The sequence below is a fragment of the Mycobacterium sp. pV006 genome (genome assembly GCF_041287115.1).
Taxonomy (GTDB): domain Bacteria; phylum Actinomycetota; class Actinomycetes; order Mycobacteriales; family Mycobacteriaceae; genus Mycobacterium.
The window spans coordinates 113,209-223,580 of sequence record NZ_JBGGKT010000009.1; the positions used below are offsets into that span (position 1 = coordinate 113,209).

Consider the following 110,372-nt stretch of genomic DNA (forward strand, 5'->3'; position numbering starts at 1 on the left):
CGGGCCGGTCGTGCTGATCGATGGTGGCGTACAGGATGCGGTAGGCCGCGGCCGCACCGGCCACCGACAGTTCGGGATCCAGCGGCACCGTCTCGATCAGTGCGCCGGGCTCGGAGATCGGCCCGGTGTAGGTGCGCGCGTCCATACCCGACCAGCGCGGCGCCGCGGACGCCGTCCCCGGAACCGCGACCAGAGCAGCTGCGATCAGGGCGACGACGACGACAATCCGTACGGCGACAAGCGGTCTCATGACCACCACCCTATCGGGCGGTCGTACCCGTCCGGTCAGTCGATGTGTTCGCTGATCGCCCGGTCGCCGGCGGCGTTACCGAGCGCGGACACCCAGCCGGTGATCTGGCGGGCGATGTTGCGCTCGGTCAGCCCCACCTCGCTGAGCACCTCGCCGCGCGACGCGTGGTCGAAGAACCGCTGCGGCAGCGCGGCGTCCCGGCACGGCACGTCGACCTCGGCGCGGCGCAACGCACCCGAGACCGCCGAGCCCACGCCGCCCTGCACCCCGTTGTCCTCGAGGGTGACGACCAGCTTGTGGCGCTTGGCCAGCGAGACCACGACATCGGAGATCGGCAGCACCCAGCGCGGGTCGACCACCGTGACGCCGATGCCGTGCGTGCGCAACCGTTCGGCGACGGCCAGCGCCATGGCGGCGAACGGACCGACCGCCACGATCAGCACGTCCTCGGCGGAGTCGCGGTCCGGGACCGCGAGCACGTCGACTCCGTCGCGCCGTTCGAGCGCAGGAATGTCCTCGCCGATGTCGCCTTTCGGGAATCGCAGCGCGGTGGGCCCGTCGTTGACGTCGAGCGCCTCGGCGAGTTCCTCGCGCAGCCGGGCACCGTCGCGCGGCGCGGCCACCCGCATCCCCGGGACCACGTTGAGGATCGACAGGTCCCACATGCCGTTGTGGCTTGCGCCGTCCGGACCGGTCACACCGGACCGGTCGAGCACCAGCGTCACCGGTAGGCGGTGCAGCGCGACATCCATCATGAGCTGGTCGAACGCGCGGTTCAGGAACGTCGAGTAGACCGCGACGACCGGATGCATGCCGCCCATCGCCAGACCCGCCGCGGAGGTCACGGCGTGCTGTTCGGCGATGCCGACGTCGAAGAACCGGTCCGGGAAGCGGTCGCGGAATGCGGACAGTCCGGTCGGGCCCGGCATCGCAGCGGTGATCGCGACGACGTCCCGGCGTTTCGCCGCCAACCGGAGCAGCGTCTCGGAGAACGTCGACGTCCACCCCGGGCCGGACACCGACGTGGCCAGACCCGTCTGCGGGTCGATGACGCCGCACGCGTGCATCTGCTCGTCGACGTCGTTCTCCGCCGGCGCGTAGCCCATGCCCTTGCGGGTCACCACGTGGACCACGACGGGAGCCTTGAAGGCCCGGGCATGGCGCAGCGCGCTCTCCACCGCGTGCTCGTCGTGGCCGTCGATCGGTCCGACGTACTTCAACCCCAGGTCGGTGAACATCACCTGCGGGGACAACGCGTCCTTGATGCCGGCCTTGATGCTGTGCATGCACTGGTAGCAGAACTCGCCGATGATCGGCACCCCGCGCACGGCCTTGCGGCCCTCCTCGAGCACCCGCTCGTAGCCGGGCTGCAGCCGCAGCGCGGCGAGGTGCTCGGCGAAGCCACCGATGGTCGGTGCGTAGCTGCGGCCGTTGTCGTTGACGACGATGACCACCGGACGCTGGGACGCCGCGATGTTGTTCATCGCCTCCCAGCACATGCCGCCGGTCAGCGCGCCGTCACCGACGACAGCAACGACGTGGCGGTTGCGGTGTCCGCTCAGCTCGAAGGCCTTGGCCAGTCCGTCGGCATACGACAGCGCCGAACTGGCGTGGCTGGACTCCACCCAGTCGTGCTCGCTCTCCGACCGCGACGGATAGCCCGACAGGCCGTCCTTCTTGCGCAGCGTCTCGAAGTCCGGGCACCGGCCCGTGAGCATCTTGTGGACGTATGCCTGATGTCCCGTGTCGAACAGGATCGGGTCATACGGCGAGTCGAAGACACGGTGCAGCGCAAGCGTCAGCTCCACAACGCCCAGGTTGGGTCCCAGATGTCCACCGGTGGCCGCGACCTTGTGGATCAAGAAGTCGCGGATCTCGCGGGCCAACTCCTCCAGTTGAGCCTGCGAGAGGTGCTGCAGATCAGCGGGACCGCGGATCTGTTCAAGCATCCCGTCAGTCTACGCACGGCCGAGGAGGTCGGTCCTGTCGAGCCTGGTACACGTCGGGTACGCCGTCGTCGTCGGCGTCGGTGGTCTCCAACTGGTGAATGCGCCGGTAAGCGGCGTTTCTGGCCAGCAGGACCACCGATGCGGCGGCCGCTGCGATCAGAGATCCGGCCAACACGCCGACCTTCACCAATTCGTCACGTTCGGAGCCCAGGCCGTAGGCCAGATCCCCGATGAGCAGCGACACCGTGAACCCGATGCCCGCCAGCATCGACATGCCCAGCACATCGATCCATCGCAACGAGGAGTCCAGTTCGGCGCGGGTCACCGACGCCAGCAGCCGGGTGGTACCGAAGATGCCCAGAGGTTTCCCGACCACCAGACCGGCGATGATGCCGAGCGCCACCGGCTCTGTCAGCGCATGCGTCAGGCCGCTGATCCCGCCGAAGCTCACGCCCGCGGCGAAGAACGCGAACGCCGGGATCGCCACCCCGGCCGACACGGGTCGCAGCCGGTGCTCGAAGTGCTCGGCCAGCCCCGGTCCGGCGTCCGGCCCGCCCGCGGCCGCACTGCGCCACACGGGCACCGCCAGCCCCAGCAGCACGCCCGCCACGGTGGCGTGGACACCCGATTCGTGCACCAGCACCCAGGTCGCCAACGCCAGCGGGATCAGCAGCCACCAGGAACGGATGCGCCGCTGCACGCAGACGGTGAACACCAGCAGCGGCACCAGCGCCGCGGCCAGCGCCCACACCTCAATGTCCTCGGTGTAGAAGATCGCGATGACGAGGATGGCCAACAGGTCGTCGACCACCGCCAGCGTCAACAGGAAGATCCGCAGCGCCGACGGCAGATGGGTGGAGATCACGGCCAGGACCGCCACGGCGAAGGCGATGTCGGTCGCGGTCGGGATCGCCCATCCGCGCAACGCGTCGGGTTCGGTCTGCGACACCACCGCCACGAAGATCAACGCCGGGACCACCATGCCCCCGACGGCGGCGGCGATCGGCAGCACCGCGCGCGCCGGGTCGCGCAGGTCACCGGCGACGAACTCGCGCTTGAGCTCCAGTCCGACGATGAAGAAGAAGATCGCCAGCAGACCGTCGGCCGCCCATGTGCCCAACGTGAGGTCGAGGTGCAGCCCGAACGGTTGCCCGCCGACCCGGGTGTCGCGCAGCGCGAAGTAGGCGTCGGCCCACGGTGAGTTCGCCCAGACCAGTGCGGCCCCGGCGGCCACCAGCAGGACGATGCCCCCGACGGTCTCCTTGCGCAGGATGTCGGTGATGCGGCTGGTCTCGGCCCACGATCCCCGGCCGAGGATCGCACGGGTGGGCTTGTCGGTCACAGGTGCCTTCGAGACGAGGGTGGGCAGGGTCAGGTAATCGCCGACCAGACTTCCCGGCACACCGGGTTTCAAGCGTAAGCGATCGTCGACCGCCCCGACACTCAACGCCCGTCGCCGAAGCTGTGGGCTATGGTCCGGGCGTGCCGGGAAGTTTGGGCGGCAGACGAGCCGCCGATCGCGACACGATCTACCTCGTCGCTCCCAGCGGGCACCCCAATTACGGGGACGAGTTCATCGTGCGGGCCTGGCTGCGACACCTGGCGCGGGTCCGGCCCGACGCCGAGGTGATCGTCGACTGTCACACACCGGGGCAGGCCGCGGTCCTCATGGCCGGCGCGCACCCGTCGGTCACGTTCGTCGACACGTTGTGGCGGATCTGCTTCGAGACCGCAGAGCTCCCACCGGTGGATGCGGTGGCGGCGGCTGCCGCGGTGATCGGCGAACCCGGCCGGATGCCCAAGTTGGTGTGCGGTGTCGAACTGCTCGCGCGCGCCGACGTCGTGCACGTGGTCGGCGGTGGCTACATCAACGCGGTGTGGCCGCACCATCTGGCGCTGCTTGCCGCCGCGGCGGCAGGTGCCGACCGGGCCGGCGCGCGGCTGGTGGCGACCGGGCAGGGACTGCTGCCGGTGGGTGACGAACAACGCCGCGCGCTGCTGATCGCGTATGCGCAGCGGTTCGCCACTTTCGACGTCCGTGACCAGGCGTCCTACGACGTGCTCGCCGGTATCGGTGACCGGCTCACCCAGACCGGCGACGACGCCTGGCTGGGTCTGGGCCACAGCGACGTGTACGACGACGAGTGCGAGGCGGCCCGCCGTCGGGTGGTCTTCTGTCTGCAGAGCGACCTGATGGACGACTTCGCCGGTGGGCGCGGCGTGGACGGATTGGCCGACGCGGCATCGCGGCTCGTCGAGTCGTGGGGTCTGGACGGGGCCGACGTGGCGTTCGTCGAGAGCATCCCCGGCGCCGACCGCGTGGTGTTCGACCGGATCTCGCATCTGGTGCCGGGTGCGGAATTCATGCCGTTCAGCCACCTGTGGAGGACAGGTCTGCCGGCGGTGCCCGGCCAGATCTGGGTCACGACCCGTTTCCACCACCACCTGCTCGCGGCCGCACGCGGTGTGTCCGGCATCGCGCTCACCGGTCGCGCAGACTATTACCCGGTCAAGCACCAGACCCTGGCCGAGCATGGATCCGGTTGGCTCCTCAGTGATTCCGACGATCTGCCGAACGCACCGGTGACCGGTGGCGGTTTCCGCCCCGAGAAGGTGGCGGCGATGACGCGGGAGAAGACGAGCTTGGCGGCGCGGATCTACCCACCGCCAACGTCACGACGCCGGGTCCCGGAACTGCTGCGCCGCCGGACCGGTGCGACACGCTCGGCTACCCGTGGGTTTTGACTTCCCGCAGCTCCCGGCCCTAACGTCGGTGTACCGGTAAGGATTACGGTTTGGTGCCGACGCGCGTGCGTGTGACCAGACGCAGCACCGCACCGTGATCCTCGACGTGACGATGCGACGAGAGGTTCGAGATGAAGATGCCCGCCGTCCGACTCCCCGCCCTGTTGCGCGCGTTGACCGCCGGTGGCCTGGCCGCGGCGCTGGTCGCCACGGGCGCCTGTTCGACCACGGAGCCGGGCACCGGCAACCCGACCGGCGAGGGCTCCACGCTCGAGCGGATCAAGGCGGACAAGTCGATCAACGTCGGCTTCGCCAACGAGCGCCCGTACGCCTACCGCGAGAACGGGCAACTGGTGGGCCAGGACCCGGCCGTCCACGGCTACATCTTCGACCAGATCGGCGGCATCACCTTGGAACCGCACCTGTTCGAGTTCGGTTCCCTGATCCAGGCGCTGAACTCCGAACGCGTCGACGTGGTGACCGCGGGCATGTTCATCACCCCGCAGCGCTGCACCCAGGCAGCGTTCAGCAACCCGGTGTACGTCGCGACGACGTCGCTGCTGGTGCCGAGCGGCAACCCGAAGAACCTCACCGACTACGCGTCGATCGCCGACGGTGACGCGCGGCTGGCCGTGATGAACGGCGCCGTGGAGGTCGACCAGGCGAAGGGCTCCGGCGTTCCCGACGACCGGCTGCAGATCGTCGCCGATCAACAGGCCGGCCTCGACGCGGTCAAGTCCGGCCGCGCCGATGCGTTCGCTCTGACCAGTATCTCGTTGCGCGCCTTGGCCTCCGGGGACAACACCGTCGAAGTCGCCGAGGCGTTTGTGCCCGTCATCGACGGCGAGGAGCAGATCGGGGCCGGCGCGGCGGTCTTCCGGCAGAACGACACCGCGCTGCGCGAGGCATTCAACGAGAAGCTGGCCGAACTGATCCGCAGCCCGAAGTGGCTGGAACTCGTCGAACCCTTCGGTTTCACCGAGGCCGAACGTCCCGATCCGGACCTGACCGCCGAGCAGCTCTGCCAGGGCTGAGCCCCGGTGCTCGCCGAACTCGCCGACGCCGCACCCCTCTTCCTGTACGGCGCCGGCGTGACGGTGCTGTACACCGTCCTGGCCGCCGTTGCCGCGCTGGTGGTCTCGTTCGTGTTCGGGCTGATGTCGCTGTCGGGTTCGGTCGTCGTTCGCGGCCTGTCCCGCACGGTCGTGGAGTTCTTCCGCGGCACCTCCCTGGTGATCCAGTTGCTGTGGATCTTCTTCGTGCTGCCCCAGCTCGGGCTGCGGTTCGAACCGATGGCCGCGGCGACGCTCGCGTTCGGCCTGAACTTCGGGGCCTACGGCGCTGAGATCGTGCGCGGCGCCATCGCGTCGGTGCCCAGACCGCAATGGGAGGCCACGATCGCGTTGGGGCTGGGCCGGTTTCGACGGATGCGGCGGGTGATCCTGCCGCAGGCACTGCCGGAGATGGTGCCGCCGTTCGGCAACCTGTGGATCCAGATCCTCAAGAGTTCGTCGCTGCTGTACCTGATCGGTATCACGGAGTTGACCTTCGAGGTCAAGCAGCTGCAATTCCAGGTGGGCAGTATGGCGGCCTTCAGCATCGCGCTGGTGGTGTATTTCGTGCTGGCGCAGGCGCTGGTCGCGGTCACGCGGTGGGTGGAGACCCGCACCGCCGCGCGCCTGGGCCGGGGACCCCGAGCCGTCGTCATCACCCAGCCCGGGACGGTGGGCACACCGTGACCACCGAACGCAGCCTCTGGGACTGGGACTACGCCGGCGACGTGCTGCCCGGTCTGATCGAGGCATTCCTGAAGTACACGCTCGGGATCACCGCAGCGGCCTCGCTGGTCGCGATCATCGGCGGCTTGGTGCTGGTGCTGCTGCGCCGCGCCGAGAGCCGGTGGATCTCCTGGCCCACCTATGCGGTCGTGGAATTCGTTCGTAGCACCCCGATCCCGATCCAGCTGTTCTTCGTCTACTTCGGCCTGCCGGTCATCGGCGTACGGCCCAGTGCGCTGGCCACCGGCATCGCCGTGCTCGGCGTGCACTACGCCTGCTACATGTCGGAGGTCTACCGCGCCGGCATCGACGCGATCCCGCCGGGGCAGTGGGAGGCCGCCACCGCGTTGTCGCTGCCGCCGTACCGCACCTGGCGCGCGGTGATCCTGCCCCAGGTGGTGCGCCGTGTCCTGCCGTCGACGGGCAACCAGATCATCGCGCTGTTCAAGGAGACCCCGTTCCTGATCGTGATCGGGGTGGCCGAGATGGTCACGGTGGCCAACCAGTTCGGCGGACAGAACTACCGCTACATCGAACCCATCACCATCGCCGGGCTGATCTTCCTGGCCGCGAGCTACCCGACCTCGGTCCTGATGAGGAAGCTGGAGATCCGCCTTGCCCAGTGACAATTCGCCCACCCCGATGGTCCGGTTCGAGAACGTGGTCAAGAAGTTCGGCGACAAGACCGTGCTCGACGGCATGAACTTCTCCGTCGCGCCCGGTGAGCGGGTGACGCTCATCGGGCCGTCCGGATCCGGCAAGACGACGATCCTGCGGCTGCTGATGACGCTGGAGCGGGTCACCGACGGGGTGATCTGGGTAGGCGGTGAGCCGCTGACCCACGAGCGTCGCGGCGACCGGTTGGTGCCCGCCTCGGAGAAGTATCTGCGGCGGGTCCGACGTCGAATCGGCATGGTGTTCCAGCAGTTCAACCTGTTTCCGAACATGACGGTCATCGAGAACGTGATCGAGGCACCGATGTCGGTGCTCGGCCTCGGCAAGGACGACGCCCGGGCCCGCGGCACCCAACTGCTCGAACGGGTCGGCATGGCCGACTTCGTCGACGCCCACCCGACCCGTCTGTCGGGTGGGCAGCAGCAGCGGGTGGCGATCGCCCGGGCGCTGGCGATGGAGCCCGACGTGCTGCTGCTCGACGAGGTGACCTCGGCGCTGGACCCCGAACTGGTGGTCGACGTACTCGACGTGCTGCGCGAGATCGCCGAGACCACCGACATCACCATGCTCATCGTCACCCACGAGATGCGTTTTGCGCGCGACGTTTCCGATCGGGTGCTGATGTTCGACAACGGTGTGATCATCGAGGACGGACCGCCGTCGAAGATCTTCAACGAACCCGAGCAGGAACGCACCCGCACGTTCCTGCGCGCCGTGCTCGAGGAGCGTTAACTTTCCGCCGGCTCTCCGGTGGACAACGTTTCGTCGGGCCAGCGGGCCGCGGCGGCGTGGCCGGCGAGCAGCTTGAGATAGAACACCGGGCCGAACCAGCGTGCCGACGGGTAGGGCTGCAGGGCGGCGTCCAGCGCGACCCCGCCCGCCGTCAGCACCCATCCCAGCGGCCGGCGGTGGGCGCGGAACCGGCGGATCAGCACCGTGGCCGCCACCAGATACGCGTAACGCGCGCCGGCATGCCACCAGCCGCGGCGGTCGGCCCCGTCGACCCAGGCCAGCACCAGCGGGTGCAGATGGACCAGCGCGAACCGCAGGTGATCGGCGTCGGTCTGTCCGGGCCGTTCGTACCAGCGGGCGCAGGCCGCGGTGTTGTTCGCCCACGCACCGCCCCACAGGTCCACCGCGCAGACGGCCAGCAGCGTCGTCCTGGCCGCACCCAGTCGGCGGGTGTGGCGCAGCGCGTCGAGACCTCCCAGACCCGCCAGCCCGAGAATCGTCGCGGTGCCCGCCGGGCCGGTCTCCGGGCCGACGAACTCGAACCACGCGCGTCGAAGCGGACCGATCTGCTCGCTCATTCCCGGCCCGCCCGGGTCAGCACGGCGACGCACTCCACGTGGTGGGTGAGCGGGAACGAATCGAAGACCCGCAGGTTCTCGACCGCGTATCCGCGGGCACGGTACAGACCGATGTCACGCGCGAACGATGCTGCCTCACAACCGATGTGCACGATGCGCGGCACCGCGGCCGCCGACAGGGCGTCGATCACCTCGCGCCCCGCACCGGTGCGGGGCGGATCGAGCACCGCGACGTCTGCCGGACGGTCCTGCGCCTTCAGCGCGCGGCGGACCGAATCGTTGACCACGTTCACCCAACCCAGATCGGCCAGCGAGGCGCGTGCGGACCGGGACGCGCCGCGGGAGGTGTCGACGGTGACGACGCGGCCCGTCTCCCCCACCGCCTGCGCCAGTGCGGCAGCGAAAACACCTGCGCCCCCGTACAAGTCCCAGGCGGTCATCCCTGGACCGAGCTGCGCCCACTCCGTGACCAGCCTGCTGTAGACCTCCGGCGCATCGCGGTGGGCCTGCCAGAACGCGGTCACCGGGATCCGCCAGGTCCGCCCGCCCACCCGTTGCACAGCTTCGTAGGCGCCCTCGACCACCGCGGTCTTGTGGCCGCCGCCGCTGCCGGAGGTCACGATGTGGCGGGTCCCGTCCGCGTCGAGGACGACGTGCACGTCCGCGCCGGCCGGCCAAGTGGTCTCGGCGACGGCGGTGAGCATGTCGGTGGGCAGCTGGGCACAGTCGAGGCGGTGGACCAGCTCGGCGCTGTGGTAGCGGTGGAACCCGGCCCGGCCGTCGTCGGAGGTGGCCAGCCGCACCCGGGTGCGCCAGCCGGTGGCCGCACCGTCGCCGACGGGCTCGGCGGCGGCCGAGTCCTCGTCACACCAGTGGTGATCACCCAGGCGGGCAAGCTGATTGGCCACGACCGCGCCCTTGATTCGGCGCGCGTGCGACGGTTCGGCGAACGCCAGGTCGCAGCATCCGGACTGCTCGGGCCCCGCGATCGGACACAGCGACGCGATGCGCCCCGACGCCGGGTCGAGCACCTCGGTCACCTCCGCGTTCCAGTACGAGGCGCGTCGGTCGAGCACCCGGACCCGCACCGTCTCCCCGGGCAGGGCGTAGCGCACGAACACCACGCGCCCGTCCAGGCGTGCCACGCACTTCCCTCCGTTGGCGGCGGCCTCGGTGCGCAGCACCAACTCGTCGGCGTCGGTCATTCCAGGAACCCTTTCCGCGCGTCGCCCGGCGCGGACTGCGGCGCCAACTTCTTGAGCCGTTCCGACGAGGACAGCTGCCAGGGCACCGAGGTCACCATCACGTTGGGCATGAACAGCAGTCTGCCCTTGAGCCGCAACGCGCTCTGGTTGTGCAGCACCTGCTCCCACCAGTGGCCGACGACGTACTCGGGGATGAACACGGTGACCACGGTGCGCGGCGACTCCTTGCTGATCCGTTTGACGTAATCCAGGACAGGGCGGGTGATCTCGCGGTACGGCGAGGCGATGACCTTCAGCGGCACGCTGATGTCGCTGTTCTCCCACTTCGACACCAGCTCGCGGGTCTCGGCGTCGTCGACGCTGACCGTGACGGCCTCGAGGGTGTCGGGACGGGTCGCGCGGGCGTAGGCCAGCGCCCGCAGCGTCGGCAGATGCACGTTCGACACCAGCACGATGGCGTGGTTGCGGCTGGGCAGCACGATGTCGGCGGCCTCCTCGGACTGGGTCTCGAGTTCGCGCCGGACCGAGGTGTAGTGGCGGTGGATCAACCGCATCAGACCGAACAGCGCCCCCATCGCCAGGATCGCGATCCAGGCGCCCGCCACGAACTTGGTGACCACCACGATCACCAGCACGGTCCCCGTGCAGACACATCCCACGGTGCTGACCACCCGGGCCCGGTGCATCCGGGTGCGTGCGGCGGCGTCGGTTTCGGTGCGCAGCAACCGGGTCCAGTGCCGCATCATGCCGAACTGGCTCATGGTGAAGGCCACGAACACACCCACGATGTAGAGCTGGATCAGCGCCGTGACCTCGGCCCCGAACGCGACGACGAACCCGACGGCGCCGAACGCCAGGAACAGGATGCCGTTGGAGAACGCCAGCCGGTCGCCGCGGGTGTGCAGCTGGCGCGGCAGGTACCGGTCCTGCGCCAGGATGGAGCCCAGCACCGGGAATCCGTTGAAGGCCGTGTTCGCCGCGAGCACCAGGATCAGCGCGGTGACACCGGCGATCAGGTAGAGCCCGGGCGCGAAGTCGTGGAACACCGTGTCGGCCAGCTGGGCGATCAGGGTCTTCTGGTGGTAGTCCGCCGGCGCGCCGACGAGCTGTTCGTGCGGGCGTTCGGCGATCTGCACACCGGTGGCCTGGGCCAGCAGGATGATGCCCATGAAGAACGTCACCGCGATGCCGCCGAGCATCAGCAGAGTGGTTGCAGCGTTGCGGGACTTGGGTTTCCGGAATGCGGGGACACCGTTGCTGATGGCCTCCACCCCGGTCAGCGCCGCGCTGCCCGACGAGAACGCCCGCGCCACCAGGAAGACCAGCGCGAAGCCCAGGACGTTGCCGTGCTCGGCGTGCATCTCGAAGTCCGCGGACTCGGCGCGCAGCGGGGTGTCGAGCACGTAGATCTGAAAGAAGCCCCAGCCCAACATGATCACCATGCCGGCCATGAACGCGTAGGTGGGAATCGCGAAGGCGGTGCCGGACTCCCGGATGCCGCGCATGTTCAGCGCGGCCAGCAGCAGGATTGCGACGACGGCGAACAACACCTTGTGCTGGTTGACGAACGGGATCGCCGAGCCGATGTTCGACATCGCCGAGGACATCGACACCGCGACGGTGAGCACATAGTCGACCAGCAGCGCGCTGGCTACCGTCAGTCCCGCGGTCGGACCCAGGTTGGTGGTCACCACCTCGTAGTCCCCGCCACCGGACGGATAGGCGTGCACGTTCTGCCGGTAACTCGCGATCACCACGAGCATCACCGCCGCGACGGCCAGCCCGATCCAGGGGGCCATCGAATAGGCCGCCAAGCCCGCCACCGACAGCACCAGGAAGATCTCCTCGGGCGCGTATGCCGTGGAGGACAGCGCGTCCGACGCGAAGACCGGAAGAGCGATGCGCTTGGGCAGCAGTGTGTGCGACAGCCGGTCGCTGCGGAACGGCCTGCCGAGGACGAGCCGACGCGCGACGGTCGAAAGCTTGGACACGACAGCCAAGCGTATGCCTGCCCACCCGGAACCGCCGCGAAGCTGTAGCGTTGCGCCGAGCACGGGTATCCAGCAACTCGCCGGCGCAGGACCGGCGCAGGTGGAAGGACGCGGCAGGTGCGGGTAGTGGTGATGGGTTGCGGTCGCGTCGGCGCGTCCCTGTCCGACAGCCTGGCCAGGATCGGGCACGAAGTCGCCGTCATCGACCGCGACAGCAGCGCGTTCCACCGGCTCTCCCCCGACTTCCCGGGTGAGCGGGTGCTCGGGATGGGCTTCGACCGCGATGTGCTGGTGCGCGCCGGCATCGAAGGGGCCGGGGCGTTCGCGGCGGTGTCCTCGGGCGACAACTCCAACATCATCTCGGCGCGCGTGGCGCGCGAGACGTTCGGTGTGCAGCGCGTCGTGGCGCGCATCTACGACGCCAAGCGCGCCGCGGTCTACGAGCGCCTCGGCATTCCGACGGTCGCGACCGTGCCGTGGACCACCGACCGCCTGCTCAACGTGTTGACCCGGGAGACCGAGACCACCAAGTGGCGCGACCCCAGCGGCAACGTCGGCGTGACGGAGCTCGCGCTGCACGAGGACTGGGTGGGACGGCGCATCACCGAACTCGAGGCGGCGACCGCGGGACGGGTCGCGTTTCTGATCCGGTTCGGCGCCGGTCTGCTACCGGAGGCCAAGACGGTGCTGCAGGCGGGCGACCAGGTGTATCTCGCGGCGGTCTCCGGGCACATCGCCGAGGCCCTGGCCATCGCGGCGCTCCCCCCGAACGACGACGAGGAGGCACGGTGACGCGCACCCGAGGAGGCGACCGATGAAAGTCGCCATCGCCGGAGCCGGCGCGGTCGGTCGCTCGATCGCCCGTGAGCTCGTCGCCTCGCACGAGGTCACGCTGCTGGAACGCAACCCCGAGCACATCGACGTCACCGCCGTGCCCGCCGCGCACTGGCGGGTGGGCGACGCCTGCGAGCTGAGCCTGCTGGAGTCGGTGAAACTCGAGGAGTTCGACGTCGTGATCGCCGCCACCGGCGACGACAAGGCCAACGTGGTGCTCAGCCTGCTGTCCAAGACGGAGTTCGCGGTGCCGCGGGTGGTGGCCCGCGTCAACGATCCCCGCAACGAATGGCTCTTCGACGAGTCCTGGGGTGTCGACGTCGCGGTGTCCACGCCGCGCATGCTGGCCTCGCTGGTCGAGGAGGCGGTGGCCGTCGGTGACCTCGTACGGCTCATGGAGTTCCGTAAAGGTCAGGCCAACCTGCTCGAGATCACCCTGCCCGACGACACCCCGTGGGGCGGTAAGCCCGTCAAACGCCTGGAGTTACCCCGCGACGCCGCGCTGGTGACGATCCTGCGCGGCGCACGCGTCATCGTGCCCGAGTCCGACGAACCCCTCGAGGGCGGTGACGAATTGCTGTTCGTGGCCGTGACCGAGGTCGAAGAGGAGCTGCGCGCGCTCCTGCTGCGGCCCCCGCCCCGCTGAGGCTCACTCGGGGGTGGCGGCCGGATTGCCGACTTCGCTCCGCGCGCGCACGGCCCGCTGGGCGGCGCGAATGGCCAGGTAGGTCACCAGCGCGGCCACCGCCGTCAGCGGCCACCCCATCGCGATGCGGGCCACCCCCAGCCACCCGGTCTGATCGGCGTCGTACAGGTGCCGCTGGACCACGAAGCGCGACGCGAACACCACCACCCACACCAGGGTGGCCAGATCGAACGCGCGGACCGCGGCGGGGACGTCGCGCCAGTCGCGGTCGGAGGCGTGGACCCAGCCCCAGATGTAGCCGACGACGGGCCGGCGCACCACCACCGAGACGGCGAAGACCACCGCCCAGAACAGCGACGTCCAGATCCCGAGCAGGAAGTAACCCTTCGACGCGCCGACCAGATAGGCGATCAGCGCGCTGATTCCGACGGCGAAGAACCCGGAGATGGCCGGTTGCACCGAATCCCGGCGCACCAGCCGCCAGATCAGGATCAGCGTGGCCACGCCCAGGGCGGCGAAGATGGCCGGCATGAGTCCGAAGGCCGAGGACACCGGCACGAACACCACCACCGGCAGCGACGAGTAGATCAGGCCGCTGACGCCGCCCATCTGCTCGAGAACCGCTGCACCTCGCGGTTGAGAGTCTTGCGCCTCCGGTTCGGTGTCCGGGCCGCTCACTTCTGAATCTCGTAGTGCGGGTTGTAAATTGCCTTCGCTCCGTTGTCGAGTTTGCCCACGCGACCGCGCACCTTGAGCGTGCGACCGGTTTCGATGCCGGGGATGCGCCGTTGGCCCAACCACACCAGGATGACCGAGTCGGTTCCGTCGAACAACTCGGCCTTCACCCCACCGGAGCAGCTCTTGCCGCTGCATTCGACGCTGCGCAGGGTGCCGATCATCGTCACCTCCTGGCCGCGCTGACAGTCGATCGCTCGCTGCGCACCGGTGTGGGCGACGTCCTCGGAAAGCTCCTCGACGTCCAGCTGCTCCGGGTCCTCGGTCAACCGACGGGTGAGCCGCCGCAGATAACCCTCGGCCGTGGCCATGGCTTTCTCCTGACCTTCTGTGGATCCGTGCGGAGGGATTACCCCACCGGACGCCACCGTAGACCTCCTGGTGCGCAGATGCTAACGCCGACGGACCCGTTGCCACGCCACATCGGGTCGGCGGGCACGATCGAGGCCATGACGGTCGAAATGCGCGGTGTCACGGCGGTCCTGCTGCCCGGCACCGGCTCCGACGACGAATTCGTGCGCCGCGCCTTCGCGGCCCCGCTGCACGCGGCCGGTGCGCGGGTCGTGACGCCACGACCGCAGCCGCGACGGCTGATCGCGGGCTACCGGGAAGCCCTGACCGACGCGGCAGCTGCCGGCCCGATCCTCGTGGGTGGGGTGTCGATCGGCGCCGCGGTGGCCGTGGAGTGGGCACTGCAGCATCCCGCGCGCGCCGTCGCCGTGCTCGCCGCGCTGCCCGCATGGAGCGGGTCACCGGCGACCGCCCCGGCCGCGCACGCCGCCCGCTATTCCGCGGCGGCCCTGCGGCGCGACGGTCTGGCGGCGACCACCGCGCAGATGCAGGTCTCGAGTCCGCGATGGTTGGCCGATGAACTGACGCGATCGTGGGCGGGTCAGTGGCCTGCGCTGCCCGATGCGATGGAGGAGGCGGCCGCCTTCGATGCGCCGACCGCCGACGCACTGGCCCGACTGACCGTGCCGTTGGCGGTGGTGTCGGCCGTCGACGACGCGGTCCACCCGCTGCAGGTCGGCCGGGAGTGGGCGTCGGCCGCGCCGCGAGCGGTCCTGCGCACCGTCACGCTCGACGCGATCGGGGCCGACCCTTCGGTGCTCGGCGCTCAGTGCCTGGCCGGTCTGGCCGGCCTGGACGGGTCGGGCTGAACTCAGCCGCCCATGCTGGTGCGCAGCTGCTGCATCGCCGAGCCCTGGGTGCCCTGACGGGCAGCGGGGTTGGGCTGCTGCTGCTGCGGTGGTGCCGGCTGACCCGCGGCCTGAGCCTGGGCCATCGCCTGCTCCTGAGCGGCCCGCAGCTGGGCGGCCATCGGCTCGGGCAGCTGCACCGCCAGCGGCGTGCGGACCGGCAACGGCGTGTCCCCCCGCCGGACCACGGTGTCGGCCAGAGCGTTTCGGGCCTGTTCGGCCAGCAGCGCGATGTGTTCGGCAGGACCGTTGACCACGCAGCGCACCATCCACCGGTAGCCGTCGACCCCGATGAACCGCACAACCGTGGCTCCGTCTGCGGCGGTGCCGACCACTTCGCGACCCCACGGGCCGTCTTCGATGCTGACCTTCGGCACGTCGCGGCGCAGCGACTCGGCGAGCTCCGCGGCCACCTCCCGCCAGAGTCCGGCCGACTTCGGCGCGGCGTAGGCCGCAATGGTGAAGCGTCCGTGCGGCGTCACGACCCAGATGGCGCTCGGCACGCCCGTCTCGCCGAGCTCGACCTGGACCTGACCGCCGTCGGGCATCGGGATCAGCACCGACCCCAGATCCAGGCGGGCCACCGTGGCGACCTCGGGATCGTCGAAGTCCTCGATGTCGAAGGGACCTTCGAGCTCGTCCGCCGGTTCGTCGGCCTGGTCCTCGACCCGGTCGTCGTCGTTACGTCCTCGCCTCAGCGCCATGTCGCGCCCTCCTCAGTTCTCACAGGCTCGCATGCCCCCCTGATGACCCGTGTCCTCCGTCGCCGCGGGTGGTGCCGGACACCCCGGCCTCGTCGAACGACGTCACCTCGATTAGTTCCGGCAGCTCCACGCGTTGGACCACCAGCTGGGCGATGCGATCGCCGCGCCGGATCTCGATGGGCGTGGCGGGATCGAGGTTGATCAACGACACCTTGATCTCGCCACGATAGCCCGCGTCTATGGTCCCGGGGCTGTTGACGATCGAAAGTCCCACGCGCGCAGCCAGTCCGGAGCGCGGATGCACCAGCCCGACCATGCCGTGCGGGATCGCCACCGCGACTCCCGTGGGCACCAGGGCGCGAGCGCCGGGCGCGAGCTCGAGGTCCTCGGCGCTGTACAGATCGACGCCGGCGTCGCCCTCATGGGCGCGGCTGGGCAGCGGCAACCCGGGATCGAGCCGCACTACCGGCAAAGAGGTGGACACGACGCCAAAGACTACTCTTGGCCGCGTGTCCGACACGCACGCCACGACTCAAACCGTCCGCTACCGCGAGCGGCTGTGGGTTCCCTGGTGGTGGTGGCCGCCGGCCATGGTGGTCGCCGCGCTGATCGCGGTGGTGTTCCAGCGGGGCCTGTCGTCGCTGCCCGATTGGGTGCCGTTCGCCGCCCTGTTCCCGGTGGCCGGAATCATCCTGGTCTGGCTCGGGCGCTACGAGGTGCGCGTCGTGGAGTCCGCGGGCGAGATCCAGCTGTGGGCGGGGGCGGCGCACCTGCCGGCGTCGGTCATCGCGCGCACCGCCGAGGTGCCGAAGTCGGCCAAGTCGGCGGCGCTGGGCCGCCAGCTGGATCCGGCGGCCTTCGTGGTGCATCGAGCGTGGGTGGGGCCCATGGTGCTGGTGGTGCTCGACGATCCGGACGATCCCACGCCGTACTGGCTGGTCAGCACCAAGCATCCGGACCGGGTGCTGGCGGCACTGGGCAACTGACCCGACGCAGCGTCAGGCCGCGCAGTCCGAGCAGAGCATCATGCCGTTCTTCTCGCTGGCGAGGCGGCTGCGGTGGTGAACCAGGAAGCAGCTCGAACAGGTGAACTCGTCGGCCTGCTTCGGGATCACCCGCACCGACAGCTCCTCGCCGGAGAGATCGGCCCCGGGTAGCTCGAAGGACTCGGCCGTCTCGGACTCGTCGACGTCGACGACAGCCGACTGAGCTTCGTTGCGCCGTGCCTTCAGCTCCTCGAGTGAATCCTCGGAGACGTCATCGGTCTCAGTGCGCCGTGGGGCGTCGTAATCGGTGGCCATTGCCTGTCCCCTCCGTGAAGCTCGTTGCAGCGTTGCTTTGTACCAGCGTCGAACGCATCCGCCAAACGATTCGTGCCCGGATTGCCGCCCAGTCTACTGTGATTTACGTCACATCTTTACGGTTCTTGGCGTTCGCGCCGGTCGGAGCGTCGCGCACCGACCTCTAGAGTGCTGAGCGTGGTCGCGCAAATCACCGAGGGAACGGCATTCGACAAACACGGACGGCCGTTCCGGCGTCGCAACTACGTGCCCGGCATCGCGATGCTGGCCGTCCTGGCGGTGGTCTCCCTGCTGGTGTGGGTGATCGCGCTGTCGCGCCCCGTCGACGTCGTGGAAGCCGCGCCCTGCAACCCGCCGCCGGCGCCGGCCGACCCGAACGCGGCGATGCCGGTCCTGAAGCCGGTCCCCCGCACCGAGATGACCGACGTGATGCCCGCCAAACTGGCCGACACCCGCATCCGGGTGCTCAACGCCAGCGGGCAGGGCGGGCAGGCCGCCGAGGTCGCCGGCGCGCTGCGCGACCTCGGATTCTCCGAGCCCGACGCCGCCAACGACCCGATCTACGCCACGGCCCGGCTGCAGTGCCAGGGGCAGATCCGGTTCGGTCCGTCCGGGCGCGCGGCGGCGGCCGCGCTGTGGCTGGTGGCCCCGTGCACCGAGCTCTACCAGGACGAGCGCAGCGACGACTCGGTCGACCTGGCCCTCGGGACCGACTTCACCGAGCTGACGCGCAGCGACGACATCGACGCCGTGCTGGCCAGCCTGCTGCCCGATGCCACCCAGCCCGCCGACCCCGCGCTGCTGAGCAAGATCCACACCGGAACCTGCTGATCACCCGTCCCCGAGCGCGCCACACCGACGCAACTCCGCGTCGAACGCGGCGCTGATGCCGCCCGCCGCGGCGGTCACCAGACCGGAACCGTCCGGGGTGGACGGCAGGCGAACCTGAGCTCCGGCCTCGGCGGCGATCAACGCGCCGGCAGCCCAGTCCCAGCGCTGCACCCCGTCTTCGTAGTACGCGTCGAGCCGGCCGGCGGCGACCATGCACAGATCGAGCGCGCACGAACCGATCCGGCGCAGATCCCGGATGTGCGGGAGCAGCTGCGCCACGATCCGGCCCTGCCGCGCCCGGTGTTCCCGGTCGTACGAGAAGCCGGTGCCGATCAACGCCGTCGACAACTCACGGGCGCCGCTGCAGCGCAACTCGGTGACCGCGTCGGCCCGGCGCATGCGAGCCCCGTGCCCGGCGGCCGCGGAGAAGACCGTCCCGGTGGCCACGTCGGCCACCGCCCCCGCCACCGAGACGCCGCCCCGCTGCACGCCGACCGACACCGCGTACGCCTCGATCCCGTAGAGGAAGTTCACCGTGCCGTCGATCGGGTCCAGCACCCACACCAGGCTGTCTTCGCCCGCGGCGCCGTGCGGCCCGCCTTCTTCCTCGCCGAGGATCCGTGCGCCGGGACGGATCTCCGCGATCCGGGTCCGCAGCAGCCGTTCGGTCTCGGTGTCGACCACGGTGACCGGGTCGGTCGGGGTGCTCTTCGTCCGTACCGCGGCCGCATCGTCGCCGGCGTCGAAGACCTCAGGGCGCCGCCGCGCGACGTAGGCCGCCGCCTCGGCGGCCAGCTGTTCGGCCATGTCCCGCAGCGCCACCGGATCAGTGTCCGCATCACTCATGCATCCATCGCAGCACACACGATCGCGACATGGCCCCCTCGACGTCTCGAGCCGTTACTGTGACCCCATCCCCACCTGCAGAGGAGTGACATGAGCGCCAGTGGGTCCGCGCGCCGCGGATTCGGAATCGATGTCGGCGGCAGCGGTGTCAAGGGCGGCATCGTCGACCTCGACACCGGCGAGCTGATCGGGGACCGCTTCAAATTGCTGACCCCGCAGCCGGCGACGCCCGAAGCCGTCGCGGCCACCATCGCCGAAGTGGTCGCACATTTCGGGTGGGACGGACCGCTGGGCGTGACGTACCCGGGTGTCGTGGTCGACGGGATCGTGCACACCGCCGCCAACGTCGACCAGGCGTGGATCGGCCGCAATGCCGCCGAGGTCATCGGTCAGGCGCTGCCCGGCCTGCCGGTCACGGTGCTCAACGACGCCGACGCCGCCGGGCTCGCGGAGGAGAGATTCGGTGCCGGCAGGGACAACACCGGCGTGATCGTGCTGCTGACGTTCGGTACCGGGATCGGGTCGGCGGTGATCCACAACGGCGCGCTGCTGCCCAACACCGAGTTCGGACATCTCGAAGTAGGGGGCAAGGAGGCCGAGCACCGCGCGGCCAGTTCGGTCAAGGAGGCCAAGGGCTGGTCCTACGAGCGGTGGTGCAAGGAGGTCACCCGCGTGTTGGTGGCGATCGAGAACGCGATCTGGCCCGATCTGTTCATCGCCGGGGGCGGCATCAGCCGCAAGGCCGACAAATGGATTCCGCTGCTGACCAACCGCACCCCGGTGGTGGCCGCGGCGCTGCGCAACACCGCGGGCATCGTCGGCGCGGCGATGGCCGCCGACGCCGACATCACCGCTACCGCCCGGTAACCGTCGGCGCGACGCGGCGATTTCGCCGCTGGGCACGGGAGTCGGCATCTCTGTCGTTACAATGGTCTTCGGCGACCGCCCAGCCCACACCGCAGCGGAGCATCCCGACATTGAGATCTCGCCGACATCAACATAGCCGACCCCATTTCGGTGGCGCATGACCGCGCCCCGGGGACCGCACGACCGAAAGGGTGTACGTGGCAGCGACAAAGTCCAGCCCGGCAACCGACGAGCCGGTGAAGCGCACCGCCACCAAGACACCAGCGAAGAAGGCTGCGTCCGCGAAGGCCGGTAACGGTGCCGCGCCGGCGAAGAAGGCGGCCAAACGTGCACCCGCCAAGGCCACCAAGGCACGCGCGGCCAAGTCCGCCGACGCCCCGGCCACCCGCGGACGCGCGAAGAAGGCCACGGCCGCCGAGACCACCGACGAAGATCTCACCACCGAGGCCACCGACGATCTCGAGGTCGAGCCCGGCGAGGATCTCGACGTCGAGGACACCGAGATCGATCTCGAGGACATCGAGGTCGACGCCGACGAACCCGCCGACGGCGCCGCCGCCGCAGCGCCGAAGGCCGGTGCCGCGGCGAAGGCCGACGACGCCGACGACGACATCGAGGAGCCCTCCGACAAGGACAAGGCCTCCGGCGACTTCGTCTGGGACGAGGAGGAATCCGAGGCGCTGCGCCAGGCCCGCAAGGATGCCGAGCTCACCGCGTCCGCGGACTCGGTGCGCGCCTACCTCAAGCAGATCGGCAAGGTCGCCCTGCTCAATGCCGAGGAAGAGGTCGAACTCGCCAAGCGCATCGAGGCGGGGCTGTACGCGACGCAGCTGATGGCCGAGTACGCCGAGAAGGGCGAGAAGCTCACCACCGCGCAGCGTCGCGACATGATGTGGATCTGCCGCGACGGTGACCGCGCGAAGAACCATCTACTCGAAGCCAACCTGCGCCTGGTGGTGTCGCTGGCCAAGCGCTACACGGGTCGAGGCATGGCGTTCCTGGACCTGATCCAGGAGGGCAACCTCGGTCTGATCCGTGCGGTGGAGAAGTTCGACTACACCAAGGGCTACAAGTTCTCCACCTACGCCACCTGGTGGATTCGCCAGGCGATCACCCGCGCGATGGCTGATCAGGCCCGCACCATCCGCATCCCGGTGCACATGGTCGAGGTGATCAACAAACTCGGTCGCATCCAGCGCGAGCTGCTGCAGGACCTGGGCCGCGAGCCCACGCCCGAAGAGCTGGCCAAGGAGATGGACATCACGCCGGAGAAGGTGCTGGAGATCCAGCAGTACGCCCGGGAGCCGATCTCGCTGGACCAGACCATCGGCGACGAAGGCGACAGCCAGCTCGGCGACTTCATCGAGGACTCCGAGGCCGTGGTGGCCGTCGACGCGGTGTCCTTCACGCTGCTGCAAGACCAGCTGCAGTCGGTGCTGGAGACGCTGTCCGAGCGCGAGGCCGGTGTGGTTCGGCTGCGCTTCGGCCTGACCGACGGCCAGCCCCGCACGCTCGACGAGATCGGACAGGTCTACGGCGTCACCCGTGAGCGGATCCGCCAGATCGAGTCCAAGACCATGAGTAAGCTGCGCCACCCGAGTCGTTCACAGGTGCTGCGCGACTACCTCGACTAGACGATCTCCGGCGCGCGGAATCCCGCGCGCCGGAATCATTTTCGACTGATCACGCCAGAGTCGTTGTCTGACAATAACTCTGGGACTCCAGTTCAGCGCGAGTCGCCGGAGCGGGCGCCGTTGCCGCTGCCACCGGAGCCGCCGGCTCCGCCCGTGCCGCCGCTACTTCCGGACGGTCCGCTGCCGTCCTGGCCCGACGTTCCCGAAGTTCCCGGCGCTCCGTCGCCGGACGGCCCGCCCTGGCCGCCGTGACCGCCGGCACCGCCGCGGCCCCCGCCGCCGATCGTGCCGTCGTCTCCATCGGTGCCCGAGGAACCCTGCTCGCTGGCGGCGCCACCGCGCCCGCCCTTGCCGCCGGCACCACCGTCACCGCCTGCGCCGCCCACGCCTCCGCGGCCGCCGTTGCCGCCGTTGCCGACCTGGACGGGCTGGACGTGTTCGACGTCGGGGTCGGAGACGTCGGCACCGCCGCGCCCGCCGTTGCCACCAGCGCCGCCGACGGCGCCGTTGCCGCCGGTACCACCGGCCCCGCCGTTACCGCCGGCACCACCGTCGCCGGTCAGGCGACCTGCGCGACCTCCGACTCCGCCGTTGCCACCGGGGGTTCCGGTCATACCGGCTGCGCCGGTTCCGCCGTCTCCGCCGTTGCCGCCCACCCCGGCATAACCGACACCGGCACCGATCTTGACGTCGCCACCGGCGCCGCCGTCGCCGCCGCGCGCGCCGATGCCTCCGGCGCCGCCTGCTCCGCCTTCGTTGCCGAACACCGCGGCACCGGGGCGGGTGTTCTGCGCGAGTCCCGCGTTGCCGCCGTCACCACCGGCGCCGTAGCCGGCGCCGTTTCCGCCGGCGCCACCGGCACCACCGATCGTGTAGTTGTGAAACCACGCCAGAAACGGCGTGGTGCCCTGACCCTGCCCGCCGCGGCCACCGGCCTGATCGGTACCTGCGCGACCGTCGGCGCCACGTCCGCCGTCCCGCCCGCGTAGGACGCCGTCCACGACGCGGTTACTCAGAGGAAGTCCGGTGGATCCGGAGTAGCTCGGGTTGCCGGTGGCCGCCTGTCCGCGGCCGGGGAAGTTCACGCCGTCGAGGCCCGTGCCGCCGGCTCCGCCGTTGCCGCCGTCTCCGCCGTTGCCGTGCAACCGTCCGGCAGCCCCGCCGGCTCCGCCGTGCCCGCCGGGAATGCCCAACGCGCCGTCGGCTCCGTCGCCGCCGTGGCCGCCGTCACCGGTGTCGGCGAACAACCCGACGTTGCCGCCCCGGCCGCCGTTCTGGCCGGGATGGAAGCCGTCGCCCCCGTTGCCGCCATTACCGCCAAAGAGACCGCCGTTGCCACCATTGCCACCACGTGCACCGTTTCCGCCGTTGCCGAACAGCAGACCGCCGTTGCCGCCGTTGCATGCCGAGCCCTCACAGTCCTCGGCTGCGTGGAGACCGTCGCCGATCAGCCAGCCCCCGGGGCCGATCATGGGCCGCACGGCGGCGACGGTGATCGGGGTCCCCTGCGGCGAGTCGGTGGGCTCCGCGCCGCTCGACTTGCGCGCCGCCCACCACCACACATCGGTCTGACCTGTGGTTTTGTCGGTCAGCGATGCTTCGTTGGACGCCAGTTGGATGTCGAGTTCCACCACGTCGGCCGCGGCGGTACCCGGCCCGAAGAACAGGCCCACGCCGACGACGGTCGCTCCGCCGGTCCCTGCGAGAAGCCACTGCCGGGTGGCGCGCCGGCTACATTTCCGTCCCGTGGCCGATCCAACCGTCATGAGCCGTCATCCCCCTCGATGCACGCGTAGATTGCTGGAATCTAACACGGCAAATTATCTGAGGCGTCAAACCAGCGACGGATATCACTTCGGCGGGTCGAAATCAGCGCTTGCGGTCGCGCACCTTGTACGTCGAGGGCCAGGATTCGCGGGTCTCGTCGCCGACCAACGGGACGCCTTTACTGCCGATGCGCACGTCGTAGGCTTCCTTGCCCGGACCGGCCTCGCGGTTGGCGTGCTCGGTGGCCAGATAGATCAGCTGATCGATCTCGGCTTCGGCGAACGCGACGAACGTCGTCTTGCGCACGATCTCCTCGGCGGGCGGCACCATCCGGTCCGGCAGCACGCGACTCAGCACCGCCGCAATGCCGAGAAGTGAGAACGGCACCACCCAGTACCCGATGAACGACACGGGACTGCGCGTGTCCAGCAGCGAGGCGTCGGCGGTCACCAGCGGCGGGATCGCCGCCGAGACCGTCATGCCGGCGAACGTCGCGATCCAGATCCACGACAACACCGAGGTGATGCGCGTGAACACCTCGCTCTGAACGACCTCCTTCGGCAGCCCGGTCTTCAGGAACTCGCGGACGAACGGTTTGCCGGTCACCGATCCGACCACCGCCACGACGAGGATGCCGGCGGTGCTCAGCGGAAGCAGCCATCGTTCCAGGACCGCGCGGTCACCGACGAACGTCAGCACGGCCAGCACCACAAACGTTGCCAGGGCACCGATTTCGAGCGTCCGGCCGGCCGAGTCACGGAGGCGTGCAGCCACGAACACGGCAATGGCTGCCACCAACGCAACCAGTACGGCTGCGCCGAACGGCACGTTGCCGACGAGTACCCAGTAGATGATCCACGGTGCGAAACCAGCGAGTATGCCCACGGGACCGCAGTGTATTGAGTCACCGCGCGGGCCGTCCGTGACCTACGTCACCCGTCGGGGCGCCTTCAGGAGATGTCGGGGTCCGGCGTGAATGTGCCGTCGGGTCCCGGCGCATAAGAAGTGACATGGATCACAGCGTTCACAGGCAGCTCTCCATACAAATGCGGGAACACCATGCCATCGGGATCGGCGGGAACGCCGGGTTCCCACCGGACTGGAGAGGTGAGTCGTGCGGGGTCGATGCAGAGCAGCATCAGGTCTGTCCGGCCGGCGTAGAGCCGGTTGGCCGGCAGGTGCACCTGCGCCGGTGTCGACAGATGCACGAAGCCGACCGACTCCAGCGATTCCGGTCGGTGCGCACCACACTCCTGCGCGCGTTTCCAGTCTTCGGCGGTGCACAGATGCACCAGCACGTCGTCCGCTGCCATACCCCGGACTCTTTTCCGCCGCAAATTCGGCTGTCGGTGAAACACGACACACCCTTGAACCCCCGGGGAACAAGGCCGGAAGCCCAAGCGTCTGACAGAGTAAGAGATACGCCGCTACACCCCATGGAGGTGCCACTATGACCGCAACGCTCACCAGGCCCGAATTGACCAAGGCTGACCGCTGCGACCGTTGCGGCGCCGCTGCACGGGTGCGTGCCACGCTGCCGTCGGGCGCGGAGCTGTTGTTCTGCCAGCACCACGCCAACGAGCACGAAGCCAAGTTGATCGAGATGGCCGCCGTGCTCCAGGTGAGCCCGGTGGAGGCCTAGCCACACCATCCGCGATGCTGGTCTGGTCATGGATGACCAGTCAGCGCAGCCGGTGAAGCCGCGGTCGTCGCGGCACCACATCCGGCACCTGACCGTCCGCACACTGTCGAAAAGCTGGGACGACTCCATATTTTCGGAATCGGCTCAGGCTGCCTTCTGGTGCGCACTGTCACTGCCCCCGCTGTTGTTGGGGATGCTGGGCAGCCTCGCCTACATCGCGCCGCTGTTCGGCCCCGACACCCTGTCGGCGATCGAGAGTCAGATCCTCTCGGTCGCCGACAGGTTCTTTTCGCAGAACGTGGTCGTCGAGATCATCGAGCCGACGATGCGCGACATCGTGCAGGGCGCGCGCGGCGAAGTGGTGTCGGTCGGTTTCGTGATCTCGTTGTGGGCGGGCTCGTCGGCGATCTCGGCGTTCGTGGACTCGATCACCGAGGCGCACGGCCAAACCGAGTTGCGTCACCCGGTGCGTCAACGCTTCTACGCCCTCGGCTTGTACGTCGTGATGCTGATCGGTGCGATCGTCGCCGCACCGTTACTGGCGCTGGGCCCCCGCAAACTCTCCGAGTTCATCCCGCAGGACTGGGACCGCTTCCTGCAGTTCGGCTACTACCCCGTGCTGTTCCTGGGGCTGCTCATCGGCGTCAACCTGCTCTACCGCGTCTCACTCCCCGAGCCGCTGCCGTCACACCGCCTGCTGGCGGGCTCGGTCCTGGCCACCGTGGTGTTCCTGATCGCCACCTGGGGACTGCGGCTGTACCTGACGTGGATCACCAGCACCGGCTACACCTACGGGGCCCTGGCCACGCCGATCGCGTTCCTGCTGTTCGCGTTCTTCCTCGGCTTCGCGATCATGATCGGCGCCGAACTCAACGCCGCGGTGCAGGAAGAGTGGCCGGCGCCCGAAACCCACGCCAACCGGTTACGTGCCCGCCTCGGCGGCCGCGGTCAGACCGACGGGTCTACTTCTTGAGCTGCTCGTAGATCCGCTTGCAGTCCGGGCACACCGGCGACCCCGGCTTGGCCGACCGGGTGACCGGAAAGACCTCGCCACACAAGGCGACCACGTGGGTGCCCATCACCGCGGATTCGGCGATCTTGTCCTTCTTCACGTAGTGGAAGAACTTGGGAGTGTCGTTGTCGGTCCCGTCGTCGACGCGTTCGTCGGTATCGGTGCGCTCGATCGTGTCGGTTTGCATGCGCCAATTGTGCCTGCCCACCGATCGGTAAGAAATGCGACCGGTTCACCCGGCCGCAGATGTGCGACAGTGGAGGTATGTCCTTGCGATCCGGTCTGCGTCGCTCGTGCGTGATCACGAGCTGAACTTCGACGACGACGGGCGCCCGGTCCTCATCACCCGGGCGGCACCGGCGTATGAAGAGCAACACCGGGCACGGGTCCGCAAGTACCTGACGCTGATGTCGTTCCGCATCCCGTCGCTGATCCTGGCCGCGGTGGCCTACGGCATCTGGCACAACGGGTTGATCTCACTGGCGATCATCGTCGCGGCGATCCCGCTGCCGTGGATGGCGGTGCTGATCGCCAACGACCGTCCGCCGCGCTCGGCCGACGAGCCCCGCCGCTACGACGCGGCACGCCGGGTCGAACTGTTCCCCACCACGGAGCTACCCGCCATCTACGACGGTGCGGTCGACGACCCGCCGCAATCGCGATCCGCCGAATTCCGCGGCGATCGTCCCAACTGAGCGGCTTCTGGCTCCATTCTCAGCACATTCTCAGGTCGGCCTCGAAAAACCGCAGATCAGAACGTGTGAACGCCTCCCATCGTGGGAACTCTTTGCCCGTCGAGGGCGTTGTAACTCACGAAAGTTCCACCCGATCAGGAGGCCGTCATGGCAAATGCCACCACCAGCCGCGTTGACCAAGACCTGGATGCTCAGAGTCCAGCCGCAGACCTGGTGCGGGTGTACCTCAACGGAATCGGCAAGACAGCGTTGCTGACCGCCGCCGACGAGGTCGAGTTGGCCAAGCGGATCGAGGCGGGGCTGTACGCCCGACATCTCCTCCAGACGCGTAAGCGCTTGGGTGAGAACCGCAAACGCGACCTCGCGGCCGTCGTGCGCGACGGCGAGGCGGCCCGGCGTCACCTCCTCGAAGCCAACCTGCGCCTCGTCGTGTCTCTGGCTAAGCGCTACACGGGCCGCGGGATGCCGCTGCTGGACCTGATCCAGGAAGGCAACCTCGGCCTGATCCGCGCGATGGAGAAGTTCGACTACGCCAAGGGATTCAAGTTCTCCACCTACGCCACCTGGTGGATCCGTCAGGCGATCACCCGGGGCATGGCCGACCAGAGCCGCACCATCAGGCTGCCCGTCCACCTGGTCGAACAGGTCAACAAGCTGGCTCGGATCAAGCGTGAGATGCACCAGCACCTCGGCCGCGAAGCCACCGACGAAGAGCTCGCCGAAGAGTCGGGCATCCCGGTGGAGAAGATCAACGATCTGCTCGAACACAGCCGCGACCCGGTCAGCCTGGACATGCCGGTCGGCAGCGACGAAGAGGCGCCGCTGGGCGACTTCATCGAGGATGCCGAGGCCATGTCCGCCGAGAACGCCGTGATCTCGGAGTTGCTGCACACCGACATCCGCTACGTGCTGGCCACCCTCGACGAACGCGAGCAGCAGGTGATCCGGCTGCGGTTCGGTCTCGACGACGGACAGCCGCGCACCCTCGACCAGATCGGCAAGCTGTTCGGCCTCTCGCGCGAACGCGTCCGCCAGATCGAGCGTGAGGTGATGGCCAAGCTGCGCAACGGCGAGCGGGCCGACCGGCTGCGCTCGTACGCCAGCTGATACTTCACCCAAACGTGGGCCCGCCGACGGCGGGCCCTCGTGCTGTCCGCGCATGTGGCACGCCTCGCCCGACGAAGCGGGCAGTTCAGGGACAAGAAACGGTAGACTCGCGGCGACGGAGGGTGTGCCATGAACGATCTTGTCGATACCACTGAGATGTACCTGCGGACGATCTACGACCTCGAAGAGGAGGGCGTGATCCCACTGCGTGCGCGCATCGCGGAGCGTCTCGAGCAGAGCGGCCCGACCGTCAGCCAGACCGTGTCCCGCATGGAGCGCGACGGACTGCTGCACGTCGCCGGCGACCGCCACCTCGAGCTGACCGAGAAGGGCCGTGCGCTCGCGGTGGCGGTGATGCGCAAGCACCGACTCGCCGAGCGTTTGCTCGTCGATGTGATCGGGCTGCCGTGGGAGGAAGTGCACGCCGAGGCCTGCCGCTGGGAGCACGTGATGAGCGTCGATGTGGAGCGGCGGCTCGTCCAGGTGCTGAACAACCCCACCACCTCGCCGTTCGGCAACCCGATCCCGGGTCTGTCCGAACTCGGTGTCGGCGACCAACTGATCGACGAGGCGTTCAACCTGGTGCGGTTGACCGAGCTGCCGGCCGGGATGCCGGTGGCCGTCGTGGTTCGCCAACTCACCGAACACGTCCAGGGTGACGTCGAGCTGATCGCCCGCCTCAAGGACGCCGGTGTGGTGCCCAACGCCCGCGTCACCGTCGAGGTCAACGACCACGGTGGCGTGAACATCCTCATCCCCGGTCACGAGCAGGTGGATCTGCCGCACGAGATGGCACACGCCGTCAAGGTCGAGAAGGTCTGACCTCACCCCGCCCGGCGTCCGAAGAGACGCCGCGGCGGCAGTTCCACGCCCAGCTGCCGCGCCAGCCGGTACCCGGTCCGCGCGAGCTCGCGGATTCGTTCCGGACGCATCCCGGACTGCAACGCGGTGTCGAGCATGCCGGCCATGGCATGGTCCGGCCGGCATCGCAGCGCTGCGTCCAGCGCGATTCCTGCCAACGGACCGTCCCCGCGGGCGTAGGCCGAGAACGCCAAAAGGACCAGGGCTTCCGCGCGCCAGGGGGCAGGAAGGCGTCGGGCCAGGTCCGCCCAGAGACTCTCGGCCATCCCCGCCTTGTCGCCCACCGCGAGCGCGTAGAGCGGGTCGCGCACCCGGGGATCGGTGAGGGCCCATGCCAACCGTGCCGAATCGGCGTCTCCGAGCGCTTCGCCACCGCCCACCCTGGCGGCGCAGGCCAGCGCGTGTTCGATGTCGGCGCGTGCCTGGGCGGGTGGCCGCGTCGAGGACACGGGACCGGCCCGGCGGATGACGTGTTCCAGTGCGGCGCTGCGCGCGGGATCGGCAACCGCCACCACATCGACCAGATCGGACCGCCGCGCATACAGACGGCGACCGTCGAGTACAGCGGCCACGGCGAGCGGGGACGCGCTGGGGTCCTCGACGACCCCGGATTCGCCGCAACCGTCCGCGCAGTGCCAGCGCGCCCCGGCCTCGACCCGCTCGACGACGTGCACCGCGAACAGCTCCACGTCATGAGCTTCGAGGTGGACCGCGAGCAGTCGGGCGATCTGCCGGTGGTCCTCGGCACACGTGGGGCAGGACGCCCCGGTCTGGTCGACCAGCACGCCGATGGCGCTCTGCGCCCCGGATGCCGCAGCCAGTTCGGCGAGTTGCGGCAGCGAGCCATTCAGGTCGTCGTCGACGTCGGCACGTAGGACCGCACCCATCTCGCCGTCGGCGACGGTGACGAGCACCAGCGATTGTTCGGGGACGAAGCCGAGGACAGCGGGCAGGGCGGCGATCAGGACGCCGGGACGGTCGATCGGGCAGCCGGAGGGCGGTGAAGTGGTCATGGAGCAAACCTCGCAACGGACTCCGACGATTCGTCGACGTCGACACCCATGCGGACCGCAGCTGGGGATCAACGCGGCTCTGGGGATAACCTGCCCCGCCGCCCCGCGAACGTCGTCCGGCGTTTCTGACCTGACGGCGCAGGGTAGACGCACTGGCACCACCGTGGGAATTTCACACCTGTTGTGTACGTTCGACATACTCGATGGCCCGACGACCACGCACGGGCCGCGGGACGGTACAACACAGGTGACGGCAAAGCCCGTCACACCGAAGCGGGCGAGGAGGCGAGCACCATGGGCAATCACGACGATCCAAGTCAGCACTATCAGCCTGAACAGACCGGCATGTACGAACTCGAGTTCCCGTCTCCCCAACTGACCGCAGCCGATGGTCGCGGCCCGGTGCTGATCCACGCGTTGGAGGGCTTCTCCGACGCCGGCCGCGCGATCAAGCTCGCCGCGCAGCACCTGAAGAACTCACTGAACACCGAGCTCGTCGCCTCGTTCGCGATCGACGACCTGCTCGACTACCGGTCCCGTCGCCCCATGATGACGTTCAAGACCGACCATTTCACCGGATACGAAGAGCCCGAACTGAACCTCTATGCGCTGCACGACAGCGTGGGCACCCCGTTCCTGTTGCTGGCCGGACTGGAGCCCGACCTGCGGTGGGAACGCTTCATCACCGCGGTGCGCCTGCTCTCCGAGCGCCTGGGGGTGCGCCGCGTCGTCGGGCTGGGCGCCATCCCGATGGCTGTCCCGCACACCCGTCCCACCACTCTGACCGCGCATTCCAACGACAAGGAACTGATCGCCGACCATCAGCCGTGGGTGGGTGAGGTCCAGGTGCCCAGCAGCGTGTCCAACCTGCTGGAGTTCCGGATGGCCCAGCACGGATACGAGGTCGTCGGATTCACCGTGCACGTGCCGCACTATCTGGCCCAGACCGACTATCCGGCGGCTGCGGAAAGCCTGCTGTCGGAGGTCGCGCGCTCGGCATCGCTGCAGATCCCCACGGCGGATCTGGCCAAGGCGGCCGCCGAACTCTACGAGAAGATCAACGAGCAGGTCGCTGCCAGCCCAGAGGTCGCTCAGGTGGTCGACGCGCTGGAGCGCCAGTACGACGCGTTCGTCGCGGCCCAGGAGAACCGGTCGCTGCTGGCCCGCGACGAGGATCTGCCCAGCGGTGAGGAACTCGGCGCGGAGTTCGAACGGTTCCTCGCTCAACAGAGCGGTGAGAAGTACCGCAAGGATGGGGAGACCGACAGCCCCTGATCCGTCCGGCGGCGGGCGACGCAACCGGGACCCGGGGTGAGGTCAGCGACGTAGCATCGGGACATGGCCATCGATGTGACGGTGCTGCGGGTGTTCACCGACCGGGACGGCAACTTCGGCAATCCGCTCGGCGTAGTGGACTCCGCGACCGTCGACCCCACCGACCGACAACGGATTGCGACCCAATTGGGTTACAGTGAAACGGTTTTCGTGACGGTTCCGGGTGAGCACGGCCACTCCGCACACGCCCATATCCGGCTCTTCGTGAACGAGAGTGCACCGGTTGTTGCGGATATCCGCGCCGATTGGTCGTGTCGGTGAGCTGAGGTGGGCCCTCGGTGGGTGACGATTCGGGTTCCTACACCTTGCCACCAACCACCGCGCCGAGGGGACCCGTGCCTGAGGTTACTGCTTGTCCACCGTCTGTTGTCGCCGACACGATCATGCGCACCATCGAGTTGGGGGTGACGATCACCGACGCCGCCGTCGATGACACCCAGACCACCATCTTTTGTACGCCGGTGGCCCGTGATCCTCGGTGCCCGGATTGCGGCCGTGAGGGCACGTATCGCGACACCGTGGTTCGGCCGTTGACCGACCTGCCGGTGGCCGGCTACCCGCTGGTGTTGCGGGTTGCCGTGCCCCGCTACCGCTGCATCACAGCCGAGTGCGGGCGGGCGGTGTTCAACCAGAACCTCGGCAAGCTCGCCGAGCCGCGCTCGTCAACGACGCGGCGCTGCGCCCGGTATGTGTTGCGGCGGTTGATGATCGACCGCACCACCATCGCCGCGATCGCCGCCGAGCTCGGCCTCAGTTGGCACACCGTGAGCAGCATCGCGATGCGCGCCGTCGCCAGCCTGACCGCCGCCGCCGGAGGCGACCGGCTCGACGGGGTGCGGGTCATCGGGGTCGACGAACACCGCTGGGCGCCCCGACGCCGCGGCACCGAAGGGTTCGTCACGCTGATCATCGACCTCACCCCGGTCCACGACGGCACCGGGCCCGCTCGGCTACTCGACCTGGTAGAAGGCCGCTCGGCGGCAGCACTGACCAGCTGGCTTGATGAGCAGCCACCGGCATTCCGCGAGCAGGTCGAGGTCATCGCGATGGACGGCTTCGGCGGCTACAAGACCGCCGCCACCGAAGTGTTGCCCGACGCGACCGCGGTGATGGACCCCTTCCACGTCGTTGCGCTGGCCGGCGCCAAGCTCGACTTGACCCGTCAACGCATCCAACAGGCCACCTGTGGTCATCGTGGCCGCAGCGGGGATCCGCTCTACGGGGTGCGACGCACCCTGCGCACCCGGCTGCCGTTGCTCACCGGCCGCCAACGGGCACGACTGGAAGCGGTGTTCGCCGACGAGGACCATCTCGCGGTCATGGTGACCTGGAGTGTGTATCAGCGCATTATCGCCGCTTACGGCCACCCCGACCGGCGTCGCGGCAAGACCATGATGACCGCGGTCATCGACTCACTACGCCGCGGCGTGCCCGCCGTGCTCGACGAACTGACCCAGCTCGGCCGCACCCTGCACCGGCGCCGCGTCGACATCCTGGCGTTCTTCGATCACCACACCTCCAACGGGCCCACCGAAGCCATCAACGGACGCCTGGAAGCCCTACGGCGCAATGCCCTCGGATTCCGAAACCTCAGCCACTACCGTTGGCGCTCACTGCTCCACAGCGGCGCACTCCACACACTGGTGAATGCACTCTGAATTACGAAGAGCCCCATATCCACACCCCGACCACCGAGCTGCCCTTCGCGGGCCACCCGACGGTCGGCGCCGCGTGGTGGCTGAGGGACCGCGGCGCACCGGTCAAGACCCTTCAGGTGCCGGCCGGTGTCGTGCAGGTCGGCTACCGTGACGACGTGACGTCGGTCAGTGCCCGCGCCGCCTGGGCACCCGATTTCGTCATCCACGAGATCGCAAGCCTCGACGAACTTGCTGCCGCCGACCCGGACGACTACGGCGACGACGTCGAACACTATCTGTGGACATGGGCCGACGAGGCGTCGAACACCATTCGCTCCCGAATGTTCGCTCCGCACCTCGGGATTCGTGAGGACGAGGCCACGGGCGCGGCCGCGGTACGCATCACCGAGTACCTGAGTCGCGACCTGACCATCGTGCAGGGACGAGGTTCGGTCATCCACACGACATGGAGTCCGGAAGGCTGGGTGGAAGTCGCCGGCCGTGTCGCCGACGACGGGGTGCGCCGGATCGACTGAGCGGCGGCGAACTCAGCTCTGCGTGGACACTTCGCGGTGGGCCCGCAGCGCCTGGATCTCGCGCTCGAAGTCCTCGGCCGACGAGAAGGAGCGGTACACCGAGGCGAACCGCAGATAGGCAACCTCGTCAAGGTCTCGCAACGGTCCGAGGATCGCCAGCCCCACCTCGTGGCTGGGGACCTCCGGAGACCCGGTGGCGCGCACCGCGTCTTCGACTTTCTGCGCCAACTGGTTCAACGCGTCGTCGTCGACCTGCCGACCCTGACAGGCGCGCCGGACCCCTTTGATGACCTTCTCGCGACTGAAGGGTTCGGTGACTCCGCTGCGTTTGACCACGGCGAGCACCGCGGACTCCACGGTGGTGAACCGCCGGCCGCATTCCGGACAGGAGCGGCGGCGACGGATGGCCTGCCCCTCATCGGTCTCTCGGGAATCGACGACGCGGGAATCAGGATGCCGGCAGAAAGGACAGTGCACGTCCACTCCTTCGCCGCATCGACAGAACGCTTCGAACGTTCTCGAGCCTACCTGCGCGACGCCGCGACGCCCTGACGCCAGTCCGATCGGCACATGTCGTTTCATCGTCGGGGGTCAGGCGACGGGCGCGATCAACGTCTGGCCCGCATTCAGGGCGACGGTCTCGAGTTGATTCAGTTCGCGAATCTTCGCCACGACGTCGGCCACGGGCGCCTCGGGCGCAACCCGGCGGGCCACGTGCTGGAGCGACTCGCCGGCCTGCACCTGGACCACCGCCAGTTGTGTCGGCACCGCGGCCTGGGCGCCCTGTACCCCGCCGACCTGAGCCACCAGCCCCAACCACACGGTGATGGCCGCCGCCACGAGGGCCAGCATCACGGTGGTGGCCGGGGTGATGGGCCGGCGACGGTGCGGGGCGCGGGACACCGCGACGCCGGTGCCGCGATGACGGATGGGGGCCACCGCAGGGCGGCGCGACCCCGACGGGGCCGTCGTCGCCGGCACTCTGGCCGGACGTGCCCGCCTGGTCCGGGTCCCGCGCTCCCACCCGGCCTCGGTGATCTCGCCCCACGTTTCGGGTGTGTAGATGACCGTCATGTCGCCCCGCCTCTCGTTCTGCTTTCGCCTGTGTGTTCGAACTGTAGTCGACCATGTGTTCGATTGATAGAACATGTGATCGAACTGTTGCAGACGCTAACGGAGCCCACTGACAAGTCCGGGCGGACCGAAACGATGCCGACACGCGGTCGAACACATGTTTGATCGTGTCCGGACTCTGGGATACATTCGGACACATGAGCGATGACAGCAGCGACACCACGGCCGGCTCCGCCACCAGCACCGCCGGTGATCGCAGGTCAGGCCTGACCGAGCGCCAGCGCACCATCCTCGAGGTGATCCGAGAGTCGGTCACCAGTCGCGGCTATCCCCCGAGCATCCGGGAGATCGGGGACGCGGTAGGGCTGACCTCGACGTCGTCGGTGGCCCATCAGCTGCGCACCCTCGAACGTAAGGGCTATCTGCGCCGGGACCCGAACCGTCCGCGCGCGGTGGACGTACGCGGACTCGAGGAGACCGCCGCGGCGGCCGTGCCCGCCACCGAGGTCAGCGGTTCCGACGTGCTGCCCGAGCCCACGTTCGTCCCGGTCCTCGGTCGGATCGCAGCCGGCGGTCCCATCCTGGCCGAGGAAGCTGTCGAGGACGTGTTCCCGCTCCCCCGCGAGCTCGTCGGCGAGGGGTCGCTGTTCCTTCTCAAGGTCGTCGGCGAATCGATGATCGACGCGGCGATCTGCGACGGGGACTGGGTCGTGGTCCGTCAGCAGAACGTCGCCGACAACGGCGACATCGTCGCCGCCATGATCGACGGGGAGGCCACGGTGAAGACGTTCAAGCGCACGCGTGGCCAGGTCTGGCTGATGCCGCACAACCCGGCGTTCGATCCGATCCCCGGCAACGATGCCGCCATTCTCGGCAAGGTGGTCACCGTCATCCGCAAGGTGTGACCGGCCGCCGCGTCGCGGCAAGGCTAGCGACTGCGCACGAATCCGTTCGTGATCGCCATCTCCTCGCTGGCGAACCACAACTCGGCAGGCGCGTCGGCGTAGTCCCCGTCCTCGGGGGTCCAGTACAACCCTGAGCGGGTATCGGCTTTGACCGGGTAACCCTCGGGCACCTCACGCGGATCGTCGAGGGGCATGTGCACCGCGGTACCGCCCGGAGTCGGCTCGTCATCGTCGATGCGAGCGTGGCGGCCGGTGTCGGTCATTGCGTCCCTTTCGGCGTTGGGTCCCACGGGCACGGCGGTCACCAGAGGTTCTCGGTCCGCCTCGACCAGCGGTTCGTCGTCGTAGTAGTCGTCGTAGTCGTCCGGCTCGCCGGACTCGTCGTAGTCCTCGATCTCCTCGGCCGTCGGGATCCGGGTCGGTGTCGTGTCGACGGCGTCGGGATCTTCCTCGAAGGCACCGAGATCCGACTCGTCGTCACGAGCAGCGCCGTCGAAACCCTCGGGGTCCCGCGGTTCTTCGGGTACGGACGGCACCCCCCAGAAGCTCAGCGGTGTCGGCTCCACGTCCTCGGAGATCGCAGAGGATGCCGACGGTTCCGGTGGTGTCGCCGTCGCGACCGCGCTCAGACCCTCGCGGGCGTAGCGGTCACCGAACAACTCGTCCTCGTCGTCGGAACCCGCGCCGTACCCCCCGGAGTCCGCGCCGGCGCCGAACGAGCTGCGCGGCGTGTCGTATCCGTCGTCATAGCCTGCGTCGGGCCCGAACGGGTCGTCGCCCGCGCCGCCGCGGTTGCGCAGCACCACGAAGCCGACGACCCCGACGAGCGCGAGCAGTGCCACGATGGCCACCAGCCACCACCACGACCACTGCAACCCGGTGCCCTCGTCGTCGGCGGTCTCGGCCTGCGGCGAGGCCGGGGTGGCCGGCGGGGTCTGCTGCGCGGGCACCTCCAGCCCGGCCAGTTCCGCGGTCAGATTCCCGGGTTCAGCGGTGAACTTCCGGCTCGCGGTGTCATAGGTGATGGCGCCGTTGCTGAACCGCTGGGTGATGACGTTGCCGTCCTGGGACTGATCCGCCACAGGAGCGCCGAGCGCACCGGCAGCGCCGCCGAGCTTGTCCCACGCGGCTCTCATGGCGCCGCGCACGATCACCGCTCCGTGGTCGGGTGTCCAGAAGATCACCGGGTTGTCCGCGGCGGCGAAGGTGCCCATCCGGCTGGGCGCGATGCCGCCGTCGGATTCGCTGCTGGTCGGGAACCCGAGATCGCCCTCGGGACCGCCGACGCTCTCGTATTTCTCGAGCACCTGCCCGGTGACGACATTGGCGCCGGTTTCGGGACTGTAGAAGATCTTGCCGTTGACGAAGTCCTGGCCGAGCCCGTCGTCACCGATCGGGTAGGGCTCGCCCTCGGCGGCACCCAGCGGACCGAGCGCACCACCGGCGGCGCGGCGGGCGGCGTTGATGGCCGAGACCGGGTCGTCAGGTACCGACAGGTCGGTCAACTGGCCTGCGAGTTCGGGCGGAACCGTGGTGAACGTCTTGGTGGCGGAGTCGTAGGACAGTTCACCTCCGGTGAACCTCTGCCGGACCACCGAGCCGTCGTAGGTCTCGTCGTCGGCCGGGACACCGAGCACCCCCGAGGACCCGCCGAGACGGTCCCAGGCGGCGTTGATGGGACCGCGGACGACCCGCGCACCTGTGGCGGGTGTCCAGAAGATCACCGGGTTGTCGGCTGCGCTGAACGTGCTGTTGCGGCTGCCTTCGGCACGGCCGGGACCTTCGTCGATCTTCGGGAAGCCCAGGTCGCTGTCCGCGGGACCGCCGAGGGCCTCGTACTTCTCCAGGATCGCGCCCTGCATGAAATGGGCGCCGGTGTCCGGGCTGAAGAACATCTTGCCCGCTGCGAAGTTCTGCGCGAAGCCCTCGCCGACGGGGTACACGTCGCCGGAACGGGGTCCCAGCGGACCGGCGTCTCCCCCGGTGGCCTCCCATGCCGCGGTGATGGCGCCGCCGGCCTCCACCTCCGGTTGTGCAGTCGCGACAGGCGCCAGCAGGAACGCCGTGGCGAGTCCCAGCAGCCCGATCGTCAGACGACCGACCCCACGTTTGCGCAGCATGTGCTGCCGGATCATTCATCCTCCCCGCGGTCGGCGATTCGGTCCTGCGAAGTTACCGCGTGCTCTCACTCTGCTTGAGAGGGCCTCGATAACCAAGGAACCTCGCCGGTTCACCCAAAGATTATGCGCCGGTCACCGGACTGTGACCTGCCTGTAGTGGTCACTAGACTCCCCGGATGCCCACCCCGCGCAGTCTGACCCATTGGGGTGCGTTCGCAGCGACGGTCGCCGACGGCGACATCACCGCCGTCGCTCCGTGGGGTTCCGACGACCCGTCACCGGCCCTGGGCAACCTCCCCGGCTCGGTGCGTCACACCTCCCGCGTCACCGGTCCGGCAGTGCGCCGGGGCTGGCTCGACGACGGTCCGGGACCGAGCGAGTGCCGCGGAGCCGACGAGTTCGTCGCGGTGTCGTGGGAGGAACTCGAGGACCTGCTCGCCGCCGAGCTGCGCCGGGTCATCGACCGGTACGGCAACCAGGCCGTCTTCGGCGGGTCGTACGGATGGTCGAGCGCCGGTCGGTTCCATCACGCCCAGAGCCAGGTGCACCGCTTCCTCAACTGCCTCGGCGGCTACACCTTCTCCCGGCACTCCTACAGTCTGGGCGCCACCGGGGTGATCATGCCGCGGGTGGTCGGCACCCACGACGACCTGTTCAAGCGCTCCACGCAGTGGGACGTCATCGTCGACCACACCGACCTGATGGTCTGCTTCGGCGGCGTCGCGCTCAAGAACACCGGCGTCAACCACGGCGGCACCACGGCCCATCCGGCTCGTGCCGCCCTGGGGCGGTTCCTCGATCGCGGCGGCCAGGTGGTCTCGGTGTCGCCGTTGCGCGACGACTTCACCGGACCGTGCCGGTGGTGGCCGGTCAAGCCGGGCACCGATGTCGCCGTCATGCTCGGCCTGGCCCATGTGCTGGCCACCGAGTCTTTGGCCGACGAGGATTTCCTGGAATCGCACTGCACCGGCTACCGGCGGTTCGAGCGCTACCTGCTCGGCGCCGACGACGGGGTCGCGAAGACGCCGCAGTGGGCGGCCGGGATCAGCGGTCTGGACGCCGACGATCTGGTCGCGCTGGCGCGCCAGATGGCGGCGTCGCGCACGCTGGTCACCGTCAGTTGGTCGCTGCAGCGTGCCCGTCACGGCGAGCAGGCCCCGTGGATGGGCCTGACGCTGGCCGCGATGCTGGGTCAGATCGGCCTGCCCGGCGGCGGCTTCGGACACGGCTACGGCTCGATGAACGAGCCGGGTCTGGCACCGCTGCGGTGCGGGTTGCCGCGGTTGCCGCAGGGGGTCAATCCGGTGCCGTCGTTCATCCCTGTGGCCGCGATCAGCGACCTGCTGCTGCAGCCGGGGCAGCCGTTCGACTACAACGGCGAACGCCTGACCTACCCCGACATCAGATTGGTGTACTGGGCCGGCGGCAACCCGTTTCACCATCACCAGAACCTGCCGCGGCTGCGGCGGGCGCTGCACCGGCCCGACACGGTCGTGGTGCACGATCCGTACTGGACCGCGATGGCGCGGCACGCCGACATCGTCGTGCCGTCGACGACGTTCGCCGAGCGCGACGACCTGTCCGGTTCCCGCAACGACCCCGTGCTGATGGCGATGCCCCGACTGGTGCCGCCCTACGCACAGGCCCGCGACGACTACGACACCTTCGCCGCGCTGGCCCACCGGCTCGGGGTGGGCGCCGAGTTCACCGAAGGCCGCACATCGGCGCAGTGGCTGGCCCACATGTACGACTCATGGTCGCGGACACTCGATTTCGCGGTGCCCACCTTCGAGGAGTTCTGGCGCCAGGGACATCTGCGCCTGCCCACCGAAACCGGGTTGACGTTGCTGGCCGACTTCCGGCGTGACCCGCACGGGCACCGCCTGGCAACGCCGAGTGGGCGCATCGAGATCTTCTCCGCCGAGATCGACGCGTTCGGATACGACGACTGCGCCGGGCACCCGAAGTGGTTCGAACCGGCCGAATGGCTCGACGCACCCTCGGCGCAGCGCTATCCGCTGCACCTTCTGGCCAACCAGCCGGCGGTGCGGCTGCACAGTCAACTCGACGGCGGGGCGACCAGCCGACGCTCGAAAGTGGCGGGCCGCGAACCGATCCGGATGAACCCGGCCGATGCCCGCGCGCGCGGCCTCACCGACGGGGACGTGGTGCGGGTGTTCAACGACCGAGGGGCCTGCCTGGCCGGTGTGGTCGTCGACGACGCGGTGCACGCCCGGGTGGTCCAGTTGTCCACCGGCGCGTGGTTCGACCCGGCCGATCCGGCCGATCCCGATGCGATGTGTGTGCACGGCAACCCGAACGTGCTCACCGACGACGCCGGGACCTCGTCGCTGGCCCGGGGCTGCAGCGGGGCACACACGCTGGTGGAGGTGGAGAGGTTCACCGGTGACGCGCCATCGGTGCGCGCGTTTCAGCCGCCCGCGTTGGTGGCCCGCTGAGCGGGGCGACGCGGCCGGCGGCGCCGCGGGCGCTGCTGGTTGGCCGGGGCGCGGCCGCGCTCGGGGGCACGTGCTGCGGGGGTCGCGGTCGGCTGGGGAGCGCGGCGCAGCGGTGCAAGCTCACCGACGAGGGCGTGCACTTCGTCGGAATCGGCGTGAACGTCGGTGGGGCGCACGGTGATTCCGGCGCGTTTGAGGAGCTGCTGGGTGTCGCGACGCTGCTCGGGCAGGACCACGGTGACGACGTCGCCGTCGCTGCCGGCCCGCGCGGTACGTCCCGACCGGTGCAGATAAGCCTTGTGTTCCATGGGCGGATCGACGTGGACGACCAGTTCCACGTTGTCGACGTGCACGCCGCGGGCGGCGATGTCGGTGGCCACCAGCACGCGGGCCGAACCGTCGGCGAACGCGGCGAGATTGCGCTCGCGTGCCGGTTGGCTCAGGTTGCCGTGCAGGTCGACTGACGGTACGCCGGCCTCGGTGAGCTGCTTGGCAAGCTTGCGCGCCTGATGTTTGGTGCGCATGAACAGGATTCGCCGCCCGGTGCCGGAGGCCAGCCGGTGCACCAGGGCCTTCTTCTCCGAGGTGCCGTTGACGTGGAACACGTGGTGGGTCATCTGCACCGGCGCCGCGTCGACCTCGTCGACCGAATGCAGCACGGGGTCGTGCAGGAAGCGGCGCACCAGTTTGTCGACGCCGTTGTCCAGCGTCGCGGAGAAGAGAAGCCGCTGACCGTCGGCGGGTGTCGCCGACAGGATGCGCGTCACACCGGGCAGGAACCCGAGGTCGGCCATGTGGTCGGCCTCGTCGAGCACGCTCACCGCGACCCCGTCGAGACGGATGAGCTTCTGCCCCATCAGGTCTTCCAACCGACCCGGGCAGGCCACCACGATGTCGACGCCGGCGCGCAGCGCGTCGACCTGACGCTTCTGGGAGACTCCGCCGTAGATCGTGGTGACCCGCAGCCCGCAGGCCTGCGCCAGCGGTTCCAGGGTCGCGGTGATCTGGGTGGCCAGTTCCCGGGTGGGGGCGAGCACCAGTCCGGTCGGTCGCGACGGTTGGCGCCGTTGCCCGGTCAGCGCGGCGACCAGCGGCAGCGAGAACGCGAGCGTCTTGCCGCTGCCGGTCTTTCCGCGACCTAGCACGTCGCGCCCGGCCAGGGCGTCGGGCAGCGTCGCGGTCTGGATCGGGAACGGCGCGGTGATGCCGCGCGCGGTCACCGCGGTCACCAGCGGTGCGGGCACGCCGAGGTCAGCGAAGGACAACGAGGACACAGAGGTGGTCATGAACGATCTTTCTGTCAGTGCCGTTTCGGGCGGTGTGTGCCCGAGCGACCGCGACAGGAAGTCCAGCGGTGATGCGCACACGGTGGCGGCTTCCACGAGGTGGTCGACGCCGTGATGGATGGTCTGAGTCGGCAGGAAAGCGGGAACATGTCCGCGGCCGACGCTCACAAAGCCTAGCGCACCAGGCCGGTATGAGCGTATTCGTACAGGTCAGGGTGTGGTGAAGTCGGCCAGGACGGCGGCCAGCGCCACCGGAACCCGCGCCTTGATGCGGGTGCCCTCTGCGATGTGCTCGGCAGCGTCGACGCGTCCGTCGGCGTGCACGCGGGCCACCAGGTCGCCCCGGTCGTACGGGATCGTGACATCCACGGCGACGTCGGTGGGCACCACCAGTTCGGCCATGCGGGCACGCAACCGGTCCAGCCCGTCGCCGGTGTGCGCCGACACGAACACCGCTCCGGGCAACGCACGGCGCAGCTGTGCCAGCGTCAACCCGTCGGCGGCGTCGATCTTGTTGACCACCAACAGTTCCGGCGGTGAGGCGATGCCGTACTCGGCGACCACCTCGTTGACCACCTGCCGCACGGCGTTGATCTGCGCCAGCGGGTTGACGTCGGAGCCGTCGACGACGTGGACCAGTAGGTCGGCGTCGACGACCTCTTCGAGCGTCGACCGGAACGCCTCGACCAGCTGGGTGGGCAGGTGCCGGACGAAGCCGACGGTGTCGGTCAGCACGAACGGCCGGCCGTCGTCGAATTCGCCTCGGCGCGTGGTCGGTTCGAGGGTGGCGAACAGTGCGTTCTCGACCAGCACACCGGCGCCGGTCAGTGCGTTGAGCAGACTGGACTTGCCCGCGTTGGTGTAGCCGACGATGGCCACCGAGGGCACTTCGCTGCGCCGTCGACCGCTGCGCTGCGTATCGCGGATCTTCTTCATTTCCTTGATGTCTCGGCGCAGCTTGGCCATGCGCTCGCGGATGCGGCGACGGTCGGTCTCGATCTTTGTCTCACCGGGACCACGGGTGCCGACGCCACCGCCGGCGCCGCCGGCCCGGCCGCCGGCCTGGCGGGACATCGACTCACCCCAGCCGCGCAACCGCGGGAGCATGTACTCCATCTGCGCCAGCGACACCTGGGCCTTGCCCTCGCGGCTGGTGGCGTGCTGGGCGAAGATGTCGAGGATCAGCGCGGTGCGGTCGATGACCTTGACCTTGACGACCTTCTCCAGCGCGTTGAGCTGGGCGGGGCTGAGTTCGCCGTCGCAGATCACGGTGTCGGCGCCGGTCGCGAGCACCACCTCACGCAACTCGGCGGCCTTGCCGGAGCCGATGTAGGTGGCCGGGTCGGGTTTGTCGCGGCGCTGGATGACGCCTTCGAGGACTTCGGAGCCCGCGGTTTCGGCCAGGGCGGCCAGCTCGGCCAGGCTGGCGTCGGCGTCCGCGGCGCTGCCTTCGGTCCAGACGCCGACCAGCACGACACGTTCGAGGCGCAGCTGGCGGTACTCGACCTCCGAGATGTCGGAGAGCTCGGTGGACAGCCCGGCGACGCGTCGCAGCGCACTGCGGTCTTCGAGCGCCAGTTCGCCGGCGCTGGGTGAGTCGAGGAATTCGGGATATGTCATAGGCGAATCAAGGTTCGCACGGAGATCACTTTTCATGCACCCCAATTAACGTCGCTGGGCGTCCCACCATTCCTCGGTGAGTTCGCCGTGCGCGACCAGTTCGGAGGGCCCGCGCAGGAAGCTGCTGCCCTCGGTGACCGTGACCTGGACTTCTCCACCCGGGACGAGTACCCGCAACTGGCCGGTCTGATCGCCGGAATGCGCGAGCGCGGCCACCACCGCGGCAACGGTCCCGGTGCCGCAGGACCGGGTCTCCCCCACTCCGCGCTCGTGCACCCGCATCGAGACCGCGCCGTCGATCGGCGCCGTGAGCACTTCGACGTTGACGCCCTCGGGGAACTGCGCACGGTCGAACTCCACCGGGGCGGCGACGTCGAGGGCGGCCAGGTCGCGGCCGCTCAGGGTCGGATCGACACAGGCCAGGTGGGGGTTGCCGACGTCGACGGCCAGACCGGTGAAGTGTCTGCCGCCCACCACGGCGTGTCCGGAGCCGAAGACGTTGGCCTTGCCCATCTCGACGGTGACGTCGGCGGCCAGGTGATCGGCGGTGTGCAGAACCACCGGCCGCGGCCCGGCCAACGATCCGACGACGAACTCGGGTCGCCGCTCCAGTCCGCTGGCGTGCAGGTAGTGGGCGAATACCCGTACCCCGTTGCCGCACATCTGCGCGACGGACCCGTCGGCGTTGCGATAGTCCATGAACCAGTCGTCGGTGTCCACGCCGTCCGGGAGCCGGCTCAGCACACCAGCGGAGCGCGCGGCACCGGCCGTCGTCACGCGCAGCACGCCGTCGGCGCCCAGTCCACGCCGACGGTCGCACAGCGCAGCGACCGCCGGCGGCGCCAGGTCGAGCGCGGCCGGCAGGTCGGGCAGTACGACGAAGTCGTTCTGCGTGCCGTGGCCTTTCGCGAACTTCACCTGGTCAGGATACGTCCCGCCAGGTCCGCGTGACACGCTCGGCGAGGCGCTGCGGTCCCCCGTCGGCGGCCCCGTCGAGCCAGGTGATGCGGTGGTCGCGGCGGAACCAGGACCGTTGCCGGCGGACGTAGCGCCGGGTGCCCAGGAACGTCGGCTCGCGTGCGCCGGCGCCGGCGCCGCCGGCGTCGAGGTCGGCGAGCACCTGCGCGTAACCCAGCGCGCGTGCGGCGGTGACGCCGTCACGCAGACCCCGATCGATGAGCGCGAGTACCTCCTCGACGAGCCCGGTGGCGAACATCGTGTCGGTGCGCCGGGCCAACCGTTCGTCGAGTTCTGCTGTCGGCCAGTCCAATCCGACGATCACGGTGCCCCACCGTGGCGCCCCGATCCGGGGTGCCGACGCGGCGAACGGCCGTCCGGTCAGCTCGACGACCTCCAGGGCGCGCACGATGCGGCGGCCGTCGGTGGGCAGGATCGACTCCGCGGCGGCGGGGTCGACCCCGTGCAGTTCCCGGTGCAGGGCGCCGACCCCGACCTCGGCCAGGCGGGCCTCCCACTTCGCCCGCACCGCGGGATCGGTGGCCGGAAACGTCCAGTCGTCGAGCAGCGACTGCACGTAGAGCATCGACCCGCCGACGATGATCGGCACCGCGCCGCGGGCCAGGACGGCCTCGACGTCCGCGGCGGCGGCCTGCTGGTAGCGGGCCACGCTGGCGGTCTCGGTGACCTCGAGGACGTCGAGTTGGTGGTGCGGCACGCCGCGGCGCTGGTCGGGCGGCAGCTTGGCGGTGCCGATGTCCATCCCGCGATACAGCTGCATCGCGTCGGCGTTGATCACCTCGGCGGGCACCTCGAGCCGGTCGGCGACTTCGAGGGCCAGCTCGGACTTGCCGGTTCCGGTCGGCCCGACCACGGCCAGCGGCCGCAGCGTCACGGCGTCCACACGCCGACGAAGCAGCCGACGCCGTACGGTGCGCCGCGGTAGAGCTCCTCGACGGCGCGGGGCCGCGGTTCGGCGAGGCCGCCGAGCGCCTGGTAGGCGGCGCGGCCCACGACCGGTCGCGGGGTGGTCGGTAACGCGGCGGTGTCCCCGGCGGCCAGCGCGTCGTCCAGCTCTGCTTGCGCGGACACCGATTCCGGGACGTGGCCGCCGGGCGCACCGGGGCTCAGCGTGTGGAAGCCGTCGGCGATCACCAGCACCCCGACGGGTGCGTCGGTGCGGTCCAGCTCGGCGCGCAGCGCGGCACCGCGACGGCGGGCCGTCTCGGGGTCGAGGTCGGCGTCCAGGGCGTGCACCTCGATCTCGGCGTCGGGGGCGGCCAGCCCGCGCAGCCACCCGGCGACCAGCGCGCACAGCGGCAGCGGCGTCGCCGCGGCGGTCAGTGCCGCAGCAGACAGCGCCACGGGAACGTCGACGCCGTACCCGGCGAAGGTGCCGCGGGATTCGGGGCCGTACCGGCCGTCGGTCGCGGCGACACCGAGGGCGATCCACTTCGGGCCCAGCGCTGCCACAGCGGTCGTCGCCGCGGCACGCAGCGCAGCGGTTTCGGCGGCTGCGTCGCCGGCGAGCTCGGCGACCATGACCGGTGCCGACGGGACGATCGCAATGGCGCTGAGCACGTCACCAGTTAACCGCAGCGGTTCACACCGGCTGGTGGGTGGCGGCCTCCCCGCGGGCCAGCGCGGTGGTGGCCACCACCATCACGACCACGGCCGCCACCAGCGTGAACCAGCCGCTCTCGCCGGGCTGCAGCGTCTCGCCGAGAACCACAACGCCCAGCGCGCAGGCCACGATCGGCTCGGCGATCGTCATCGTCGGCAGCGTGGCGGTCAACGCCCCGGCCCGGAACGCCGCCTGCTGCAACACGGTGCCGCCGAGAGCGACCGCGAGCCACGCGTAGAGCTCCGGGGTGCTCAGCAGCGTCACCAGGCCGTCCCAGTCGGTGACGTCGAGCCGGTGCACCACGGTCTTGGTCAACACCGCGAAGACGCCCCACAGCCCGCCGGCCGCGGCGGCCAACAGCACGGCGCCGACCGGACCCGACGAGATCCGCGCGCCGATCAGACACAACGCGAGCAGCGGGCCCAGGACCGCGGCCACCTCGAGCCACGATTCCAGCGAGGCGCGGGTGTGACCGGCGGTCGGGTTGCCGACGGTCACCACGATGATCACCGCGCCGGCCAGCAGCGCCGCCCACCCCCATTCCCTCGGTGACACCCGCCGGTCGTGCAGGCGGGCGTGGATCGGCAGCGCGAACAGCAGCGACGTGACCAGGAGGGCCTGCACGAGCAGCACCGATCCGAACCCGAGCGCGGCGGCCTGCAGCCCGAATCCGGCCGCGGCCACCGCGCTGCCCAGCCACCACCGCCGGTCCCGGAGCAGGCGGGCGAACAGCGCCACATGGCCGACGGGTTCGTCGGTGACCTGCTGGGCCGTGCGCTGATGGATGACGTCACCGCAGGCGACGAAGAACGCGGCTGCCAGCGCGAGCAGCACGGCGATATCGGCTTTGGCCATCGGCCTCCTTACGGGTCCGCACCGAAGCCTAGAGAGCGGCCGTCTCCAAGGCGTGCGCACAGCGGCGGTCGACCTGTTTCAATAGCGGGCGAACGGCTGTAGGGCGCCGCGCTGCGCGGCAGGTGCGCGAGATCGCGCGAAAGGGCACGAGGTAACCGACATGACGACAACCGAACCGGGCGGAGCAGGCGAGACCGATCCGCAGGCCGACCAGCAGCGGACGGGTTCCGCACCGACGCCCTCGGCAGCACCGCGACCCACCCCCGGCCCGAAGCCCCGCCCGGGTAAACCCGTCCCCCGCCCTGCGGCACCGGTCAAGGCGCCCGTCGTCACCGTGCCGAGCAGTGATCCGCACAAGTTCGGCCGAGTCGATCCCGACGGCACCGTGTGGCTGATCACCGCCTCCGGCGAGCGCACCATCGGCTCCTGGCAGGCCGGTGAGCCCGAAGCCGCGTTCGAGCACTTCGGGCGGCGGTTCGACGATCTGCACACCGAGGTGGTCCTGCTGGAGCGCCGGCTGGCCTCCGGGGCCGGCGACGCCCGCAAGATCCGGTCGGCGGCCACCGCCCTGGCCGAGAGCCTGCCCGAAGCGCATGTCCTCGGCGACGTGGACTCGCTGGCCGCGCGCCTGGCCGACCTCGTCGCCCAGGCCGACGCAGCGTCTCAGCAGGAGAAGGCGCGCCGGGAGGAGCAGCGCGCAGCGCAGACCGCACGCAAGGAGGCGCTGGCCGCCGAGGCCGAGGAGCTCGCCGCGAACTCCACCCAGTGGAAGGTCGCCGGCGACCGTCTGCGCGCCATTCTCGACGAGTGGAAGACGATCACCGGCCTGGACCGCAAGACCGACGACGCGCTGTGGAAGCGCTACTCGGCGGCGCGGGACACGTTCAACCGGCGTCGCGGCTCACACTTCGCCGAGCTGGACCGCGAGCGCGCCGGCGCCAAGCAGGCCAAGGAGGCGTTGTGCGTGCGTGCCGAGGAGTTGTGCGACTCCACCGACTGGGGACCCACCTCGGCGCTGTTCCGGGACCTGCTCGCGGAGTGGAAGGCTGCCGGCCGTGCGGCCAAGGACGTCGACGACGCGCTCTGGCAGCGGTTCAAGGGCGCGCAGGACAAGTTCTTCTCGGCGCGCAACGCCGCCACCGCCGAACGTGACGCCGAGTTCCGCGCCAACGCCGCGGCCAAGGAGGCGTTGCTGGCCGAGGCCGAGCAGATCGACACCTCCGATCTCGATGCCGCGCGCGCGGCGCTGCGGTCCATCGGGGACCGTTGGGACGCGATCGGCAAGGTTCCGCGCGAACGCGCCGCCGAGTTGGAGCGGCGCCTGCGTGCGGTGGAGAAGAAGATTCGGGACGCCCCGACCGGCGGGGTGGACCCGGAGGCCGCTGCGCGCGCCGAACAGTTCCGGACCCGTGCCGAGCAGTTCGAGCGTCAGGCGGCCAAGGCCGAGGCGGCCGGCCGCACCAAGGAGGCCGAGCAGGCCCGGGCCAGCGCCGAACAGTGGCGTCAGTGGGCCGAGGCGGCCGTCGAGGCCCTGGGCAAGCGGCGCGGTTAGCCGGCGGGCTGGTCGGGGTCGCGGGGTTCGTCGGGCGTTCCGAGCACCGTCCGGCCCTGGTTCAGGGCCGATCGGCGGCGCCGCTCCTCCTCTTCGGCCATCTGCAGCGCGGTGCGCGTCCAGACCACCCGCGCCCAATGGAACGTCAGCAGGATGACCGACAGCCAGCCGAGGATCAGACCGAAGCCGGGCCCCGGATACAGTTCGGCCGCGGTCTGGCGGGACCACACCGCGAGCATCCCGATCACGCTGGCCACCGCCGAACCGGCCAGGGCGATCCAGGCCAGTGTCCAGCGCCGGGTGAGCAACGCCAGGATCGAGAATCCCACCGAGAACACCAACGCCAGGATGGCGAACACCCGCGACGGCAGCGCGACGGCCTCGTCGTCGGCGGCCTGGGAGAACACCAGCACGTCGAATCCCCGCGCGCTCCCGGTGTGCGGCAGCAGGAACGACAGCAGCAGGACGAAGACCAGGATCGCGACCACGAGCGCACGGACGCCGGCGTCGAACTCACCGGCCACGCGGCGTTCGACGTCTTCGATATCGTCCTTGTAAGAGTCGAATTCGTCCGGTTCGTTCGGCGTACTCATTGTCCGCATCCGTTCATGATCTGCGTCGGTGCCGGTGCTCCCACACCCGGCATACCCAGCCCGACGCCGGTGCGGGGTCGCCGCCCCGCGGCGTGGGCGTCCCCGGCGCGGGTACGCCGGTGGCTGCGCACACCGGCGTCTGCGACGAGATGGTGCGGTGCGGCGGCGGTGACGGTGGTGGTCACGACATCCCCGGGCCGGATCTGCTCGCGCAGGGCACCGGGCGCGAAATGCACCAACCGGCCGTCGCGCGCCCGCCCGGACAACCGGGCGGTGCTGGCGTCCTTGCGGCCCTCGCCGGTGGCGACGAGCACCTCGACGGTCCGGCCCACCTGAGCGGCGTTCTCCTCCAGGGAGATCTGCTCCTGCAACGCGATCAATCGCTGATACCGTTCGGAGACAACGTCTTTGGGCACCTGGTCGGGCAGCTCCGCGGCCGGGGTACCCGGTCGCTTGGAGTACTGGAACGTGAACGCGGTGGCGAAACGCGCCGCCGCGACGACATCGAGCGTGGCCTGGAAGTCGGCCTCGGTCTCCCCCGGGAAACCGACGATCAGGTCGGTGGTGATCGCGGCGTGCGGGATCGCCGCACGCACCCGTTCGATGATGCCGAGGTAGCGGTCGGCGCGATACGAGCGGCGCATGGCGCGCAGGATCCGGTCCGAGCCCGACTGCAGCGGCATGTGCAGCGTCGGGCACACATTCGGCGTCTCGGCCATCGCGTCGATCACGTCGTCGGTGAACTCCGCGGGGTGCGGCGAGGTGAACCGCACCCGTTCGAGACCCTCGATGTCGCCGCACGCGCGCAGCAACTTGGCGAACGCACCGCGGTCGCGCGGTTGGTCCTCGTACGGCGCTGATGGGTCCTCGCGCAAGCGCTCGTCGGCGAACGACACACCGTAGGCGTTCACGTTCTGCCCCAGCAGGGTGATCTCGAGAACACCCTGATCCACGAGCGCCTGCACCTCGGCCAGCACGTCGGCCGGCCGGCGGTCGACCTCCTTGCCCCGCAGGGACGGCACGATGCAGAACGTGCAGGTGTTGTTGCAACCGACCGAGACGGAAACCCAGGCGGCATAGGAAGATTCGCGGCTGGCTGGCAGCGACGACGGGAATTCCCGCAGCGATTCGGCGATCTCGACCTGCGCGACCCGGTTGTGCCGGGCGCGTTCGAGCAGCGCGGGTAGCGAACCGATGTTGTGGGTGCCGAACACCACGTCGACCCAGGGCGCCTTCTGCAGCAGCGCATCACGGTCCTTCTGCGCCAGACACCCCCCGACGGCGATCTGCATGTTCGGGTCGGCCTGTTTGCGCGGCGCCAGGTGACTGAGGTTGCCGTAGAGCTTGTTGTCGGCGTTCTCGCGGACCGCACAGGTGTTGAACACGACCACGTCGGCCTCCGCGCCGTCGGCGGCGCGTCGATAACCGGCCTGCTCGAGCAGTCCGGAAAGCCGCTCGGAGTCGTGCACGTTCATCTGACAGCCGTAGGTCCGGACCTGGTAGGTGCGCACGCTCCGTGGTTCGACGGGTGCGCGTCCGACCGCGTCCACCTGCTGCGTCGCCATGGAAGTCACGGGCCCATGGTACGGCCGGAGACGCCGGCCACCGAAACGCGCGGGCAGGCGCCAATCCGCCACTTGCAAGGCAGTGGGCGCCGGCTCTGGGTAAGGTCAGCACCCATGCAGACGCCTTCGGCTGTGCCGATGATCTCGATGAAGGCGGTCAACAAGCATTTCGGTGCGCTGCACGTACTCAACGACATCAACCTCGAAGTCGGCAAGGGGCAGGTCGTCGTGGTGCTCGGCCCGTCGGGATCGGGAAAGTCCACGTTGTGCCGCACCATCAACCGGCTGGAGACCATCGACTCGGGCACGATCGCGATCGACGGCCAGATCCTTCCCGAGGAAGGCCGCAAGCTCGCGCAGTTGCGCAGCGAGGTCGGCATGGTGTTCCAGTCGTTCAATCTGTTCGCCCACAAGACGATCGTGGAGAACGTGATGCTGGCCCCGATGAAGGTGCGCCGCACGTCCAAAGACCAAGCCCGCGAGAAGGCGATGGCGCTGCTCGAACGCGTCGGGGTGGCCAACCAGGCCGACAAGTATCCCGCGCAGCTGTCCGGCGGGCAGCAGCAACGGGTCGCCATCGCCAGGTCCCTGGCGATGAGCCCGAAGGTGATGCTGTTCGACGAGCCGACCAGCGCACTGGACCCGGAGATGATCAACGAGGTGCTCTCGGTGATGTCGGCGCTGGCCGCCGAGGGCATGACGATGCTCGTCGTCACCCACGAGATGGGGTTCGCGCGCCGAGCCGCCGACCGGGTGGTGTTCATGTCCGACGGCGCCATCGTCGAGGACGCCGAACCTGCGGAGTTCTTCGACCATCCGAAGTCCGACCGGGCCAAGGATTTCCTCGGCAAGATCCTGCACCACTGACCACGAAAGGACCCGTTGTCATGTCCCCCAAGCCGCGTTCCCCGCGCGTCCTCGCCGCACTCGCTCTGTGCGCAGTCCTGCCCCTGGCCGCCACCGCGTGCGGGGACGGCGGCGGCAGCGGAGAAGGCGATGGCAACACCATCGTCATCGGCACCAAGTTCGACCAGCCCGGGCTCGGGATGAAGAACCCGGACGGCACCATGAGCGGGTTCGACGTCGACGTGGCCACCTATGTGGCCGGCGAGCTCGGCTATACGCCCGAGCAGATCGAGTGGAAAGAGGCCCCGTCTCCGCAGCGAGAGAACCTCATCCAGAACGGTCAGGTCAGCTTCATCGCCGCGACGTACTCGATCACCGACTCCCGCAAGGAGAAGGTCGACTTCGCCGGTCCGTATCTGATCACCGGCCAGAGCCTGCTGGTGCGGTCGGACAACAACGACATCACCGGGGCGGCCTCGTTGGAGAACAACAAGGTGCTGTGCTCGGTGTCCGGGTCGACCCCGGCGCAGAAGATCAAAGACGAATACGAGCTCGTCCAGCTGCAGCAGTACGACACCTACTCGGCCTGCATCGAGGCGCTCAAGAACGGCGCGGTCGACGCGGTCACCACCGACGAGGTCATTCTCGCCGGCTACGCCGCGCAGAGCCCCGGCGCCTTCAAGATCGTCGGCGAGCCGTTCTCCGAGGAGCGCTACGGCATCGGGCTGAAGAAGGATGACGCCGAGATGCGCACCAAGGTCAACGACGCCATCAAGAAGATGACGGACAGCGGCGCGTGGAAGGAAGCCTTCGACCGCAACCTCGGGCCGGCCGGGATCACCGCGCCGACACCGCCGCCGCTGGACAACTGACGCCGGTCCCCGGGAACGCCCGTGGAGGTCTTCACCGAGTACCGCGAGCAGATCTTCGCCGCGTTCGGAACCACGATCGAGTTGACGGTGTACTCGGCCGTCGGCGCCTTGATCCTGGGCACGGTGCTGGCGGCGATGCGGTTGGCCCCGGTGCCGATGCTGAACTGGATCGGCACCAGCTACGTCAACATCGTGCGCAACACGCCGTTGACGCTGATCATCCTGTTCTGCTCGTTCGGGCTGGCCCAGACGATGGGCATCACGCTGGCCGACCGGCAGTCGCCGACGTTCATCGCCGACAGCAGCTTCCGGCTCGCGGTGCTCGGGTTCATCGTCTACACCGCGGCGTTCGTGTGTGAGACCGTGCGCTCGGGTGTCAACACGGTGCCCCTGGGCCAGGCCGAAGCGGCGCGGGCGCTCGGTCTGACGTTCAGCCAGAACCTGCGGATCATCCTGCTGCCGCAGGCGTTCCGTGCGGTGCTGATCCCACTGGGTTCGGTGTTGATCGCGTTGACGAAGAACACCACGATCGCCTCGGCGATCGGGGTGGCCGAGGCGGCCCTGCTGATGAAGGAGATGATCGAGAACACCGCCGCGGTGATGGTGGTGGGCGGGATCTTCGCGTCGGGCTTCGTGATCCTCACGCTGCCGATGGGGTTGATCTTCGGCTGGTTGGGCCGGCGGCTGGCGGTGGTCCGGTGACGACGTCGACGGTGCTGTTCGACGCGCCGGGCCCGCGCGCACGGGTCCGCAACCGGGTGGTCTCCGTGGTCACGGCCGTGGTGCTGCTCGCGGTGGCGTGGCTGGTGTACACGCGACTGGACGCCAAAGGCCAACTGACGGCGCAGAAGTGGCAGCCGTTCCTGACCGCCGACCTGTGGACCACCTATGTGCTGCCGGGCGTGCAGGGCACCTTGACCGCGGCGGCGGTGTCGATCGCCGCCGCGTTGGTGCTGGGGTTCGTCCTGGGCGTGGGGCGGTTGTCCACCCGCACGCCGATCCGGTGGTTCTGCGCAGTGTTCGTGGAGTTCTTCCGCGCGGTTCCGGTGCTGATCATGATGATCTTCGCGTACTTCCTGTATGCGTTCTACGACGTGTTCCCCTCCAAGCATCTGGCGTTGGCGGCGGTGATCACCGGTCTGACGCTCTACAACGGGGCGGTGATCGCCGAGATCGTGCGGGCAGGCGTCCACGCGCTGCCCCGCGGCCAGTCCGAGGCCGCCTCGGCGTTGGGGCTGACCTGGGGTCAGACGATGCGCTCGGTGCTGCTGCCCCAGGCGGTGACCTCGATGCTGCCGGTGCTGATCTCGCAGCTGGTGGTGGTGCTGAAGGACACCGCGCTGGGTTACCAGATCACCTTCGTCGAGATGGTGCGCCAGGGCACGGTGGTCGGCTCGTCGTACGGCAACTACATCCCGGCCCTGATGGTGATCGCGGTGTTGATGATCACCGTCAACTTCGCGCTGTCATGGTTTGCGACCTGGCTGGAACGGCGCCTGCGGCGGGCCCGACGCGGGCCGGCGCCGATGGAGGCCGAACCGCTCGAGCTGCAGGGTGATCGCAGCCGCGGCGTCTGAGTGAGGGAACCGAATGACTGATCCGGTGATGGCGCTCGACATCCTGCCCGAGTCGATGCTGCGCGACACCGTCGACCTGATGGTGCGCCTCATCGAGGGCTGCGGCGCGATCGTGATCATGGTGGGCGCGGTCGTGGCCATGGCGAAGTTCGTCGGGACGCTGGTGCGACGAGATGTCGGGGCGTTCTCGTCGGTGCGGCTGACGTTGGCGCGGTTCCTGGTGCTGGGTCTGGAGTTCCAGCTGGCCGCCGATGTCCTACGCACCGCGATCTCGCCGTCGTTCGAGGAGATCGGCAAGCTCGCGGCGATCGCGACGATCCGGACGCTGCTGAACTACTTCCTCAATCGCGAGATCGCCCAGGAGCAGCGCGAAGTGGAGGCGGCCCGGGAGCCCAGGGCGTCTTGAGCTTCGTCGACGCCTTCGCTGCGTGCTTGACCGTGGCCGGGGTGGTGGTCGGCCTGGTGAGCTGGGTTCGGTTCCAGCGCCCCCTGGTGGCGCTGCGCGCCATGCTGGAGTGCTTCACCGGCGCCGGACTGCTGCAGCTGAGCATGGTGCTGTCGTGGCCGGCGGTGTTCGGTGTCGCAGCGTTGATCGCCGTCCAGTACGTGGTGGTCGGCCGCCTCACCGCCGATCTGATGTCGACGGAGAAAGCCGGCCATTAGTCAGACCCGGCGGCGCTCCCGCTCGTTCGCCAACTCCACGGTCACCACGTCCACGGCCAGCGACTGGCTGTAGCCGCGGCGGGCCAGCATTCCGACCAGTCGCCGGATCACTTTGTTCTGCGCGTCCCGGTCGTCGGGGTCTCCGAGCTTCTCGCGGCGCAGCTTGTCACGGACCAGTTGCTCGGCGCGGGTGCGCTCGGCGTCGGCGTCGATGTCGGTTAGCGCGGAGGTGATGACCTCATTGTCGACGCCCTTCTTGCGCAGTTCGGCAGCCAAGGCGCGCTTGCCTTTTCCGGCGTGCGTGCGCCGGGACCGGACCCACTGCTCGGCGAAGTCCTCGTCGTCAATCAGCCCGACCTCGGCCAGACGGTCGAGCACCGTCGCACTGACGTCGTCCGGGAAGCCGCGTTTGGTCAGCTGCCCCTCCAACTCGGCGCGGGTGCGCGCCCGGGCGGTGAGCAGGCGCAGGCACACGGCCCGCGCCTGCTCGGCGCGCCTGGCGGGATCCTCGGGCGACTCCGCGGAACTAGAAGTCGACGGGAGCGGGAAGGACGTCATCGTCGGCCGTCACGACAGCACCGATACCGAGCTTCTCTTTGATCTTCTTCTCGATCTCGTTGGCCACGTCGACGTTCTCCAGCAGGAACTTGCGGGCGTTCTCCTTGCCCTGGCCCAGCTGTTCCCCCTCGTAGGTGAACCAGGAACCGGACTTGCGGATGAAGCCGTGCTCCACGCCCATGTCGATCAGCGAGCCTTCCTTGCTGATGCCGCGGCCGTAGAGGATGTCGAACTCGGCCTGCTTGAAGGGAGGCGCCACCTTGTTCTTGACGATCTTGGCCCGGGTCCGGTTGCCGACCGCGTCGGTGCCGTCCTTGAGGGTCTCGATCCTCCGAACGTCGATCCGCACCGAGGCGTAGAACTTCAACGCCTTACCGCCCGTGGTGGTTTCGGGACTTCCGAACATCACACCGATCTTCTCGCGCAGCTGGTTGATGAAGATGGCGGTGGTGCCCGAGTTGTTCAGCGCACCGGTCATCTTGCGCAGCGCCTGGCTCATCAGGCGGGCCTGCAGACCGACGTGGCTGTCGCCCATCTCGCCCTCGATCTCGGCGCGCGGCACCAACGCGGCCACCGAGTCGATGACCAGGATGTCCAGCGCGCCGGAACGGATCAGCATGTCGGCGATCTCGAGGGCCTGCTCACCGGTGTCCGGCTGGGAGACCAGCAGCGCGTCGGTGTCCACGCCGAGCTTCTGGGCGTAGTCGGGATCCAGCGCGTGCTCGGCGTCGATGAACGCGGCGATACCGCCGGCGGCCTGGGCATTGGCCACCGCGTGCAGCGCCACGGTGGTCTTACCCGAGGATTCCGGGCCGTAGATCTCGATGACACGGCCGCGGGGCAGCCCGCCGATGCCGAGTGCGACATCCAAAGAGATGGACCCGGTGGGGATGACCGAGATCGGCGCGCGGACATCGTCGCCGAGCCGCATCACCGACCCCTTGCCGAAGTTCTTGTCGATCTGCGCGAGGGCCAGCTCCAGAGCCTTCTCGCGATCAGGGGCCTGTGGCGCCATGGTGATACCTCTTCCGGTAGTCGTTGTTGACCGGTTCTCGGTCGGTTAGCCGCGACGCTAGATCAGGCCACCGACAAGTCCTCGACACTGCTTTTTCGGATCTGCCACCACAGTAGACGAACACCTGTTCGATTCAAGTGGACACGCCGACGGACTACTTTTCCGCATGACCCGGCACGCCGTCCGAGGCAATCAGCCGGAGTTCCCGGCGCGCGTCGTCGGCGGCCGGGTTGGCCCGACCAAGTCCTGGACGCGCCCCGCGCACCGGTCCTATCGTGGATCATCCGCCACGGAACGGACTGTCATGCATGAGATGGCGATCACCCAGAGTGTCGTCGACGCCGTGTGTGAACACTCCGCCGGTCGCCGTGTGCGCAGCGTGCGACTGGAGGTCGGCGCACTGTGCGCTCTGGTCCCCGACTCGATGCAGTTCTGCTTCGGACTGGCCACCGAAGGCACTGTCGCCGAAGGTGCCCACCTCGACATCGCCGTCCGCCCCGGGACCGGGCACTGCCGCACCTGTGGCAACGACTTCGCCCTGGCCGACCTGATCCTGCTCTGCCCGTGCGGCAGCGCCGATGTCGAGGTGATCGCCGGCAAGGACATCCGAATCCGATCGATGGAAGTGAGCTGACGATGTGCGCAACCTGCGGTTGCGGGGACGACGGGTCGACGGTCACCGTCCCCGGCGCCTCGCACCACCACCATCGCGATCACGATCACGATCACGATCACCCTGCCACTCCCACCCACACCATCGACCTCGAGCACCGTGTACTGGCGAAGAACGACGCGCTGGCCCAGCAAAACCGGCGATGGTTGACGCAGCGCCGGATCGTCGCGCTGAATCTGACGAGTTCTCCGGGCGCGGGGAAGACCCGACTGTTGGAGAGGACCATCGGCGACCTGGTCCCCCAAGGCCCGATCACCGTCATCGAAGGCGACCAGGAAACCCTGCTGGACGCCCGGCGCATCCGGGCCACCGGCGTGCCCGCCGTACAAGTCAACACCGGCGCCGGTTGCCACCTCGATGCCCAGATGATCGGGCAGGCGTTGGCCGCTCTGAACCCCCCGGAGCACTCTCTGCTGTTCATCGAGAATGTGGGGAACCTGGTCTGCCCGGCGATGTTCGACCTCGGCGAACTGGCCAAGGTCGTGATCATCTCGGTCACCGAGGGTGACGACAAGCCGCTGAAGTATCCGCACATGTTCGCCGCCGCGGGACTCGTGCTGATCAACAAGTCCGATCTGCTTCCCTACGTCGACTTCGACGTCGACCGGTGCACCCACTACGCACGGTCGGTGAACCCCGGTGTCGAGGTGCTCACGCTGTCGGCGAAGACCGGCGAGGGCACCGCGGACTGGTACTCGTGGATCGCCCTCAAGATCGGCCATCCCGCGTCCCGGAACTAGTTCGGCGATCCGTTGACACGGATGCCCGGTGCGAGTAAACCAAGTTATCAACGGCGTGCAAGTGGGCCGAGGGTCGACTCCTACGCTGTAGGGGTCCCAGCCCGGGCTCCGGAAAGCTGTGACACATGCCCACCGAGGCAGCAGTCAAAGCGGAGGAGGCACTGATCCACGTGCTGTGGATCAATGCCGGATTGAGTTGTGACGGCGATTCCGTGGCGTTGACTGCCGCCACGCAACCCAGCATCGAGGAGATCGCGCTCGGCGCGCTTCCCGGTTTGCCCAGGGTCGCCGTGCACTGGCCCCTGATCGACTTCGAATGTGGTCCGAACGGGGGCGCCGACGACTTTCTCGCGTGGTTCTTCAAAGCCGACCGGGGCGAACTGGATCCGTTCGTCCTGGTGGTCGAGGGATCCATCCCCAACGAGAAGATCAAGGACGAGGGTTACTGGTGCGGGTTCGGCAACGACCCGGCGACCGGCCAACCCCTGACCACCAGTGAGTGGCTGGACCGGCTTTCGCCCAAGGCTACCGCCGTCGTCGCGGTCGGCACCTGCGCCACCTACGGCGGCATCCACGCGATGGCCGGCAACCCGACGGGAGCCATGGGCGTTCCGGATTATCTCGGCTGGGACTGGAAGAGCAAGGCGGGCATACCGATCGTGTGCGTGCCCGGTTGCCCGATACAGCCGGACAATCTGGCCGAGACGCTGACCTATCTGCTGTACATGGCGACCGACCAGGCGCCGATGATCCCCCTCGATGACGCCCTGCGCCCGAAGTGGTTGTTCGGCGCCAGTGTGCATGAAGGCTGTGATCGGGCGGGCTACTACGAGCAGGGCGATTTCGCGACCGAGTACGGTTCCCCGAAATGCATTGTCAAATTGGGTTGTTGGGGCCCGGTGGTCAAATGCAACGTTCCCAAGCGCGGCTGGATCAACGGGGTCGGCGGGTGCCCGAACGTCGGTGGCATCTGCATCGGCTGCACCATGCCCGGGTTCCCCGACAAGTTCATGCCGTTCATGGACGAGCCACCGGGCGGCAAGGTCTCGACTGCGGCGTCGGGCATGTACGGATCGGTCATCCGCAGCCTGCGCCATGTCACCGGCCGCACCGTCGACAAAGAACCGAAGTGGCGCCATCCCGGCTCGCAACTCACAACCGGAGCGACTCGCACCTGGTAGGTACGGTTCGCCACGGGGCGCCCAGGCGTGCTTTCGCGTATCGAAACACCCTGTGACGCTTCTCATCAGAAGAACAGAGAAGAGATGTTTCGATGACAACGATCATTCCCGAGCCTTCTCATGTGAAGCGGGAGCCCGGCCAACTCGTGGAGATGGCCTGGGATCCGATCACCCGGATCGTGGGCAGCCTCGGCATCTACACCAAGATCGACTTCGAGAACCGAGAGGTCGCGGAGTGTCACAGCACGTCGTCGATCTTCCGCGGCTACTCGATCTTCATGAAGGGCAAGGATCCCCGCGACGCGCACTTCATCACCAGCCGCATCTGCGGCATCTGCGGCGACAACCATGCGACCTGTTCGTGCTACTGCCAGAACATGGCGTACGGCGTCAAACCGCCGCACCTCGGGGAATGGTTGATCAATCTGGGCGAAGCCGCGGAATACATGTTCGACCACAACATCTTCCAGGAGAACCTGGTCGGTGTGGACTACTGCGAGAAGATGGTCTCCGAGACCAACCCGAGCGTCCTGCGCAAGGCTGAGAACACCGAGGCTCCGCACGCCGGGATGCACGGTCACCGCACGATCGCCGACATCATGCGGGCGCTGAACCCGTTCACCGGTGAGTTCTACCGCGAGGCACTCCAGGTGAGCCGGTGGACACGTGAGATGTTCTGCCTCATGGAGGGCCGGCACGTGCACCCGTCCACGCTGTATCCGGGCGGTATCGGCACCACCGCGACAGTCCAATTGATGACCGACTACATGACCCGGTTGATGCGCTACGTCGAGTTCATGAAGAAGGTCGTGCCGATGCACGACGATCTGTTCGACTTCTTCTACGAGGCGCTTCCGGGATACGACCAGGTGGGCTTGCGACGCACACTGCTGGGGTGCTGGGGCTCGTTCCAGGACCCCGAGGTCTGCAACTTCGCCTACCAGGACATGGAGCGTTGGGGTGACGCGATGTTCGTCACGCCCGGCGTCATCATCGACGGCAAACTGCACACACACTCGCTGCTCGACATCAACCTCGGGATCCGAATCCTGCTGGGCCACTCCTACTATGACGACTGGACCGACCAGGAGATGTTCGTCAAGACCGACCCGCTCGGCAACCCGGTCGATCGGCGCCATCCGTGGAATCAGCACACCAACCCCAAGCCGCAGAAGCGCGACTTCGACGGCAACTACAGCTGGGTGATGGCCCCGCGCTGGTTCGACGGCAGGGATCATCTGGCGCTGGACACCGGCGGCGGCCCCCTCGCGCGGCTGTGGTCGACGGCGCTCGCCGGCCTCGTCGACATCGGTTATGTGAAGGCGACCGGCTCCAGCGTGCAGATCAACCTGCCGAAGACAGCGCTCAAGGGCCCGGTCGAATTCGAGTGGAAGATACCGACATACGGCAGCAACACCCTCGAACGCAACCGGGCACGGACCTACTTCCAGGCCTACGCGGCCGCCTGCGCGCTGCACTTCGCCGAGAAGGCGCTGACCGAGATCCGCGCCGGCCGCACGAAGACGTGGGAGAAGTTCGAGGTGCCCGACGAAGGCATCGGCTGCGGCTTCACCGAAGCCGTGCGCGGAGTGCTGTCACACCACATGGTGATCCGCGACGGCAAGATCGCCAACTACCATCCCTATCCCCCGACCCCCTGGAACGCCAACCCGCGGGACAGCTACGGCACGCCGGGCCCCTACGAGGACGCCGTCCAGGGCCAGCCGATCTTCGAGGAGAACGACAGAGAGCACTTCAAGGGCATCGATGTCATGCGCACCGTGCGCAGCTTCGATCCGTGTCTGCCATGCGGGGTGCACATGTATCTCGGTGACGGTAAGGAGCTCCAACTGCTGCACTCACCGACCCAATCCCTCACCGGGGAATGAGGCATGTCGCCGACCCCGGCAGTGACGGCCCCGCCGCGCGATGACGCCCGGTGGCGCGTCGCCGGCGACCGGATACAGAGCCTGCTCGACGCGTTCGCCGCCGACGGTGTGGTCGCGCGTGAACGCGCCGAGCAGCTGGTGCGTGAGGTGACCGACCTCTACGGGGCGGCCCTCGCGCGGATGCTGGACGTGGCGGTGGCCGCCGATCCCGCCCGGGCCGACGAACTCGTCGCCGACAACCTCGTCGCCAGCCTGCTGCTGGTGCACGGACTGCATCCGCACCCCACCGAGCAGCGGGTGGCCGCGGCCTTGGAGGGGGTGCGCCCCTACCTCGGCTCGCATGGGGGCGACGTGTCGCTGCTGTCGGTCACCGACGGTGTGGTCCGGCTGCAGTTCCACGGCAGCTGCAAGAGCTGTCCGTCGTCGACGGTGACTCTGGAACTGGCCGTGCAGGACGCGATCCGGGCATCCGCGCCGGAAATCTGTGACATCGAGCTCGTCGCCGCCGACCCCGATCCGGAGGCCGGCGTGATCCCGGCCGAGGCGCTGCTGCGCCGCGTGCACCGGCACGCGACCACATGGCAGGCGGCGCCGGAACTGGCCGAGCTGCATGACACCGAAGTCGGCGGCTTCCGGGTTGGGCAGACGACGGTACTGGCCTGCCGCCTCGGCACCGAGGTATTCGTCTACCGCGACCGCTGCCCCGCCTGCACCGGATCGCTGGCGGGTGCCCGGCTGACCGGTGCCGTGCTGCGCTGTCCCTGCTGCGGCGCGGGGTTCGACGTCATTCACGCCGGGGCCGGTGTGGGCGGAGACGGACATCTGGAACCGGTGCCCGTGCTCGAGCGCGAGGGTGTGCTGTCGATGGCGATCCCCGCCGCCGCGGAGGTCGCCTGATGGAGACGACTTTCGATGTGCTGGCCCGTATCCGGGCCACGCGGGCAGCGCCACAGCCCACGGATGATCGGTGCGAGATGTGCGCCGAACCGATCGCCGGCGAGCACCGACATGTGGTCGATCCCCGGAATCGCCAGCTGATGTGCGTCTGCCGCGGCTGCTACCTGTTGTTCACCGACACCGCGGCGGAGTTGCGGTATCGCGCCGTGCCCGACCGCTACCTCGCGTTCGGCGAGTTCGGGATGGATCGCCGGCAATGGGAATCACTGGAGATCCCGGTGGACCTCGCGTTCTTCTTCACCAACTCTGCTCTCGGTCGCACCGTTGCGTTCTACCCCGGACCCGCAGGTGCCACCGAGTCAGAACTCGACCTGCAGGCCTGGGACGACGTCCGCGCCGCCGATCCGCGGGTGGACCGTCGGGCCGTCGACACCGAGGCGCTGCTGATCCGGGTGCCCCACGAGCAGGACGCCGACCCGCAGGCCTATCTGGTTCCGATCGACGCCTGTTACGAGTTCGTCGGCCGATTACGCATGCTGTGGCGCGGATTCGACGGCGGCCAGCAGGTCCGCGACTACATCGAGGGGTTCTTCGGGCTGCTCGACGAGCGCGCGACGGTGGTGAGGCGCGCATGACCGACCTGACGTTCGCCGTCACCGGCATCGCACCCGAACCGTACGCGGTCACCCCCATCCTGATGGCGCGCCTTGCTATCACTGCGACGGACGACGCACCCGTCCATGCGATCGCCCTACGGTGCCAGGTGCGCATCGAACCGCTGCGACGTTCCTACTCCGATGACGAAGAAACCGCGTTGCTCGACTTGTTCGGGCCGCGCCGACGGTGGTCGGCAACCCAGAACAGTTTCCTGTGGCAGCACGCGACGGCGATGGTGCCCGGCTTCACCGGCACCACCGAGGCTGCGTTGCCACTGGAGTGCACCTACGACTTCGAGGTGAAAGCGGCCAAGTACCTGCTCGCCCTCCGGGATGGCGCCGTTCCCCTGCAGTTCCTTTTCAGCGGAACGGTTTTCGTGCAGCACACCCGGGGTTTCGGTGTCGCGCAGGTGCCGTGGGACCGCGAGCACCGCTACGACATGCCGGTGTCGGTGTGGCGCGACCTCATCGCCGCGCACTATCCCGGCGTCGGCTGGCTGCGGCTGAGCCGCGACACCATCGATGCGCTGGCGGCCTACCGGTGCGCCCGCGGGCTGCTCAGTCTCGACGATGCCGTTGCCGAGCTGCTGATCGCGGCGAAGGAGTTGTGGTGAGCGCCGCATGGGACCGGGCCCGCGCCGTCGCCGACGCGGTGCTCTACGAGGGTTATCTGCTGTATCCGTACCGTTCGACATCGTCGAAGAACCGGTCGCGCTGGCAGTTCGGTGTGCTCGGGCCCAGCGGAGCCGAGGAGTCGGGCATCGGCGAGAACGCCGCGCTGGCCGTGCAGGTGCTAATCGAACCGCATGGCGCAGCGTCGGTCTCGGGCGTGGTGCGGTTCCTGCAGCTGCAGCGTCGAGACGTCGAACAAGCACTGCCGGACGGACGGTTCGAAGCCGTAGAGGAGCTGCGGGCCGGGCACAACCTGTGGGTGACCTGGGACGAGGCCGTGGAGCAGCAGGTCGACATCGGCCCGATCGATGTGACGGCGCTGCCTCGGGTCCTCGACGTCTCGGTGCCGGGCGGCACAGATGTCGAAGCGGTCGCGGGCGGCCGACTGCTGCGCCGCCGTCGGGCCCTGCAGGCTACGCTCGCCATCTCCGCTGAGCGGGACGGCACGTTCCTTCGGCTGAGCTTGGAGCTGCGCAACACGTCGCCGCCGGCAGGCGGCAAGAACGAAGCCGTCGCGCTGTCGCTGATCGGCACCCACCTGCTCCTGGAGACCACGGGGACGTTCGTCTCGCTCCTGGAACCGTCCGACGCCGCTGCGGACGCCGTACAACGGTGTCGCCACCACCGCTGCTTCCCGGTCCTCGCCGGCCCGCCCGGCGACCGCTCGCTGATGCTGGTGTCGCCGATCATCCTCTATGACCACCCGGAGATCGCCGAACAGAGCAAGGGGGACCTCTTCGACGCGACCGAGATCGACGAGATCTTGACGCTACGGGTCATGACCATGACCGACGAGGAGAAGGCTCAGGCCCGCGCGACCGACGCGCTGGCCGCCCGGATCATCGACCGGTGCGACTCGATGCCGCCAGAGGCGATGCGCGACATGCACGGAGTCCTGCGCAATGCGCACTCAGGGGAATCCCAGCCAGCGCTGATCCCTGAGGTGCCTGCGGGCATCGACTGGTGGAGTCCGCCGACCGACACCGCGGTCCACCCGGAGAGTGACGCGGTGCTCGTCAACGGAGCCCGGGTCGCTCGAGGCAGCCGCGTGCGTCTGCATCCCGTGCGCCGGGCCGATGCCCAGGACCTGTTCTACGCCAACAGGACCGCACGCGTCGCCTCCGTACATGAGGACGTCGACGGTGGCAGGCACATCGCGGTTGTCCTCGACGACGATCCCGCGGCCGACATCCACGAGTGGTACGGCCGCTACCTGTACTTCGCACCCGATGAAGTGGAACCAGTCGCCGAAAGGAGCGCGCAATGGAGGTAGTCGGTCGGATCGCGGTGGTCGTGGTGACGGCCGCGATCCTCGGAGGCGCAGTGATCGGGGTGCGGTCGATCCCGGACATCCAGCGCTATCTGAAGATGCGTCAGATGTGACTCGGCGGAGGAGTTCACCACGTCACCCATCCTGGTCGCCGGTATCGGCAACATCTTCCTCGGAGACGACGGCTTCGGTCCCGAGGTGATTCGCCACGTCCCCCAGAACCTGGGACCGGGGGTGGTGGTCACCGACTACGGCGTCAGGGGGCTGCATCTGGCCTACGACCTGCTCGACCCGTGGGCGGCGCTGATCCTCGTCGACGCCGTGCCCGACCGGGGTACACCGGGCACGGTGCACGTCTTCGAGACGAGTCACGAATTCCTTTCCATGAAGGTGGGTTTCGATGCCCACGCGATGGATCCGGCAGCGGTGTTCGCGAGTTTGAACGCGCTCGGCGGCACCGCGCCGCCCACGGTGGTGATCGGGTGTGAGGTCGGCACCGTCGAAGAGGGCATCGGTCTGTCACCTCGTGTCGCTGCCGCCGTCCCCGTCGCTGTTGAGGCCGTCGGTGCCACGGTGACCGAACTGCGCACGCGCACCGCAGCAGGGAGGGGTTAAACGATGTGTCTGGGAATTCCGGGACAGGTCGTCGGCATGGCCGAGGGTTACGGCGGTCAACTGGCCGTCGTCGATATCGCGGGACAGCAACGCAAGGTCAATGTCGGGATGCTCCCCGAAGAGACGTTCAGCGCCGGCGACTGGGTGATCGTCTACATGGGATTCGTGGTGGAGAAGACGGACAGGGCAGGCGCGGATGCGGCACTGGCGGGCCTCGAGTTGCTCGGGAGAGGCCAAGGCGTCGAGGGGTCGCCATGACCGGGCGTCGGCGCGTCCGCGCGTGTGTGCGTGGAGTGGTCCAGGGTGTGGGTTTCCGGCCGTTCGTCTACACCCAGTCGACCCTGCTCGGGCTGTCCGGCTCGGTGCGCAACGACAGCGCAGGGGCCGTCGTGGAGGTCGAGGGCGGTGACACCGCCATAGACACCTTCCTGCGCCGGCTGCATGATTCCCCTCCGCCGCTGGCAGTCATCGAATCACTTGATGTGCAGGATATTCCGATCGTGGGCGGCACCGAATTCAGCATCACCGACACCACCCGTAGCGGTGGCGGCCGCACGCTGACCTCCCCCGACGTCGCCATGTGCGCCGACTGCGCCGCCGAGCTGCGCGATCCGCACAACCGGCGCTATCGGCACCCGTTCATCAACTGCACCAACTGCGGTCCGCGATTCACGATCATCGCCGCCCTGCCCTACGACCGCGTCACCACCACGATGGCCGGGTTCGCGATGTGTGACGATTGCGCCCGCGAATACGGCGATCCCGCCGACCGCCGCTTCCACGCCCAACCTATCTGCTGTCCGGCCTGCGGCCCGACCCTGCAGTATCACGGTGTCGACGCACACCGGGGCGAGGGCGAGGACGGGTTGGCCGCGGCACGCCGTCTGCTGCATGACGGCGGGATTCTCGCCGTCAAAGGCATCGGCGGATACCACCTCGCCTGCGATGCGACCGACGAGCACGCGGTGGCCCGGTTACGTGGGCGCAAACGCCGCGGCGACAAACCCTTCGCCGTGATGGTGGCCGACATCCCGACGGCGTATGCGATCGCCGAGATCGACGCCGCGTCCGCCGTCGTGCTGTCGAGCCCGGCGCGTCCGATCGTGCTCTTGCCCAGGCGGGCCGGATCTCCGGTCGCCGCAACGGTGGCCCCGCACAATCCCGACCTGGGCGTGGTGCTCGCCTACACGCCGCTACACGTGCTGCTCTTGGGGCTCGACGGCGACGAGTCCGGCCCTCAGGTGCTGGTGATGACATCGGGGAACCTCGGCGGGGAACCGATCTGTTTCACCGATCATGATGCTCTCGACCGGCTTTCGGGGCTGGCCGACGGCTGGTTGCTGCACGACCGCGCGATCCTGGTGCCGTGTGATGACTCGGTGATGCGGGCCGACACCCCGATCCGGCGTTCCCGGGGCTACGCACCGTTGCCCATCGCCCTGCCGATCGCGGTTCCGCCGACACTCGCGGTCGGCGCCGACCTGAAGAACGCGATGGCGGTGGCCGACGGGAAGTATGCGTGGCTGAGCCAGCACATCGGTGACATGGACGACCTGGCGACCTTGTCGGCGTTCGATGCCGCGCAGCGACATCTGCAGGAGCTCACCGGGGTGGAGCCGCAAGTGCTGGTCGCCGACGCACACCCCCTGTACCGCTCGACTGCCTGGGCGCACCGCAACGCCGCGGGCCGTCCGGTCCGGACGGTGCAGCACCACCACGCGCACCTCGCCGCGGTGATGGCCGAACACGGGTGCGACGGTGCGCAGCAGGTGCTCGGATTCGCCTTCGACGGAACGGGTTATGGACCCGACGGCGCTGTCTGGGGCGGCGAGGTGCTGCTGGCGGACTACAAGTCCTATCGGCGGCTGGCACAGCTGCGCTACGTGCCGCTGGCCGGTGGGGACGTCAGCGTGTTACGTCCGTACCGGATGGCGCTCGCGCATCTGTGGGCGGCGGGCCTGGCCTGGGCGCCCGATCTTGCACCGGTGCAGGCGTGTCCCGCCGAGGAACAACGCGTGCTGCGGCACCAGCTCGAGACCGGTCTCGGGTGTGCCCCCACCTCGAGCATGGGCAGGTTGTTCGACGCCGTCTCCGCGCTCGCCGGCGTGCGGCAGGTGGTGGCCTACGAAGCGCAGGCCGCGATCGAGCTCGAAGGACTCGCCCGCGGCTGCGAATCCGGCCGCGGGGCTTATCGGTTCGGCATCGACGATCAAGGGTGCCCTGCCCTCATCGACCCCGCGCCGGTGCTTGCCGCCGTCGTCGCCGACATCCGCGCCGGCGTCACGCCGGGCGTCGTCGGCGCGCGGTTCCACCACGCCGTCGCCGCGCTGATCGTGCAGCTCGCCCTCACACACCCCGGCCATCGCGTGGCGTTGTCGGGCGGAGTATTCCAGAATGCGCTGTTGCTGCAGCTGACGAGCAGGATGCTGGCGGACAACGCTTTCGATGTCATCAGCCATCGCCATGTGCCGCCGAACGACGGTGGTATCGCACTTGGTCAACTCATCGTGGGCAATGCCGGATAGGAGGGAGGACGCCGATGTGTCTGGCTGTTCCCGGGAGGATCATCAGCATCGAGGAGCGCGACGGCACGCTGATGTCCGTCGTCGACTTCGGTGGCATCAAGAAAGACGTGTGCGTGCAGTACATTCCGGACGCGGAGGTGGGCCACTACGTGGTCGTGCACGTCGGGTTCGCGATTCAGCGACTCGATGAGGCGTCCGCGAAACGGACGCTCGCGGAGTTCGAACACCTCGGCGTGCTCGAAGAGGAGTTCGCCGACGGCTTCGAGGTGGCGGCGCGTCAGGCCGGGATGACCGACCCGAACCGAGAAGACGAGGTGACGTCGTGAAGTACCTGGACGAGTTCAGCAACCCGGACCTTGCGCTGCGGCTGATCGACCAGATCAGGTCGGCCACCAGTCGTCGCTGGTCGATCATGGAAGTGTGTGGCGGGCAGACTCATTCGATCATCCGTCACGGCATCGACCAGTTGCTGCCCGACACCATCGAGATGATCCACGGACCGGGGTGCCCGGTCTGCGTGACCCCACTCGAGGTCATCGACAAGGCCCTCGAGATCGCGTCGCGCCCCGACGTGATCTTCTGTTCGTTCGGCGACATGCTGCGGGTGCCCGGCAGCGGGAAGGACCTGTTCCGGGTCAAGAGCGAAGGGGGCGACGTGCGCGTCGTCTACTCGCCCTTGGACGCACTGACGATCGCGCGGGACAACCCCGCCAGGCAAGTCGTGTTCTTCGGCATCGGTTTCGAGACGACCGCCCCGGCCAACGCGATGACCGTGTTTCAGGCCAAGCGGTTGGGCATCGAGAACTTCTCGCTGCTGGTCTCCCACGTGCTCGTGCCGCCGGCGATCGCGGCCATCATGGAATCCCCGACGTGCCGGGTGCAGGCGTTCCTTGCCGCCGGCCACGTCTGCGCGGTCATGGGCACCGACGAGTACCCGCCGCTGTGCGACAAGTTCGGAATCCCGATCGTGGTCACCGGTTTCGAGCCGCTCGACATTCTCGAGGGCATCCGGCGCACCGTGATCCAACTGGAGGCCGGCCGCCACGATTTGGAGAACGCCTACCCGCGCGCAGTGCGGGAGGCGGGCAATCCGGCGGCCAAAGCCATGCTGACCGACGTATTCGAGGTCACCGACCGGACTTGGCGGGGCATCGGCATGATTCCGGGCAGCGGTTGGCGCCTGTCGCCCGCCTTCCGCGACTACGACGCCGAACACCGGTTCGCCGTCACCGGCATCCACACCGAGGAATCCACGGTGTGCCGGTCGGGTGAGGTCCTGCAGGGGCTGCTCAAACCCCATGAGTGCGCCGCCTTCGGGACGCTCTGCACACCCCGGAATCCCCTTGGTGCGACGATGGTTTCGTCGGAGGGGGCGTGTGCGGCCTACTACCTCTACCGGCGGCTCGAGGTGACCCATGCCTGAGAAGGACACCAACGCCGCCGTCGACATGGAGTCCTGGGTCTGTCCGGCGCCGTTGCGCGACGCCCCGCACATTGTGATGGGACACGGTGGCGGCGGAGCGATGTCGGGTGAGCTCATCGAGCATCTGTTCCTGCCGGCGTTCGGCCCGGCCGCCGATGCGGCGATGGGTGATTCGGCGATCGTCGACATCGGCGGGGCCCGCCTGGCGTTCTCGACCGATTCGTTCGTCGTCAAGCCGTTGGTGTTCCCCGGCGGCTCGATCGGTGATCTCGCCGTCAACGGGACGGTGAACGACCTGGCGATGGCCGGCGCGACCCCATCGGTGTTGTCGACAGCGTTCATCCTCGAGGAGGGCACGCCCCTCGACGAGCTGGCGCACGTCGCGCGGGCAGTCGGCACCGCGGCCCTCGCGGCCGGGGTCAGGTTGGTCACCGGCGACACCAAGGTGGTCGATTCCGGGCACGGCGACGGCGTCTACATCAACACCGCAGGGATCGGGCTGGTCGCCGCCGGCACCGACATCCGTCCGCAGCGGGCGGCGCCCGGCGATGTGGTGCTCGTCAGCGGTGACATCGGGGTACACGGCGTCGCGGTGCTGAGCTGTCGCGAGGGCCTCGAATTCGCCACCACAGTGGCCAGCGACACCGCTCCGCTGCACGGCCTGGTGACGGCGATGGTGCAGACCGGCGTCGACATCCACACGCTGCGCGACCCGACCCGCGGCGGCGTGGCGGCCACTCTCAATGAGATCGCGCGGACGGCCGACGTGGGGATCTCGCTCGACGAACGGGCGCTGCCGATCCCGGGAGAAGTACGCGACGCATGCAGCATGCTCGGCCTGGACCCGCTCTATGTCGCCAATGAAGGGAAGCTCATCGCCTTCGTCGCCGCCGGGCACGCCGAGCAGGTGCTGGGCGCGATGCGCACCCACCCCTGGGTATGCGCGCGACGATCATCGGAACCTGCGTCACCGACCATCCCGGCATGGTGGTGGCGAAGACGGCCCTCGGCGGCACCCGGGTGATCGACCTGCCGATCGGCGAGCAGCTACCGCGGATCTGCTGAATGACCGGTCCCGGACTCTTCGCCCAGTATGCGTTCCCGCCGAACGAACTGGGCTACTGCGGGCCCGAGGACACCGCAGCGCTGCTGGGTAACGGCGAACCGACCGCGTCGGTGGCACGGCAGTTCGACGGCGCCTGGCCCTACCTGCGGGCGATCGCCACCGCGATCGATGTCGACGATCCGCTGGCGCCCGAAGTGGTTCGCAGCTACTGGGTCGGCGGGCCCGCACTCGCCACCGTGGATGCCGCGCGCCTGCTGGCCCGGTTGCGCTCAGCCTTCACCGGTCAGGTCACCGGACTGTTGGACGAGGTCCACGAACCCCGGCACGTCCGCGCGCACCACAGCTTCCATGTATTGGTGGTGTACCCGTGGGTGCGGTTCCTCGACCGCGACCCCGCCGTCCCGTTGCGCGTTCTCCAGAACTGTCGGATACGTTGGGGCACAGTACAATCGGTCGACGACGAGTATGTCCGGATGAGGTCCAGACCGCTGGTGTTCACAGCGGGTGCGCTCGCCCTCGGCGATCCGGTGTCCGAGCGGGTGCGGTGGAGCAGGGACGGGACGTCCCTGACGAGCGCACCCGCGGTCGGCGACACGGTGACAGCGCACTGGGACTGGGTGTGCGACTCGCTGAACGGGGCCGAGCGGGCCGCGTTGTCCGACGCCACCCACCACACCCTCGCCCTGGTGCATGCGACCAGAATTCGTGCCGCGCGATTCGCGATATCCCATCCTCGGCGGGGTATCCGATCGAGCGGCACCGCCGTATCCAGCGACGGGCCTTAAGGAGTTACCGATGAACAAGCCGGCAGAACGAGGATCACGCGATACCGGATCAGACCAACCGTCCGGCGGACCGGCAGACCGGCCGGCGGGCGCGATCAAGGGAGACGAATCCGTCCCTCAGTACGGCGAACCCGGAGAGGCCGATTTCGAGACCGGGTTCACGACGAGCCCGCCGCGCGACGTCGAACCCGCGGTCCCGCCCTACGAGGGTCGAACCACGGGAACAGACACCGACAAAAGCCCGCGGGAAACAGGCGCCCGCACCGCCGGGGCGACGCGTCCCGTGACAGATCCGGACTTCAAGTCGCACGCCCCGGAGGACACCCCGGAAGGGGCTACCGCGTCGCCCGCGCAGGAGCAGCCCGCGGCGCAGACCACCGAACGCGATCTCGCGGACGACAGAGTCGGACCGTCCCACACCCCGGGAACCGGGCGAGGAGAGGACAAGCGCTGACCTCCATTCACCACTGGTCGCGCGGCACGTCGAAGTCCGCGCACAACGCCCGCCACACCTGACGCGGCTCGACCCCGTCCTCGATGGCTTGGGCGGCCGTCCGCCCGCCCAGGCTGGTCAGCACATGGTCGACCAGCATCGACGACGCCCGCATCGCGCCGAACTGCCCCTCCACCAGCTCGTGGAACTCCGTCAGCCGCACACGCCCAAACTACGCGGAACCCGCCAGTGCGTCATGGCACACCCGTACCGGATCGGCGACATCGGCCACCGTGGCTCCGGCCCGCCGCGCGGCATCACGGTAGCCCGGCGAGCCGAGCACCTTGCCCACCGCCGCCGCCAACGCCTCCCCGCTCAACGGTCGAATCAGCTCGGCACTTCTTTGGCGCACAACACGATTGGCGATCTCCCACTGATCACCACCGCCGGGCACCACCACCATCGGCACACCGGCCAGCAGCGCCTTGGCGACCGTGCCGTGCCCGCCGCCGCAGATCAGCAGATCCGCCGCGGCCAGTAGTTCGTCCTGGCGGCCGAGTCCGACCACCGCCCACGGCGGCACCTCCCCGTGTGGGCCGTCGAGCTGCGAGACCACCACCCGCGACCCGGCCGGCAGCACCTCGCCGGGCACCAGGGTGCGCAGGGCCACCTGGCCCAGACCGTCGGCACCGGTGGTCGCGGTCGACGGTGCGACCACCACCACCGGACCGTCACCGGGCGGCAGGTCGAGCACCGTCGTCGTCGGCTCGAAGTGCAGGGGCCCCACCACGACGGCTTCGGCCGGCCAATCCGGGCGCGGTACCTCCAGGGCCGGCAGTGTCGCGATCAGTCGGCGCAGCGGCCCCGGATCCTCGGCGGGCAGGCCGATGCCGGCGCGCGCCTCGGCCCGCTGCCGCAGTCCCGCACGCCAGGATCGGGCGCTCAGACCGCGCAGCACCGCGTCGCGCAGCCGTCCGCGTAGTCCGACGCCGGGCGCGAGGCCGCTGCCGATCGGCGGCAGGCCCTTCGACGGCCGGTACAGCGGATGGGTGTTGAGCTCCACCCACCGCACGCCCAGCAGTTCGGCGGCCAACCCGCCACACACCGTGATCGAGTCGGAGACCACCAGGTCAGGACGCAGCGCGGCGATGGGCTCACGGTTGAGCACCGCCATCCGGGCCGCCCGCTGGTGGATCTTGGCGCCGGCGTCGGTGTCGTCATCGACCGCAGTCGGGTCCAGTCCGGCCAGTTCGACCGCGTCGACACCGTGCGCGCGGGCCAATTCCAGCCAGCGGGTGCCGGTGAGCAGGGTCGGGGTGTCGCCCGCGGCGGCGAAGCGCAGACACAGCGCCAGCGCCGGGAACGCGTGTCCGGGATCGGGGCCTGCCACGACCGCTACACGCATGCGGACTACCCTGCCACAGCATCCGCCACTAGGCTCGAGCGCTATGACCGATCAGGCTCCGAACACACCGGCGCCGGCGGCGTCCACCACCCCGGCGCGGCCCGACGCCACCGACAATGCCGATCTCGTCCAGAAGTTCCTGTTCGCCCTCGCCGACTCCGACCTCGACACGTTCGAATCGCTGGCCGCCCCGGAACTGCTGTGGCAGAACGTGGGTCTGCCGTCGCTGCGCGGACGCGCCCGGATCATGAAGCTGCTGCGCCGCTCCCAGGGCAGCATGGGATTCGCGGTGAAGTTCCACAGCATCGCCGTCGAAGGCGACACGGTGCTCACCGAACGCACCGACGCGATCATCTTCGGTCCGCTGCGGCTGCAGTTCTGGGTGTGCGGTCGCTTCGAGGTCCGCGACGGCCGGATCACACTGTGGCGCGATTACTTCGACGCCGTCGACTGCATGATCAAAGCGCCGTTACGCGCGGTGGCCGGGCTGGTCGTCCCGGCCCTGCGCCCAACGTTCTGAGTCAGGCGCCGCGCAGCCGGCCCAGCTCGTCGAACGCCTGAGCCCAACCGCCCAGCCGATCGGTGGCCGAGGTCAACTGCTCGCGGTAGCGACGCTGCGACATCGGTGAGCTCGACAATGCACCGGAGTTGGTCGCCGAGACCAACTGCGCTGCAGCACAGACCATTTCGTCGTATTGGCGGGCGCCGCGATCCAGCTGGGCGGTAAACGCCGCGATGGTCGGCGCCAGGTGCGGACGCGACTGCGGGGACGCTTTGACCGTGCGTTCCATCGACGTCACCTCGGCCGCCGTGGCGGCCATCGTCGCCGCGGTCTGCTCGGCAGCCACCCGGATCTCGCGGAGTTCGTCGGCGGGCAGCATCCGCCCGCGTTCGAGCACACCCAGCAGTGAGAACAATCCGCGCTCCGAGGAGGCCAGCGACGTCATCGGCCCGCGCGCAGCCGACCCGGGCGGCGGCAGACGACGCGCCGCGCGGGTGCGCGGCGGGGGCAGCGGCTCACCGCGCAACCAGCGATGGCGCAGGAACGCGAGCGTGGCCAGAAACGCCGCACCGACCGCGATCGGCGACGGGATGAACAACGCCCACACCGGCGTGCTCCAGGATGCGAGCAGCGCCGTCACCCCGACCCAGAACACCGACGACAGCGCGAAGAACACACCGAGCCGGAACGCCCAGCGCCGTTTGCGCAGCAGCTTCGCGCGCGGGTCGGCCGCGGCGTGCAGCTTGTCGGCGAGCAGCTCCGACCACTCGGCAGCGGTGTCGATGCCGCGCTGGAGCAACGGACGCCTGGTGGGCCGCTTGCCGACGTGAGTGGTCACTGCTCTGGTCCTGGGAATGTTATTGCGACAGCGGGTTTTCCGGTGCCGGGTTGGGGCTCGCTGCGGGGGTGGCCGGGGTCTGGTTGGGTGCCGCGGTCCCGCCGGTGGGCAATTGCTCGCCGCGCATCGACGCCCGGATCTGCTCGAGGCGCGAATGGCCGGCCATCTGCACGCTGGCCTGCTGCACCTCCATCATGCGTCCCTGCACCGAGTTCTGCGCCAGCTCGGCCGATCCCATCGCGTCGGCGTAGCGCCGCTCGATCTTGTCGCGGACCTCGTCGAGGCTGGGCGTGTTGCCGGGCGCGGCGATCTCCGTCATGGAGCGCAGCGAGGCGCTGACCTGTTCCTGCATCTTGGCCTGTTCGAGCTGGGACAGCAGTTTGGTGCGCTCGGCGATCTTCTGTTGCAGCACCATCGCGTTCTGCTCGACGGCCTTCTTGGCCTGTCCGGCCGCCTGCAACGCCTGATCATGCAGCGTCTTGAGGTCCTCGACGCTCTGCTCGGCGGTCACCAACTGCGCGGCGAACGCCTCGGCGGCGTTGTTGTACTCGGTGGCCTTGTTGGCGTCGCCGTTGGCCACGGCCTGATCTGCCAGCGTGAGCGCCTGGCGCACATTGGCCTGCAGCTTCTCGATGTCGGCGAGCTGACGGTTCAGCTTCATCTCCAGCTGACGCTGGTTGCCGATGACCGAGGCCGCCTGCTGGGTCAGGGCCTGGTGCTGGCGCTGAGCTTCTTCGATGGCCTGCTGGATCTGCACCTTCGGATCGGCGTATTCGTCGACCTTGGAGCTGAACAGCGCCATGAGGTACTTCCACGCCTTGACGAACGGATTGGCCATGAGTTCATTCCGCCTTCGTGTGTCGAACGCTCAGCTGAGCTGGGCACGTGCAATGTTCCCAACTTATCTGTTGCGAGCAGATCATCGCACCCCCGCCGGGCCCATCGATCACGCCACAGCCATCGACACGGCCTGCGGGATGACCACCTTGGTCGCGGCGTCGATGTGGGCGGCACCGGCCTCGTCGCGCGACGCCGTCTCCCGCGACTCTTCTGCGGCCATCTCGTCGCCGGCGGCGCTGAGCACCCGGGACAGCGGTACTGCCAGCGCGCCGCAGATGGCACCCAGCAGCTCGGAGGAGGCTTCCTTACGTCCGCGCTCGACCTCGGAGAGATATCCGAGGCTCACGCGCGCTGAGTCCGACACTTCGCGCAGCGTGCGTCCCTGCTCGACACGGGCGCGCCGCAGCACGTCGCCGATCACCTCGCGCAGCAATACCCCCATCGCGCACTCCTTGTCTGCTAGGTCTTGGGCGTTCTCAAAGCCAACGCGCCAGGACGCGCAGATGGTTCCCGGATCGGCGTCACGGGCGCGAAAGTGCGGCATGCAACACCCGCACGGCCGCGTACACCGCGGCCACCCGGATGTCCCAGCGGCTGCCGGACAGCGTCAGATGTTCCACGGTGGTGGCGACCGGACCGGCGACGCCGACGAACACCGTGCCGACCGGGTGGCCGCCGTGGGGTTCGGGACCGGCCACGCCGGTCAGGCCGACGCCCCAGGTCGCCCCGCATCGCTGCCGTGCGCCGACGGCCAGCGCCCGTGCGGTCGGCTCGGCGACGGGGCCCTCCTCGTCGAGCACCGTGGTCGGCACTCCGGCGAGCGTGGCCTTGGTCTCCGCGGTGTAGGTGACCAGCCCTCCGCGCAGGACCGCGCTGGCGCCGGGCACCCCGGCCAGGGTGGCCGCCAGCAACCCCGCGGTCAGCGACTCGGCGGTCGCGACGGTTTCGCGGCGCACGGTCAGATCGGCGACCAGGGCGCGCACGTCGTCAGTGAGCAGCGGATCGTCCACGCGCATCCCGCCAGGCCGAGACGAAATAGTCCACACCGGTGAGCACGGTGAGCACCACCGCGACGAGCATGATGATCCAGGCGGCCGTCAGCCACGCACCCGACAGCGGCAGCACGAACAGTCCGATCGCGACCCCCTGGACGAGGGTCTTGAGCTTGCCGCCGCGGCTGGCCGGAATGACTCCGCGACGCAACACCGCGAAGCGCAATGCGGTGACACCGAGTTCGCGGACCAGGATGACCACGGTCACCCACCACGGCAGGTCGCCGAGCATCGACAGCCCGATCAGCGCGGCGCCGATGAGCGCCTTGTCGGCCAACGGGTCGGCCAAGGTTCCGAACTCGGTGACCATGCCGTAACTGCGCGCCAGCGCGCCGTCGAGGTGGTCGGTGATCACCGCTGTTACGAACACCACGAATGCGGTTATCCGCCAGAAGGTTTCGTGACCGTCGCCGGCGAACAGCGCGAACAGGAAAACCGGGACCAGGATGAACCGCACACCCGTGAGGGCGTTTGCGACGTTCGCCACTCGAGCGCGCGGGACCACAGGGTCGGTATGTGGTTGGCCCGGCACCGACACAGAATACTGGTTGCCCGTACCGATACTCTTCGGTGTGTGAGCGCAGCTGGGGACGCGACCGTCGACGGCATTTCGGTACGGCGCGCACGCACCTCCGATGTCCCTGCGATCAAGTCGCTGGTCGACATCTATGCGGGCAAGATCCTGCTCGAGAAGAACCTGGTGAACCTGTACGAGGCCGTGCAGGAGTTCTGGGTCGCCGAGGATGCCGGCGAGGTGATCGGCTGCGGTGCGCTGCACGTCCTGTGGTCCGACCTCGGGGAGGTGCGCACGGTGGCCGTGCATCCCAAGGCGCGCGGCCGCGGCGTCGGGCACCGCATCGTCGAGCAGCTTCTCAGCGTTGCCTCCGAGCTGCGTCTGCAGCGGATCTTCGTGTTGACCTTCGAGGTGGAGTTCTTCAGCCGGCACGGTTTCGTCGAGATCGACGGGACGCCGGTGACCGCCGAGGTGTACGAGGAGATGTGCCGCTCATACGACACCGGCGTGGCCGAGTTCCTCGACCTGTCCTACGTGAAGCCCAACATTCTCGGCAACACCCGGATGCTGCTGACCCTCTAGAGGTCCGAGCGCCGAAATTGCGTTCCACGCGCGTCAAGTCGCGTTTTGACGCGCGTGGAATGCAAGTTCGGCGGTTAGAAGTCGGGCTCGTCGTCGGATGCGTCCGCGCCGGTGGCGTCGGAGCCGCCGCGGATCAGCGCCAGCGTGCCGGCCAGCTCGTCGGGTTTGACGAGCACCTCGCGCGCCTTGGACCCCTCCGAGGGCCCGACGATGCCGCGGGTCTCCATCAGATCCATCAGGCGGCCGGCCTTGGCGAAGCCGACGCGCAGCTTGCGCTGCAGCATCGAGGTCGAGCCGAACTGCGAGGAGACCACCAGCTCGACGGCCTGCAGGAACACGTCCATGTCGTCGCCGATGTCGGGGTCGACGTCCTTGCGTTCGCCGGCCTTGACCGCGGTGACGCCCTCGACGAACTCGGGCTCGGCCTGATCCTTGGTGGCGTTGACGACCGCCTGGATCTCCTCGTCGGTGATGAACGCGCCCTGCAGCCGGATCGGCTTGCCCGCCCCCATCGGCAGGAACAGCCCGTCGCCCATGCCGATCAGCTTCTCCGCACCGGGCTGGTCGAGGATGACTCGGCTGTCGGTCAGCGAGGACGTCGCGAACGCCAACCGCGACGGCACGTTGGTCTTGATCAGCCCGGTGACCACGTCCACCGACGGACGCTGGGTGGCCAGCACCAGGTGGATGCCGGCGGCGCGCGCCTTCTGGGTGATGCGCACGATCGCGTCCTCGACGTCGCGGGGCGCGGTCATCATCAGGTCGGCGAGCTCGTCGACGATGGCCAGGATGTACGGGTACGGCTTGTACTCGCGCTTGCTGCCCAGCGGCGCGGTGATCTCGCCGTTGCGCACCTTCTCGTTGAAGACGTCGATGTGGCGCACCCGCGAGGCCTGCATGTCCTGGTAGCGCTGTTCCATCTCCTCGACCAGCCAGGCCAGCGCGGCGGCGGCCTTCTTGGGTTCGGTGATGATCGGTGTGATCAGGTGCGGGATGCCCTCGTACGGCGTCAGCTCCACCATCTTCGGGTCGATCAGGATCATCCTGACCTCCTCGGGGGTGGCGCGCGCCAGCAGCGACACCAGCATCGAGTTGACGAAGCTGGACTTGCCGGAACCGGTGGACCCGGCGACCAGCAGGTGCGGCATCTTGGCGAGGTTGGCCGAGATGAAGTCGCCCTCGATGTCCTTGCCCAACCCGATCACCAGCGGGTGGTGGTCGCGGCGGGTCTCCGGCGCGGTCAGCACGTCGGCCAGGCGCACCATCTCGCGGTCGGTGTTGGGCACCTCGATACCGACGGCCGACTTGCCCGGGATCGGCGCCAGCATGCGCACGCTCTCGGTGGCCACGGCGTAGGCGATGTTGCGGTGCAGGGCGGTGATCTTCTCGACCTTGACCCCGGGGCCGAGTTCGACCTCGTAGCGGGTCACGGTCGGCCCGCGGGTGCACCCGGTGACGGCGGCGTCGACCTTGAACTGCTGCAGCACGGAAGTGATCGCATTGGTCATCTGTTGGTTGGCCGAGGTCAGGCGCTTCGGCGGCTCCCCGGCGATCAGCAGATCCAGCGGCGGCAGCGTGTAGGGCCCTTCGACGACGCGGTCCAGCGTCAGCTCGGGTTCCTTGCGCGCCGCCTTCTTGCGGGTGCGCGGGGCCGGTTCTGCGACGGCGGCGGGGGCTGCGGTGTCTTCGTCGAGTGGGTAGTTGTCCATCGGCGAGCCGGCGGGCAAGGTCAGCGGCACGGTGGGCTGACTCGCTGTCGGCCAGGACTGCTCGGCGTCGACGGGTTCTTCGTCGTAGTAACCATCGGAGAAGTCGTCGCCGGCCGGGTTCCGGTCGTCGTCGTAATCGTCGTCGTAGTCGTAGTCGTAGTCGTAGTCGTAGTCGTAGTCGTAGTCGCCACGCCAGCGGGTGGTGAACATGTCGTGCAGGGTCGCAGGCACATCACGGATCGTGGTGCCGGTCAGCAACAGCACACCGAACAGCGCCGCCATGACCAGCAGCGGTGCGGCGATCCACACCGTCACCCCGTCGGCCAATGGGCCGCCGATCGCGAAACCGAGGAATCCCGCGGCGTGCTCCCGCGCCTGCGGGTCCAGCGGCGAACCCGACCACAGATGCCACAGGCCCAGGACTGGGAGGCCGATCATCGTCGCGCCGAGAATCAGGCGTGGCCGGGTCTCCGGCTCGGGCTCGGAGCGCATCAGCACCACGCCGAGCACCGCCAGCACGAGGGGGACGAGCACCACCGCGGAGCCGACCAGCACCCTGATCGACGAGTCGATCCAGGCGCCGACCGGTCGGGCGGCGTCGTACCAGGAACTGGCGGCGACCACCACGGCCAGACCGAGCAGCGCCAAGGCCAGTCCGTCGCGCCGGTGGCCTGGTTCGAGATCGCGTGCGCGGCCCACCGAGCGGGCCGTGCTGCCGACGCCGCGCGCGAGCATGAACCATCCGGCGCGGATACCACGGCCCACCGCTGACCCGGCCGCGGAGACCACCGACGGGTTCCGGCGGGCTGGTTTGCGGCGCGGCGCGGCCGGGCGACTGGGCCGCCCCTTGCTCCGTTGCCCCGCCTTTGACCTGGTCGGACGGGCAGACGAGCGGGCCGCGGTCTTACTAGGCATGCCTCTCAGCCTAGTCGCAATGACCTCAGAAGGACCATCAGCCACACTAGTCACAAATCGGTGTCGGCCCGGTGTCGGGACGGCTGCGTTGTCGGCAGCAGACAGTACGGTGTGAGCTGTTCAGTTCCGACCTACGCCGTCGGTCGGACCCGCGCCGAAATCAGGAGTGCCATGCCCGTCGTCGTCGTCGCCACCATGAAGGCCAAAGCAGAGTCCGTGGACGTGGTCCGGGACGCCTGCACCAAGGCCGTCGAGGCTGTTCACGACGAGCCCGGATGCCAGCTGTACGCACTGCACGAGACCGACGGCACCTTCGTCTTCGTCGAGCAGTGGGCCGACGCCGATGCGCTGCAGGCCCACAGCAGCGCCCCCGCGATCGGCACCCTGTTCGGCGCGATCGGCGACCACCTCGACGGTGCGCCGGACATCAAGATGCTGGCGCCGGTCGTGGCCGGGGATCCCGGCAAAGGTCAGCTGCGGCCCTAGGCTTCATCACCATGGGTGAGTTCACCGGCAAGGTCGCTTTCATCACCGGTGCGGCGCGCGGACAGGGCCGGGCGCACGCGGTGAAGCTGGCGGCCGCAGGAGCCGACATCATCGCGCTGGACCTGTGCGGACAGATCGATTCCGTGCCCTACCCGTTGGCCACGCCCGACGACCTGGCCGAGACCGTCAAGTTGGTCGAGGACACCGGGGCGCGCATCGTCGCCCATCAGGCCGACGTCCGAGACCGCGACGCCGTCAAGGCCGCCCTGCGCGACGGCACCGCCAGGCTCGGCGACCGACTCGACATCGTCATCGCCAACGCCGGCATCGCGCCCATGGCCGCGACCGACGCGTGGCAGGACGTGCTCGACGTGAACCTCACCGGCGTCTACAACACCGTCGACGTGGCGTACAAGCCGATGATCAAGTTCGGTAACGGGGGCGCGATCGTGCTGACCAGCTCGGTGGCGGGCCTGGTCGGTCTGGGCTCCCCTGTCGCCGGCTCGGTCGGCTACGTCGCCGCCAAGCACGGCATCGTCGGCCTGATGCGGGTGTACGCGAACTTCCTTGCGCCGCACAGCATCCGCGTCAACTCGGTACACCCGGCCGGGGTCAACACCCCGATGATCGACAACGAGTTCACGCGGGCCTGGCTGCAGGGGGCCGCCCAAGAACAGCAGCAGGGCGGACCGGACATGGGCAACCCGATGCCCGTGCAGACCCTCGAAGCCGAGGACATCGCCAACGCGGTGTTCTGGCTGGTCTCCGACGCCGCGCGATACGTCACCGGCATCACCCTGCCGGTCGATGCCGGGTTCGTGAACAAGCTTTGATCCGGTCATGACGCGGCCGGACGGGGTTGCGCGCACCGCGCTGGGACCGATGACCCTGGCGGCCATCGAACAGCACGAACCCGCGGGTCGGCGTCTGGTCGACGACGACCTCGCCGCCGCGTTCCTGCCGGCCCGGGCCCGCGCGCTGGTGCGCCTGACGCGGACCGCGTGGCTGCGCCGTGCGGTGTTCGCAGCCGCCGAACGTCGGGCGCCGGGCATCTGGGCGGCCATCGCGTGCCGCAAGCGTTACATCGACGAACGGTTGTCGGATCCGCTGAACGAAACCGACTGCGTCATCGTGCTGGGCGCCGGTCTGGACACCCGCGGCTGCCGTATCGCCCGCCACGGTGATCTCCCCGTCTACGAGGTGGACCGGGCCGAGGCAGTCGATCACAAGCGCGCGGTGCTGCAACGGATCACCGGCGACGTCCCCCCGTCGATCCACCTCGTCGGCGCCGACCTCGAGACCGACGACCTGATGGCGGCCCTGGAGTCCCACGGATACCGTCGCGATCAGCGCGCTTTCATCATCTGGGAGGGCGTCACCCAGTACCTGAGCGCCGAAGCCGTGGCGGCCACGCTGACGGCGCTGAGCGCGGTGCCACCCGGCAGCCGACTGGTGTTCTCCTACATCCGCCAGGACTTCGTCGACGGCACCGCGCTGCACGGCGCGGACGCGCTGTACCGCCGTTTCCGCCAGCGCACCCGACTGTGGAAGACCGGCATGGTTCCCGAGGAACTGGGCGAGATGCTCGCCGAGCACGGTTGGCGGCTGGTCGAACAGGTCGGCCCCGGCTACTACCGCGACACCTACATTCGGCCGACCGGACGCGTCCTGTCGGCTTCGCCGATCGAGTGGATGGCCCTGGCCGAACGTTGACCGCCGTTCGCGCTGTACGCGGGCCGAAGCGCGTAGGCTGGCTTGCATCCGGTGATCTGCAACACACCGGACGGGGATTTCTGTGCCGGGGGTGAGTCATGACGGAGCCGACCGAGGTCACGGGATCGTGGCGGCCATTCTGATCGCGGAGGACGAACCGCGCATCTCGTCGTTCGTCAAGCGTGGCCTCGAGGGCCAGGGTTTCTCGACCACCGTGGTCGCCGACGGCCCTTCCGCGTACTCGCTGGCGCGGCGCGGCAACCACCAGGTGCTGATCCTCGACATCGGGCTGCCGAAGATGGACGGTCTGACGGTGTTGCGGCGGCTCCGCCAGGAGGGCAACCCGATCGCCGTGATCATGCTGTCGTCGCGCAACAGCACGTCGGATTTCCACGCCAGCATGGCCAGCGGCGCCGACGACTGCCTGGGCAAGCCGTTTCGCTTCGAGGAACTGTTGTCGCGGGTCCGGCGCCATATCGGGCGGTCGCGCCCCCGTGAGGTCACCGAGCTCAAGTACGGCAATCTGCGCCTGGACCTGCGCACCCGCCGCGCCCACGTGGGCGACTACGTGGTGGACCTCTCCGCGCGCGAATGCGCGTTGGCGGAGACGTTCCTGCGCCATCCCGGACAGGTGCTCACCCGCGAGCAGCTGCTCCGTCAGGTCTGGGGACAGAACCACGAACCGGGCTCCAACGTCGTCGACGTCTACGTCCGGTATCTGCGGCGCAAGCTCGGCGCGCAGCGCTTCGTGACCCTTCGCGGTCTCGGGTACCGGCTCGAAGCGGTGTGACCGGTCAGATCTCGATGACCGTCGGCACGATCATCGGCTGGCGCCGGTAGGTCTCCCCCACCCACTTGCCCACGGCACGGCGCACGGCCTGCGCGATGCGGCTCGGATCGGTGACGTTCTGGGCGGCCAGGTTCTCCAGCTCGGCCTCGACCCGGCGCGCCGCGGGTTCGAGCGCCTTGGGGTCCTCGGAGAACCCGCGCGAGTGCAGGTGCGCCGGCGCCGCCGGCTTCCCGGTGCCGCGTCGGACCACGACGGTTACGGCGACGAATCCCGACGACAGGATCAGCCGCTCTCCGAGAGTCGCGTCACCGACGTCGCCGGTGACCAGTCCGTCGACGAACACCTTGCCGACCGGCACGGCGCCGGCCACGCGGGCACGGCCCGCCACCAGATCGACGCTGACGCCGTTCTCGGCGAGCACGATGTTCTCCTCGGGTACCCCCGAACGTGCCGCCAGCGCGGCGTTGGCGCGCAGCATGCGCCAGGTGCCGTGCACCGGCATCACGTTGCGCGGCCGCACGCCGTTGTAGAGGAACAGCAGCTCCCCGGCGTAGGCGTGGCCTGAAACATGAACGCGCGCTTGTTGATTGGTGACGACCCGGGCGCCGATCTTGGCGAGCGCGTCGATGACGCCGAACACCGCCTCCTCGTTGCCGGGGATCAGGGACGACGACAGGATGATCAGATCGCCGTCGGTGAGCGTGATGCTGCGATGCTCTCCGCGCGACATCCGCGACAACGCGGCCATCGGTTCGCCCTGCGTCCCGGTGGTGATCAGCACGACCCGGTCGGCCGGCATCATCTCCGCGGCGCCGATGTCGAGGACGTCCTCGTCGGCCACCCGCAGATATCCCAGTTCGCGCGCGATGCCCATGTTGCGCACCATCGAACGGCCCACGAACGACACCCGCCGGCCCAACGCCACCGCCGCGTCGATGATCTGCTGAACCCGGTCGACGTTGGACGCGAAGCACGCGACGATCACCCGCCCCTGTGCGCCGCGGATCAGGCGGTGCAGGGCGGGCCCCACCTCGCTCTCCGACGGTCCGACGCCGGGGATTTCGGAGTTCGTCGAGTCGCACAGGAACAGGTCGACTCCGGCGTCACCGAGTCTCGACATGCCGGGCAGATCGGTCGGGCGGCCATCGAGGGGCAGCTGATCGAGTTTGATGTCGCCGGTGTGCAGGACCGTGCCCGCGCCGGTGTGGATCCCGATGGCCAGACAGCCGGGTATCGAGTGGTTGACCGCGAAGTACTCGCACTCGAACACCCCGTGGGTGGTGCTCTGCCGCTCGGCCACCTCGACGAGCACGGGTTTGATGCGGTGTTCGCGGCACTTCTCGCTGACCAGCGCCAGGGTGAACTTCGAGCCCACCACCGGGATGTCGGGCCGTAGTTTCAACAGGAACGGGATCGCGCCGATGTGGTCCTCGTGGGCGTGGGTGACGATGATCGCCTCGACGTCGTCGAGACGATCCTCGACGTGCCGGATATCGGGCAGGATCAGGTTCACGCCGGGTTCGTCGTGCGTGGGGAACAGCACGCCGCAGTCGACGATCAGCAGCCGGCCGAGGTGTTCGAAGACCGTCATGTTGCGGCCGATCTCACCGATGCCGCCGAGCGCGGTCACGCGCAGGCCGCCCGGGTCCAACGGTCCGGGTGGGGTCAGCGCGGTTTCCACTACCGAAGCACCGCCGCAGCGCGCATGTCGGCGATCAGTTCCTGCAGCTGCTCGTCGTCGACGGGCATCTGCGGCAGGCGGGGCTCGCCGGCGTCGAATCCCTGCAGCCGCAGCCCGGCCTTGGACAGCGTGACACCGCCGAGACGGTGCTGGGCCGCGTTGAGGGGGGTCAGCGTGACCGCGATTTTGCGGGCGGTCGCGATGTCCCCGGAATTGAAGGCCGTCAACAGATCTCGCAGCTGGCCTGCCGCCACATGGCCCCACACGCTGATGAAGCCGACCGCACCCATGGCCAGCCACGGCAGGTTCAGCGCATCGTCGCCCGAGTAGTACGCCAACCCGGTCTCGGCCATGGTCTGCGCCGCACCGGGCAGATCGGCCTTGGCGTCTTTGACCGCGACGATGTTGGGGTGCCGGGCCAGGATGCGCATGGTGTCCCAGGCGATCGGCACGATCGACCGCGGCGGGATGTCGTAGAGGATCACGGGCAGGTCGGTGGCATCGGCCACCGCCGTGAAATGCCCGACCAGACCCGACTGCGGCGGGCGCGAATAGTACGGCGTGACCACGAGCAGCCCGTGCGCACCGGCGTCCGCGCAGGCCTTTGCCAGATGCACACTGTGCGCGGTGTCATAACTGCCGGCGCCGGCGACGATCCTGGCGCGGTCGCCGACGGCGTCGACCACGGTGCGCAACAATGCGATCTTCTCGTCGTCGGTGGTGGTCGGCGACTCACCGGTGGTGCCCGAGAGCACCAGCCCGTCGCAGCCGGCGTCGACCAGCCGTACGGCCAGCCGAGCTGCGGTTTCGAGATCGAGGCTGCCGTCGGATTTGAACGGAGTCACCATCGCGGTCAACAAAGTGCCCAATCGGGCGGTGACGTCGAAGCCGCTGGTACTCACGCGCAGTAGGTTACCCGGTGGACAGCGGCTGCCACGAATGCATTCGGGTCCTCACACCTCGGTTGCCAGTGGGCTGGTGGCGACCTCGGTGCCGTCGGCCAACACGGTGATCTCGAAGTCGGAAAACACTGCGGGTGCGACGTCGGTCAGCTGCCGCAGGCATGCGATAGCCAGGCGGCGGATCTCGACGTCGGCGTGTTCGCTGGCGCGTACCGCGATGAAGTGCCGCCACGCGCGATAGTTGCCGGTGACGACGATGCGGGTCTCGGTGGCGTTGGGCAGCACGGCGCGGGCGGCCTGGCGCGCCTGCTTGCGGCGCAGGATCGCCGAGCTCGTCTCGGGGTGATCGCCGACGAGCTTGGCCTCCAGCCGCGCCAGCAGCTGCTGGTAGGCGGCACGGCCGGCGTCGGCGGCCTCGGCCAGGATCCTCATGAGCTCGGGATCGTCGTCGATCCCCGGCGGAGCCACGACCTGCGCCTCGTGCTCGGGCACGTACCGCTGCGACAGCTGGGAGTAGGAGAAGTGCCGGTGGCGCACCAGTTCGTGCGTGCACGAACGGGAGATGCCGGTGACGTAGAACGACACCGAGGCGTGCTCGAGCACCGAGAGGTGCCCGACGTCGATGACGTGGCGCAGGTAGGACTCGTTGGTCGCGGTGCGGGGGTTGGGTTTGTCCCAGCTCTGGTAGCAGGCACGGCCGGCGAACTCGGTGAGCGCCTGACCGCCGTCGGCGTCGGTACTCCACGGCACGTCCGGCGGCGCGAAGAACTCGGTCTTGGCGATCAACTGCACACGCATCGGCGCGATCTCGGCCACGGCGTCAAAGCCTAGCGGTCAGTTCGTCTGCACGAAGTCGACGACCACCGACGCCAGTTCGGGGCCCTTGTCTTCCTGCAGGAAGTGTCCGCCGCCGGCGATCGTGGTGTGCGGCCGGCCCGCGGCACCCGGAATCAGCTTGCGCAACGGCGCATCCGCACCGCGGGTGATGGGGTCGGAATCGGAGAACGCGCACAGGAACGGCCGTTCGTAAGTCCGCAGACCCGCCCACGCGGCGCGGTTGGCCTCCGCGGCGGGGTCGTCGGGAGCGGTGGGCACCAGCGTCGGGAACTGCCGCGCACCCGCCTTGTAGGTGTCGTCGGGAAACGGTGCGTCGTAGGCGGCGATGACCTCCGGCGACAGCGTGGACACGCAACCGCCGTCGACGATCTGCCCGACCGGGAAATCGGGTGTCTCCTGGCTGAACCGCTGCCACGCCAGGAACGCCTCACCGGGATGCTGGTCGCCGGTGGGCAGGCTGGTGTTGGCCGCGACCACCCGGGCGAACCGGTCGGGGTGCTCGCTGACCAGTCGCAGCCCGATCAGGCCGCCCCAGTCCTGGCAGACCAGCGTCACCGCGGCCAGGCCGATCGCCTCCACCGCGCCCCAGGTCCAGTCGACGTGAGCCTGGTAGGTGTAGTCCTCGCGGCGGGTCGGCTTGTCGCTGCGACCGAACCCGACCAGATCGACGGCCACCGCACGCAGCCCGGCGTCGACGAGGACGGGAATCATGGTGCGGTACAGGTAACTCCACGACGGTTCCCCGTGCAGCAGCAGAACGGTCTCGCCGTCGCGTGGACCCTCGTCGAGATAGTGCATCCGCAGACCGTCGACGTCGACATACCGCGGCGCGAAGCGGTAACCGGGCAAGTCGGCGAAGCGCTCATCCGGGGTGCGTACGACGTCCACCGGGCCAGTCAATCAGCCCGGCCGACACCGCGTCCCGGTTCTGCGGGGACAGCGTCGAAGTGGTCGTGGCTGATCCGATCGCCTCCGGCGCGCTTGGACCGGTACATGGCTGCGTCGGCGACGCGGATGATGTCGTCGACGAAGTCCGTCAGTTCCCGGGTGGCGCCGGGTTCGGCGGTCACGGTGCAGGTACCGAAACTCGCGGTCACCCCGACGGGAAGACCGGCGACGCCACTTCTGATGCGCTCGACGGTGGCGGCATGCCGGGCGAGTGGATCGATGTCGGCGATCACGAACTCCTCGCCGCCGAGTCGGCCGAGGGCCGCGTCGGGATGACAGGTCGCGCGCAGCACCTCGGCGACCTCGACCAGCACGTGGTCTCCGGCCGCGTGACCGAGGGTGTCGTTGATCAGCTTGAAGTCGTCGAGATCGACCATCGTGACATTCAGGCACTGCCCCGGGGAGCGTCGCGCCATCAGCTCGCACACGGCGCCGTAGAAGCCGCGCCGGTCGAGAAGTCCGGTGAGCGGGTCGCGGTCGGCGTTGCGCAGATCCGTGCGCAGCGCGTGCACCAGCGACTGGACCCCGAACGGAACCCCGATGTTCAACGACAGCACCATCAGGACGGTCCCGACGGTCAGCACCACGTCGCCGGTGTCGACCACCATCCGGGTCGCGGTGACGGCGGTGCAGACCAGCGCGACACCGAGATTGATCAGCATGTGGCTCAGCGCGTGGAAGTAGGCGAGGAATCCGCCGACCGCCGCAAACAGACAACACCCCACCAGCCCGCTGTAGGGGCTCGACATCGCCAGACACATCGCAGCGATGCTGACCGAACAGACGAAGTTGTAGATCATCGACTGGTTGCGCGTCGGCCACCGGCGCAGCCACAGCACCGACGCCCCTAACCCGCACGCCGCGGCCCCGACGGCCACCGCACGACTGGAGGCGTGGTCGGGTCCCGCCGGACTGGCCAGCAACATGACGGGCAGCGCGGCCAGGAGGGCGGTGAAGCCGGAGGTGGCCAGGCGCCACTGCGTCTGAAGACCGCGGTCGCGCAGATAGACGGTGAACCAGTCGAACTGATCGGGCTGGCGCCACCAGCGCCGCGCTGCCTCCATAGGAGTTTCATACTCGACCGTCAATTCAATGCAAAACCGAGTGCGGCCGCGAGCTCACCGCGCTCCCCGACGACCACGTCGTCACATCCCAGCCAACCGGCCATCGTCTGGAGTTCGCCGGCCAGGGCAGCGACCACCCGTGCGGTGTCGACGCCGTCCTCGGCGAACGCACCGACCACATGGAGCGCCCCCTCGGTGCGTTTCAGGTCGACGCGGCCCACCAGTTGTCCGTCGAGCAGAAAAGGCCACACGTAGTACCCGAACTGTCGTTTGGGCGCGGGGGTGTAGACCTCCAGACGGTAGACGAACGCGAACAACCGCTCGACCCGGGGCCGGAAGAAGATCAGCGGATCGAACGGACACAGCAGCGCGGTACCGCGGTCGCGGCGCGGGATGGGTTGACCGGCGCGCAGATACGCCGGCGCGGTCCATCCGTCGACTTCGACCGGTTCGAGCTCGCCGGCAGCGACCAGGTCGGCGATCGCGGGCTTGACCTGACGAGCCGCCAGCCGGAAGTAGTCGCGCAGGTCGGCTTCGGTAGCCACGCCCAGCGCCGTCGCTGCGCGCAACACCAGTTCGCGGATGGCGTCGTCCTCGTCGACGCGGCGGTGGAAGACGTCGGCGGGCAGCACCCGTTCGGCCAGGTCGTAGTGCCGGGCGAACCCGACTCGGGTGGCGGTGGTCAGCACTCCTGACGACCACAGGGCCTCGGCCACCCACTTGGTGTCGCTGCGGTCCCACCAGGGACCTTTGCGCCGGCGTGGTTCCGCTTCCAGGTGGGCCTCGATCTGTCCGGCCGTCGACGGGCCGAGTTCGGTGACCGCGGCGACGATGTCCTCGGCGAGCTTCGGGTTGCGCCTGACGATCTCGGTGCCCCACCGGCCGTGGGTGTACTCGCGCATCCGCCACCTCATCAGAGGCCAGTCGTCGACCGACATCAGCGCCGCCTCGTGCGCCCAGTACTCCACCAGCAGCCGTGGCGATCGCGTCGAGTGGCTCCACGCGGCGCGGTCGAGCAGATCGCGGTCGTAGGGTCCGAGCCGGCTGAACACCGGGGCGTAATGGGCGCGCACCGACACCGACACCGAGTCGAGCTGCAGCAGCTGCACCCGTCCGATCAACCGTTTCAGATGGGCACGGGTGACCGCTGCGGTGGGCTTCTCCTCGTGAAAACCCTGTGCTGCCAGGGCGATACGACGCGCCTGGGCAGCGGTCAGGGTCATGAACGAACGAAGGTGTAGAACCGGTAGCGCAACCCCGCCGAGCTGTCCTGCCATTCGCCTTCGGTGCCGGTCCACGTCTCGTCGAGCATCGGGGCGAGCACGTCGTGGTCCTCCCGGCGCAAATCGAGGTCGACCTCGGTGATCTCACAGCGCGTCGCAAGGGGCATCGCCAGGCCGTAGATCTGGGCTCCACCGATCACCCACGCGTCATCCAACGGTGCGTCCGCCAGATCGGACACGACCTCGGCGCCGTCGGCCCGATACCCGCGCTGCCGGCTGACCACCACGTTGCGCCGGCCGGGCAGCGGACGCACCGACGCCGGCAGCGATTCCCACGTCAACCGGCCCATGATGACGGTGTGGCCCATGGTCAGCTCCTTGAACCGCGCCAGGTCCTCGGGCAGCCGCCACGGGATGCCGCCGTCACGTCCGATCACCCCCGATGTCGACTGCGCCCAGATCAGTCCCAGGCTCACACCGCCACCGGGGCCTTGATCGCCGGGTGCGGATCGTAGTTCTTGATCACGACGTCTTCATAGGTGTAGTCGAAGATCGAATCACGTTGCGCCAACTCCAGTTCCGGGTAGGGACGCGGTTGGCGGGACAGCTGTTCGGTGACCTGGTCGACGTGGTTGTCGTAAATGTGGCAGTCTCCCCCGGTCCAGATGAACTCTCCCACGCCCAGGCCTGCCTGCGCGGCCATCATGTGGGTCAGCAGCGCGTAGCTGGCGATGTTGAACGGGACCCCGAGGAACAGGTCGGCGCTGCGCTGATACAGCTGGCACGACAACTTTGCGTCGGCGACGTAGAACTGGAAGAACGCATGACACGGGGGCAACGCCATCTGCGGGATCTCACCCACGTTCCACGCCGAGACGATGTTGCGCCGGGAGTCGGGGTCGGTCCTGAGCAGCTCGAGTGCCGCGCTGATCTGGTCGATGTGCCGGCCGTCGGGGGTCGGCCAGGACCGCCACTGCACCCCGTAGACGGGGCCGAGATCACCGGCGGGTGAGGCCCATTCGTCCCAGATGGTGACTCCGCGCTCCTGCAGCCACCGCACGTTGGAGTCGCCGCGCAGAAACCACAGCAACTCGTAGACGATCGACTTGGTGTGCACCTTCTTGGTGGTGATCAGCGGGAAGCCGGCGTTGAGGTCGTAGCGCATCTGATGGCCGAAGACGCTGCGGGTCCCGGTACCGGTCCGATCGGATTTCGCGACGCCGGTGTCGAGCACCAGGCGAAGAAGGTCCTCGTAGGGGGTGGGGATCGGCACGCGGTTCAGCTTACGTCGGCTGATATGGAGTACAACGGAACCCATGCCGACGATCACCGACACCGTGACGACTCCCGACGGTTCCTGCCCGGTCAGCCTGCACACCCCCGATGGCGATGGCCCGTGGCGCGGGATCGTGATGTACCCCGACGCCGGGGGCGTGCGCGAGACGTTTCGGGCGATGGCCGACCGCCTGGCGGGCTTCGGCTACGCGGTTCTGCTTCCGGACGTGTACTACCGCGACGGCGACTGGGCCCCGTTCTCGATGGCGACGGTGTTCGGCGACCCGAATGAGCGTCAGCGGTTGTTCTCGATGATCTCGAAGGTGACGCCGGAGTTCATGACCGCCGACGCCGGCGCCTTCTTCGACTACCTCGCCGCGCGCCCGGAGGTGACCGGTGAGTCGTTCGGGACCACGGGTTACTGCATGGGTGGACGCACGTCGCTGATCGTCGCGGGCCGGGTACCGCAGCGGGTGGCCGCGGCGATGTCCTTCCACGGCGGCGGATTGGTGACCGAGGAACCCGACAGCCCCCATCTGCTGGCCGATCGCATCGGGGCGGCGGTGTACGTCGGTGGGGCCAAGGACGACCGGGCCTTCACCAAGAAGGACGCCGAGACCCTGGACAAGGCACTCAGCGACGCGGGCGTGCAGCACACCATCGAGTGGTATCCGGCGATGCACGGGTTCGCCGTTCCCGACAACGCGCCGTTCGACGAGCAGGCCGCCGAGACCCATTGGGAGGCGATGCGCTCGTTCTTCGCCGCGCACCTGTCCTAGCGTTTTCGCCGGGCGCCCAGGTAGCCCGACAGGCTGCCGGCGATGCCGCGCGCGGCGTAGAAACCGGCCAGCACCGACAGCAGGATCAGCACCACGAACATCACCAGCCAGTTCGTCCGGTCGTGGTCGACGTTCCACCACACGACGGTGAACAGGACCGCGCAGACGAACACCACGATGTCGCGCCAGTTGCCCCGGTAGGACAGCGCCATCTCCCGCAGCTAGCGGTTCTTGTCGATGCCGGCGATCAACCCGTCGATGCGCAGGTCGATGACGCGTTGCAGTTCGGCGCGCCGGTGCACCTGGTCTTCGGGTATCCGTTCGAGCAGGTCCATGTCGGCGGCGATGTTGCCGCGCACGTCGGGACCCTTGAGACTGCCGGCGGCCAGACCGAGCAACGCTCCCCCGGCGATCGGCGCGCCGGCCAGGGCGAATTCTGCGAATCCGGGCATCGGGGGTCCTCCGTCGGTTCCATCAACCTCGCGGCCGGCGCGCTGCCGAGCTCATAGGCATGGTCGCGCATAGCGGCGCCCAGAGGAGCTTTGAGCTCCAGCGTGTCGGCGATCTGCTCTCACCCCGAGATCAGCCGTCCATCAGCCCGGCGGCGACGGTGGCCCCGAGATTCCAGCAGGCCTCCAGGTCCTCTTTCGTGGGTTTGCCCGCCACCACCACGGTCTCGGCGACCCGCTCCCAGCCCAACCCGGCGGTGATGCCGTCGACCGCGCGTTCGGCACCCTCGGTGCCCTCGTTGCCGTGGATGTAGAGCCCGAACGGCCGGCCGCCGGTCGCGTCGAGCATCGGGTAGTACGAGTGGTCGAACGCGTGCTTGAGGGCACCCGAGATGTAGCCCAGGTTGGCGGGTGTGCCCAGCAGATAGCCGTCGGCCTCGAGCCAGTCGGTCGTCGACACCGACAACGCCGGGCGCCGGACGACGTCGACGCCCTCGATGTCGGGATCGGTCGCACCCGACACCACTGCCTCGAGCATCTCCTGGCAGTGCGGCGACGGCGTGTGGTGGACGATCAGCAGTGTGCGGCTCACCGTGCGGCCTCCTCCAACTCGACCGCCTTCTTCATCGCCTCTCTGGCCCGTGACCTGTCCCCCGCGTAGTCGTAGGCACGGGCCAGGCGGTACCAGCGACGCCAGTTGCCGGGGTCGGCTTCGACTTCGTCGCGGACCTGTTCGAACAGCGCGTCGGCGGCGGCGCGCTCGATCCGACCCGACGGGCGGCGCGGCAGGTCACTGACGTCGAGCTCGAGTCCCTCGTCGGCGGCCAGGCGTGCCAGCCGCTGATGGGCCAGGCCGGCACGCAGCGTCGCGATCATCGCCCAGAGGCCGATGACGGGCAGCACGGACAGGGCGGCGCCGAGACCGATCGCCGCGGGCTCCCCGGAGGTGAGCAGCTTCCAGGCGATGCGGCCCAGCAGCACGAAGTAGACGACGAGCGCGGCGCACATGAGGCCGATCAGCAGTTGAATGCGCAGTGCGCGCGCCCCGTCGCTCATGTCAGGTCGAGCAGCGGCTCGATGCCGATGGTCAATCCAGGGCGTTCGGCGGCTTTGCGCACGGCCAGCAGTACACCGGGGACGAACGAGGTGCGGTCGATGCTGTCGTGCCGGATGGTCAGGGTCTCCCCCTCGGTGCCGAACAGCACCTCCTGGTGGGCGACCAGCCCGGCCAGTCGCACCGAGTGCACCGGCACGCCGTCGACGTCGGCGCCGCGGGCCCCGTCGAGTCCGGTGCTGGTGGCATCGGGGTTGGGCGGCAGCCCTTTTCGGGCCTCGGCGATCAGCCGCGCGGTGCGGGTCGCGGTGCCCGAGGGGGCGTCGGCCTTGTGCGGGTGGTGCAGTTCGATGACCTCGACGGACTCGAAGTACCGTGCGGCCTGCTGGGCGAAGTGCATCGACAGCACCGCCCCGATGGCGAAGTTCGGCGCGATGAGCACCGAGACGTCCGGCTTGTCCGCCAGCCAGTTGCGGACCTGGTCGAGGCGTTCCTCGGTGAAGCCGGTGGTGCCGACGACGGCGTGAATCCCGTTGTCGATCAGGAACTTCAGGTTGTCCATCACCACGCTGGGATGGGTGAAGTCGATGACCACCTCGGTCCGGGAGTCGACCAGCGACGGCAACGGGTCGTCCGCGTCGACGCCGACGGTGAACGTCAGGTCCTCGGCGGCCTGGACTCCGGCCACCATCGTCGCGCCGACCTTGCCCTTGGCACCCAGAACTCCGACTCGCATGGGCACACCCTAACGGCAGCGCGCTTGATCGAAGTGACCGGTCGAGTCGCCGACTGTGCGTCCAGGGCGAGGATCGCGGCGTTTTTCCGCCGACGATTCACGCTCGATGAGCAGCGCCGGCGACATCCTCGGCGAAGACGGAGACGACGGGCCACCACCGGGGTTAGCCTCGGAAAATGAGCAGCGCAGCGCGGTTGAGCGTTCTGGCGGCGGGTGCGCTGCTGTGCGCGACTTCGACGGCTGCACCGGCCCCTGCAGTCCCCGTGTACGGCAGCAACGGGGTCTTCGGCGTCACCACGCAGCCGCGCGACGGCTGGGCGACTACCTACATAGCGCCGGGACGGTATCGCGTCGACCAGTCGCCGAGCATGCACCCGTACCAGAGTCCACCGGGGCGATGGCTGCGGTGTCGCGAATTCCCTTGTGCTGAAACCTCGCCGGGCAACATCATCGCCACCGGCGCGGCGGTGCGCGACGCCCCGACCTTCGTCGACATCCTGCCCACCGACGTCGCGGTCGCGCTGCACAACGTGACGCTGACCGCGGCGTGACGCCACAGCGGTGACTTCGTGCCCGCCACGATTACTTCACAGGTAGAGAAGACCTCAAGGAGTCATCATGCGTGTCGGCGTCCCGACCGAGATCAAGAACAACGAGTTCCGGGTCGCACTCACGCCCGCCGGCGTCGCGGAGTTGGTCAGCCGCGGTCACGAGGTGCTGATCCAGTGCGGGGCCGGTGACGGGTCGTCGATCTCCGACAGCGACTTCAAGCGCGCGGGTGCACAGCTGGTCGCCACCGCCGAGGAGGTCTGGGCCGAAGCCGAGCTGCTCCTGAAGGTCAAGGAGCCGATCGAGGCCGAGTACCCCCACCTGCGGGCCGGGCAGACGTTGTTCACCTACCTGCACCTCGCGGCATCCCGGCCCTGCACCGAAGCGCTGCTGGCCGCGGGTACCACCGCCATCGCCTACGAGACCGTGCAGGAAGCCGACGGGTTCCTCCCGCTGCTCGCCCCGATGAGCGAAGTGGCCGGCCGACTGTCGGCGCAGGTCGGCGCCTACCACCTGATGCGCAGCCACGGCGGTCGCGGCGTGCTGATGGGCGGGGTCCCGGGCGTCGCCCCGGCCCAGGTCGTGGTCATCGGCGGCGGCACCGCCGGATCTCACGCCGCACGCGTGGCCGCCGGAATGGGGGCACACGTCACGGTTTTCGACGTCGACATCCCGAGGTTGCGTGCGCTCGACGCCGAATTCGGCGGTCGTGTCCAGACCCGCTGGTCGACCGCACTCGACCTCGAGGACGCGGTCGAGGGCGCCGACCTGGTGATCGGTGCGGTACTGGTTCCGGGCGCCAAGGCCCCCACCCTGGTCTCGAATTCCACGGTGTCGCGGATGCGTCCGGGTGCGGTCCTGGTGGACATCGCCATCGACCAGGGCGGTTGCTTCGAGGATTCCCGACCCACCACCCACGACGACCCCACCTACCGCGTGCACGACACCGTCTTCTACTGCGTGGCCAACATGCCGGGCGCGGTGCCACGAACCTCGACGTTCGCGCTGACCCACGCCACCCTGCCCTACGTCGTGGAGCTGGCCGACCACGGCTGGCGGGAGTCGTGCCGTGCTGATCGCGCTCTGGCACATGGGCTTTCGACCCACGAGGGCGCTGTGTTGAATCGTCAGGTGGCCGACGGCCTGGGTCTTGCGTTCACCGACCCGGCCGACGTGCTCGCTCAGTCGTAGAGGTCGCCGTCGACGTAGAACCAGCGACCCGCACGACGGGCGAACCGCGAGCGCTCGTGCAGCGCCCCGTACCGGTGTTGGGCCCGGAACTCCACCTCGCCGGTGTCGTCGTCGACACCTCCGGCCACCCGGTCGACGATCTCCAGACGCGTCCACGTCACCGTCGCGTCGTCGGTCACCTCGGGCGGGCGGGTGCGCGGATGCCACGTGCGCCACACATACGCGGCGTCGCCGACGACGTAGGCGCTGTACCGGGACCGCATCAGCTCCTCGGCAGTCTGCGCCTGCCTCTCCCCGACATGCAACGGCCGACAGCACACGCCGTAGAGCGCGGTACTGCCGCACGGGCACGGGTGATCGGAACGCACGCATGCAGTCTGCCGCACCTGTGCGCACGTAACCTCGAGGGATGTCCCCTCTTGCCGACCTGCTCCCGAACGCACCGACCACCGCGTCGGCGGCGCTGGAACTCTACGATTCGCTGCCACCGGTGGATACCGAGGCGATGATCGGCACCTGGCACGGCGCCGAGGTTCCGACGGGCCACCCCTTCGACGGTCTGCTGACCGCGACCGGATGGTGGGGGAAGCAGTTCGTCGACGGCGAGCACGTCCATCCGCTGCTGTTCCCCACCGCCGACGGTCGCGCGCTGTGGCCGCTCAACCCGGCATCGGCGTTCTCCGGTCTCGGTATCGCGACGCGCATTCCCGCTCTCAAGAGATTCCGGTACACGCGCGCCTTCTCCGCTCTGCGCCCTGCGCTGCGGGCCCGCGGTCCCAAAGCGCGGCTGCGCACCACCCGCTACCGGGGCGTGGATACCGCGACGATGATCTACGACCAGGTGCCGGTCAACGACGTCTTCCGGCTGATCGACGAAGACACGGTGCTGGGCGCGATGGATCTACGGGGCTTGCCGGTGCCGTATTTCTTTGCGCTGCAACGGGACGACTCACTGCCGGTGGTCTAGCTCGGCGACCAGCAGCGAGGCCAGCTCCCCGATCAGCGGCCGGGAGCCCGGCGCGTCGGGATCATCGGTGGCCGAACGCACCATCAGCGACAGCAGCAGCCGTTGCCCGTCCGGGCCGTACGCGATGCCGACGTCGTTGGTGGAGCCGTAGTCGCCGCTGCCGGTCTTGTCCGCGGTCGTCCAGCCCTCGGGCAGACCGGGCCGCATGCTGGAGGTCTGGTTGCCCCGCATCCATTCCTCGAGCAGGTCACGGTCGGCCGGTGCCAGCGCGTCCCCGACGAGCAGATTGCGGTAGCCGTTGCCGATCGCGCGCGGCGTGGTGGTGTCGCGGGGGTCCCCGGGGACCGCGGAGTTCAGTTCGACCTCCCACCGGTCCAGCCGGGTGCGGTCGTCGCCGATGCTGCGGGCGAATTCGGTGATGGCCGGCGGGCCGCCGAGGGTGCGCAGCATCAGGTTGGCCGCGGTGTTGTCGCTCTGCTGCACCGCGGCCACGCACAGTTCGGCCAATGTCATCGTGGCTCCGACACGCGGTTCGGTCAGCGGTGAATGCGGCTGGATGTCCCGCGCCTCGACCGGGATCGCATCGGTCAGCGCCAGCTGACCCCGACGGGCGCGCTGCAGCACCGCCGCGGCGGCGTAGCCCTTGAACGTCGAACACATCGCCCGCGGCTCGTCCGCGGCGAACGCCACGGTCCTGCCGGTGTCGAGATCGACGGCGTAGAGGGCGATCCGAGCACCATGGCGACGCTCGAGTTCTTCGAGGCGCTGCCCGAGATCCGGGGATGCAGACGCGCGCGGCGCGCATGCGGTGAGAGCGGCCAGCGTCAATCCGCCGACCAGGACCTGCCTTCGGGATACGGAAACCATCGCGAGCCACCCTAACCCCGCGGGCGGGTGGTCAGCTCGCGATTTTCTGCAGCGGACGCGGCAGTGCACGCTTGCCGCGCACCGGGCCGAGCACGGCCGCACCGAACGGCTGGCTCAGCAGTTGCCGGGCCACGGCGTTGACCTCGTCGACGGTGACGGCGTCGATGCGGGCCAGGGTGTCGGCGATCGTGTGGTGTTCGCCGTGGTTGAGTTCGCTCCGACCGATGCGGTGCATCCGCGACGCGGAGTCCTCCAGTCCGAGCACCAGTCCGCCGCGCAACGAGCCTTTGGCGATGCGGCACTCGTCGGCAGTCAGACCGTCCCGGACGACGTCGTCGAGGACGTCGGTGGCCACTCGGACGACCTCGTCGAAACGCTCCGGCTGACAGCCGGCGTAGATCGACAGTGCACCGCTGTCGGCGAACGTGTCGACGGTCGAGTACACCGAGTACGCCAGCCCGCGGGTTTCCCGGATCTCTTGGAACAGGCGGGAACTCAGTCCGCCGCCGAGCGCGGTGTTGAGCACCCCCAGCGCCCAGCGGTGCTCCCAGTGCCGGCCCGGGGTGCGGACCCCCATCGACAGATGGGTCTGCTCCGATTCGCGGCGGATCAGCTGCAGTGTCGGGCGTCCCGGCATCCGTCCGGCACCGCGTCGCGGTGCCACCGGCGTGCGCCCCCGCACCAGGTGCCGGCCGAAGTGTTCGCGCACCAGGGCGACGACCTCGTCGTGGTCGACGTTGCCGGCGACGGCGACGACCATGCGGTCCGGTGTGTAGCGGCGTACGTGGAAGGAGTTGAGCTGCGCGCGGGTCATCGACGAGATCGACTCGACACTGCCGATCACCGGTCGGCCCACCGGGTGTTCGCCGAACATCGCCGACAGGAACACGTCGCCCAGCGTGTCCTCGGGATCGTCGTCGCGCATCGCGATCTCCTCGAGCACGACGTCACGTTCGATCTCGACATCCTCGGCCAGACAACGGCCGCGCAACACCACGTCGGCGACCAGATCCAAACCGAGCGCGAGGTCCGAGTCGAGCACGTGGGCGTAGTAGCAGGTGTGCTCGCGAGAGGTGAACGCGTTGAGCTCACCGCCCACCGCGTCCATCGCCTGCGCGATCTGCACGGCGCTGCGGGTCGGGGTCGCCTTGAACAGCAGGTGCTCCAGGAAGTGCGCGGCACCGGCCACGCTGCGACCTTCGTCGCGGGAACCGACGCCGACCCACACCCCGACCGAAGCCGAGTGCACCGACGGGATGTACTCGGTGACCACCCGCAGCCCCCCGGGCAGCTGGGTGCGTCGCAGGCCAGTGTCGTCCGGGGCGTCGCTGCGCCGCGAACGGCGCAGCGACGACGAACTAGCTATTGGCGGTCGCGGCATCAGCTGGTGCGGCCGCGTCATCCGAGGTGGTCGCCGCCGCCTCGTCCTCGGCCACGAGCACCAGCGAGATCTTGCCGCGGTTGTCGATGTCGGCGATCTCGACGCGCAGCTTGTCGCCGACCTTGACGACATCCTCGACCTTGTTGATCCGCTTGCCGCGCCCGAGCTTGGAGATGTGCACCAGGCCGTCGCGCCCCGGCAGCAGGGACACGAACGCTCCGAAGTCGGTGGTCTTGACCACGGTGCCGAGGAACCGCTCGCCGATCTTGGGCAGCTGCGGGTTGGCGATCGCGTTGATCTTGTCGATCGCGGCCTGCGCCGAGAGCCCGTCGGCGGCCCCGACGAACACGGTGCCGTCGTCCTCGATGGAGATCTGCGCGCCGGTCTCCTCGGTGATCGAGTTGATCATCTTGCCCTTGGGCCCGATGACCTCGCCGATCTTGTCGACCGGCACCTTGATCGTGGTGATCCGCGGGGCGTACGGGCTCATCTCGTCGGGCTCGTCGATGGCCTCGGCCATCACGTCCAGGATGGTCAGGCGCGCGTCCTTGGCCTGGGCCAGCGCAGCCGCGAGCACCTGCGACGGGATTCCGTCGAGCTTGGTGTCGAGCTGCAACGCCGTGACGATGTCCTTGGTGCCGGCGCACTTGAAGTCCATGTCGCCGAATGCGTCCTCGGCGCCGAGGATGTCGGTCAGCGTGACGAAGCGACGTTCGACGCCGCCGCCTTCCACCTCGACGTCGTCGGAGACCAGACCCATGGCGATACCCGCGACCGGGGCCTTGAGCGGCACACCGGCGTTGAGCAACGACAGCGTCGAGGCACACACCGAGCCCATGGACGTGGAACCGTTGGAGCTCAATGCTTCTGACACCTGACGGATGGAGTACGGGAACTCCTCCACGCTGGGCAGCACCGGCATCAGGGCCCGCTCGGCCAGCGCGCCGTGGCCGATCTCGCGGCGCTTGGGCGATCCGACGCGGCCGGTCTCACCGGTCGAGTACGGCGGGAAGTTGTAGTGGTGCATGTAGCGCTTGGACGTCTCCGGTCCCAGCGAGTCGATCTGCTGGGCCATCTTCATCATGTCCAGGGTGGTGATGCCCATGATCTGGGTCTCGCCGCGCTCGAACAGGGCGCTGCCGTGGGCGCGCGGGATGACCGCGACCTCGGCGGAGAGGGCACGGATGTCGGTGACACCGCGGCCGTCGATGCGGAAGTGATCGGTCAGGATGCGCTGACGCACCAGCTTCTTGGTCAGCGCGCGGTAGGCGGCGCCGATCTCCTTCTCCCGGCCGGCGTACTGCTCGGCCAGGCGCTCGAGCACCTCGGCCTTGATCTCGTCGGTGCGGTCGTTGCGCTCGTTCTTGCCGGCGATGGTCAGCGCCTCGGCCAGCGCGTCGGTGGCCACCGAGGCGACCGAGTAGTAGACGTCCTCGCCGTACTCGGGGAACAGCGGGTACTCGGCGGTTTCTTTACCGGCCGCGTCGTTGAGCTCCTGCTGCGCGGTGCACAGCGCGGCGATGAACGGCTTGGCCGCCTCCAGACCTTCGGCCACGACGGTCTCGCTGGGCGCGGTGGCGCCGGCGTTGACGAGCTCGATGACGTTGTCGGTGGCCTCGGCCTCGACCATCATGATCGCGACGTCGTCCTTGCCGTCGTTGACGACCTTGCGGCCGGCGACGACCATGTCGAACACCGCACGCTCGAGCTGCTCGACGGTCGGGAACGCCACCCAGGTGCCGTCGATCAGCGCGACGCGCACACCGCCGACCGGACCGGAGAACGGCAGGCCGGAGATCTGCGTCGACGCCGAGGCGGCGTTGATCGCGAGCACGTCGTAGAGGTCCTGCGGGTTCAGGCTCAGCACGGTCACCACGACCTGGATCTCGTTGCGCAGGCCCGAGACGAAGGTCGGGCGCAGCGGCCGGTCGATCAGGCGGCACGTCAGGATCGCGTCGGTGGACGGGCGGCCCTCACGACGGAAGAACGAACCGGGGATGCGGCCCGCCGCGTACATCCGCTCCTCCACGTCGATGGTCAACGGGAAGAAGTCGAAGTGGTCTTTCGGGGTTTTGCTGGCGGTGGTGGCGCTCAGCAGCATGGTCTCGTCGTCGAGGTAGGCGACGACGGCGCCGGCGGCCTGCTGGGCCAGCCGGCCGGTCTCGAAACGGATGGTGCGGGTGCCGAAGCTCCCGTTGTCGAGCACGGCGGTCGATTCGTACACGCCTTCTTCAATTTCAACGGCAGACATAGAAGTCCGTTGGGCCTCTCTGGGTCATCATTCACCTGTTTCGCGTGAGCACGCGCATGAATGCGGACAACACTGCGGGCTGCCGGGGTTCCCGGAAACCCGGCCCGGATGTGGCGACGGCCGTCAGTCGAAGCGGCCGGAGTCCTGCTCCGGCAGCCACTACCGAAGACCGCGCGATCGGGCGGTTCTTTCGTGTCACGCGGGAGCGAGGCCGGCGGTCTGCACAGCACCGCACCCGGGTTGTTCGCGCCGTACGGCAAGCGAACGGATCTCATGCTACATCGCGGCAGCGCGGTTATCGAAAAGCCGCGCGGCCAGGACGCACCACGACAACAGGCGCCCCGCTGCGGGGCGCCTGTGATGTCCTGCGAGGGGTCAGCGACGCAGACCGAGGCGGTCGATGAGCGACCGGTAACGCTGCACGTCGACCTGCGCGACGTACTTGAGCAGCCGACGGCGACGACCGACCAGCAGCAGCAGACCGCGACGCGAGTGGTGGTCGTGCTTGTGCTTCTTGAGGTGCTCGGTGAGGTCGACGATCCGCTTGGTCAGCAACGCCACCTGGGCCTCCGGCGAACCGGTGTCGGTGTCGTGCAGGCCGTACTGGCCGAGGATCTCTTTTTTCTGTTCGGCGGTGAGCGCCACGAAACGACTCCATCTATTCCAGTCCGCGTGGTGAAACCTGGGATTCCCCAGAAGGGCGCGGCCACCGCGAACTGCAGCACACGCCGGGTCGGCAGGCAGCTTAGCAGCGTGCTGCGCCGTGCCGCGAATCGCGCGCCCGGTCTACGTCAGGACGCTGCGGGCGCGTTCGGTATCGGCGTGCATCGCGGTGACCAGGTCCGACACCGAGTCGAACTTCTCCTGGCCGCGCAGCCGGGCGACGAAGTCGACCGCGACGTGCTGTCCGTACAGGTCCGCCGAGGTGTCCAGCACGAACGCCTCGACGGTGCGCGTGCGTCCGGAGAAGGTCGGGTTGGTGCCCACCGAGACGGCCGCCTGGTATCGCTCCCCCGGGACGACCGAGCCGACCACCGGTCCGTGCCCCAGCACGGTGAACCAGGCGGCGTAGACCCCGTCGGCCGGGATCGCCGAGTACATCGGCGGTGCGACGTTGGCGGTCGGGAAGCCCAGCCCGCGCCCGCGGCCGTCGCCACGCACCACCACACCCTCGACGCGATGCGGCCGGCCCAGCGCTTCGGCCGCGGCGCCCATGTCGCCGGCGTCCACGCAGGAGCGGATGTAGGTCGACGAGAACGTCACCCGGTCGTCGCGGTCGGGTTCCGGGTCCTCGGCGACCAGGGTCAACGAATCGACGGCGAAGCCGAACCGCTCCCCGGCCTGACGCAGCAGGTCCACGTTGCCGGCGGCCTTCTTGCCGAAGGTGAAGTTCTCACCCACGACCACCTCGACGACGTGGAGTTGCTCCACCAGCAGCTCGTGGATGTAGCGCTCGGGCGTGAGCTTCATGAAGTCGGCGGTGAACGGCATCACCAGGAACACGTCGATGCCGAGTTCCTCGACCAGTTCGGCGCGGCGGGTCAGCGTGGTCAGCTGGGCGGGATGGCTGCCCGGGAACACGACCTCCATCGGATGCGGATCGAAGGTCATCAGGACCGTGGGGACCCCGCGCGACCGGCCCGCCTTCACGGCACGGCTGATCAGCTCCTGATGTCCGCGATGGACGCCGTCGAACACCCCGATCGTGACGACGCATCGACCCCAGTCGGTGGGGATTTCGTCCTGCCCCCGCCAGCGCTGCACGCCGCAAGCCTACGACCCCGACCACCACGCCGTCCCAGCAGCACCACCTGTTTCTGTGATGATTGCCTAAACTTCGTTGGTGTGAGTCCTGACACGAACCCTGCCGACCTGACGACAGTGGCTCAGGACTACCTGAAGACGATCTGGACCGCCCAGGAATGGTCGCCGGACAAGATCAGCACCAAGCTGCTCGCCGAACGGATCGGGGTCTCGGCGAGCACGGCGTCGGAGTCGATTCGTAAGCTCGCCGACCAGGGCCTGGTCAATCACGAGAAGTACGGCGCGGTCACCCTGACCGAGGCCGGCCGGCGCGCCGCGCTGGCGATGGTGCGTCGGCACCGCCTGATGGAGACGTTCCTGGTCCGCGAACTGGGTTACAGCTGGGACGAGGTGCACGACGAGGCCGAGGTCCTCGAGCACGCGGTGTCGGATCTGATGCTCGACCGGATCGACGCCAAGCTGGGGTATCCGACGCGCGACCCGCACGGCGACCCGATCCCCGCCGCCGACGGAAAGGTGCCGACACCGCCGGCCCGGCAGCTCTCGGCCTGTCAGGACGGTGACGCCGGCACCGTGGCACGCATCTCCGACGCCGATCCGGAGATGCTGCGGTATTTCGACACCGTCGGGATCACCCTGGACTGCCGGGTGCGGGTGGTCGCGCGGCGTGATTTCGCAGGCCTGATCTCAGTGGCCGTGCAGGGCCCGCGTGGGACAGCCGACGAAACCACCGTCGATCTGGGTAGTCCGGCAGCAGAAGCAATCTGGGTTGTCGCATAACAGGGGGTTCACCGATGGCAAAACTGGAGTTGAAGCGCTCGCTGGCGATGCCGGCCGAGAACGCGTGGGCGCACGCATCGAACCTGTCGACGCTCGGCGAGTGGATGCCGATGCATCAGGGGTGGCGTTCGGAGGTTCCCGACGAGATCACCGTGGGCACCACCATCGTCGGCGTGGCCGGAGCCAAGGGCATGCGCAACCGTGTGACGTGGACCGTGCAGGAGTTCGACCCGCCGCGGGCTCTGGCGGTCAGCGGCGAAGGGGTCGGCGGCACCCGCTACAAGATGACCATGCGGGTCACCGAGGTCGACGACGGCTGCACGTTCAGCGTGCGGATGGACCTCGGCGGCGCCCCGTTGTTCGGCCCGATCGGCGCGACCGCGGTACGCGCGGTCAAGGGCGACATCGACAAAGCCATCAAACGGTTCGAACAGCTCTACGCGTAGTCGGGACGCTCAGAACGCCCAGCTGTGGCCCGGTGCGACGACGAAACCGTGCTCACCGTAGTGGCGGTCGGGCGGGTCCGGGGTGTCGGGCGGCCAGCTGTCGGGCCTGCGCGCCAGGCACGCCAGCGCGTCGTCGCTGATCACCGCGCACTCGACCCCATTGCCCGCCGCGAGCTTCGACCCCGTCGGTAGCAGCGGGAACGACTCGACGCCGTCGGTGCCTGCGGTGTCCGTGCGTGTCAGCATCCCCGGTCGCGTCAAGGACACCGACGCGGAATCGATGCCGTCGGACATCGCGGGCCTCGACGCCGAACAGGACACGCCCAGTTCGGCGATCAGACTGTTCTGGCAGTGCAGCCCCGACGGGGTGCTGAATGCCCAGCCCGAGGTGCTGGGACGCGCACCCAGCACCTGATAGGTGGCGGGGTCGACCTCGGGATAGACGTCGAGGTCGGGGAACTGCGCCGGGAGCGCCGACGCGGCGGGGACGCCGCACAGTGCCGTCACGGCGACCATCGCCGTGCACACCGACCCCGCTGCCCGAGAGAACCGCACGGCTGTTACATCGGCACCGCAGGGGCGACGTTACTGGCCGAGCCGTCAGCTCAGCGAGTTCTGCTCGGCGTCCGCGGCGTAGATCCCGAGCAGGTCACGCGCGGAGACCATGCCGACCAGGTCGCCGTCTCGTTCCACCAGGACGTGGCGGATGTAGCGGTCCATCATCCGGGTCGCGACCTTGGCGACGGTGTCGTCGGCGTCGCACCAGATCAACGTCTTGCTGGCGACGTCGGCCGCGGGCACCGACGACGGATCCTGCCCGGACGCGACCACCCGCACCACGTCGCGCTCGGTGACCAGCGCCTTGGGCCGCGGCGCGTCTCCCACCACGACCGCGCCCACCTCGTTGTCGACGATCGTCTTCGCGACGTCGGCGACGGTGGCGTCGTCGGCTACCCGGATCACCGCATCGCCGGTGATCGTCGAGATCTGGATCGAACCTGCTGCAGGAATCTCAGTCATGTCTCCATGGTGGCATCCGAGCCGCTACAGCGTCGCGGGTCGTAGCACCACCACCGAGCGGGTGCGTTCGGGTTCGTCGGCCAGCAGCGCGATGACCCTGCCGTCCGGTGCCACCGCGGCGTAGACGCCGTCGATCCCCGCGGGCGCCAATGCCCGCCCGTGGCGCGCGGATTCGGCTTCGTCGGCCGACAGATCCCGGCGGGCGAACGCCAGCAGACACGCCTGGTCCAGCGGGTAGCTGAGCTGCGGTGCGTCGGCGAGTTCGTCGAGCGTGCGGGCCTGTTCGAGACCGAACCGGCCGACGCGGGTGCGCCGCAACGCCGTCAGGTGACCCCCGACCCCCAGCGCGGTGCCGACGTCACGTGCCAGCGCGCGGATGTAGGTGCCGCTGGAGCAGTCCACGACGACATCGACGTCGACGAACTCGCCGTCGCGGCGCACCGCCGTGGCCTCGAACCGGTCGATGCGCACCCGGCGCGCCGCGAGTTCGACGGCCCGACCCTCGCGGGCCAGCTGATAGGAGCGTTTCCCGTCGACCTTGATCGCGCTGACCGTCGAGGGCACCTGGTCGATCTCGCCGCGCAGCGCGCCGATCGCCGCATCAATCTGCTCGTCGGTCACCGCCGACGCGCAAACCGTTTGCAGCACTTCGCCTTCGGCGTCCTCGGTGGTGGTGGTCTGACCCAGCCGGACGGTGGCCAGATAGGTCTTGTCGGTGGCGGTGAGCAGGCCGAGCACCTTGGTGGCGCGCTCGATGCCGACGACCAGGACACCGGTGGCCATCGGGTCCAGCGTGCCGGCGTGGCCGACCTTGCGGGTGCCGAACAGCCGGCGGCAGCGGCCGACCACGTCGTGACTGGTCATCCCGCCCGGCTTGTCGACGATGACCAGTCCGGGATCGGGTGCACGCCTGGCAGTCGCGCTCACAGCACGATCGCGGTCAGCGCGATGCCGTTGCGGATCGACCAGCGGCCGGTCAGGCGCTGCAACGGCGGACCCGACTCGGCCTGCGGGTCGATCAGGATCTGCGAGGTGAACGTGCCGGACTCCCCCGAACGGGCCACCTCGAACGTGATGTGGGCATCCTCGAAACCCAACCAGCGGTGGGTCAGCGGATACCAGACCTTGTAGGTGGCCTCCTTGGCGCAGAACAACACCCGGTCCCAGTGCACACCGGACGGCAGGGCGCCCAGCTCGGCGCGTTCCTCGGGCAGGCTGATCGCGTCGAGCACACCGTTGGGCAGCACGTCGTGCGGCTCGGCGTCGATACCGACCGAACGCACGTGCCCGCGCCGGCCCACGGCGGCGCCGCGGAAGCCCTCGCAGTGGGTGAGGCTGCCGACGATGCCGTCGGGCCAGCGGGGTTCGCCCTTCTCGCCCTTGAGGATCGGTACCGGTTGCTCACCGAGATCTGCCAGCGCCCGGCGCGCGCAGTGGCGCACCGTGATGAACTCGTTGCGACGCTTGGCCACCGACTTGGCGATCAACGGCTCCTCTTCGGGCAGCGGAGCCAAATCCGGTGCATCGTCGTACATTTCGGCCGCGGCCAACGCATCGCTGTGCGCGGGCAGCACGCCGGCCAGCAGATTGGCTGCGATCACGACCGGTCCTTGATCCGCTGTTGCATCTTGCTGGCGTGGTCGCGCATCTCCTGGGTGATCTGGAAGTGCCCGCCGAATTCGTTGAGATACCCGGGGCTGTACTTCGGGTCGGGCAGGATCTGCCGCAGCCAGCGGTACGGCTTGCGGCGCCGCCACTCTCGCGGATATCCGACCGAGACCTCCTCGAAGCGCACCCCGTCGTACCAGGTGGTGCGCGGGATGTGCAGGTGCCCGTACACCGAGCAGACGGCGTTGTAGCGGGTGTGCCAGTCGGCGGTCGCGGTGGTGCCGCACCACAGCGAGAACTCCGGATAGAACATGGCGTCGCAGGGCTCGCGCACCATCGGGAAGTGGTTGACCTGGACGGTGGGCATCATCCAGTCCAGCTCTTCGAGACGGCTGCGGGTGTAGGCGATGCGCTCCCGGCACCAGGCGTCGCGGGTCGCGTAGGGCTCGGCCGACAGGAGGTACTCGTCGGTGCCGACGATGTTGCGCTCTTTGGCGATCGCGAGCCCCTCGGCCTTGGTTCCGGCGCCCGCAGGCAGGAACGAATAGTCGTAGAGCAGGAACATCGGCACGATGGTCGCCGGCCCGCCCTCCTCGGTCCACACCGGGAACGGATGCTCGGGAGTGACGATGCCCATCTGGTCGCACATGTCGACCAGGTAGTCGTAGCGGGCCTTGCCGAAGATCTGCATCGGGTCGCGGTTGGTGGTCCACAGCTCGTGGTTGCCCGGCACCCAGATGACCTTGGCGAACCGTTTGCGCAGGAGATCCAGCGCCCAGCGGATCTCATCGGTGCGTTCGGCGACGTCACCGGCAACGATCAACCAGTCGTCGGGAGAGGACGGATACAGCGACTCGGTGACCGGCTTGTTGCCGGTGTGCCCGGTATGAAGGTCACTGACCGCCCAGAGCGTGGGGCGTCGGTCGTCAGTCACGACACATCAGCCTACTGGTGTGCCAGGCAGCGAGCTGGTCCGGCAACTAGAACATGTTCTAAGTTCTGGTCCCGGACGTTTTCACCGACCGTTACACTCCGCAACAGGAGTGCACGGCAGCGGCGGTCCGACCGCCGCAGGACGAAGGGATGGCGATGCTCGCCAAACTGCGACTGCTCTCGGTGCTGTGCACACTGCTGGCAGCCGTGATCGTGGTCTGGCAGACCGACCCCGTCTCCGACTCCGCCGTCGACCCGGTGCAGCTGCGCTCGACCGACGCGCCGCTGACCACGATCAAATACCCGGTCGTCGAGACCGTCGACCCCCGCCCGTTCGACCCGTGCCAGGACATCCCGCTCGAGGTGGTGCAGCGCATCGGCTTGGCCTTCACCCCACCGACGCCCGAGGACGGGCTGCGCTGCAAGTTCGACGCGGGCAACTACCAGATGGCGGTCGAGGCGTTCGTCTGGCGCACCTACGAGGAGACCCTGCCGCCGGACGCCGTCGAACTGGACATCAACGGCAAGCGCGCGGCGCAGTACTGGATCATGAAGCCGACCGACTGGAACAACCGTTGGTGGATCACCTGCATGGTGGCGTTCAAGACCGACTACGGGGTGATCCAGCAGTCGCTGTTCTACTCGCCGATCTACAGCGAACCCGACCCGGACTGCATGCAGACCAACCTGCAGCGCGCCCACGAGCTGAGCCCGCACTACATCTACTGAGCGTCACGCGCGCTCGAGTCGGTCGGTCGGAATCGAACGCTCCAGCATGCCGTAGGTGTGTTCGCCGTCCCACGAGTACCGCACGCCGGCCTGCTGCAACGCGGGGAAGGTCCAGTTGGCCATCTTGGCCAGCTGGTCGGCCGGCACAGTGCTCGGGTCGGTGATGTCGTGTGTGGACACCACGGTCAGGCCGTCGATGCCCACGATGCCGTCCGCGGTTTCCAGCACCACGGGAACGTCCTCCCCGATCGGCTGCAGCCGCCGCAACCACGGCGCCTCCACCACCCGCGCCGGCCGCAGCGGACCGTCGCCGTCGAAGACGTATCCCTCATTGAACGTCGGGGCACCGTCCGGACGCGGGGGGTAGGCGATGTAGCCGAAACCGCGGCCGCTGGGGAACAGCGCCGACTGCCAGCAGTGTCCCCAGAACCCTTCGAGCTTGCGCACACCCTGGCGCTTGATCCGTAGTCCGGAACCGGTGAACGTGTGCCGCTCGGTACCGACGCTGAGCGAGCCCACGGCACGGAACAGTTGTTCGTAACGTGGGCCGCCCATCAGGTCCCCGGTGACGGAGGTCTGCAGGGACGACGCGGCGTCGGGCAGCAGCGCCCCCTGCACCCAGGGCGGCGACGCCATGGTGGCCTCGACGTCGAAACGCACGTCGACCAACGGTCCGTCCTTGCGTCCGGCGACCAGATCGGAGGAACTCGTATGCACCAGTTTCCCGTCGAACGTCATTGTCCAGGTGTCGAATTCACGCACGCAGGTGAAAGACAGCGGACCTGCGCCCAGCACCCGGGGCGCACCGTCGGCACCGGCAACCGGGCGGCTCGGGGCGTCGTCGCGGATCCGGAACACCCGGCCGTCCGGAAACGCGACGTTGACCTGCAACCCGTGCGCATCCCAGGTCTCGGCGACGGCCTCGATCCCGACCCGGGGCAGCCCGAGACGACCGTCGTCGTCGAACACCCAGAAACTCACCGAGTCCCGCATCAGCGGATCGTCGGGACGGGAAGCGAAGGTCAGCTCCCGCTGCGGGTCGAGCCCACCGGTCATCTCGACTGTCATGACGAGATCTTCACCTTTCCCTGCGGTCGATCCAGCGCTGAGCATGCGCGACGTAGTCGGCGAACCGCGGCCTGACCGACTCGTCGTCGAGTCCGAACTCCGACGGTTCAACGGCCGGTCGGGGCTCCCGGTGCTGCGCGTTGTGCGCCCACCAGGTCTGCATGCCGGACACGAACTCCTCGGTCACTTCTTCGCCCAGCCAGCCGTAGAGCGCACAAACCTCGCCGACCGGGTCGTCGGCCATGGCGCGGAAGTCGATGTCGAAGAAGCGGTGGTCGGCGTCGCCTCGCCGGAACGCGACCGCCCGCTGCATCCCCACCGACCACTGATGTGCGTTCAGCTCCCCCAGGTAGCGCCGGTCGAGGTGATCGCTGAACCCGCCGACGATGTCGGCGTACACCTCGGCGACCGACACCAGCACATCGGTCGGGTCGCGGTGGGTCATCACGAACCTGGCGTCGGGGAAGATCCGGTCCAACTCGGTCAGTGACAGCACGTGCGCCGGTGACTTCAGTCGCCACGGCCTCCTCGGCTGCCCCCATTGCAGGAGTTTGAGCACGCGCCGTTGGTAGGCGTAGGTCGACGTGAAATCGGCCCGCTCCATGAGCCATTCGGAGTAACTCGGGATGTGCGCGAAGGCCTGGAAGATCTGCGAGGTGAAGTTCAGCGCCATCAGGTCCAGGCATTCGGCGGGGCCGTCCGTCCCGGTCGGAACGTGATGGCGGCTGCCGGCCACGACCCGGTGGCCGGCCGGTATGCGGGGGTCGACACCGGTGACCGTCGACGGCGGCGGGCAGGGTCGGGCGGCTTCCCAGCTGTGCAGGTACCGCACTGCCGGGTCCTGGGCGAGCAGGAAGGACAACGCCGTGGAGCCGGTGCGCGGCAGCCCGAGCCCGAACAGCGGTGCGTCGATCGGTTCCTCGTCGATGTCAGGGTGACGCCGGTACCAGTCCTCGACCTGTAAACGCTGACAGAGGTGCTCGATGATGCGCGGATACAGGAACGCCGCGCCCCGGTCGTTGAGCCGAGCCTCCCGATCCAGCGCGCCGAGCAGGATCTCGAGACCTTCGCGGAACGTGTCGTCGCCGAAGTCGTGCAGACCGGTCTGTTCGGTTGCGGTGCACAACAGTTCGGTCGGTGATGCCACGCCGCACCTCCTCGGACGAACATTCGAGACAGTACACTGTCATCAATATGGACGCAGCGTCAAGCAACACACGGACCTACAGAAGCTCGACGCGCCGCAAGCAGGCCGAGCAGACCCGCGAGCGCATCGTGTCCGCCGGAAGTGAACTGGTACACCAGTACCGGAGTTGGGACTGGCGCGCGCTCACCTTCCGCGCGGTGGCCGAACGCGCCGGAGTCGGTGAACGTACCGTCTACCGTCACTTCCCCACCGAGCGCGACCTGCACGACGCGGTCATGCGACGGCTGGAGGACGAAGCCGGAATCGACTACGACGACGTAGATCTCGGCAACCTCACCGAGACCACGAACCGATTCTTCGCCTCGCTGCAACGGTTCACCGTCGAACGGACCGTGCTCCGACCCCAGGAGCCGGTGTTCACCGGAGCCGACGAACGCCGGCGGCGCGCGCTGCTGCGCGCCATCGGCGACGCCGCGCCGGACTGGCCGGAGCATCAACGGCGAGCGGTCGCAGGTCTGCTCGACGTGTTGTGGAACCTGCCCGCCTACGAACGCCTGGTCGACGCCTGGGATCTGACCGCCGTCGACGCATCGGAATCGCTGACTTGGCTCGTCGACAAGGTCATCGCCGCCGTCCAGGCCGGCGAGGCACCTCCGACCCGTCAGTAGTGTTTGCCCTGTGAGCTCCCGAATCGCGCGACAGGCCCGCCACACCGTCAGCCGGATACTGAAGCTCCCACCCCCGGTCTGCGACTTCGACATCCACCGCTCGATGCGGGTCCCGATGCGCGACGGCGTGGATCTGGTCGCCGACCACTACGCACCGCACACCCCCGACCCGGCCGGGACCCTGCTGGTGCGGGGGCCCTACGGGCGCGGATATCCGTTCTCGGTTCTGTTCGGCTCGTTCTACGCCGCGCGGGGCTACCACGTCGTCCTGCAGAGCGTACGCGGCACCTACGGCTCCGGCGGCGAGTTCGACCCGTTCGTCAACGAGATCGCCGACGGCGCAGACACCGCGACGTGGTTACGCGAACAGCCCTGGTTCACCGGCACTTTCGCCACCATGGGCTTGTCCTACCTCGGGTTCACCCAGTGGGCGCTGCTCACCGACCCTCCCCCGGAACTCAAAGCCGCGGTGATCACCGTCGGACCCGACGATGTCAGCGGACCCCGTTGGGGCGCAGGATCGTTCGGTCTCAACGACTTTCTCGGCTGGAGCGATCTGGTCGGACATCAGGAGGACCCCAACCGACTGCGCACCCTGCTACGGCAGGTCGGCGCGCAGCGCCGGGTCACCGAGGCCG

The 110,372-nt window shown here is 68.8% G+C and carries 120 protein-coding genes and 4 pseudogenes (2 of these 124 only partly in view); 61 read left to right on the forward strand and 63 right to left on the reverse strand.

All coding sequences use genetic code 11. The features are described 5' to 3' along the window. The 3 genes in view from ACAG25_RS15470 to nhaA are tightly spaced (at most 35 nt apart) and all read right to left on the reverse strand, a layout consistent with a single transcriptional unit that may run on beyond the window. Positions 1–250, reverse strand: the 5' portion of a protein-coding gene (locus ACAG25_RS15470; protein WP_370489345.1) for an alpha/beta hydrolase family protein. It extends 938 nt beyond the left edge of the window; 250 of the gene's 1,188 nt are visible here — the first part of the coding sequence; the start codon lies at positions 248–250; the stop codon falls past the left edge of the window. 35 nt (positions 251–285) lie between these two features. Beyond that, on the reverse strand, positions 286–2,199 hold the full coding sequence (dxs, locus tag ACAG25_RS15475; protein ID WP_370489346.1) for a 1-deoxy-D-xylulose-5-phosphate synthase: 1,914 nt from the start codon (positions 2,197–2,199) through the stop codon (positions 286–288). 4 nt (positions 2,200–2,203) lie between these two features. Further along, positions 2,204–3,568: a Na+/H+ antiporter NhaA gene (gene nhaA / locus ACAG25_RS15480; RefSeq protein ID WP_370489477.1), complete on the reverse strand. Its 1,365-nt coding sequence runs from the start codon at positions 3,566–3,568 to the stop codon at positions 2,204–2,206. A gap of 113 nt (positions 3,569–3,681) precedes the next feature. Between nhaA and ACAG25_RS15485 the strand changes: the two genes are divergently transcribed. The 5 genes from ACAG25_RS15485 to ehuA all read left to right on the forward strand — a co-directional run bounded on the left by ACAG25_RS15485 (position 3,682) and on the right by ehuA (position 8,129). Continuing rightward, on the forward strand, positions 3,682–4,944 hold the full coding sequence (locus ACAG25_RS15485; RefSeq protein WP_370489347.1) for a polysaccharide pyruvyl transferase family protein: 1,263 nt from the start codon (positions 3,682–3,684) through the stop codon (positions 4,942–4,944). 131 nt (positions 4,945–5,075) lie between these two features. Continuing rightward, positions 5,076–5,978 carry an ectoine/hydroxyectoine ABC transporter substrate-binding protein EhuB gene (ehuB, locus tag ACAG25_RS15490; RefSeq protein WP_370489348.1) on the forward strand — a complete coding sequence of 301 codons (903 nt, stop codon included), beginning with the start codon at positions 5,076–5,078 and terminating at the stop codon, positions 5,976–5,978. Positions 5,979–5,984: 6 nt separating this feature from the next. Next, complete coding sequence (gene ehuC, locus ACAG25_RS15495; protein WP_370489349.1) at positions 5,985–6,683, forward strand: ectoine/hydroxyectoine ABC transporter permease subunit EhuC; 699 nt, start codon at positions 5,985–5,987, stop codon at positions 6,681–6,683. Continuing rightward, positions 6,680–7,348, forward strand: coding sequence for an ectoine/hydroxyectoine ABC transporter permease subunit EhuD (gene ehuD / locus ACAG25_RS15500; protein ID WP_370489350.1), 669 nt, complete (start codon positions 6,680–6,682; stop codon positions 7,346–7,348). The genes ehuC and ehuD overlap by 4 nt, the downstream gene beginning before the upstream one ends. A gap of 16 nt (positions 7,349–7,364) precedes the next feature. Beyond that, positions 7,365–8,129 carry an ectoine/hydroxyectoine ABC transporter ATP-binding protein EhuA gene (ehuA, locus tag ACAG25_RS15505; RefSeq protein WP_370489351.1) on the forward strand — a complete coding sequence of 255 codons (765 nt, stop codon included), beginning with the start codon at positions 7,365–7,367 and terminating at the stop codon, positions 8,127–8,129. Here ehuA and ACAG25_RS15510 read toward each other — a convergent pair. From ACAG25_RS15510 to ACAG25_RS15520, 3 genes are read right to left on the reverse strand one after another with little or no spacing between them, the layout of a single operon-like run. Further along, positions 8,126–8,707 (reverse strand): hypothetical protein, encoded by a 582-nt coding sequence (locus tag ACAG25_RS15510; protein ID WP_370489352.1) that lies wholly within the window; start codon positions 8,705–8,707, stop codon positions 8,126–8,128. The two genes, ehuA and ACAG25_RS15510, sit on opposite strands and share 4 nt — an antisense overlap. Further along, positions 8,704–9,912: a class I SAM-dependent RNA methyltransferase gene (locus ACAG25_RS15515; RefSeq protein ID WP_370489353.1), complete on the reverse strand. Its 1,209-nt coding sequence runs from the start codon at positions 9,910–9,912 to the stop codon at positions 8,704–8,706. The genes ACAG25_RS15510 and ACAG25_RS15515 overlap by 4 nt, the downstream gene beginning before the upstream one ends. Beyond that, positions 9,909–11,903, reverse strand: a complete 1,995-nt coding sequence (locus ACAG25_RS15520; RefSeq protein ID WP_370489354.1) for an APC family permease — start codon at positions 11,901–11,903, stop codon at positions 9,909–9,911. The genes ACAG25_RS15515 and ACAG25_RS15520 overlap by 4 nt, the downstream gene beginning before the upstream one ends. 117 nt (positions 11,904–12,020) lie before the next feature. Between ACAG25_RS15520 and ACAG25_RS15525 the strand changes: the two genes are divergently transcribed. Then, positions 12,021–12,695, forward strand: a complete 675-nt coding sequence (locus ACAG25_RS15525; protein WP_370489355.1) for a TrkA family potassium uptake protein — start codon at positions 12,021–12,023, stop codon at positions 12,693–12,695. A gap of 22 nt (positions 12,696–12,717) precedes the next feature. Beyond that, positions 12,718–13,383 carry a TrkA family potassium uptake protein gene (locus ACAG25_RS15530; protein WP_370489356.1) on the forward strand — a complete coding sequence of 222 codons (666 nt, stop codon included), beginning with the start codon at positions 12,718–12,720 and terminating at the stop codon, positions 13,381–13,383. Positions 13,384–13,386: 3 nt separating this feature from the next. On the opposite strand, the gene ACAG25_RS15535 is transcribed toward ACAG25_RS15530, so the two are convergent. Both ACAG25_RS15535 and ACAG25_RS15540 read right to left on the reverse strand, forming a co-directional pair. Further along, complete coding sequence (locus ACAG25_RS15535) at positions 13,387–14,061, reverse strand: DUF3159 domain-containing protein (RefSeq protein WP_370489357.1); 675 nt, start codon at positions 14,059–14,061, stop codon at positions 13,387–13,389. After that, positions 14,058–14,429, reverse strand: a complete 372-nt coding sequence (locus tag ACAG25_RS15540) for an OB-fold nucleic acid binding domain-containing protein (RefSeq protein ID WP_370489358.1) — start codon at positions 14,427–14,429, stop codon at positions 14,058–14,060. Before ACAG25_RS15540 ends, ACAG25_RS15535 begins: the two co-directional genes overlap by 4 nt. 138 nt (positions 14,430–14,567) lie before the next feature. Here ACAG25_RS15540 and ACAG25_RS15545 point away from each other — a divergent pair, with 138 nt between their 5' ends. After that, positions 14,568–15,278 (forward strand): alpha/beta fold hydrolase, encoded by a 711-nt coding sequence (locus ACAG25_RS15545; RefSeq protein ID WP_370489359.1) that lies wholly within the window; start codon positions 14,568–14,570, stop codon positions 15,276–15,278. 2 nt (positions 15,279–15,280) lie between these two features. Here the strand turns inward: ACAG25_RS15545 and ACAG25_RS15550 are convergent, their stop codons facing one another. Both ACAG25_RS15550 and dut read right to left on the reverse strand, forming a co-directional pair. Next, the gene (locus ACAG25_RS15550) at positions 15,281–16,021 is read right to left on the reverse strand and encodes a DUF3710 domain-containing protein (protein ID WP_370489360.1); all 741 of its coding nucleotides are present in this window, start codon (positions 16,019–16,021) and stop codon (positions 15,281–15,283) included. Positions 16,022–16,040: 19 nt separating this feature from the next. Beyond that, positions 16,041–16,505, reverse strand: coding sequence for a dUTP diphosphatase (gene dut, locus ACAG25_RS15555; protein WP_370489361.1), 465 nt, complete (start codon positions 16,503–16,505; stop codon positions 16,041–16,043). A gap of 25 nt (positions 16,506–16,530) precedes the next feature. Here dut and ACAG25_RS15560 point away from each other — a divergent pair, with 25 nt between their 5' ends. Beyond that, complete coding sequence (locus ACAG25_RS15560; protein ID WP_370489362.1) at positions 16,531–17,007, forward strand: DUF3093 domain-containing protein; 477 nt, start codon at positions 16,531–16,533, stop codon at positions 17,005–17,007. Between the two features lie 12 nt (positions 17,008–17,019). On the opposite strand, the gene ACAG25_RS15565 is transcribed toward ACAG25_RS15560, so the two are convergent. Continuing rightward, positions 17,020–17,322: a DUF4193 domain-containing protein gene (locus tag ACAG25_RS15565; protein WP_370489363.1), complete on the reverse strand. Its 303-nt coding sequence runs from the start codon at positions 17,320–17,322 to the stop codon at positions 17,020–17,022. 177 nt (positions 17,323–17,499) lie between these two features. On the opposite strand from ACAG25_RS15565, the gene cei reads away from it, so the two are divergent. Further along, positions 17,500–18,153, forward strand: a complete 654-nt coding sequence (gene cei, locus ACAG25_RS15570) for an envelope integrity protein Cei (RefSeq protein WP_370489364.1) — start codon at positions 17,500–17,502, stop codon at positions 18,151–18,153. On the opposite strand, the gene ACAG25_RS15575 is transcribed toward cei, so the two are convergent. After that, positions 18,154–18,999, reverse strand: a complete 846-nt coding sequence (locus ACAG25_RS15575) for an inositol monophosphatase family protein (RefSeq protein ID WP_370489365.1) — start codon at positions 18,997–18,999, stop codon at positions 18,154–18,156. It abuts the gene before it with no gap. A 90-nt stretch (positions 19,000–19,089) separates the two neighbouring features. Here ACAG25_RS15575 and ppgK point away from each other — a divergent pair, with 90 nt between their 5' ends. Further along, on the forward strand, positions 19,090–19,866 hold the full coding sequence (gene ppgK, locus ACAG25_RS15580) for a polyphosphate--glucose phosphotransferase (protein WP_370489366.1): 777 nt from the start codon (positions 19,090–19,092) through the stop codon (positions 19,864–19,866). 197 nt (positions 19,867–20,063) lie between these two features. Then, positions 20,064–21,500 (forward strand): RNA polymerase sigma factor, encoded by a 1,437-nt coding sequence (locus ACAG25_RS15585; RefSeq protein ID WP_370489367.1) that lies wholly within the window; start codon positions 20,064–20,066, stop codon positions 21,498–21,500. A 92-nt stretch (positions 21,501–21,592) separates the two neighbouring features. Here ACAG25_RS15585 and ACAG25_RS15590 read toward each other — a convergent pair whose 3' ends face one another. From ACAG25_RS15590 to ACAG25_RS15600, 3 genes are all read right to left on the reverse strand, one after another. Continuing rightward, on the reverse strand, positions 21,593–23,266 hold the full coding sequence (locus ACAG25_RS15590; RefSeq protein WP_370489368.1) for a hypothetical protein: 1,674 nt from the start codon (positions 23,264–23,266) through the stop codon (positions 21,593–21,595). 103 nt (positions 23,267–23,369) lie between these two features. Continuing rightward, positions 23,370–24,152 carry a hypothetical protein gene (locus tag ACAG25_RS15595; protein WP_370489369.1) on the reverse strand — a complete coding sequence of 261 codons (783 nt, stop codon included), beginning with the start codon at positions 24,150–24,152 and terminating at the stop codon, positions 23,370–23,372. A 65-nt stretch (positions 24,153–24,217) separates the two neighbouring features. After that, complete coding sequence (locus ACAG25_RS15600; protein WP_370489370.1) at positions 24,218–24,580, reverse strand: DUF952 domain-containing protein; 363 nt, start codon at positions 24,578–24,580, stop codon at positions 24,218–24,220. A gap of 137 nt (positions 24,581–24,717) precedes the next feature. On the opposite strand from ACAG25_RS15600, the gene ACAG25_RS15605 reads away from it, so the two are divergent. Together ACAG25_RS15605 and ACAG25_RS15610 are read left to right on the forward strand one after the other, a co-directional pair. Next, the gene (locus tag ACAG25_RS15605; RefSeq protein WP_370489371.1) at positions 24,718–24,909 is read left to right on the forward strand and encodes a hypothetical protein; all 192 of its coding nucleotides are present in this window, start codon (positions 24,718–24,720) and stop codon (positions 24,907–24,909) included. A 28-nt stretch (positions 24,910–24,937) separates the two neighbouring features. Continuing rightward, entirely contained in the window at positions 24,938–25,882 is a 945-nt protein-coding gene (locus tag ACAG25_RS15610; RefSeq protein WP_370489372.1) for a YihY/virulence factor BrkB family protein, read from the forward strand. Here the strand turns inward: ACAG25_RS15610 and ACAG25_RS15615 are convergent. Continuing rightward, complete coding sequence (locus ACAG25_RS15615) at positions 25,872–26,108, reverse strand: DUF3039 domain-containing protein (RefSeq protein ID WP_370489373.1); 237 nt, start codon at positions 26,106–26,108, stop codon at positions 25,872–25,874. The genes ACAG25_RS15610 and ACAG25_RS15615 overlap by 11 nt on opposite strands. Positions 26,109–26,214: 106 nt before the next feature. Here ACAG25_RS15615 and ACAG25_RS15620 point away from each other — a divergent pair, with 106 nt between their 5' ends. From ACAG25_RS15620 to ACAG25_RS15630, 3 genes are all read left to right on the forward strand, one after another. Continuing rightward, positions 26,215–26,616 carry a DUF3099 domain-containing protein gene (locus ACAG25_RS15620; RefSeq protein WP_370489374.1) on the forward strand — a complete coding sequence of 134 codons (402 nt, stop codon included), beginning with the start codon at positions 26,215–26,217 and terminating at the stop codon, positions 26,614–26,616. Positions 26,617–26,763: 147 nt separating this feature from the next. Beyond that, positions 26,764–27,723 (forward strand): sigma-70 family RNA polymerase sigma factor SigB, encoded by a 960-nt coding sequence (gene sigB / locus ACAG25_RS15625; RefSeq protein WP_370489375.1) that lies wholly within the window; start codon positions 26,764–26,766, stop codon positions 27,721–27,723. Between the two features lie 129 nt (positions 27,724–27,852). Further along, on the forward strand, positions 27,853–28,545 hold the full coding sequence (locus ACAG25_RS15630) for an iron dependent repressor, metal binding and dimerization domain protein (protein ID WP_370489376.1): 693 nt from the start codon (positions 27,853–27,855) through the stop codon (positions 28,543–28,545). Positions 28,546–28,547: 2 nt separating this feature from the next. Here the strand turns inward: ACAG25_RS15630 and ACAG25_RS15635 are convergent, their stop codons facing one another. After that, positions 28,548–29,597, reverse strand: a complete 1,050-nt coding sequence (locus ACAG25_RS15635; protein WP_370489377.1) for a DUF4192 domain-containing protein — start codon at positions 29,595–29,597, stop codon at positions 28,548–28,550. A gap of 294 nt (positions 29,598–29,891) precedes the next feature. On the opposite strand from ACAG25_RS15635, the gene ACAG25_RS15640 reads away from it, so the two are divergent. The 4 genes and pseudogenes from ACAG25_RS15640 to ACAG25_RS15655 all read left to right on the forward strand — a co-directional run. Further along, a complete protein-coding gene (locus ACAG25_RS15640) occupies positions 29,892–30,872 on the forward strand; it encodes a proteasome assembly chaperone family protein (RefSeq protein WP_370489378.1) in 981 nt (326 codons plus the stop codon). Positions 30,873–30,935: 63 nt separating this feature from the next. Next, a pseudogene (locus tag ACAG25_RS15645) lies at positions 30,936–31,127 on the forward strand (PhzF family phenazine biosynthesis protein); the annotation flags it as partial. A 188-nt stretch (positions 31,128–31,315) separates the two neighbouring features. Beyond that, positions 31,316–32,590, forward strand: coding sequence for an ISL3 family transposase (locus ACAG25_RS15650; protein ID WP_370489379.1), 1,275 nt, complete (start codon positions 31,316–31,318; stop codon positions 32,588–32,590). A gap of 17 nt (positions 32,591–32,607) precedes the next feature. Then, positions 32,608–33,105: pseudogene (locus tag ACAG25_RS15655) on the forward strand (PhzF family phenazine biosynthesis protein); the annotation flags it as partial. A gap of 12 nt (positions 33,106–33,117) precedes the next feature. Here the strand turns inward: ACAG25_RS15655 and nrdR are convergent. Continuing rightward, positions 33,118–33,582 carry a transcriptional regulator NrdR gene (gene nrdR / locus ACAG25_RS15660; RefSeq protein ID WP_370489380.1) on the reverse strand — a complete coding sequence of 155 codons (465 nt, stop codon included), beginning with the start codon at positions 33,580–33,582 and terminating at the stop codon, positions 33,118–33,120. Between the two features lie 114 nt (positions 33,583–33,696). Then, positions 33,697–34,179 carry a LysM peptidoglycan-binding domain-containing protein gene (locus ACAG25_RS15665; RefSeq protein ID WP_370489381.1) on the reverse strand — a complete coding sequence of 161 codons (483 nt, stop codon included), beginning with the start codon at positions 34,177–34,179 and terminating at the stop codon, positions 33,697–33,699. Between the two features lie 197 nt (positions 34,180–34,376). On the opposite strand from ACAG25_RS15665, the gene lexA reads away from it, so the two are divergent. Beyond that, the gene (gene lexA, locus ACAG25_RS15670) at positions 34,377–35,084 is read left to right on the forward strand and encodes a transcriptional repressor LexA (protein ID WP_370489382.1); all 708 of its coding nucleotides are present in this window, start codon (positions 34,377–34,379) and stop codon (positions 35,082–35,084) included. A gap of 23 nt (positions 35,085–35,107) precedes the next feature. Here lexA and ACAG25_RS15675 read toward each other — a convergent pair whose 3' ends face one another. Next, positions 35,108–37,219 (reverse strand): LGFP repeat-containing protein, encoded by a 2,112-nt coding sequence (locus tag ACAG25_RS15675; protein ID WP_370489383.1) that lies wholly within the window; start codon positions 37,217–37,219, stop codon positions 35,108–35,110. 161 nt (positions 37,220–37,380) lie between these two features. On the opposite strand from ACAG25_RS15675, the gene ACAG25_RS15680 reads away from it, so the two are divergent. After that, the gene (locus ACAG25_RS15680) at positions 37,381–39,663 is read left to right on the forward strand and encodes a molybdopterin guanine dinucleotide-containing S/N-oxide reductase (RefSeq protein WP_370489384.1); all 2,283 of its coding nucleotides are present in this window, start codon (positions 37,381–37,383) and stop codon (positions 39,661–39,663) included. On the opposite strand, the gene ACAG25_RS15685 is transcribed toward ACAG25_RS15680, so the two are convergent. The 6 genes from ACAG25_RS15685 to ACAG25_RS15710 form a co-directional block, all read right to left on the reverse strand. Beyond that, positions 39,636–40,949, reverse strand: coding sequence for a DEAD/DEAH box helicase (locus tag ACAG25_RS15685; protein WP_370489385.1), 1,314 nt, complete (start codon positions 40,947–40,949; stop codon positions 39,636–39,638). The two genes, ACAG25_RS15680 and ACAG25_RS15685, sit on opposite strands and share 28 nt — an antisense overlap. A gap of 210 nt (positions 40,950–41,159) precedes the next feature. Next, on the reverse strand, positions 41,160–42,569 hold the full coding sequence (gene hflX / locus ACAG25_RS15690; protein WP_370489386.1) for a GTPase HflX: 1,410 nt from the start codon (positions 42,567–42,569) through the stop codon (positions 41,160–41,162). A gap of 45 nt (positions 42,570–42,614) precedes the next feature. Continuing rightward, the gene (gene dapF / locus ACAG25_RS15695; RefSeq protein ID WP_370489387.1) at positions 42,615–43,487 is read right to left on the reverse strand and encodes a diaminopimelate epimerase; all 873 of its coding nucleotides are present in this window, start codon (positions 43,485–43,487) and stop codon (positions 42,615–42,617) included. 4 nt (positions 43,488–43,491) lie between these two features. Next, positions 43,492–44,415 carry a tRNA (adenosine(37)-N6)-dimethylallyltransferase MiaA gene (gene miaA / locus ACAG25_RS15700; RefSeq protein WP_370489478.1) on the reverse strand — a complete coding sequence of 308 codons (924 nt, stop codon included), beginning with the start codon at positions 44,413–44,415 and terminating at the stop codon, positions 43,492–43,494. A gap of 2 nt (positions 44,416–44,417) precedes the next feature. Continuing rightward, on the reverse strand, positions 44,418–45,107 hold the full coding sequence (locus ACAG25_RS15705) for a hypothetical protein (protein ID WP_370489388.1): 690 nt from the start codon (positions 45,105–45,107) through the stop codon (positions 44,418–44,420). A gap of 22 nt (positions 45,108–45,129) precedes the next feature. Continuing rightward, complete coding sequence (locus tag ACAG25_RS15710; protein ID WP_370489389.1) at positions 45,130–46,005, reverse strand: DMT family transporter; 876 nt, start codon at positions 46,003–46,005, stop codon at positions 45,130–45,132. A gap of 160 nt (positions 46,006–46,165) precedes the next feature. On the opposite strand from ACAG25_RS15710, the gene ACAG25_RS15715 reads away from it, so the two are divergent. Then, positions 46,166–47,557, forward strand: coding sequence for a DUF349 domain-containing protein (locus ACAG25_RS15715; protein ID WP_370489390.1), 1,392 nt, complete (start codon positions 46,166–46,168; stop codon positions 47,555–47,557). On the opposite strand, the gene ACAG25_RS15720 is transcribed toward ACAG25_RS15715, so the two are convergent. Both ACAG25_RS15720 and miaB read right to left on the reverse strand, forming a co-directional pair. Next, entirely contained in the window at positions 47,554–48,159 is a 606-nt protein-coding gene (locus tag ACAG25_RS15720) for a hypothetical protein (protein WP_370489391.1), read from the reverse strand. The genes ACAG25_RS15715 and ACAG25_RS15720 overlap by 4 nt on opposite strands. Beyond that, positions 48,147–49,715: a tRNA (N6-isopentenyl adenosine(37)-C2)-methylthiotransferase MiaB gene (gene miaB / locus ACAG25_RS15725; protein WP_370489479.1), complete on the reverse strand. Its 1,569-nt coding sequence runs from the start codon at positions 49,713–49,715 to the stop codon at positions 48,147–48,149. The genes ACAG25_RS15720 and miaB overlap by 13 nt, the downstream gene beginning before the upstream one ends. A 138-nt stretch (positions 49,716–49,853) precedes the next feature. Here miaB and ACAG25_RS15730 point away from each other — a divergent pair, with 138 nt between their 5' ends. Genes ACAG25_RS15730 through ACAG25_RS15755 form a run of 6 tightly spaced genes read left to right on the forward strand, consistent with a single transcriptional unit; the run spans position 49,854 to position 53,673 of the window. After that, positions 49,854–50,582: an amino acid ABC transporter ATP-binding protein gene (locus ACAG25_RS15730; RefSeq protein ID WP_370489480.1), complete on the forward strand. Its 729-nt coding sequence runs from the start codon at positions 49,854–49,856 to the stop codon at positions 50,580–50,582. A 20-nt stretch (positions 50,583–50,602) separates the two neighbouring features. Then, the gene (locus tag ACAG25_RS15735) at positions 50,603–51,433 is read left to right on the forward strand and encodes a glutamate ABC transporter substrate-binding protein (protein WP_370489392.1); all 831 of its coding nucleotides are present in this window, start codon (positions 50,603–50,605) and stop codon (positions 51,431–51,433) included. A gap of 21 nt (positions 51,434–51,454) precedes the next feature. After that, entirely contained in the window at positions 51,455–52,135 is a 681-nt protein-coding gene (locus ACAG25_RS15740; protein WP_370489393.1) for an amino acid ABC transporter permease, read from the forward strand. Further along, positions 52,132–53,010, forward strand: a complete 879-nt coding sequence (locus tag ACAG25_RS15745) for an amino acid ABC transporter permease (protein WP_370489394.1) — start codon at positions 52,132–52,134, stop codon at positions 53,008–53,010. The genes ACAG25_RS15740 and ACAG25_RS15745 overlap by 4 nt, the downstream gene beginning before the upstream one ends. A gap of 13 nt (positions 53,011–53,023) precedes the next feature. Further along, positions 53,024–53,416, forward strand: a complete 393-nt coding sequence (locus ACAG25_RS15750) for a DUF1622 domain-containing protein (protein ID WP_370489395.1) — start codon at positions 53,024–53,026, stop codon at positions 53,414–53,416. Beyond that, positions 53,413–53,673 carry a hypothetical protein gene (locus ACAG25_RS15755; protein ID WP_370489396.1) on the forward strand — a complete coding sequence of 87 codons (261 nt, stop codon included), beginning with the start codon at positions 53,413–53,415 and terminating at the stop codon, positions 53,671–53,673. Before ACAG25_RS15750 ends, ACAG25_RS15755 begins: the two co-directional genes overlap by 4 nt. Here the strand turns inward: ACAG25_RS15755 and recX are convergent, their stop codons facing one another. Both recX and recA read right to left on the reverse strand, forming a co-directional pair. Beyond that, on the reverse strand, positions 53,674–54,231 hold the full coding sequence (gene recX / locus ACAG25_RS15760; RefSeq protein ID WP_370489397.1) for a recombination regulator RecX: 558 nt from the start codon (positions 54,229–54,231) through the stop codon (positions 53,674–53,676). Beyond that, positions 54,200–55,246: a recombinase RecA gene (gene recA, locus ACAG25_RS15765; RefSeq protein WP_370489398.1), complete on the reverse strand. Its 1,047-nt coding sequence runs from the start codon at positions 55,244–55,246 to the stop codon at positions 54,200–54,202. The genes recX and recA overlap by 32 nt, the downstream gene beginning before the upstream one ends. 304 nt (positions 55,247–55,550) lie before the next feature. On the opposite strand from recA, the gene ACAG25_RS15770 reads away from it, so the two are divergent. The 16 genes and pseudogenes from ACAG25_RS15770 to ACAG25_RS15845 all read left to right on the forward strand — a co-directional run bounded on the left by ACAG25_RS15770 (position 55,551) and on the right by ACAG25_RS15845 (position 70,092). Further along, positions 55,551–55,880, forward strand: a complete 330-nt coding sequence (locus ACAG25_RS15770; RefSeq protein ID WP_370489399.1) for a hydrogenase maturation nickel metallochaperone HypA — start codon at positions 55,551–55,553, stop codon at positions 55,878–55,880. 2 nt (positions 55,881–55,882) lie between these two features. After that, positions 55,883–56,659 (forward strand): hydrogenase nickel incorporation protein HypB, encoded by a 777-nt coding sequence (hypB, locus tag ACAG25_RS15775; RefSeq protein WP_370489400.1) that lies wholly within the window; start codon positions 55,883–55,885, stop codon positions 56,657–56,659. A gap of 125 nt (positions 56,660–56,784) precedes the next feature. Next, positions 56,785–57,840 (forward strand): hydrogenase expression protein HypE, encoded by a 1,056-nt coding sequence (locus ACAG25_RS15780; protein WP_370489401.1) that lies wholly within the window; start codon positions 56,785–56,787, stop codon positions 57,838–57,840. Positions 57,841–57,932: 92 nt separating this feature from the next. Then, on the forward strand, positions 57,933–59,729 hold the full coding sequence (locus ACAG25_RS15785) for a nickel-dependent hydrogenase large subunit (RefSeq protein WP_370489402.1): 1,797 nt from the start codon (positions 57,933–57,935) through the stop codon (positions 59,727–59,729). Between the two features lie 3 nt (positions 59,730–59,732). Then, positions 59,733–60,626 carry a NifU family protein gene (locus ACAG25_RS15790; RefSeq protein WP_370489403.1) on the forward strand — a complete coding sequence of 298 codons (894 nt, stop codon included), beginning with the start codon at positions 59,733–59,735 and terminating at the stop codon, positions 60,624–60,626. Beyond that, the gene (locus ACAG25_RS15795) at positions 60,626–61,261 is read left to right on the forward strand and encodes a DUF5947 family protein (protein ID WP_370489404.1); all 636 of its coding nucleotides are present in this window, start codon (positions 60,626–60,628) and stop codon (positions 61,259–61,261) included. Before ACAG25_RS15790 ends, ACAG25_RS15795 begins: the two co-directional genes overlap by 1 nt. Then, positions 61,258–61,896: a DUF6084 family protein gene (locus ACAG25_RS15800; protein ID WP_370489405.1), complete on the forward strand. Its 639-nt coding sequence runs from the start codon at positions 61,258–61,260 to the stop codon at positions 61,894–61,896. The genes ACAG25_RS15795 and ACAG25_RS15800 overlap by 4 nt, the downstream gene beginning before the upstream one ends. Continuing rightward, positions 61,893–63,227, forward strand: a complete 1,335-nt coding sequence (locus tag ACAG25_RS15805; RefSeq protein WP_370489406.1) for a hypothetical protein — start codon at positions 61,893–61,895, stop codon at positions 63,225–63,227. Before ACAG25_RS15800 ends, ACAG25_RS15805 begins: the two co-directional genes overlap by 4 nt. A 138-nt stretch (positions 63,228–63,365) precedes the next feature. After that, positions 63,366–63,839, forward strand: coding sequence for a hydrogenase maturation protease (locus tag ACAG25_RS15810; protein ID WP_370489481.1), 474 nt, complete (start codon positions 63,366–63,368; stop codon positions 63,837–63,839). A 3-nt stretch (positions 63,840–63,842) separates the two neighbouring features. Next, positions 63,843–64,097, forward strand: a complete 255-nt coding sequence (locus ACAG25_RS15815) for a HypC/HybG/HupF family hydrogenase formation chaperone (RefSeq protein ID WP_370489407.1) — start codon at positions 63,843–63,845, stop codon at positions 64,095–64,097. Beyond that, a complete protein-coding gene (gene hypF / locus ACAG25_RS15820; protein WP_370489408.1) occupies positions 64,094–66,364 on the forward strand; it encodes a carbamoyltransferase HypF in 2,271 nt (756 codons plus the stop codon). Before ACAG25_RS15815 ends, hypF begins: the two co-directional genes overlap by 4 nt. Before the next feature lie 14 nt (positions 66,365–66,378). Then, positions 66,379–66,690, forward strand: coding sequence for a HypC/HybG/HupF family hydrogenase formation chaperone (locus ACAG25_RS15825; protein WP_370489409.1), 312 nt, complete (start codon positions 66,379–66,381; stop codon positions 66,688–66,690). Beyond that, a complete protein-coding gene (hypD, locus tag ACAG25_RS15830) occupies positions 66,687–67,787 on the forward strand; it encodes a hydrogenase formation protein HypD (RefSeq protein WP_370489410.1) in 1,101 nt (366 codons plus the stop codon). Before ACAG25_RS15825 ends, hypD begins: the two co-directional genes overlap by 4 nt. Continuing rightward, a pseudogene (gene hypE, locus ACAG25_RS15835) lies at positions 67,780–68,852 on the forward strand (hydrogenase expression/formation protein HypE). The gene hypD and the pseudogene hypE overlap by 8 nt, the downstream one beginning before the upstream one ends. Continuing rightward, a complete protein-coding gene (locus tag ACAG25_RS15840; protein ID WP_370489411.1) occupies positions 68,853–69,638 on the forward strand; it encodes a DUF6390 family protein in 786 nt (261 codons plus the stop codon). It abuts the pseudogene before it with no gap. A 10-nt stretch (positions 69,639–69,648) separates the two neighbouring features. Then, the gene (locus ACAG25_RS15845; protein WP_370489412.1) at positions 69,649–70,092 is read left to right on the forward strand and encodes a hypothetical protein; all 444 of its coding nucleotides are present in this window, start codon (positions 69,649–69,651) and stop codon (positions 70,090–70,092) included. A 7-nt stretch (positions 70,093–70,099) separates the two neighbouring features. Here the strand turns inward: ACAG25_RS15845 and ACAG25_RS15850 are convergent, their stop codons facing one another. Next, on the reverse strand, positions 70,100–70,246 hold the full coding sequence (locus ACAG25_RS15850) for a DUF3046 domain-containing protein (RefSeq protein ID WP_370489482.1): 147 nt from the start codon (positions 70,244–70,246) through the stop codon (positions 70,100–70,102). 57 nt (positions 70,247–70,303) lie between these two features. Then, a complete protein-coding gene (locus ACAG25_RS15855) occupies positions 70,304–71,476 on the reverse strand; it encodes a glycosyltransferase (RefSeq protein WP_370489413.1) in 1,173 nt (390 codons plus the stop codon). Positions 71,477–71,519: 43 nt separating this feature from the next. On the opposite strand from ACAG25_RS15855, the gene ACAG25_RS15860 reads away from it, so the two are divergent. After that, positions 71,520–71,996, forward strand: a complete 477-nt coding sequence (locus tag ACAG25_RS15860; protein WP_370489414.1) for a limonene-1,2-epoxide hydrolase family protein — start codon at positions 71,520–71,522, stop codon at positions 71,994–71,996. A gap of 1 nt (position 71,997) precedes the next feature. Here the strand turns inward: ACAG25_RS15860 and ACAG25_RS15865 are convergent, their stop codons facing one another. The 5 genes from ACAG25_RS15865 to pgsA form a co-directional block, all read right to left on the reverse strand. Further along, positions 71,998–72,816: a hypothetical protein gene (locus tag ACAG25_RS15865; RefSeq protein ID WP_370489415.1), complete on the reverse strand. Its 819-nt coding sequence runs from the start codon at positions 72,814–72,816 to the stop codon at positions 71,998–72,000. A 19-nt stretch (positions 72,817–72,835) separates the two neighbouring features. Then, complete coding sequence (gene pspA / locus ACAG25_RS15870; RefSeq protein WP_370489416.1) at positions 72,836–73,654, reverse strand: phage shock protein PspA; 819 nt, start codon at positions 73,652–73,654, stop codon at positions 72,836–72,838. Between the two features lie 108 nt (positions 73,655–73,762). Beyond that, positions 73,763–74,098, reverse strand: coding sequence for a transcriptional regulator ClgR (gene clgR / locus ACAG25_RS15875; RefSeq protein WP_370489417.1), 336 nt, complete (start codon positions 74,096–74,098; stop codon positions 73,763–73,765). A 79-nt stretch (positions 74,099–74,177) separates the two neighbouring features. Then, positions 74,178–74,666 carry a CinA family protein gene (locus ACAG25_RS15880; RefSeq protein ID WP_370489418.1) on the reverse strand — a complete coding sequence of 163 codons (489 nt, stop codon included), beginning with the start codon at positions 74,664–74,666 and terminating at the stop codon, positions 74,178–74,180. Beyond that, positions 74,644–75,240: a CDP-diacylglycerol--glycerol-3-phosphate 3-phosphatidyltransferase gene (pgsA, locus tag ACAG25_RS15885; protein ID WP_370489419.1), complete on the reverse strand. Its 597-nt coding sequence runs from the start codon at positions 75,238–75,240 to the stop codon at positions 74,644–74,646. The genes ACAG25_RS15880 and pgsA overlap by 23 nt, the downstream gene beginning before the upstream one ends. A 42-nt stretch (positions 75,241–75,282) precedes the next feature. On the opposite strand from pgsA, the gene ACAG25_RS15890 reads away from it, so the two are divergent. Further along, entirely contained in the window at positions 75,283–75,804 is a 522-nt protein-coding gene (locus ACAG25_RS15890) for an amino-acid N-acetyltransferase (RefSeq protein WP_370489420.1), read from the forward strand. Between the two features lie 74 nt (positions 75,805–75,878). On the opposite strand, the gene ACAG25_RS15895 is transcribed toward ACAG25_RS15890, so the two are convergent. Then, positions 75,879–78,428 carry a DNA translocase FtsK gene (locus tag ACAG25_RS15895; RefSeq protein ID WP_370489421.1) on the reverse strand — a complete coding sequence of 850 codons (2,550 nt, stop codon included), beginning with the start codon at positions 78,426–78,428 and terminating at the stop codon, positions 75,879–75,881. 171 nt (positions 78,429–78,599) lie between these two features. Between ACAG25_RS15895 and ACAG25_RS15900 the strand changes: the two genes are divergently transcribed. The 4 genes from ACAG25_RS15900 to ACAG25_RS15915 all read left to right on the forward strand — a co-directional run bounded on the left by ACAG25_RS15900 (position 78,600) and on the right by ACAG25_RS15915 (position 81,417). Continuing rightward, complete coding sequence (locus ACAG25_RS15900) at positions 78,600–78,914, forward strand: putative quinol monooxygenase (RefSeq protein ID WP_370489422.1); 315 nt, start codon at positions 78,600–78,602, stop codon at positions 78,912–78,914. Positions 78,915–78,925: 11 nt separating this feature from the next. After that, positions 78,926–79,747, forward strand: coding sequence for a mycofactocin-coupled SDR family oxidoreductase (locus ACAG25_RS15905; protein WP_370489423.1), 822 nt, complete (start codon positions 78,926–78,928; stop codon positions 79,745–79,747). A gap of 7 nt (positions 79,748–79,754) precedes the next feature. Beyond that, the gene (locus ACAG25_RS15910; RefSeq protein WP_370489424.1) at positions 79,755–80,627 is read left to right on the forward strand and encodes an SAM-dependent methyltransferase; all 873 of its coding nucleotides are present in this window, start codon (positions 79,755–79,757) and stop codon (positions 80,625–80,627) included. 127 nt (positions 80,628–80,754) lie between these two features. Further along, entirely contained in the window at positions 80,755–81,417 is a 663-nt protein-coding gene (locus tag ACAG25_RS15915) for a response regulator transcription factor (protein ID WP_370489425.1), read from the forward strand. 4 nt (positions 81,418–81,421) lie between these two features. On the opposite strand, the gene ACAG25_RS15920 is transcribed toward ACAG25_RS15915, so the two are convergent. From ACAG25_RS15920 to ACAG25_RS15955, 8 genes are read right to left on the reverse strand one after another with little or no spacing between them, the layout of a single operon-like run. Beyond that, positions 81,422–83,098 (reverse strand): ribonuclease J, encoded by a 1,677-nt coding sequence (locus tag ACAG25_RS15920; RefSeq protein WP_370489426.1) that lies wholly within the window; start codon positions 83,096–83,098, stop codon positions 81,422–81,424. Beyond that, a complete protein-coding gene (gene dapA / locus ACAG25_RS15925) occupies positions 83,098–84,000 on the reverse strand; it encodes a 4-hydroxy-tetrahydrodipicolinate synthase (RefSeq protein WP_370489427.1) in 903 nt (300 codons plus the stop codon). The genes ACAG25_RS15920 and dapA overlap by 1 nt, the downstream gene beginning before the upstream one ends. Positions 84,001–84,051: 51 nt before the next feature. Beyond that, positions 84,052–84,816 (reverse strand): FAD-dependent thymidylate synthase, encoded by a 765-nt coding sequence (gene thyX / locus ACAG25_RS15930; protein WP_370489428.1) that lies wholly within the window; start codon positions 84,814–84,816, stop codon positions 84,052–84,054. Between the two features lie 18 nt (positions 84,817–84,834). Next, positions 84,835–85,725, reverse strand: coding sequence for a haloalkane dehalogenase (locus ACAG25_RS15935; protein WP_370489429.1), 891 nt, complete (start codon positions 85,723–85,725; stop codon positions 84,835–84,837). Positions 85,726–85,733: 8 nt separating this feature from the next. Continuing rightward, entirely contained in the window at positions 85,734–86,849 is a 1,116-nt protein-coding gene (locus tag ACAG25_RS15940) for a diguanylate cyclase domain-containing protein (protein ID WP_370489430.1), read from the reverse strand. Between the two features lie 20 nt (positions 86,850–86,869). After that, positions 86,870–88,072 carry a winged helix-turn-helix domain-containing protein gene (locus ACAG25_RS15945; protein ID WP_370489431.1) on the reverse strand — a complete coding sequence of 401 codons (1,203 nt, stop codon included), beginning with the start codon at positions 88,070–88,072 and terminating at the stop codon, positions 86,870–86,872. Further along, positions 88,069–88,548 (reverse strand): dihydrofolate reductase, encoded by a 480-nt coding sequence (locus tag ACAG25_RS15950; protein WP_370489432.1) that lies wholly within the window; start codon positions 88,546–88,548, stop codon positions 88,069–88,071. Before ACAG25_RS15950 ends, ACAG25_RS15945 begins: the two co-directional genes overlap by 4 nt. Then, on the reverse strand, positions 88,545–89,345 hold the full coding sequence (locus tag ACAG25_RS15955) for a thymidylate synthase (protein ID WP_370489433.1): 801 nt from the start codon (positions 89,343–89,345) through the stop codon (positions 88,545–88,547). The genes ACAG25_RS15950 and ACAG25_RS15955 overlap by 4 nt, the downstream gene beginning before the upstream one ends. Positions 89,346–89,388: 43 nt before the next feature. On the opposite strand from ACAG25_RS15955, the gene ACAG25_RS15960 reads away from it, so the two are divergent. Then, the gene (locus ACAG25_RS15960) at positions 89,389–90,126 is read left to right on the forward strand and encodes a dienelactone hydrolase family protein (RefSeq protein ID WP_370489434.1); all 738 of its coding nucleotides are present in this window, start codon (positions 89,389–89,391) and stop codon (positions 90,124–90,126) included. Here the strand turns inward: ACAG25_RS15960 and ACAG25_RS15965 are convergent. The 4 genes and pseudogenes from ACAG25_RS15965 to dapB form a co-directional block, all read right to left on the reverse strand. Next, positions 90,123–90,578: pseudogene (locus ACAG25_RS15965) on the reverse strand (hypothetical protein). The gene ACAG25_RS15960 and the pseudogene ACAG25_RS15965 overlap by 4 nt on opposite strands. A gap of 130 nt (positions 90,579–90,708) precedes the next feature. Continuing rightward, positions 90,709–91,113 carry a flavodoxin family protein gene (locus tag ACAG25_RS15970; protein ID WP_370489483.1) on the reverse strand — a complete coding sequence of 135 codons (405 nt, stop codon included), beginning with the start codon at positions 91,111–91,113 and terminating at the stop codon, positions 90,709–90,711. Positions 91,114–91,163: 50 nt separating this feature from the next. Beyond that, positions 91,164–91,631 carry a hypothetical protein gene (locus ACAG25_RS15975; RefSeq protein WP_370489435.1) on the reverse strand — a complete coding sequence of 156 codons (468 nt, stop codon included), beginning with the start codon at positions 91,629–91,631 and terminating at the stop codon, positions 91,164–91,166. Then, positions 91,628–92,365, reverse strand: coding sequence for a 4-hydroxy-tetrahydrodipicolinate reductase (dapB, locus tag ACAG25_RS15980; RefSeq protein ID WP_370489436.1), 738 nt, complete (start codon positions 92,363–92,365; stop codon positions 91,628–91,630). Before dapB ends, ACAG25_RS15975 begins: the two co-directional genes overlap by 4 nt. Before the next feature lie 176 nt (positions 92,366–92,541). On the opposite strand from dapB, the gene ACAG25_RS15985 reads away from it, so the two are divergent. Together ACAG25_RS15985 and ald are read left to right on the forward strand one after the other, a co-directional pair. Then, a complete protein-coding gene (locus tag ACAG25_RS15985; RefSeq protein WP_370489437.1) occupies positions 92,542–92,916 on the forward strand; it encodes a hypothetical protein in 375 nt (124 codons plus the stop codon). A 67-nt stretch (positions 92,917–92,983) separates the two neighbouring features. Beyond that, positions 92,984–94,105 (forward strand): alanine dehydrogenase, encoded by a 1,122-nt coding sequence (ald, locus tag ACAG25_RS15990; protein WP_370489438.1) that lies wholly within the window; start codon positions 92,984–92,986, stop codon positions 94,103–94,105. On the opposite strand, the gene ACAG25_RS15995 is transcribed toward ald, so the two are convergent. Continuing rightward, a complete protein-coding gene (locus ACAG25_RS15995; RefSeq protein ID WP_370489439.1) occupies positions 94,096–94,473 on the reverse strand; it encodes a YchJ family protein in 378 nt (125 codons plus the stop codon). The genes ald and ACAG25_RS15995 overlap by 10 nt on opposite strands. Positions 94,474–94,514: 41 nt before the next feature. On the opposite strand from ACAG25_RS15995, the gene ACAG25_RS16000 reads away from it, so the two are divergent. After that, positions 94,515–95,072, forward strand: a complete 558-nt coding sequence (locus tag ACAG25_RS16000; protein WP_370489440.1) for a DUF4334 domain-containing protein — start codon at positions 94,515–94,517, stop codon at positions 95,070–95,072. Here ACAG25_RS16000 and bla read toward each other — a convergent pair. The 5 genes from bla to ACAG25_RS16025 form a co-directional block, all read right to left on the reverse strand. Further along, positions 95,055–95,939 (reverse strand): class A beta-lactamase, encoded by an 885-nt coding sequence (bla, locus tag ACAG25_RS16005; protein ID WP_370489441.1) that lies wholly within the window; start codon positions 95,937–95,939, stop codon positions 95,055–95,057. The two genes, ACAG25_RS16000 and bla, sit on opposite strands and share 18 nt — an antisense overlap. A gap of 31 nt (positions 95,940–95,970) precedes the next feature. Further along, a complete protein-coding gene (locus ACAG25_RS16010; RefSeq protein WP_370489484.1) occupies positions 95,971–97,320 on the reverse strand; it encodes a M16 family metallopeptidase in 1,350 nt (449 codons plus the stop codon). Further along, on the reverse strand, positions 97,298–99,571 hold the full coding sequence (locus ACAG25_RS16015; RefSeq protein ID WP_370489442.1) for a polyribonucleotide nucleotidyltransferase: 2,274 nt from the start codon (positions 99,569–99,571) through the stop codon (positions 97,298–97,300). The genes ACAG25_RS16010 and ACAG25_RS16015 overlap by 23 nt, the downstream gene beginning before the upstream one ends. Before the next feature lie 375 nt (positions 99,572–99,946). Beyond that, positions 99,947–100,216 carry a 30S ribosomal protein S15 gene (rpsO, locus tag ACAG25_RS16020; protein WP_370489443.1) on the reverse strand — a complete coding sequence of 90 codons (270 nt, stop codon included), beginning with the start codon at positions 100,214–100,216 and terminating at the stop codon, positions 99,947–99,949. A gap of 141 nt (positions 100,217–100,357) precedes the next feature. Beyond that, positions 100,358–101,335: a bifunctional riboflavin kinase/FAD synthetase gene (locus ACAG25_RS16025; protein ID WP_370489444.1), complete on the reverse strand. Its 978-nt coding sequence runs from the start codon at positions 101,333–101,335 to the stop codon at positions 100,358–100,360. Between the two features lie 81 nt (positions 101,336–101,416). On the opposite strand from ACAG25_RS16025, the gene mntR reads away from it, so the two are divergent. Together mntR and ACAG25_RS16035 are read left to right on the forward strand one after the other, a co-directional pair. Then, a complete protein-coding gene (gene mntR, locus ACAG25_RS16030; protein ID WP_370489445.1) occupies positions 101,417–102,115 on the forward strand; it encodes a manganese-binding transcriptional regulator MntR in 699 nt (232 codons plus the stop codon). Positions 102,116–102,129: 14 nt separating this feature from the next. Next, positions 102,130–102,561 (forward strand): SRPBCC family protein, encoded by a 432-nt coding sequence (locus ACAG25_RS16035; protein ID WP_370489446.1) that lies wholly within the window; start codon positions 102,130–102,132, stop codon positions 102,559–102,561. 9 nt (positions 102,562–102,570) lie between these two features. Here the strand turns inward: ACAG25_RS16035 and ACAG25_RS16040 are convergent, their stop codons facing one another. The 5 genes from ACAG25_RS16040 to ACAG25_RS16060 form a co-directional block, all read right to left on the reverse strand. Beyond that, complete coding sequence (locus ACAG25_RS16040) at positions 102,571–103,077, reverse strand: hypothetical protein (RefSeq protein ID WP_370489485.1); 507 nt, start codon at positions 103,075–103,077, stop codon at positions 102,571–102,573. An 84-nt stretch (positions 103,078–103,161) separates the two neighbouring features. After that, the gene (locus ACAG25_RS16045) at positions 103,162–103,581 is read right to left on the reverse strand and encodes a cyclic nucleotide-binding/CBS domain-containing protein (RefSeq protein ID WP_370489447.1); all 420 of its coding nucleotides are present in this window, start codon (positions 103,579–103,581) and stop codon (positions 103,162–103,164) included. 24 nt (positions 103,582–103,605) lie between these two features. Continuing rightward, complete coding sequence (gene truB / locus ACAG25_RS16050) at positions 103,606–104,508, reverse strand: tRNA pseudouridine(55) synthase TruB (protein ID WP_370489448.1); 903 nt, start codon at positions 104,506–104,508, stop codon at positions 103,606–103,608. After that, a complete protein-coding gene (locus ACAG25_RS16055) occupies positions 104,505–105,182 on the reverse strand; it encodes a 4'-phosphopantetheinyl transferase (protein WP_370489449.1) in 678 nt (225 codons plus the stop codon). Before ACAG25_RS16055 ends, truB begins: the two co-directional genes overlap by 4 nt. After that, entirely contained in the window at positions 105,179–106,123 is a 945-nt protein-coding gene (locus tag ACAG25_RS16060) for a metallophosphoesterase (RefSeq protein ID WP_370489450.1), read from the reverse strand. Before ACAG25_RS16060 ends, ACAG25_RS16055 begins: the two co-directional genes overlap by 4 nt. 155 nt (positions 106,124–106,278) lie before the next feature. On the opposite strand from ACAG25_RS16060, the gene ACAG25_RS16065 reads away from it, so the two are divergent. Next, positions 106,279–106,851: a DUF3558 domain-containing protein gene (locus ACAG25_RS16065; RefSeq protein WP_370489451.1), complete on the forward strand. Its 573-nt coding sequence runs from the start codon at positions 106,279–106,281 to the stop codon at positions 106,849–106,851. 3 nt (positions 106,852–106,854) lie between these two features. On the opposite strand, the gene ACAG25_RS16070 is transcribed toward ACAG25_RS16065, so the two are convergent. Both ACAG25_RS16070 and ACAG25_RS16075 read right to left on the reverse strand, forming a co-directional pair. Beyond that, entirely contained in the window at positions 106,855–107,919 is a 1,065-nt protein-coding gene (locus tag ACAG25_RS16070) for a hypothetical protein (RefSeq protein WP_370489452.1), read from the reverse strand. A 10-nt stretch (positions 107,920–107,929) separates the two neighbouring features. After that, complete coding sequence (locus tag ACAG25_RS16075) at positions 107,930–109,066, reverse strand: sulfotransferase (protein WP_370489453.1); 1,137 nt, start codon at positions 109,064–109,066, stop codon at positions 107,930–107,932. A 47-nt stretch (positions 109,067–109,113) separates the two neighbouring features. On the opposite strand from ACAG25_RS16075, the gene ACAG25_RS16080 reads away from it, so the two are divergent. Next, a complete protein-coding gene (locus ACAG25_RS16080; RefSeq protein WP_370489454.1) occupies positions 109,114–109,734 on the forward strand; it encodes a TetR/AcrR family transcriptional regulator in 621 nt (206 codons plus the stop codon). Positions 109,735–109,744: 10 nt separating this feature from the next. Next, positions 109,745–110,372, forward strand: the 5' end (the start) of a protein-coding gene (locus ACAG25_RS16085) for a CocE/NonD family hydrolase (RefSeq protein WP_370489455.1). 1,010 nt of this gene lie beyond the right edge of the window; 628 of the gene's 1,638 nt are visible here — the first part of the coding sequence; its start codon is at positions 109,745–109,747; the stop codon falls past the right edge of the window.

Excerpts from the sequence above, each read along its gene's own strand:
- hypB (WP_370489400.1), top strand. The coding sequence starts at position 55,883 with ATGTGCGCAACCTGCGGTTGCGGGGACGACGGGTCGACGGTCACCGTC.
- miaB (WP_370489479.1), bottom strand. The coding sequence starts at position 49,715 with ATGGCGACGCAGCAGGTGGACGCGGTCGGACGCGCACCCGTCGAACCA.
- ACAG25_RS15780 (WP_370489401.1), top strand. The coding sequence starts at position 56,785 with ATGCCCACCGAGGCAGCAGTCAAAGCGGAGGAGGCACTGATCCACGTG.
- ACAG25_RS15975 (WP_370489435.1), bottom strand. The coding sequence starts at position 91,631 with ATGAGCGACGGGGCGCGCGCACTGCGCATTCAACTGCTGATCGGCCTC.
- ACAG25_RS15790 (WP_370489403.1), top strand. The coding sequence starts at position 59,733 with ATGTCGCCGACCCCGGCAGTGACGGCCCCGCCGCGCGATGACGCCCGG.
- ACAG25_RS15550 (WP_370489360.1), bottom strand. The coding sequence starts at position 16,021 with ATGGCGCTGAGGCGAGGACGTAACGACGACGACCGGGTCGAGGACCAG.
- ACAG25_RS15910 (WP_370489424.1), top strand. The coding sequence starts at position 79,755 with ATGACGCGGCCGGACGGGGTTGCGCGCACCGCGCTGGGACCGATGACC.
- ACAG25_RS16045 (WP_370489447.1), bottom strand. The coding sequence starts at position 103,581 with ATGACTGAGATTCCTGCAGCAGGTTCGATCCAGATCTCGACGATCACC.
- ehuA (WP_370489351.1), top strand. The coding sequence starts at position 7,365 with ATGGTCCGGTTCGAGAACGTGGTCAAGAAGTTCGGCGACAAGACCGTG.
- ACAG25_RS15640 (WP_370489378.1), top strand. The coding sequence starts at position 29,892 with ATGGGCAATCACGACGATCCAAGTCAGCACTATCAGCCTGAACAGACC.
- ACAG25_RS16065 (WP_370489451.1), top strand. The coding sequence starts at position 106,279 with ATGCTCGCCAAACTGCGACTGCTCTCGGTGCTGTGCACACTGCTGGCA.
- ACAG25_RS15575 (WP_370489365.1), bottom strand. The coding sequence starts at position 18,999 with ATGAGTGATGCGGACACTGATCCGGTGGCGCTGCGGGACATGGCCGAA.
- ACAG25_RS16000 (WP_370489440.1), top strand. The coding sequence starts at position 94,515 with ATGTCCCCTCTTGCCGACCTGCTCCCGAACGCACCGACCACCGCGTCG.
- ACAG25_RS15945 (WP_370489431.1), bottom strand. The coding sequence starts at position 88,072 with ATGACCCTGACCGCTGCCCAGGCGCGTCGTATCGCCCTGGCAGCACAG.
- ACAG25_RS15510 (WP_370489352.1), bottom strand. The coding sequence starts at position 8,707 with ATGAGCGAGCAGATCGGTCCGCTTCGACGCGCGTGGTTCGAGTTCGTC.
- ACAG25_RS15770 (WP_370489399.1), top strand. The coding sequence starts at position 55,551 with ATGCATGAGATGGCGATCACCCAGAGTGTCGTCGACGCCGTGTGTGAA.
- ACAG25_RS15940 (WP_370489430.1), bottom strand. The coding sequence starts at position 86,849 with ATGGAGGCAGCGCGGCGCTGGTGGCGCCAGCCCGATCAGTTCGACTGG.
- ACAG25_RS15815 (WP_370489407.1), top strand. The coding sequence starts at position 63,843 with ATGTGTCTGGGAATTCCGGGACAGGTCGTCGGCATGGCCGAGGGTTAC.
- ACAG25_RS15710 (WP_370489389.1), bottom strand. The coding sequence starts at position 46,005 with ATGGCCAAAGCCGATATCGCCGTGCTGCTCGCGCTGGCAGCCGCGTTC.
- ACAG25_RS15785 (WP_370489402.1), top strand. The coding sequence starts at position 57,933 with ATGACAACGATCATTCCCGAGCCTTCTCATGTGAAGCGGGAGCCCGGC.
- ACAG25_RS15845 (WP_370489412.1), top strand. The coding sequence starts at position 69,649 with ATGAACAAGCCGGCAGAACGAGGATCACGCGATACCGGATCAGACCAA.
- ACAG25_RS15680 (WP_370489384.1), top strand. The coding sequence starts at position 37,381 with ATGCCCACCCCGCGCAGTCTGACCCATTGGGGTGCGTTCGCAGCGACG.
- hflX (WP_370489386.1), bottom strand. The coding sequence starts at position 42,569 with ATGACATATCCCGAATTCCTCGACTCACCCAGCGCCGGCGAACTGGCG.
- sigB (WP_370489375.1), top strand. The coding sequence starts at position 26,764 with ATGGCAAATGCCACCACCAGCCGCGTTGACCAAGACCTGGATGCTCAG.
- ACAG25_RS15750 (WP_370489395.1), top strand. The coding sequence starts at position 53,024 with ATGACTGATCCGGTGATGGCGCTCGACATCCTGCCCGAGTCGATGCTG.
- dapB (WP_370489436.1), bottom strand. The coding sequence starts at position 92,365 with ATGCGAGTCGGAGTTCTGGGTGCCAAGGGCAAGGTCGGCGCGACGATG.
- ACAG25_RS16035 (WP_370489446.1), top strand. The coding sequence starts at position 102,130 with ATGGCAAAACTGGAGTTGAAGCGCTCGCTGGCGATGCCGGCCGAGAAC.
- ACAG25_RS15850 (WP_370489482.1), bottom strand. The coding sequence starts at position 70,246 with ATGCGGGCGTCGTCGATGCTGGTCGACCATGTGCTGACCAGCCTGGGC.
- ACAG25_RS16070 (WP_370489452.1), bottom strand. The coding sequence starts at position 107,919 with ATGACAGTCGAGATGACCGGTGGGCTCGACCCGCAGCGGGAGCTGACC.
- ACAG25_RS15590 (WP_370489368.1), bottom strand. The coding sequence starts at position 23,266 with ATGACGGTTGGATCGGCCACGGGACGGAAATGTAGCCGGCGCGCCACC.
- ACAG25_RS15600 (WP_370489370.1), bottom strand. The coding sequence starts at position 24,580 with ATGGCAGCGGACGACGTGCTGGTGCATCTGTGCACCGCCGAAGACTGG.
- ACAG25_RS15905 (WP_370489423.1), top strand. The coding sequence starts at position 78,926 with ATGGGTGAGTTCACCGGCAAGGTCGCTTTCATCACCGGTGCGGCGCGC.
- ACAG25_RS15630 (WP_370489376.1), top strand. The coding sequence starts at position 27,853 with ATGAACGATCTTGTCGATACCACTGAGATGTACCTGCGGACGATCTAC.
- ACAG25_RS15610 (WP_370489372.1), top strand. The coding sequence starts at position 24,938 with ATGGATGACCAGTCAGCGCAGCCGGTGAAGCCGCGGTCGTCGCGGCAC.
- ACAG25_RS15795 (WP_370489404.1), top strand. The coding sequence starts at position 60,626 with ATGGAGACGACTTTCGATGTGCTGGCCCGTATCCGGGCCACGCGGGCA.
- ACAG25_RS15540 (WP_370489358.1), bottom strand. The coding sequence starts at position 14,429 with ATGGCCACGGCCGAGGGTTATCTGCGGCGGCTCACCCGTCGGTTGACC.
- ACAG25_RS15960 (WP_370489434.1), top strand. The coding sequence starts at position 89,389 with ATGCCGACGATCACCGACACCGTGACGACTCCCGACGGTTCCTGCCCG.
- ACAG25_RS15565 (WP_370489363.1), bottom strand. The coding sequence starts at position 17,322 with ATGGCCACCGATTACGACGCCCCACGGCGCACTGAGACCGATGACGTC.
- ACAG25_RS15515 (WP_370489353.1), bottom strand. The coding sequence starts at position 9,912 with ATGACCGACGCCGACGAGTTGGTGCTGCGCACCGAGGCCGCCGCCAAC.
- ACAG25_RS16015 (WP_370489442.1), bottom strand. The coding sequence starts at position 99,571 with ATGTCTGCCGTTGAAATTGAAGAAGGCGTGTACGAATCGACCGCCGTG.
- ACAG25_RS15900 (WP_370489422.1), top strand. The coding sequence starts at position 78,600 with ATGCCCGTCGTCGTCGTCGCCACCATGAAGGCCAAAGCAGAGTCCGTG.
- hypF (WP_370489408.1), top strand. The coding sequence starts at position 64,094 with ATGACCGGGCGTCGGCGCGTCCGCGCGTGTGTGCGTGGAGTGGTCCAG.
- lexA (WP_370489382.1), top strand. The coding sequence starts at position 34,377 with ATGAGCGATGACAGCAGCGACACCACGGCCGGCTCCGCCACCAGCACC.
- recA (WP_370489398.1), bottom strand. The coding sequence starts at position 55,246 with ATGGCGCCACAGGCCCCTGATCGCGAGAAGGCTCTGGAGCTGGCCCTC.
- ppgK (WP_370489366.1), top strand. The coding sequence starts at position 19,090 with ATGAGCGCCAGTGGGTCCGCGCGCCGCGGATTCGGAATCGATGTCGGC.
- ACAG25_RS15675 (WP_370489383.1), bottom strand. The coding sequence starts at position 37,219 with ATGATCCGGCAGCACATGCTGCGCAAACGTGGGGTCGGTCGTCTGACG.
- ACAG25_RS15895 (WP_370489421.1), bottom strand. The coding sequence starts at position 78,428 with ATGCCTAGTAAGACCGCGGCCCGCTCGTCTGCCCGTCCGACCAGGTCA.
- ACAG25_RS15605 (WP_370489371.1), top strand. The coding sequence starts at position 24,718 with ATGACCGCAACGCTCACCAGGCCCGAATTGACCAAGGCTGACCGCTGC.
- ACAG25_RS15685 (WP_370489385.1), bottom strand. The coding sequence starts at position 40,949 with ATGACCACCTCTGTGTCCTCGTTGTCCTTCGCTGACCTCGGCGTGCCC.
- ACAG25_RS15840 (WP_370489411.1), top strand. The coding sequence starts at position 68,853 with ATGACCGGTCCCGGACTCTTCGCCCAGTATGCGTTCCCGCCGAACGAA.
- ald (WP_370489438.1), top strand. The coding sequence starts at position 92,984 with ATGCGTGTCGGCGTCCCGACCGAGATCAAGAACAACGAGTTCCGGGTC.
- recX (WP_370489397.1), bottom strand. The coding sequence starts at position 54,231 with ATGACGTCCTTCCCGCTCCCGTCGACTTCTAGTTCCGCGGAGTCGCCC.
- ACAG25_RS15665 (WP_370489381.1), bottom strand. The coding sequence starts at position 34,179 with ATGACGGTCATCTACACACCCGAAACGTGGGGCGAGATCACCGAGGCC.
- ACAG25_RS15825 (WP_370489409.1), top strand. The coding sequence starts at position 66,379 with ATGTGTCTGGCTGTTCCCGGGAGGATCATCAGCATCGAGGAGCGCGAC.
- ehuB (WP_370489348.1), top strand. The coding sequence starts at position 5,076 with ATGAAGATGCCCGCCGTCCGACTCCCCGCCCTGTTGCGCGCGTTGACC.
- ACAG25_RS15800 (WP_370489405.1), top strand. The coding sequence starts at position 61,258 with ATGACCGACCTGACGTTCGCCGTCACCGGCATCGCACCCGAACCGTAC.
- pspA (WP_370489416.1), bottom strand. The coding sequence starts at position 73,654 with ATGGCCAATCCGTTCGTCAAGGCGTGGAAGTACCTCATGGCGCTGTTC.
- ACAG25_RS15715 (WP_370489390.1), top strand. The coding sequence starts at position 46,166 with ATGACGACAACCGAACCGGGCGGAGCAGGCGAGACCGATCCGCAGGCC.
- dxs (WP_370489346.1), bottom strand. The coding sequence starts at position 2,199 with ATGCTTGAACAGATCCGCGGTCCCGCTGATCTGCAGCACCTCTCGCAG.
- ACAG25_RS15720 (WP_370489391.1), bottom strand. The coding sequence starts at position 48,159 with ATGCGGACAATGAGTACGCCGAACGAACCGGACGAATTCGACTCTTAC.
- ACAG25_RS15545 (WP_370489359.1), top strand. The coding sequence starts at position 14,568 with ATGACGGTCGAAATGCGCGGTGTCACGGCGGTCCTGCTGCCCGGCACC.
- ACAG25_RS15735 (WP_370489392.1), top strand. The coding sequence starts at position 50,603 with ATGTCCCCCAAGCCGCGTTCCCCGCGCGTCCTCGCCGCACTCGCTCTG.
- ACAG25_RS16080 (WP_370489454.1), top strand. The coding sequence starts at position 109,114 with ATGGACGCAGCGTCAAGCAACACACGGACCTACAGAAGCTCGACGCGC.
- ACAG25_RS15635 (WP_370489377.1), bottom strand. The coding sequence starts at position 29,597 with ATGACCACTTCACCGCCCTCCGGCTGCCCGATCGACCGTCCCGGCGTC.
- clgR (WP_370489417.1), bottom strand. The coding sequence starts at position 74,098 with ATGGGGGTATTGCTGCGCGAGGTGATCGGCGACGTGCTGCGGCGCGCC.
- ACAG25_RS15615 (WP_370489373.1), bottom strand. The coding sequence starts at position 26,108 with ATGCAAACCGACACGATCGAGCGCACCGATACCGACGAACGCGTCGAC.
- ACAG25_RS15530 (WP_370489356.1), top strand. The coding sequence starts at position 12,718 with ATGAAAGTCGCCATCGCCGGAGCCGGCGCGGTCGGTCGCTCGATCGCC.
- ACAG25_RS15650 (WP_370489379.1), top strand. The coding sequence starts at position 31,316 with ATGCGCACCATCGAGTTGGGGGTGACGATCACCGACGCCGCCGTCGAT.
- ACAG25_RS16010 (WP_370489484.1), bottom strand. The coding sequence starts at position 97,320 with ATGCCGCGACCGCCAATAGCTAGTTCGTCGTCGCTGCGCCGTTCGCGG.
- ACAG25_RS15970 (WP_370489483.1), bottom strand. The coding sequence starts at position 91,113 with ATGCTCGAGGCAGTGGTGTCGGGTGCGACCGATCCCGACATCGAGGGC.
- ACAG25_RS15860 (WP_370489414.1), top strand. The coding sequence starts at position 71,520 with ATGACCGATCAGGCTCCGAACACACCGGCGCCGGCGGCGTCCACCACC.
- ACAG25_RS15985 (WP_370489437.1), top strand. The coding sequence starts at position 92,542 with ATGAGCAGCGCAGCGCGGTTGAGCGTTCTGGCGGCGGGTGCGCTGCTG.
- ACAG25_RS15730 (WP_370489480.1), top strand. The coding sequence starts at position 49,854 with ATGATCTCGATGAAGGCGGTCAACAAGCATTTCGGTGCGCTGCACGTA.
- ACAG25_RS15855 (WP_370489413.1), bottom strand. The coding sequence starts at position 71,476 with ATGCGTGTAGCGGTCGTGGCAGGCCCCGATCCCGGACACGCGTTCCCG.
- ACAG25_RS16040 (WP_370489485.1), bottom strand. The coding sequence starts at position 103,077 with ATGGTCGCCGTGACGGCACTGTGCGGCGTCCCCGCCGCGTCGGCGCTC.
- bla (WP_370489441.1), bottom strand. The coding sequence starts at position 95,939 with ATGGTTTCCGTATCCCGAAGGCAGGTCCTGGTCGGCGGATTGACGCTG.